This window comes from Streptomyces sp. NPDC053069 (assembly GCF_044546895.1).
Lineage (GTDB): Bacteria > Actinomycetota > Actinomycetes > Streptomycetales > Streptomycetaceae > Streptomyces.
This window is the reverse complement of sequence record NZ_JBITZN010000021.1, coordinates 1-112,080: the sequence shown is the minus strand read 5'-3', so window position 1 is coordinate 112,080 and position 112,080 is coordinate 1. Positions and strand designations below refer to the sequence as shown.

At 71.6% G+C, this 112,080-nt stretch carries 105 protein-coding genes, 1 rRNA gene and 1 pseudogene (1 of these 107 only partly in view); 40 read left to right on the top strand and 67 right to left on the bottom strand.

What is annotated here, in order from left to right; translation table 11 throughout:
* Both ACIGXP_RS36250 and ACIGXP_RS36245 read right to left on the bottom strand, forming a co-directional pair.
* A protein-coding gene (locus ACIGXP_RS36250) for a TetR/AcrR family transcriptional regulator (protein ID WP_363214982.1) crosses the window boundary here: on the bottom strand, nucleotides 1–65 show its start. It extends 559 nt beyond the left edge of the window; 65 of the gene's 624 nt are visible here — the first part of the coding sequence; the start codon lies at nucleotides 63–65; the stop codon falls past the left edge of the window.
* Nucleotides 66–150: 85 nt separating this feature from the next.
* Nucleotides 151–1,302, bottom strand: coding sequence for an acyl-CoA dehydrogenase family protein (locus ACIGXP_RS36245; RefSeq protein ID WP_399775799.1), 1,152 nt, complete (start codon nucleotides 1,300–1,302; stop codon nucleotides 151–153).
* 102 nt (nucleotides 1,303–1,404) lie between these two features.
* Here ACIGXP_RS36245 and ACIGXP_RS36240 point away from each other — a divergent pair, with 102 nt between their 5' ends.
* Entirely contained in the window at nucleotides 1,405–2,046 is a 642-nt protein-coding gene (locus ACIGXP_RS36240) for a TetR/AcrR family transcriptional regulator (RefSeq protein WP_399775720.1), read from the top strand.
* Nucleotides 2,047–2,092: 46 nt separating this feature from the next.
* Entirely contained in the window at nucleotides 2,093–2,800 is a 708-nt protein-coding gene (locus ACIGXP_RS36235; RefSeq protein WP_363214984.1) for a winged helix-turn-helix domain-containing protein, read from the top strand.
* Between the two features lie 57 nt (nucleotides 2,801–2,857).
* On the opposite strand, the gene ACIGXP_RS36230 is transcribed toward ACIGXP_RS36235, so the two are convergent.
* The 8 genes from ACIGXP_RS36230 to ACIGXP_RS36195 form a co-directional block, all read right to left on the bottom strand.
* Nucleotides 2,858–3,940 carry a Zn-dependent alcohol dehydrogenase gene (locus ACIGXP_RS36230; protein WP_399775718.1) on the bottom strand — a complete coding sequence of 361 codons (1,083 nt, stop codon included), beginning with the start codon at nucleotides 3,938–3,940 and terminating at the stop codon, nucleotides 2,858–2,860.
* Between the two features lie 15 nt (nucleotides 3,941–3,955).
* Nucleotides 3,956–5,344, bottom strand: a complete 1,389-nt coding sequence (locus tag ACIGXP_RS36225) for an aldehyde dehydrogenase family protein (protein ID WP_399775716.1) — start codon at nucleotides 5,342–5,344, stop codon at nucleotides 3,956–3,958.
* A gap of 178 nt (nucleotides 5,345–5,522) precedes the next feature.
* Entirely contained in the window at nucleotides 5,523–6,209 is a 687-nt protein-coding gene (locus ACIGXP_RS36220) for a class F sortase (protein ID WP_399775715.1), read from the bottom strand.
* Nucleotides 6,196–6,876 carry a hypothetical protein gene (locus ACIGXP_RS36215; RefSeq protein WP_399775713.1) on the bottom strand — a complete coding sequence of 227 codons (681 nt, stop codon included), beginning with the start codon at nucleotides 6,874–6,876 and terminating at the stop codon, nucleotides 6,196–6,198. Before ACIGXP_RS36215 ends, ACIGXP_RS36220 begins: the two co-directional genes overlap by 14 nt.
* An 18-nt stretch (nucleotides 6,877–6,894) precedes the next feature.
* Nucleotides 6,895–7,182 (bottom strand): hypothetical protein, encoded by a 288-nt coding sequence (locus ACIGXP_RS36210; protein WP_399775711.1) that lies wholly within the window; start codon nucleotides 7,180–7,182, stop codon nucleotides 6,895–6,897.
* A gap of 7 nt (nucleotides 7,183–7,189) precedes the next feature.
* Nucleotides 7,190–9,421 carry a molybdopterin oxidoreductase family protein gene (locus ACIGXP_RS36205; RefSeq protein ID WP_399775709.1) on the bottom strand — a complete coding sequence of 744 codons (2,232 nt, stop codon included), beginning with the start codon at nucleotides 9,419–9,421 and terminating at the stop codon, nucleotides 7,190–7,192.
* A 114-nt stretch (nucleotides 9,422–9,535) separates the two neighbouring features.
* Nucleotides 9,536–10,153: a TetR/AcrR family transcriptional regulator gene (locus tag ACIGXP_RS36200; RefSeq protein WP_363214991.1), complete on the bottom strand. Its 618-nt coding sequence runs from the start codon at nucleotides 10,151–10,153 to the stop codon at nucleotides 9,536–9,538.
* A 64-nt stretch (nucleotides 10,154–10,217) separates the two neighbouring features.
* On the bottom strand, nucleotides 10,218–10,763 hold the full coding sequence (locus tag ACIGXP_RS36195; RefSeq protein WP_363214992.1) for a hypothetical protein: 546 nt from the start codon (nucleotides 10,761–10,763) through the stop codon (nucleotides 10,218–10,220).
* A gap of 162 nt (nucleotides 10,764–10,925) precedes the next feature.
* Between ACIGXP_RS36195 and hmgA the strand changes: the two genes are divergently transcribed.
* From hmgA to ACIGXP_RS36180, 3 genes are read left to right on the top strand one after another with little or no spacing between them, the layout of a single operon-like run.
* Nucleotides 10,926–12,260 (top strand): homogentisate 1,2-dioxygenase, encoded by a 1,335-nt coding sequence (gene hmgA / locus ACIGXP_RS36190; RefSeq protein WP_399775707.1) that lies wholly within the window; start codon nucleotides 10,926–10,928, stop codon nucleotides 12,258–12,260.
* A gap of 48 nt (nucleotides 12,261–12,308) precedes the next feature.
* Nucleotides 12,309–13,058 (top strand): GntR family transcriptional regulator, encoded by a 750-nt coding sequence (locus ACIGXP_RS36185; RefSeq protein WP_399775705.1) that lies wholly within the window; start codon nucleotides 12,309–12,311, stop codon nucleotides 13,056–13,058.
* 25 nt (nucleotides 13,059–13,083) lie between these two features.
* Nucleotides 13,084–14,238, top strand: a complete 1,155-nt coding sequence (locus tag ACIGXP_RS36180) for a type ISP restriction/modification enzyme (protein ID WP_399775703.1) — start codon at nucleotides 13,084–13,086, stop codon at nucleotides 14,236–14,238.
* Nucleotides 14,239–14,300: 62 nt separating this feature from the next.
* Here ACIGXP_RS36180 and ACIGXP_RS36175 read toward each other — a convergent pair whose 3' ends face one another.
* The gene (locus ACIGXP_RS36175; RefSeq protein WP_399775702.1) at nucleotides 14,301–15,011 is read right to left on the bottom strand and encodes a TetR/AcrR family transcriptional regulator; all 711 of its coding nucleotides are present in this window, start codon (nucleotides 15,009–15,011) and stop codon (nucleotides 14,301–14,303) included.
* 63 nt (nucleotides 15,012–15,074) lie between these two features.
* Here ACIGXP_RS36175 and ACIGXP_RS36170 point away from each other — a divergent pair, with 63 nt between their 5' ends.
* The 3 genes from ACIGXP_RS36170 to ACIGXP_RS36160 all read left to right on the top strand — a co-directional run bounded on the left by ACIGXP_RS36170 (nucleotide 15,075) and on the right by ACIGXP_RS36160 (nucleotide 18,104).
* Nucleotides 15,075–16,043 (top strand): ATP-binding cassette domain-containing protein, encoded by a 969-nt coding sequence (locus ACIGXP_RS36170; protein WP_363214997.1) that lies wholly within the window; start codon nucleotides 15,075–15,077, stop codon nucleotides 16,041–16,043.
* Nucleotides 16,040–16,822, top strand: coding sequence for an ABC transporter permease (locus tag ACIGXP_RS36165; RefSeq protein ID WP_363214998.1), 783 nt, complete (start codon nucleotides 16,040–16,042; stop codon nucleotides 16,820–16,822). The genes ACIGXP_RS36170 and ACIGXP_RS36165 overlap by 4 nt, the downstream gene beginning before the upstream one ends.
* Before the next feature lie 61 nt (nucleotides 16,823–16,883).
* On the top strand, nucleotides 16,884–18,104 hold the full coding sequence (locus ACIGXP_RS36160) for a CaiB/BaiF CoA transferase family protein (protein WP_399775699.1): 1,221 nt from the start codon (nucleotides 16,884–16,886) through the stop codon (nucleotides 18,102–18,104).
* 46 nt (nucleotides 18,105–18,150) lie between these two features.
* Here the strand turns inward: ACIGXP_RS36160 and ACIGXP_RS36155 are convergent, their stop codons facing one another.
* The 3 genes from ACIGXP_RS36155 to ACIGXP_RS36145 form a co-directional block, all read right to left on the bottom strand.
* Nucleotides 18,151–18,420: a hypothetical protein gene (locus ACIGXP_RS36155; protein ID WP_363215000.1), complete on the bottom strand. Its 270-nt coding sequence runs from the start codon at nucleotides 18,418–18,420 to the stop codon at nucleotides 18,151–18,153.
* A gap of 126 nt (nucleotides 18,421–18,546) precedes the next feature.
* Nucleotides 18,547–19,365, bottom strand: coding sequence for an anti-sigma factor domain-containing protein (locus ACIGXP_RS36150; RefSeq protein WP_399775697.1), 819 nt, complete (start codon nucleotides 19,363–19,365; stop codon nucleotides 18,547–18,549).
* Entirely contained in the window at nucleotides 19,362–19,904 is a 543-nt protein-coding gene (locus tag ACIGXP_RS36145) for a sigma-70 family RNA polymerase sigma factor (RefSeq protein ID WP_363215002.1), read from the bottom strand. Before ACIGXP_RS36145 ends, ACIGXP_RS36150 begins: the two co-directional genes overlap by 4 nt.
* Before the next feature lie 210 nt (nucleotides 19,905–20,114).
* Between ACIGXP_RS36145 and ACIGXP_RS36140 the strand changes: the two genes are divergently transcribed.
* The 4 genes from ACIGXP_RS36140 (at nucleotide 20,115) to ACIGXP_RS36125 (ending at nucleotide 26,486) form a co-directional block, all read left to right on the top strand.
* A complete protein-coding gene (locus ACIGXP_RS36140; protein ID WP_399775695.1) occupies nucleotides 20,115–21,659 on the top strand; it encodes a DUF4331 domain-containing protein in 1,545 nt (514 codons plus the stop codon).
* A gap of 97 nt (nucleotides 21,660–21,756) precedes the next feature.
* Nucleotides 21,757–23,274, top strand: a complete 1,518-nt coding sequence (locus ACIGXP_RS36135; protein ID WP_399775693.1) for a hypothetical protein — start codon at nucleotides 21,757–21,759, stop codon at nucleotides 23,272–23,274.
* 14 nt (nucleotides 23,275–23,288) lie between these two features.
* Nucleotides 23,289–24,821: a sulfite exporter TauE/SafE family protein gene (locus tag ACIGXP_RS36130; RefSeq protein ID WP_399775797.1), complete on the top strand. Its 1,533-nt coding sequence runs from the start codon at nucleotides 23,289–23,291 to the stop codon at nucleotides 24,819–24,821.
* A gap of 39 nt (nucleotides 24,822–24,860) precedes the next feature.
* Nucleotides 24,861–26,486: a serine/threonine-protein kinase gene (locus tag ACIGXP_RS36125; RefSeq protein ID WP_399775691.1), complete on the top strand. Its 1,626-nt coding sequence runs from the start codon at nucleotides 24,861–24,863 to the stop codon at nucleotides 26,484–26,486.
* A gap of 17 nt (nucleotides 26,487–26,503) precedes the next feature.
* On the opposite strand, the gene ACIGXP_RS36120 is transcribed toward ACIGXP_RS36125, so the two are convergent.
* Nucleotides 26,504–27,310, bottom strand: coding sequence for an SGNH/GDSL hydrolase family protein (locus ACIGXP_RS36120; RefSeq protein ID WP_399775688.1), 807 nt, complete (start codon nucleotides 27,308–27,310; stop codon nucleotides 26,504–26,506).
* A 252-nt stretch (nucleotides 27,311–27,562) separates the two neighbouring features.
* Between ACIGXP_RS36120 and ACIGXP_RS36115 the strand changes: the two genes are divergently transcribed.
* The 5 genes from ACIGXP_RS36115 (at nucleotide 27,563) to ACIGXP_RS36095 (ending at nucleotide 34,869) form a co-directional block, all read left to right on the top strand.
* Nucleotides 27,563–28,018, top strand: a complete 456-nt coding sequence (locus ACIGXP_RS36115; protein WP_399775686.1) for a hypothetical protein — start codon at nucleotides 27,563–27,565, stop codon at nucleotides 28,016–28,018.
* Nucleotides 28,019–28,397: 379 nt separating this feature from the next.
* Nucleotides 28,398–29,219 (top strand): glycosyltransferase family 2 protein, encoded by an 822-nt coding sequence (locus ACIGXP_RS36110; protein WP_363215008.1) that lies wholly within the window; start codon nucleotides 28,398–28,400, stop codon nucleotides 29,217–29,219.
* Nucleotides 29,216–30,220, top strand: a complete 1,005-nt coding sequence (locus ACIGXP_RS36105) for a glycosyltransferase family 2 protein (protein ID WP_363215009.1) — start codon at nucleotides 29,216–29,218, stop codon at nucleotides 30,218–30,220. Before ACIGXP_RS36110 ends, ACIGXP_RS36105 begins: the two co-directional genes overlap by 4 nt.
* Nucleotides 30,213–31,013, top strand: coding sequence for a polysaccharide deacetylase family protein (locus ACIGXP_RS36100; RefSeq protein WP_399775684.1), 801 nt, complete (start codon nucleotides 30,213–30,215; stop codon nucleotides 31,011–31,013). Before ACIGXP_RS36105 ends, ACIGXP_RS36100 begins: the two co-directional genes overlap by 8 nt.
* The gene (locus ACIGXP_RS36095) at nucleotides 31,006–34,869 is read left to right on the top strand and encodes a lipopolysaccharide biosynthesis protein (protein WP_399775682.1); all 3,864 of its coding nucleotides are present in this window, start codon (nucleotides 31,006–31,008) and stop codon (nucleotides 34,867–34,869) included. Before ACIGXP_RS36100 ends, ACIGXP_RS36095 begins: the two co-directional genes overlap by 8 nt.
* A gap of 15 nt (nucleotides 34,870–34,884) precedes the next feature.
* Here the strand turns inward: ACIGXP_RS36095 and ACIGXP_RS36090 are convergent, their stop codons facing one another.
* A complete protein-coding gene (locus ACIGXP_RS36090) occupies nucleotides 34,885–36,303 on the bottom strand; it encodes a xylan 1,4-beta-xylosidase (protein ID WP_399775680.1) in 1,419 nt (472 codons plus the stop codon).
* 150 nt (nucleotides 36,304–36,453) lie between these two features.
* Between ACIGXP_RS36090 and ACIGXP_RS36085 the strand changes: the two genes are divergently transcribed.
* Nucleotides 36,454–37,548 (top strand): DUF5925 domain-containing protein, encoded by a 1,095-nt coding sequence (locus ACIGXP_RS36085; RefSeq protein WP_363215013.1) that lies wholly within the window; start codon nucleotides 36,454–36,456, stop codon nucleotides 37,546–37,548.
* A 15-nt stretch (nucleotides 37,549–37,563) separates the two neighbouring features.
* Nucleotides 37,564–38,334, top strand: coding sequence for a DUF72 domain-containing protein (locus ACIGXP_RS36080; protein WP_399775678.1), 771 nt, complete (start codon nucleotides 37,564–37,566; stop codon nucleotides 38,332–38,334).
* Nucleotides 38,335–38,349: 15 nt separating this feature from the next.
* On the opposite strand, the gene ACIGXP_RS36075 is transcribed toward ACIGXP_RS36080, so the two are convergent.
* Nucleotides 38,350–38,721 carry a GntR family transcriptional regulator gene (locus tag ACIGXP_RS36075; RefSeq protein ID WP_399775676.1) on the bottom strand — a complete coding sequence of 124 codons (372 nt, stop codon included), beginning with the start codon at nucleotides 38,719–38,721 and terminating at the stop codon, nucleotides 38,350–38,352.
* A 71-nt stretch (nucleotides 38,722–38,792) separates the two neighbouring features.
* Here ACIGXP_RS36075 and ACIGXP_RS36070 point away from each other — a divergent pair, with 71 nt between their 5' ends.
* The 3 genes from ACIGXP_RS36070 to ACIGXP_RS36060 all read left to right on the top strand — a co-directional run bounded on the left by ACIGXP_RS36070 (nucleotide 38,793) and on the right by ACIGXP_RS36060 (nucleotide 40,551).
* Entirely contained in the window at nucleotides 38,793–39,722 is a 930-nt protein-coding gene (locus ACIGXP_RS36070; protein WP_399775674.1) for a GNAT family N-acetyltransferase, read from the top strand.
* Nucleotides 39,703–40,203, top strand: a complete 501-nt coding sequence (locus tag ACIGXP_RS36065) for a DUF402 domain-containing protein (RefSeq protein ID WP_399775671.1) — start codon at nucleotides 39,703–39,705, stop codon at nucleotides 40,201–40,203. Before ACIGXP_RS36070 ends, ACIGXP_RS36065 begins: the two co-directional genes overlap by 20 nt.
* A 213-nt stretch (nucleotides 40,204–40,416) precedes the next feature.
* Nucleotides 40,417–40,551, top strand: a complete 135-nt coding sequence (locus tag ACIGXP_RS36060) for a hypothetical protein (protein ID WP_363215018.1) — start codon at nucleotides 40,417–40,419, stop codon at nucleotides 40,549–40,551.
* Nucleotides 40,552–40,565: 14 nt separating this feature from the next.
* On the opposite strand, the gene ACIGXP_RS36055 is transcribed toward ACIGXP_RS36060, so the two are convergent.
* The 5 genes from ACIGXP_RS36055 to ACIGXP_RS36035 form a co-directional block, all read right to left on the bottom strand.
* Nucleotides 40,566–41,024, bottom strand: a complete 459-nt coding sequence (locus ACIGXP_RS36055) for a GNAT family N-acetyltransferase (protein WP_399775669.1) — start codon at nucleotides 41,022–41,024, stop codon at nucleotides 40,566–40,568.
* Nucleotides 41,025–41,093: 69 nt separating this feature from the next.
* On the bottom strand, nucleotides 41,094–41,675 hold the full coding sequence (locus ACIGXP_RS36050; protein ID WP_399775667.1) for a hypothetical protein: 582 nt from the start codon (nucleotides 41,673–41,675) through the stop codon (nucleotides 41,094–41,096).
* A 188-nt stretch (nucleotides 41,676–41,863) separates the two neighbouring features.
* Nucleotides 41,864–42,274: an arsenate reductase ArsC gene (locus ACIGXP_RS36045; RefSeq protein WP_399775665.1), complete on the bottom strand. Its 411-nt coding sequence runs from the start codon at nucleotides 42,272–42,274 to the stop codon at nucleotides 41,864–41,866.
* Between the two features lie 29 nt (nucleotides 42,275–42,303).
* Nucleotides 42,304–43,041 carry an aquaporin gene (locus tag ACIGXP_RS36040; RefSeq protein WP_399775663.1) on the bottom strand — a complete coding sequence of 246 codons (738 nt, stop codon included), beginning with the start codon at nucleotides 43,039–43,041 and terminating at the stop codon, nucleotides 42,304–42,306.
* Complete coding sequence (locus tag ACIGXP_RS36035) at nucleotides 43,038–43,418, bottom strand: ArsR/SmtB family transcription factor (protein ID WP_399775661.1); 381 nt, start codon at nucleotides 43,416–43,418, stop codon at nucleotides 43,038–43,040. The genes ACIGXP_RS36040 and ACIGXP_RS36035 overlap by 4 nt, the downstream gene beginning before the upstream one ends.
* Before the next feature lie 78 nt (nucleotides 43,419–43,496).
* On the opposite strand from ACIGXP_RS36035, the gene ACIGXP_RS36030 reads away from it, so the two are divergent.
* Together ACIGXP_RS36030 and ACIGXP_RS36025 are read left to right on the top strand one after the other, a co-directional pair.
* Nucleotides 43,497–43,967, top strand: coding sequence for an ArsI/CadI family heavy metal resistance metalloenzyme (locus ACIGXP_RS36030; protein ID WP_399775659.1), 471 nt, complete (start codon nucleotides 43,497–43,499; stop codon nucleotides 43,965–43,967).
* Between the two features lie 720 nt (nucleotides 43,968–44,687).
* Nucleotides 44,688–45,128 (top strand): GIY-YIG nuclease family protein, encoded by a 441-nt coding sequence (locus tag ACIGXP_RS36025; RefSeq protein WP_399775657.1) that lies wholly within the window; start codon nucleotides 44,688–44,690, stop codon nucleotides 45,126–45,128.
* On the opposite strand, the gene ACIGXP_RS36020 is transcribed toward ACIGXP_RS36025, so the two are convergent.
* The gene (locus ACIGXP_RS36020; RefSeq protein ID WP_399775655.1) at nucleotides 45,034–46,725 is read right to left on the bottom strand and encodes a SpoIIE family protein phosphatase; all 1,692 of its coding nucleotides are present in this window, start codon (nucleotides 46,723–46,725) and stop codon (nucleotides 45,034–45,036) included. The two genes, ACIGXP_RS36025 and ACIGXP_RS36020, sit on opposite strands and share 95 nt — an antisense overlap.
* Before the next feature lie 370 nt (nucleotides 46,726–47,095).
* Between ACIGXP_RS36020 and ACIGXP_RS36015 the strand changes: the two genes are divergently transcribed.
* Nucleotides 47,096–47,275, top strand: coding sequence for a hypothetical protein (locus ACIGXP_RS36015; protein ID WP_399775653.1), 180 nt, complete (start codon nucleotides 47,096–47,098; stop codon nucleotides 47,273–47,275).
* 524 nt (nucleotides 47,276–47,799) lie between these two features.
* On the top strand, nucleotides 47,800–48,762 hold the full coding sequence (locus ACIGXP_RS36010) for a lytic polysaccharide monooxygenase (RefSeq protein WP_399775651.1): 963 nt from the start codon (nucleotides 47,800–47,802) through the stop codon (nucleotides 48,760–48,762).
* A gap of 50 nt (nucleotides 48,763–48,812) precedes the next feature.
* Here the strand turns inward: ACIGXP_RS36010 and ACIGXP_RS36005 are convergent, their stop codons facing one another.
* Together ACIGXP_RS36005 and ACIGXP_RS36000 are read right to left on the bottom strand one after the other, a co-directional pair.
* Nucleotides 48,813–49,676 carry an esterase/lipase family protein gene (locus ACIGXP_RS36005; RefSeq protein WP_399775649.1) on the bottom strand — a complete coding sequence of 288 codons (864 nt, stop codon included), beginning with the start codon at nucleotides 49,674–49,676 and terminating at the stop codon, nucleotides 48,813–48,815.
* Nucleotides 49,677–49,843: 167 nt separating this feature from the next.
* Nucleotides 49,844–50,290 (bottom strand): MarR family winged helix-turn-helix transcriptional regulator, encoded by a 447-nt coding sequence (locus tag ACIGXP_RS36000; RefSeq protein ID WP_399775647.1) that lies wholly within the window; start codon nucleotides 50,288–50,290, stop codon nucleotides 49,844–49,846.
* Between the two features lie 87 nt (nucleotides 50,291–50,377).
* On the opposite strand from ACIGXP_RS36000, the gene ACIGXP_RS35995 reads away from it, so the two are divergent.
* On the top strand, nucleotides 50,378–50,752 hold the full coding sequence (locus tag ACIGXP_RS35995) for a cupin domain-containing protein (protein WP_363215037.1): 375 nt from the start codon (nucleotides 50,378–50,380) through the stop codon (nucleotides 50,750–50,752).
* On the opposite strand, the gene ACIGXP_RS35990 is transcribed toward ACIGXP_RS35995, so the two are convergent.
* The 9 genes from ACIGXP_RS35990 to ACIGXP_RS35950 all read right to left on the bottom strand — a co-directional run bounded on the left by ACIGXP_RS35990 (nucleotide 50,730) and on the right by ACIGXP_RS35950 (nucleotide 63,346).
* Complete coding sequence (locus ACIGXP_RS35990) at nucleotides 50,730–51,743, bottom strand: DNA polymerase thumb domain-containing protein (RefSeq protein ID WP_399775645.1); 1,014 nt, start codon at nucleotides 51,741–51,743, stop codon at nucleotides 50,730–50,732. The two genes, ACIGXP_RS35995 and ACIGXP_RS35990, sit on opposite strands and share 23 nt — an antisense overlap.
* Nucleotides 51,740–55,177, bottom strand: coding sequence for a DNA polymerase III subunit alpha (locus tag ACIGXP_RS35985; protein ID WP_399775643.1), 3,438 nt, complete (start codon nucleotides 55,175–55,177; stop codon nucleotides 51,740–51,742). Before ACIGXP_RS35985 ends, ACIGXP_RS35990 begins: the two co-directional genes overlap by 4 nt.
* A 206-nt stretch (nucleotides 55,178–55,383) precedes the next feature.
* On the bottom strand, nucleotides 55,384–56,466 hold the full coding sequence (locus ACIGXP_RS35980; protein ID WP_399775641.1) for a S1 family peptidase: 1,083 nt from the start codon (nucleotides 56,464–56,466) through the stop codon (nucleotides 55,384–55,386).
* A 346-nt stretch (nucleotides 56,467–56,812) separates the two neighbouring features.
* A complete protein-coding gene (locus ACIGXP_RS35975) occupies nucleotides 56,813–57,715 on the bottom strand; it encodes a S1 family peptidase (RefSeq protein ID WP_399775639.1) in 903 nt (300 codons plus the stop codon).
* A gap of 180 nt (nucleotides 57,716–57,895) precedes the next feature.
* Nucleotides 57,896–58,699 carry a DUF1684 domain-containing protein gene (locus tag ACIGXP_RS35970; protein WP_399775637.1) on the bottom strand — a complete coding sequence of 268 codons (804 nt, stop codon included), beginning with the start codon at nucleotides 58,697–58,699 and terminating at the stop codon, nucleotides 57,896–57,898.
* Nucleotides 58,700–58,776: 77 nt separating this feature from the next.
* Nucleotides 58,777–59,832, bottom strand: coding sequence for an LLM class flavin-dependent oxidoreductase (locus ACIGXP_RS35965; RefSeq protein WP_399775795.1), 1,056 nt, complete (start codon nucleotides 59,830–59,832; stop codon nucleotides 58,777–58,779).
* Nucleotides 59,833–59,973: 141 nt separating this feature from the next.
* Nucleotides 59,974–60,735: an amino acid ABC transporter ATP-binding protein gene (locus ACIGXP_RS35960; RefSeq protein WP_399775635.1), complete on the bottom strand. Its 762-nt coding sequence runs from the start codon at nucleotides 60,733–60,735 to the stop codon at nucleotides 59,974–59,976.
* Entirely contained in the window at nucleotides 60,732–62,492 is a 1,761-nt protein-coding gene (locus ACIGXP_RS35955) for an FAD/NAD(P)-binding protein (RefSeq protein ID WP_399775633.1), read from the bottom strand. The genes ACIGXP_RS35960 and ACIGXP_RS35955 overlap by 4 nt, the downstream gene beginning before the upstream one ends.
* Nucleotides 62,489–63,346 (bottom strand): amino acid ABC transporter permease, encoded by an 858-nt coding sequence (locus tag ACIGXP_RS35950; RefSeq protein WP_363215031.1) that lies wholly within the window; start codon nucleotides 63,344–63,346, stop codon nucleotides 62,489–62,491. The genes ACIGXP_RS35955 and ACIGXP_RS35950 overlap by 4 nt, the downstream gene beginning before the upstream one ends.
* Before the next feature lie 387 nt (nucleotides 63,347–63,733).
* On the opposite strand from ACIGXP_RS35950, the gene ACIGXP_RS35945 reads away from it, so the two are divergent.
* Both ACIGXP_RS35945 and ACIGXP_RS35940 read left to right on the top strand, forming a co-directional pair.
* On the top strand, nucleotides 63,734–64,657 hold the full coding sequence (locus ACIGXP_RS35945) for a transporter substrate-binding domain-containing protein (RefSeq protein ID WP_399775631.1): 924 nt from the start codon (nucleotides 63,734–63,736) through the stop codon (nucleotides 64,655–64,657).
* Nucleotides 64,658–65,015: 358 nt separating this feature from the next.
* On the top strand, nucleotides 65,016–65,453 hold the full coding sequence (locus ACIGXP_RS35940; RefSeq protein WP_363219216.1) for a cell division protein SepF: 438 nt from the start codon (nucleotides 65,016–65,018) through the stop codon (nucleotides 65,451–65,453).
* 37 nt (nucleotides 65,454–65,490) lie between these two features.
* Here the strand turns inward: ACIGXP_RS35940 and ACIGXP_RS35935 are convergent, their stop codons facing one another.
* Nucleotides 65,491–66,681 (bottom strand): acyl-CoA dehydrogenase family protein, encoded by a 1,191-nt coding sequence (locus ACIGXP_RS35935; protein ID WP_399775629.1) that lies wholly within the window; start codon nucleotides 66,679–66,681, stop codon nucleotides 65,491–65,493.
* 88 nt (nucleotides 66,682–66,769) lie between these two features.
* Nucleotides 66,770–68,377 carry an MFS transporter gene (locus tag ACIGXP_RS35930; RefSeq protein ID WP_399775627.1) on the bottom strand — a complete coding sequence of 536 codons (1,608 nt, stop codon included), beginning with the start codon at nucleotides 68,375–68,377 and terminating at the stop codon, nucleotides 66,770–66,772.
* Between the two features lie 261 nt (nucleotides 68,378–68,638).
* Here ACIGXP_RS35930 and ACIGXP_RS35925 point away from each other — a divergent pair, with 261 nt between their 5' ends.
* Both ACIGXP_RS35925 and ACIGXP_RS35920 read left to right on the top strand, forming a co-directional pair.
* Nucleotides 68,639–69,973: a glycosyltransferase family 39 protein gene (locus ACIGXP_RS35925; RefSeq protein ID WP_399775625.1), complete on the top strand. Its 1,335-nt coding sequence runs from the start codon at nucleotides 68,639–68,641 to the stop codon at nucleotides 69,971–69,973.
* 237 nt (nucleotides 69,974–70,210) lie between these two features.
* Nucleotides 70,211–71,233, top strand: coding sequence for a phosphatase PAP2 family protein (locus tag ACIGXP_RS35920; RefSeq protein WP_399775623.1), 1,023 nt, complete (start codon nucleotides 70,211–70,213; stop codon nucleotides 71,231–71,233).
* Nucleotides 71,234–71,352: 119 nt separating this feature from the next.
* Here ACIGXP_RS35920 and ACIGXP_RS35915 read toward each other — a convergent pair whose 3' ends face one another.
* The 3 genes and pseudogenes from ACIGXP_RS35915 to ACIGXP_RS35905 form a co-directional block, all read right to left on the bottom strand.
* Nucleotides 71,353–71,568 (bottom strand): I78 family peptidase inhibitor, encoded by a 216-nt coding sequence (locus tag ACIGXP_RS35915; protein ID WP_363219221.1) that lies wholly within the window; start codon nucleotides 71,566–71,568, stop codon nucleotides 71,353–71,355.
* A 360-nt stretch (nucleotides 71,569–71,928) separates the two neighbouring features.
* Nucleotides 71,929–72,900: pseudogene (locus ACIGXP_RS35910) on the bottom strand (helix-turn-helix transcriptional regulator); the annotation flags it as partial.
* Between the two features lie 80 nt (nucleotides 72,901–72,980).
* Nucleotides 72,981–73,673 (bottom strand): transglycosylase family protein, encoded by a 693-nt coding sequence (locus ACIGXP_RS35905; RefSeq protein WP_363219223.1) that lies wholly within the window; start codon nucleotides 73,671–73,673, stop codon nucleotides 72,981–72,983.
* Nucleotides 73,674–74,212: 539 nt separating this feature from the next.
* Between ACIGXP_RS35905 and ACIGXP_RS35900 the strand changes: the two genes are divergently transcribed.
* A complete protein-coding gene (locus ACIGXP_RS35900) occupies nucleotides 74,213–75,004 on the top strand; it encodes a hypothetical protein (RefSeq protein WP_399775620.1) in 792 nt (263 codons plus the stop codon).
* Between the two features lie 142 nt (nucleotides 75,005–75,146).
* On the top strand, nucleotides 75,147–75,545 hold the full coding sequence (locus ACIGXP_RS35895; RefSeq protein WP_363219225.1) for a hypothetical protein: 399 nt from the start codon (nucleotides 75,147–75,149) through the stop codon (nucleotides 75,543–75,545).
* A gap of 62 nt (nucleotides 75,546–75,607) precedes the next feature.
* Here ACIGXP_RS35895 and der read toward each other — a convergent pair whose 3' ends face one another.
* The 5 genes from der to aroH form a co-directional block, all read right to left on the bottom strand.
* Nucleotides 75,608–77,089 carry a ribosome biogenesis GTPase Der gene (gene der / locus ACIGXP_RS35890; protein ID WP_399775617.1) on the bottom strand — a complete coding sequence of 494 codons (1,482 nt, stop codon included), beginning with the start codon at nucleotides 77,087–77,089 and terminating at the stop codon, nucleotides 75,608–75,610.
* A gap of 63 nt (nucleotides 77,090–77,152) precedes the next feature.
* Nucleotides 77,153–77,755 (bottom strand): lysophospholipid acyltransferase family protein, encoded by a 603-nt coding sequence (locus ACIGXP_RS35885; RefSeq protein ID WP_399775793.1) that lies wholly within the window; start codon nucleotides 77,753–77,755, stop codon nucleotides 77,153–77,155.
* A 53-nt stretch (nucleotides 77,756–77,808) separates the two neighbouring features.
* Nucleotides 77,809–78,504, bottom strand: coding sequence for a (d)CMP kinase (gene cmk, locus ACIGXP_RS35880; RefSeq protein WP_399775616.1), 696 nt, complete (start codon nucleotides 78,502–78,504; stop codon nucleotides 77,809–77,811).
* Nucleotides 78,505–78,619: 115 nt separating this feature from the next.
* Nucleotides 78,620–79,705: a prephenate dehydrogenase gene (locus ACIGXP_RS35875; protein WP_399775614.1), complete on the bottom strand. Its 1,086-nt coding sequence runs from the start codon at nucleotides 79,703–79,705 to the stop codon at nucleotides 78,620–78,622.
* Nucleotides 79,702–80,064 carry a chorismate mutase gene (gene aroH / locus ACIGXP_RS35870; RefSeq protein WP_399775612.1) on the bottom strand — a complete coding sequence of 121 codons (363 nt, stop codon included), beginning with the start codon at nucleotides 80,062–80,064 and terminating at the stop codon, nucleotides 79,702–79,704. The genes ACIGXP_RS35875 and aroH overlap by 4 nt, the downstream gene beginning before the upstream one ends.
* A gap of 160 nt (nucleotides 80,065–80,224) precedes the next feature.
* On the opposite strand from aroH, the gene ACIGXP_RS35865 reads away from it, so the two are divergent.
* The gene (locus ACIGXP_RS35865; protein ID WP_399775610.1) at nucleotides 80,225–80,692 is read left to right on the top strand and encodes a Rieske (2Fe-2S) protein; all 468 of its coding nucleotides are present in this window, start codon (nucleotides 80,225–80,227) and stop codon (nucleotides 80,690–80,692) included.
* Between the two features lie 22 nt (nucleotides 80,693–80,714).
* Complete coding sequence (locus tag ACIGXP_RS35860; protein ID WP_399775608.1) at nucleotides 80,715–81,458, top strand: DNA polymerase beta superfamily protein; 744 nt, start codon at nucleotides 80,715–80,717, stop codon at nucleotides 81,456–81,458.
* On the opposite strand, the gene ACIGXP_RS35855 is transcribed toward ACIGXP_RS35860, so the two are convergent.
* The 10 genes from ACIGXP_RS35855 to ACIGXP_RS35810 form a co-directional block, all read right to left on the bottom strand.
* Nucleotides 81,384–82,133 (bottom strand): DNA polymerase beta superfamily protein, encoded by a 750-nt coding sequence (locus tag ACIGXP_RS35855; RefSeq protein ID WP_399775606.1) that lies wholly within the window; start codon nucleotides 82,131–82,133, stop codon nucleotides 81,384–81,386. The genes ACIGXP_RS35860 and ACIGXP_RS35855 overlap by 75 nt on opposite strands.
* 146 nt (nucleotides 82,134–82,279) lie before the next feature.
* Entirely contained in the window at nucleotides 82,280–83,344 is a 1,065-nt protein-coding gene (locus ACIGXP_RS35850; protein WP_363218205.1) for a pseudouridine synthase, read from the bottom strand.
* 12 nt (nucleotides 83,345–83,356) lie between these two features.
* The gene (gene scpB / locus ACIGXP_RS35845; protein ID WP_363218206.1) at nucleotides 83,357–84,007 is read right to left on the bottom strand and encodes an SMC-Scp complex subunit ScpB; all 651 of its coding nucleotides are present in this window, start codon (nucleotides 84,005–84,007) and stop codon (nucleotides 83,357–83,359) included.
* A complete protein-coding gene (locus ACIGXP_RS35840) occupies nucleotides 84,004–85,056 on the bottom strand; it encodes a segregation and condensation protein A (protein ID WP_399775603.1) in 1,053 nt (350 codons plus the stop codon). Before ACIGXP_RS35840 ends, scpB begins: the two co-directional genes overlap by 4 nt.
* A gap of 18 nt (nucleotides 85,057–85,074) precedes the next feature.
* Nucleotides 85,075–85,623 carry a hypothetical protein gene (locus ACIGXP_RS35835; protein ID WP_363218208.1) on the bottom strand — a complete coding sequence of 183 codons (549 nt, stop codon included), beginning with the start codon at nucleotides 85,621–85,623 and terminating at the stop codon, nucleotides 85,075–85,077.
* The gene (locus ACIGXP_RS35830; protein WP_363218209.1) at nucleotides 85,608–86,741 is read right to left on the bottom strand and encodes a ParA family protein; all 1,134 of its coding nucleotides are present in this window, start codon (nucleotides 86,739–86,741) and stop codon (nucleotides 85,608–85,610) included. Before ACIGXP_RS35830 ends, ACIGXP_RS35835 begins: the two co-directional genes overlap by 16 nt.
* Before the next feature lie 425 nt (nucleotides 86,742–87,166).
* Nucleotides 87,167–88,291 (bottom strand): alanine dehydrogenase, encoded by a 1,125-nt coding sequence (gene ald, locus ACIGXP_RS35825; RefSeq protein ID WP_351242394.1) that lies wholly within the window; start codon nucleotides 88,289–88,291, stop codon nucleotides 87,167–87,169.
* Between the two features lie 138 nt (nucleotides 88,292–88,429).
* The gene (locus ACIGXP_RS35820) at nucleotides 88,430–90,487 is read right to left on the bottom strand and encodes a tetratricopeptide repeat protein (RefSeq protein ID WP_399775600.1); all 2,058 of its coding nucleotides are present in this window, start codon (nucleotides 90,485–90,487) and stop codon (nucleotides 88,430–88,432) included.
* A gap of 185 nt (nucleotides 90,488–90,672) precedes the next feature.
* Entirely contained in the window at nucleotides 90,673–91,299 is a 627-nt protein-coding gene (locus ACIGXP_RS35815; RefSeq protein WP_399775598.1) for an NUDIX domain-containing protein, read from the bottom strand.
* Between the two features lie 86 nt (nucleotides 91,300–91,385).
* Nucleotides 91,386–93,053, bottom strand: a complete 1,668-nt coding sequence (locus tag ACIGXP_RS35810) for a CTP synthase (RefSeq protein ID WP_363218224.1) — start codon at nucleotides 93,051–93,053, stop codon at nucleotides 91,386–91,388.
* A 583-nt stretch (nucleotides 93,054–93,636) separates the two neighbouring features.
* Here ACIGXP_RS35810 and ACIGXP_RS35805 point away from each other — a divergent pair.
* Genes ACIGXP_RS35805 through ACIGXP_RS35795 form a run of 3 tightly spaced genes read left to right on the top strand, consistent with a single transcriptional unit; the run spans nucleotide 93,637 to nucleotide 98,510 of the window.
* Nucleotides 93,637–95,439, top strand: a complete 1,803-nt coding sequence (locus ACIGXP_RS35805) for a glycoside hydrolase family 15 protein (protein ID WP_363218225.1) — start codon at nucleotides 93,637–93,639, stop codon at nucleotides 95,437–95,439.
* Nucleotides 95,440–95,487: 48 nt separating this feature from the next.
* Complete coding sequence (locus ACIGXP_RS35800; RefSeq protein ID WP_399775596.1) at nucleotides 95,488–96,819, top strand: FAD-binding oxidoreductase; 1,332 nt, start codon at nucleotides 95,488–95,490, stop codon at nucleotides 96,817–96,819.
* Between the two features lie 44 nt (nucleotides 96,820–96,863).
* Nucleotides 96,864–98,510 (top strand): PucR family transcriptional regulator, encoded by a 1,647-nt coding sequence (locus ACIGXP_RS35795; protein WP_399775594.1) that lies wholly within the window; start codon nucleotides 96,864–96,866, stop codon nucleotides 98,508–98,510.
* 34 nt (nucleotides 98,511–98,544) lie between these two features.
* On the opposite strand, the gene ACIGXP_RS35790 is transcribed toward ACIGXP_RS35795, so the two are convergent.
* The 6 genes from ACIGXP_RS35790 to ACIGXP_RS35765 form a co-directional block, all read right to left on the bottom strand.
* On the bottom strand, nucleotides 98,545–99,681 hold the full coding sequence (locus tag ACIGXP_RS35790) for a glycosyltransferase family 4 protein (protein WP_363218214.1): 1,137 nt from the start codon (nucleotides 99,679–99,681) through the stop codon (nucleotides 98,545–98,547).
* Between the two features lie 267 nt (nucleotides 99,682–99,948).
* The gene (locus ACIGXP_RS35785; protein WP_399775592.1) at nucleotides 99,949–100,701 is read right to left on the bottom strand and encodes a hypothetical protein; all 753 of its coding nucleotides are present in this window, start codon (nucleotides 100,699–100,701) and stop codon (nucleotides 99,949–99,951) included.
* Between the two features lie 38 nt (nucleotides 100,702–100,739).
* Nucleotides 100,740–102,482, bottom strand: a complete 1,743-nt coding sequence (recN, locus tag ACIGXP_RS35780; protein ID WP_399775590.1) for a DNA repair protein RecN — start codon at nucleotides 102,480–102,482, stop codon at nucleotides 100,740–100,742.
* Nucleotides 102,483–102,521: 39 nt separating this feature from the next.
* The gene (locus ACIGXP_RS35775) at nucleotides 102,522–103,427 is read right to left on the bottom strand and encodes an NAD kinase (RefSeq protein WP_031162432.1); all 906 of its coding nucleotides are present in this window, start codon (nucleotides 103,425–103,427) and stop codon (nucleotides 102,522–102,524) included.
* The gene (locus ACIGXP_RS35770; RefSeq protein WP_399775588.1) at nucleotides 103,424–104,239 is read right to left on the bottom strand and encodes a TlyA family RNA methyltransferase; all 816 of its coding nucleotides are present in this window, start codon (nucleotides 104,237–104,239) and stop codon (nucleotides 103,424–103,426) included. Before ACIGXP_RS35770 ends, ACIGXP_RS35775 begins: the two co-directional genes overlap by 4 nt.
* Nucleotides 104,240–104,246: 7 nt before the next feature.
* Complete coding sequence (locus tag ACIGXP_RS35765; RefSeq protein ID WP_363218218.1) at nucleotides 104,247–104,555, bottom strand: hypothetical protein; 309 nt, start codon at nucleotides 104,553–104,555, stop codon at nucleotides 104,247–104,249.
* 42 nt (nucleotides 104,556–104,597) lie between these two features.
* Here ACIGXP_RS35765 and ACIGXP_RS35760 point away from each other — a divergent pair, with 42 nt between their 5' ends.
* Nucleotides 104,598–104,945 carry an SCP2 sterol-binding domain-containing protein gene (locus ACIGXP_RS35760; protein ID WP_363218219.1) on the top strand — a complete coding sequence of 116 codons (348 nt, stop codon included), beginning with the start codon at nucleotides 104,598–104,600 and terminating at the stop codon, nucleotides 104,943–104,945.
* On the opposite strand, the gene ACIGXP_RS35755 is transcribed toward ACIGXP_RS35760, so the two are convergent.
* Genes ACIGXP_RS35755 through ACIGXP_RS35740 form a run of 4 tightly spaced genes read right to left on the bottom strand, consistent with a single transcriptional unit; the run spans nucleotide 104,929 to nucleotide 108,946 of the window.
* The gene (locus ACIGXP_RS35755) at nucleotides 104,929–105,780 is read right to left on the bottom strand and encodes an ABC transporter ATP-binding protein (RefSeq protein ID WP_399775585.1); all 852 of its coding nucleotides are present in this window, start codon (nucleotides 105,778–105,780) and stop codon (nucleotides 104,929–104,931) included. The two genes, ACIGXP_RS35760 and ACIGXP_RS35755, sit on opposite strands and share 17 nt — an antisense overlap.
* Nucleotides 105,777–106,808 (bottom strand): FecCD family ABC transporter permease, encoded by a 1,032-nt coding sequence (locus ACIGXP_RS35750; RefSeq protein WP_399775791.1) that lies wholly within the window; start codon nucleotides 106,806–106,808, stop codon nucleotides 105,777–105,779. The genes ACIGXP_RS35755 and ACIGXP_RS35750 overlap by 4 nt, the downstream gene beginning before the upstream one ends.
* An 11-nt stretch (nucleotides 106,809–106,819) precedes the next feature.
* Entirely contained in the window at nucleotides 106,820–107,863 is a 1,044-nt protein-coding gene (locus tag ACIGXP_RS35745) for a FecCD family ABC transporter permease (RefSeq protein WP_399775583.1), read from the bottom strand.
* 54 nt (nucleotides 107,864–107,917) lie between these two features.
* Complete coding sequence (locus tag ACIGXP_RS35740; RefSeq protein WP_399775581.1) at nucleotides 107,918–108,946, bottom strand: HAD hydrolase-like protein; 1,029 nt, start codon at nucleotides 108,944–108,946, stop codon at nucleotides 107,918–107,920.
* 93 nt (nucleotides 108,947–109,039) lie between these two features.
* Here ACIGXP_RS35740 and ACIGXP_RS35735 point away from each other — a divergent pair, with 93 nt between their 5' ends.
* Complete coding sequence (locus ACIGXP_RS35735) at nucleotides 109,040–110,323, top strand: DUF1015 domain-containing protein (RefSeq protein WP_363218223.1); 1,284 nt, start codon at nucleotides 109,040–109,042, stop codon at nucleotides 110,321–110,323.
* An 83-nt stretch (nucleotides 110,324–110,406) separates the two neighbouring features.
* On the opposite strand, the gene ACIGXP_RS35730 is transcribed toward ACIGXP_RS35735, so the two are convergent.
* From ACIGXP_RS35730 to rrf, 3 genes are all read right to left on the bottom strand, one after another.
* Nucleotides 110,407–111,135 (bottom strand): hypothetical protein, encoded by a 729-nt coding sequence (locus ACIGXP_RS35730; RefSeq protein ID WP_399775789.1) that lies wholly within the window; start codon nucleotides 111,133–111,135, stop codon nucleotides 110,407–110,409.
* Nucleotides 111,027–111,836 carry a hypothetical protein gene (locus ACIGXP_RS35725; protein ID WP_399775787.1) on the bottom strand — a complete coding sequence of 270 codons (810 nt, stop codon included), beginning with the start codon at nucleotides 111,834–111,836 and terminating at the stop codon, nucleotides 111,027–111,029. The genes ACIGXP_RS35730 and ACIGXP_RS35725 overlap by 109 nt, the downstream gene beginning before the upstream one ends.
* Before the next feature lie 152 nt (nucleotides 111,837–111,988).
* Nucleotides 111,989–112,080, bottom strand: a 5S ribosomal RNA gene (gene rrf, locus ACIGXP_RS35720); the annotation flags it as partial.

Genomic DNA, 112,080 nt, shown 5'->3' with positions numbered 1-112,080 from the left:
GCATCAGGGGTGACCTCTTCCCACGGCTCCACTTCGCCGCCGGTCGTCTCCTCCGCCGTACTCATCGCTCGCTCGCCCCTCTCGATGACAGGGGCACCACCATACCGCCGACAGTGAGCGAGCGCTTAGTGCAGCCGCCCGGAGGAGTGCTCAGAACGCCGAAACGCCGGTGAGGGAACGTCCGATCAGCAGCTTCTGGATCTGACTGGTGCCCTCGTAGAGGGTCATCACGCGAGCGTCGCGCAAGAGTTTGCCGGCCGGGTACTCGTCGATGTAGCCGTAGCCGCCGAAGACCTGCAGGGCGTTGTTGGCGGCGCGGACGGCGGCCTCGGAGGCGAAGAGCTTGGCCTTGGAGGACTCGACGGCGAACGGCTGCCCGCGGTCGATCAGGTCGGCGACCCGCCAGGTGAGCAGCCGGGCGGCGTCCACGTCGACGGCGATGTCACTGATCAGCTCCTGCACCAGCTGGTGACGGGCGATGGGCTTGCCGAACTGCTCGCGCTCACCGGCGTACCGCACGGCCGCGTCCAGTGCGGCCCGGGCGATGCCGACGCAGCCCGCGGCCACCGACATCCGCCCCTTGGCCAGCGCGGACATGGCCACCGAGAAGCCCTTGCCCGCCTCGCCGAGCATCGCGGAGGCGGGCACGCGCACGTCCTGAAGGACCAGTTCAGCGGTGGCCTGGCCGCGCAGGCCGAGCTTGCCGTGGATGGGGCGGCGGGTCAGGCCCGGGGTGTCGGTGGGCACGAGGAAGGCGGACACCCCCTTGTGGCCGGGCGCGTCGGTGGAGCGCGCGAAGAGCAGGACGACGTCCGCCCATGTGCCGTTGGTGATGAACATCTTGGTGCCGTTGATGACGTAGTCGTCCCCGTCGCGTACGGCACGGGTGGTGAGGTTGCCCGCGTCGGAGCCGGTGCCGGGTTCGGTGAGGCCGAAGCAGCCGACGTACTCCCCCGCGGTCAGCCCCGGCAGCCAGCGCCGCTTCTGCTCCTCGTCGCCCCAGGCGGCGATGGTCTTGGCGACGAGACCGAGGGAGACGGAGACGATGCCGCGGACGGAGGAGTCCCCGCGGCCCAGCTCCTCCGTCACCAGGCAGTATGCGAGGTGGTCGCCGCCGGAGCCGCCGTACTCCTCGGCGATGGTCAGTCCGAGGAAACCGACCTCGCCGAGCTTCTTCACGATGCCCCGGTCGACCTCCTCGGCGCGGTCCCAGGCGATCACGTGGGGGGCGATCTCGCGCTCCACGAAGTCGCGGGCGAGCTGCCGTACGGCGGCCTGCTCCTCGCTCAGCTCCAGGTTCACCACGCGATCACCCCACACAGATCGGGATCCATCGAGGATCTTGAAAACCGTACATTTAAATTAGCACTGCTAGTTTCCTGTTCCCGCCCTACTATGTGCGCCATGGCCCGACCGCGCAAGCCCCTCCTCAGCACCGACCGGATCGTCGAGACAGCCCGGGAACTCGTGGACCGGGAGGGACTGGCGGCCGTCTCCACCCGTCGGCTCGCCGCCGAGCTCGGGGTGAGCGGGCCCTCGCTCTACAACCACTTCCGCACCAAGGACGAGATCCTGGAGGCGGTCGCCGACTCGGTGAGCGGCCTGGTGGACCTGTCGATGTTCGAGGACGGCCGCGAGTGGCGGACCGCGCTGCACGACTGGGCCCTCTCCTACCGCGCCGCCCTGCGCGACCACCCGAACATCGTCCCGGTCCTGGCCAGGGGCCCCGGGCGGCGGCCGGCCGCACTGCGCCTGGCCGACGCCGTGTACGGAGCGATGGTCGGCGCGGGCTGGCCCCCGGCCCAGGCGACCTCCATCGGCGCGCTGATGCGGTACTTCATCATGGGCTCCGCGCTCGGCTCCTTCGCCGGGGGCTTCGTGGACGACGCGAGCGCGTACGACCCCGCCGACTATCCCCACCTGGGCCAGGCCCATCTGCTCGCCGAGCAGCAGGAGAAGATCGACGAGCGGGCCTTCGAGACGGGACTGACGGCGCTGCTGGACGGGCTGGCGCAGCAGTACGAGCAGGTACGGCAGAGCGTGTGAGAACACTTCGGTGGGCACCGAAGCGCCGGTGCCGCATGCTGGCCGCATGACCACCAGGGACCCCCGGGCGGCCGGGCTCGCCTCGCTGGCGGCGCTGGTCGCCGACGAGACCCGGGCCGCGTGTCTGCTGGCGCTGCTCGACGGGCGGGCGTGGACCGCCGGTGAGCTGGCCCGGCATGCGGGGGTCGCCGCGTCGACGCTCAGCGAGCATCTGGGCAAGCTGGTGGCCGGCGGCCTGCTCGCGGAGGAGCGGCAGGGGCGGCACCGGTATGTACGGCTGGCCGACGCGCGTGTGGCGGGGCTCGTCGAGGATCTCGCCGCGCACATGCCTCCGGCGGCCGTACGGCCGCGTTCGCTGCGGGAGTCGAGCGCCGGGGCTGCGATGGCGCGGGGACGCACCTGTTACGACCACCTTGCGGGGCGGCTCGGGATCGCGGTCACGGATGCACTGACCCACCGGGGGCTGCTGCGGCAGGACACCGGGTTCGCGCTCACGGACGCGGGGGTGGAGTGGTTCCGGGCGGCGGGGATTCCCCTGGAGGTTCCGAGCCGGCGCCCGCTGGCCCGTGCCTGCCTGGACTGGACCGAGCGGCGGCCCCATCTCGCGGGGGCGGCGGGGGCCGCGCTGTGCCGGCATGCGCTGGATGCGGGGTGGTGTGTGCGGGTCGGCTCCGCGCGGGCGGTGAAGGTGACTCCGTCCGGTGAGCGGGAGTTCGCGCTGCTGCTGGGTATTTCGCCGGATTCGTTGCGGTGAGATCCGGCGTGGCGGTGCCCCGGTCCCGGGTTCGGCCGAGGCACCGTCACCTGAGCGTCAGAACACCACCAGCGCCCGGCCGCCCTTGCCCGCGAGCATGTTCTCGAAGGCGGCCGGGATGCCCTCCAGGGCGATCCGCTCGGTGACGAGCGCGGAGAGGTCCAGGCGGCCCTCCCGTACGTGCTCGGCGAGCACGGGCAGGTCGCGGGCGGGGTCGGTGTTGCCGTAGACACAGCCGGACAGGGTGCGGCCCCAGTGGAAGATCTCCAGGGCGTTGAAGGTGACCTCCTGGTCCTTGCCGCCGATGCCCACGACCGTCGTACGGCCGCCCCGGCGGGTGGAGTCCCAGGCCGCGCGGATCGACACCGCGCGGCCCACGCACTCCACCGAGACGTCCACGCCCTGCTTGCCGGTGAGGGCGCGGATCTCCCGAGGGGTGTTCTCGGTGGCGAGCACGTAGTCCGTCGCTCCCGCAGCCCGGGCCAGCCCCTCCTTCTCCGGGGAGACGTCGACCGCGATGATCCGGGAGGCGCCCGCTATGCGGGCCGACTGGAGGGCGGCGAGGCCGACTCCGCCCACGCCGAAGACGGCCACCGTCTCGCCCTGGCGGACCTGCGCCGAGTGGTGGACGGCGCCGTAGCCGGTGAGGACGGCGCAGCCGAGGAGGGCGGCGTCCACCAGCGGCACCCCCGCCGGCAGGGGCAGCACGCAGGACGCGGAGACGACCGTCTCCTCGGCGAACGCGGCCACGTTGAGGCCGGGGTGCAGGTCGGTGCCGTCGGTGGTACGGGCGTAGACCTCGGCGGCGCCGTTGAGGGCCTTCGCGCACAGCCAGACCTCGCCGAGCGTACAGGCGTGGCAACTCCCGCAGGAGGGAGCCCAGTTCAGGACGACAGGGTCGCCTTCGGCGATGTGTGCGACGCCCTCGCCGACGGCCACGACCGTGCCGGCGCCCTCATGGCCGAGGACGGCCGGGACCGGCACCCGCATGGTGCCGTTGGACAGGGACAGGTCGGAGTGGCAGACGCCGGCGGCGGCGAGGCGGACCCGGACCTGTCCGGGGCCCGGGTCGGGCAGGTCGATGCCGGTGATCTCCAGCGCGGCTCCGACGGCGGGCAGGACGGCGGCTCGTACGGCCATGACTCGCGTACTTCCTTAGAACTGGAGGGACTTGGTCTGCAGGTACTCGGCGAGTCCGTGCGCGCCGAGTTCCCGGCCGACCCCGGACTGCTTGTAGCCGCCGAAGGGGGCGAGGGGGTTGAACCGGCCGCCGTTGATGTCGACCTGACCGGTGTCCATACGGCGGGCGAAGGCCACCGCCTCGGCCTCGTCACCGGCCCAGACGGCACCCGCGAGGCCGTACACCGTGCCGTTGGCGATGCGCAGGGCGTCCTCCTCGTCCTCGTAGCGCAGGACGGACAGGACCGGGCCGAAGATCTCCTCCTGGGCGATCGTCATCTCGGGCGTCACGTCCGCGAAGACGGTCGGAGCGATGAAGTAGCCGGTCTCGCGCGGGGATGCGGGGCCGCCTGCGACCAGGCGGGCGCCCTCGGCGATGCCCTTCTCGATGTAGCCGCGCACCCGCGCCCGCTGCCTGGCGCTGACCACGGGGCCGATCCGGTCGGCGTACTTGGCGGCGGCCGTCGCGGCCAGCTCGACGGCCTCGTCGTACTGGTCGCGGTGGACCAGCATGCGGGTCCAGGCGCTGCACGTCTGGCCCGAGTTGGACATCACGTTGGCGACCCCGACGTTCACCGCCTTGGCGAGGTCGGCGCTCGGCAGGATGACGTTGGCGGACTTGCCGCCGAGTTCGAGGGCCACCTTCTTGACGGCCGCGCCCGCCACCGCGCCGATCTGTCTGCCGACCGCCGTGGAGCCGGTGAAGGACACCAGGTCCACGCCCGGGTGCTCGGCGAGGGCCTGGCCGGCGACCGGGCCGAGGCCGGTGACCAGGTTGAACACGCCGGCCGGCACGCCCGCCTCATCGACGGCCTCGGCGAACAGCTGGGCGGTGAGAGGGGTGTCCTCGGCGGGCTTGAGGACGACCGTGCAGCCGGCGGCGAGCGCCGGGGCCACCTTGGCGACGATCTGGTGGAGGGGATAGTTCCAGGGGGTGATCGCGCCGACCACGCCGATCGGCTCGTGCAGGACGGTGGAGTTGCCGACCTTCTCCTCGAAGGAGTGGGCGGCGGCCAGCTCGGCGTAGGAGCCGGCCACCGCGATCGGCACGGCCGCGTGCACGGCCTGGGAGAACTGCGGCGGGGAGCCCAGCTCTTCGGTGACGGTCTCGGCGATCTCGTCCTTGCGGGCCACGAGGACGTCCCGGAGGGCGGTCAGGCGTGCGGCGCGCTCGGCCGGGGGCGTGGCCGCCCAGGCGGGAAGGGCGGCGCGGGCCGCACGGACGGCCGTGTCCACGTCCAGCGCACCGCCCGCCGGGACCCGGGCGACGACCTGCTCGTCGGCCGGGTTCACGACCTCGATGACATCGGTGCTCTCGGCGGGGCGCCAGGCGCCGTCGATGTACAGGCCGTCGTGTGCCTTCATGCTGCTTCCTCCCCGGCGGGTGTGCGTCGTCCGGCACACAAACTAGCGGCGTTAGTTTTTCAGCGCCAGACGTACCAGGACATCATCGCCGGGGCGGCCGGCGCTCACGCACCGGGTCGGCGGCCCGCCGGGTCACCCGACCACGGCCAGGCGCGTCACCCGGGCACGGCCAGGCGCGTCACTTGGTCGCGCTCAGGTGGGCGAAGACCACCACGTTGCTGGTGTAGCCGGTCCGCCGGCTGTAGAGGCCGCCGCAGGTCAGCACGCGCAGCTCCGGTCGCCCGACCGGGCCGTAGACCTCCTTGTCCGGGAAGCCCGCCTTGTCGAAGACCTTCATCCGGTCCACGGTGTAGACGGCGGTGCGGCCGTCGGCGCGCTTGACCTCGATGAGCTTGCAGGGTTTGACCTGGGCGAGCGTGGCGAAGACGGCCGGGCCGGTCATGGTGTCCCGGTGGCCGACGGCGATGGCGGTGCCGGACTCACCCGGCGTGGGGCCGCCCTCGTACCAGCCGACCAGCTTGGGCCTGTCCACCGGCGGAGTCTCCAACTGCCGTTCGCTGTCGAGTCCGAGGCCCGTGATCGGGGCGTCGACGCCCAGGAAGGGGATGCGGAAGGACGTCGGCCGGGACCGGGGCAGTGGTCGGGGCGGGGGCCCGGAGGGGGGCTTGCAGGATTCCTCCCCGCTCGCGCCCCCTGCGCCGGCGGCCGCCACCGCGTCCGGGTCGTCCGCCCGGCCGGCCCCGGGATGCCCGCCCCACCACCGGTTCCCCGCCGCCACGAGGACGGTCACCAGCAGGGCCGTCCTGGCGAGGCGGTAGGCACGGGTCCGGTACCAGGGCCTGCGTCTGCGCCTACGCGGCACCATGGGGCCGCCGGCGGATCAGCCGGACATACGCGACACCGCTGACCGCGACCAGGCCCACGGCCGCCGCGGCGGCCAGCGGCGAGTATCCCGCGGCCGTGTCGATGAGACCGCCACCGCCCGCGTGCACACCGCCCTTCGGCGGGTCGTGGTCGCCCCCCTGGCCCCAGCCGGGACCGTCCTGCTGGTGGTCCTGGTGGTCCTGGTGGTCCTCGATCTGCCCGTTGGGACCGTGCGCCGGGTCGTTGTGGTCGTCGTGGCAGTTGACGCGGAAGAGCTTCTCCTTGACGGCGCCCGCCGCGACCCAGGTGAGCCTGTACTGCCCGTCGGTCAGGCTGATCGGGTCGGTGTGCCCGGCACCCTCGGCGAGCTGGATGATGCCGGTGACGGTGGACGCCGAGGGCAGCGGGGGCTGGGCCTGGATGATGTAGGCGATGTTGGGCAGGATGTCGAAGTTGACGGCGTCGAGGTAGAACCTGCAGACCACCGGGTCGTCCTTCGAGACACCGTAGGGCACGCCCTCGCGGTGCACCCTGATGTCGCCGTTCGCCCCCTGGGCCACCGCGTTCGGCGCCGTTACCCATGACGCGCCCGCCACGGCGAGGGCGGTGAGGACGATTGTGGCGCCCGCGCGGGAGCCGACGGCACGTGGGAGTGTCAGGCTGGGCATGCGCAATCCTCCGCGAGTTCAGACGATTTTCATACAAATCGCTCTTTCGTCTGAACTCTCCGTCATACGCGACGCCCGCCCGGGCATCGACGCCCGGCGCGCCGTCAGATATCGCTCGTGCGGCGCAACACCGGGCATCGGGGCACCGCCCCCGCGGTCGTCGGCGCCCTGCTCGGCCTCCGTGCCGGCGCCACGATCGCCTGTCGTGTCGGACGATGCCGAGGAGGACCACGCGGGGACGAGCACGAGCGCCGCGATCGGCGACATCTTCTTCAGCATGATCAGGACCAGGAAGGTCGCGATCAAATGCAGGTCACAGGCTTGCGGTGAGATGGACGGGGATGCCGTTCAGGACAGCGTTGCCCGAGAGCGGGTCGAGGAGGCTGCCGTCGAGGAGCTGGTTGACGTTGACGCCAGGGGCCTTCACGGCGTGGCTCAGCCGGGTTCCGGCGCGGTCGTGACCCCAGCCGTGCGGCAGGCTCACCACCCCGGGCCGTACGGCGTCGGTGACCTCGGCCGGGGCCACCACCTCTCCCCCGGCGCCCTTGACGCGGACGTCCGCCCCGTCCCGGACGCCGAGCCGGGCCGCGTCCTGCGGGTGGATGTGCAGGGTGCAGCGGTTGGAGCCGCCGGTGAGGGCGGGCACGTTGTGCATCCAGCTGTTGTTGGAGCGGAGGTGCCGGCGGCCGACGAGGACCAGCCCCTCGGGGCGCTCCCGCAGAGCCGCACGCAGCCGGGGCAGGTCGGCGGCGATCGGGTCGGGCAGCAGCTCGACCTTGCCGCTGCGGGTCTTCAGCGGCTGGGGCAGGCGCGGGCGCAGCGGGCCGAGATCGATGCCGTGCGGGTGCGCGAGGAGCCTCGCCAGGGTGAGCCCGTCGGCCCGGGCGCCGAAGCCGTCGCCGTACGGGCCGAGGCGGAGCATCAGGTCGAGCCGCCGCTCGGGGCCGGTCTCCCCGGTGAGCTGACCGGCGAGTTCCTTCGGGTCGCGGCCGTGGACCGGTGAGTGCTGCTCCGACACGGCCTTGCCGAGGGTCTGGTCGATGACCATGGCGTCGACGACGGACGGGTCGGCACCGTGCATGCCGGTGGCGGCCAGGATCAGCCGGGCGAGGATCTCGGACTCGGCCATGCGGCCGGGCTCCAGCGGGACGGCGGGGCGGGTGTAGCGGACCTGGTTGCGTACGGCGAGGGTGTTGAAGGCGAAGTCGTGGTGCGGGCTCTGGGAGGGCGGGGGCGGGGGCAGTACGACGTGGGCGTGGCGCGAGGTCTCGTTCAGGTAGGGGTCGACGCTGACCATGAAGTCCAGGGACTGAAGCGCCTTGTCGAGGCGGTCGCCGTCGGGTGCGGACAGCACCGGGTTGGCGGCCACCACGATCAGCGCGCGGACCGGCTCGCCCTCGTCGGTGGCGGTGTCGATCTCCTCGGCGAGCGCGGAGAGCGGCAACTCCCCCTTGACCTCGGGCAGTTGACGCACCCGGGAGCGCCAGCGGCCGAGCGTGAAGCCGCGGCCCGGACCCGCCGGCCGGGGCGTCCTGTCGGTGGCGGCCTGCGGGAAGAGGGCGCCGCCGGGGCGGTCCAGATTGCCGGTGAGGATGTTGAGGACGTCCACCAGCCAGCTTGCCAGGGTGCCGTGCGGGACGGTGCAGCTGCCGATGCGGGCGTAGACGGCGGCGGTGGGGGCGGCGGCCAGTTCGCGGGCGAGGGTGCGGATGACGTCCGCGTCCAGGTCACAGGCCCCGGCGACGGCTTCGGGGGTGAAGTCCCGCAGGGCGGCGCGCAGTTCCTCGACGCCGACGACATGCGCGCCCAGGTCCTCCAGGTCGGCCAGCCCCTCCTCGAACAGCACGGTCGCCATCCCCGCGAGCAGCAGGGCATCGGCGCCGGGGCGGATCGCCAGGTGCCGGTCGGCGAGCTTCGCGGTACGGGTGCGGCGCGGGTCCACCACGGTCAGGTGACCGCCGCGGGCCTTGAGCGCCTTCAGCTTGCCGGGGAAGTCCGGGGCGGTGCACAGGCTGCCGTTGGACTCCAGGGGGTTGGCGCCGATGAGGAGCAGGTGGTCGGTGTGGTCCAGGTCCGGTACGGGGATGGCGTTGGCGTCGCCGAAGAGGAGCCCGCTGGAGACGTGTTTGGGCATCTGGTCGACCGTGGAGGCGGTGAACAGGCTGCGGGTGCGCAGACCGGCGAGGAGGACCGGTGGGTAGAGGGCGCCGGCCATGGTGTGCACGTTGGGGTTGCCGAGGACCACGCCGACGGAGTCCGGGCCGCACGCCTCCACGACCGGGCGCAGACCGGCGGCGACCGCGTCGAACGCCTCCTGCCAGGTGGCCTCGCGCAGTTCGCCGTCCCGGCGGACGAGCGGCGTGCGCAACCGGTCGGGGTCGGAGTCGACGGCCGCGAAGGAGGCGCCCTTGGGGCAGATGAACCCCTTGCTGAAGACGTCCTCGCGGTCGCCCCGGGCGCCGGTGACGCGGGTGCCTTCGATGCTGAGGGTCAGGCCGCAGGTGGCCTCGCACAGGGGGCATATGCGCAGGGCGGTGCGGGACACGGGTCCTCCCGGGGGGTCGGCGGCGGTGCCGGTGGGCGCGGACGGCTCGGGGTGAGCATACCGACCGGTATGCATGGAGGGGAGGTCTTCCCGTGCGGGGATTTCGGGCGGAGGTCAGTCGAGCACGCGCGCCAGGTACGCCCGCAGCAGCTCCCGTGTCTCCGTGATGATCGCCTCGTCCCCGTCCGGGTCGGTCCGGAAGGCCAGCTGGACGAGGGTGTCCGCGCTCTCCACGGCGACCAGGAAGACCCGGCGCAGCTCGGCGTCGGGGGTGCGGTCCAGATGGCCGGAGAGCAGCTTGGTGAGCCGGTCGGCGACGCGGGTGTTGGGCTCGGCCTGGCGGACGCCGACCGGTATCTGGTTGCCGAAGTCGACCAGGGAGAAGCCGGGCGCGGTGCGCTTCATGGCCAGGTACTCGTCGAGGACCGCGTCCATCGCGGCCCGCCAGTCGCCCTTGTGCGCCTTCTTCAGCCGCTCGGTGACGCGCTCGGTGTACCACTCCAGGTTGCGCTGGGCGAGGGCGTCGGCCATCTGCCGCTTGTTGCCGAAGAACCGGTAGACGGAGCCGATGGGCACACCGGCGCGCAGGGCGACCGCGCGGGTGCTCAGGGCGTCGTAGCCGACCTCGTCGAGGAGTTCGGCGCAGGCGTCGAGGATCCTGGTCAGCCGTTCGGCACTGCGCCGCTGGACCGGCGCGCGGCGGAGCGATGTCGCATGGGGCACGGACTTCATGATGCCTCTCCGCCGCGGTCGGGTGAACCTCACCCTCCCGTACGGACACGGTTGGCCGGTGCACTCATTTCCCGGTGGCCGGGGTCGTCGTACCGGACGACACCGGCGCCGCCTGCGAGACCGTTATGTCGGCGGTGCTCTGCACCGGTTCGCCGTGTACGGCCCACACGGTGCCGTCGTCGGCGTACAGGCGCGCGGTGACGTGGTGGGTGCCGTGCGGGACGAGGCGGTCGGGGAGACGGAACCGGGGGAAGCGCAGCCGGGTGACCCGGCGACCGTCGACGAAAAGGTGGGCGAGCCCGCGTCCGGTGACCGCCGCCGGCCGGGTACCGGGCGCGGAGCAGCGGAACCGGTGGAAGGTCAGCCGGACGTCCCAGCCGCCGCCCGTGTGCGGGGTCACTTCGACACCGACCTGGGGCGCGTTCTTCGGGTCGACCTCGCGCAGGTGCCGGCCGGTGCCGTCGGTGGCGTCCAGGACCTTGCCGACGGGCGAGGGCGAGATGGTGCCGGCCCGGGAGTGACCGCTCGTGCAGCCCGCCGCGCCGAGCGGCAGCAGGACGCACGCCGCGAGCACGGCGAGCGTTCTGCGGATCCATGACGTCATGAGCATGCCCAGGAGGGTAGAACAACGCCCCGGTGCACCGAATCCGCCTCAAGTCGGGTTCCGGCCACTCCGTGGAGTCCCTCGGACGTAGTACCCCTGCCCCCTTGCGCCCGCCTGCGCTCATTCCTACGGTGTTGCATAGGAATCAGGGAGCGCAAGGGAGCGATCATGAGCGGGGACGCACGGAAGACCGCCGAGGGGCTGTCGTATCTGACCGGGTTCGGCAATGAACACGCCTCGGAGGCGGTGCCGGGCGCCCTGCCCGAGGGCCGCAATTCGCCTCAGCGGGCACCGCTCGGGCTGTACGCGGAGCAGCTGAGCGGTACGGCGTTCACCGAGCCGCGGGCGCACAACCGCCGCTCCTGGCTGTACCGCATCCGCCCCTCGGCCGCGCACCCGGCGTTCACCCGCACCGACAACGGCGCGATCCGCACGGCCCCCTTCACCGAGACCGTGCCCGACCCCAACCGGCTGCGCTGGAACCCGCTGCCCGAGCCGCCCGCGGGCACCGACTTCCTGGCCGGCCTGTGGACGCTCGGCGGCAACGGCGACGCGACCCAGCGCACCGGGATGGCCGTGCACCTGTACCACGCCAACGCGTCGATGGAGCGGGTCTTCTCCGACGCCGACGGCGAGCTGCTGATCGTGCCGGAGCGCGGCGGGCTGCTGCTGCACACCGAGTTCGGCCGGCTCCATGTGGAGCCCGCACATGTGGCGCTGATCCCGCGTGGGGTGCGCTTCCGTGTGGAGCTGCTGGACACTGCATCGGACGGCGGGCAGAGCCCGACGGCGCGCGGCTATGTGTGCGAGAACTACGGAGCGCCGTTCCAGCTCCCCGACCTCGGCCCGATCGGTGCCAACGGCCTCGCCAACGCCCGGGACTTCCGGGCGCCGGTGGCCGCGTACGAGGATGTGACCGGCCCGGTGGAGGTCGTGAACAAGTACTGCGGCAACCTCTGGACGGCCACCTACGACCACTCCCCGCTCGACGTGGTCGCCTGGCACGGCAACCATGTGCCGTACGTCTATGACCTTCGCCGTTTCAATGTGATCGGCACCATCTCCTACGACCATCCCGACCCGTCCATCTTCACGGTCCTGACCTCTCCGTCGGACACCCCCGGCCTGGCGGGCGTCGACTTCGTCGTGTTCGCGCCGCGCTGGCTGGTGGGCGAGGACACCTTCCGGCCGCCGTACTTCCACCGGAACGTGATGAGCGAGTACATGGGCCTGATCGAGGGCGCCTACGACGCGAAGGCGGAAGGGTTCGTGCCCGGCGGTGGCTCGCTGCACAACATGATGTCGGCGCACGGACCGGACCGGGAGACGTTCGACCGGGCGAGCGCGGCCGAGCTGAAGCCGCAGAAGGTCGACGACGGGCTGGCGTTCATGTTCGAGACCCGCTGGCCGGTGACCCTCACCCCGCACGCGGCCGGCGCCGACCACCTCCAGCAGCGCTACGACGACGTGTGGCAGGGGCTGGAGCGCCATTTCCGCGCGTGACGCCACCTGTGTTGCGTCGCACGCTCATCGACAGGTACGGATAGCCGCGTGACCTCCTTCGCCCCGGATTCGATCGTCCTGAACCGCAAGCTGCCGCTGTGGTACCAGGTCTCGCAGTCGCTGCGCGCCTCGATACTCGGCCGCTCCCCCGAGGACCCGCTGCGGCTGCCCACGGAGGAGCAGCTGGCGGAGCACTACGGCGTGAGCGTGCTGACCATGCGGCAGGCGCTGAAGGAGCTGGAGGACGAGGGGCTGATCAGCCGGCACCGGCGGCGCGGCACGTTCATCGAGCCGGACGCCCGGCGGGGCGCACCGGTCCGCCTGCTCGGCTCGGTGGACGCGATCGTGGCCCAGCAGTCCGGCATGACGACGGAGCTGCTGGACCACGGCCCGGTGCCCGTGCCGCCCGGTCTCGCCGAGTACTTCCCCGACCTCGCGGAGGTGGCGGCGTACCACCGCCTGCGCTGCGACGAGAAGACGGGCGAGCCGACCAACCACGCCGTCAACCACATCCGCCCCGAACTCGCCACGGCCATCGACCTGGACGATCTGATCCGCTGGCCGATGACCAAGGTGCTGCGGGATGTGGTCGGGGCCGACATCAGCCGCATCACTGACACGGTGGAGGCGCGGCTCGCGGATCCGGAGACGGCACGGCTGCTCCAGGTCCCGCTGCTCAGCCCGATCCTGCACTACACCGGCGTGACGTACGACGCCGAGGGCAGGGTGCTGGACGTGGCGGTCATCCACTACCGGGGGGACCGGTTCTCGTTCACCGTCACCCTGGACGCGACCTGACACCTCTTCTGCGTCAGGTCGTACGATGCCCTGCGTGACGCACGACGACGCTCCGCTGCTGGCGGACCTCATGCCGTGGTCCGTCGCACCGCTGCGGCCGGGCCGCGCCTGGCCGACGGCACCGGATGCCGGCTCTCTGAAGGCCCGCTGGGACGCCCTGCTGAAGGCCGAGGGCCCGCACCGGCAGACCCTGTTCGGGCCGACCCGCTCCCGGACCCTCGACTCGGCGGTGGGTCAACTGCCCGGCCAGTCCACCGGCACCGAGCGGCTGGCCCGCGCCGAGGGTCCCTGCGCTGAGCCGGTCCGCGTCCTGGCGGCGGCCTTCGACGAGCAGTGGCTGATCCCGGACCACCGGCTGATCGACACGGCCCGCCCGGAACTGTGGCGGGTGGCGGACGGACACCAGGTCTTCACGGTGGAGACGGGCGACGCGGACACACCGCTGCTGGCCACCTCGCTGCTGCCCGCTCTCCGCCCCGGCCGCGTCCGCCCCCTCTGGCGCCGCCCCGGCGCCGCCGAACCGAACCTCGCCCCGGGCCTGCTGGACCACCTCTCCTCCCGTCTGTCCGACCGTCCCACGGCGCCGGACGTGCTGGCGTGGATCCTGGCGACGATCCGTCCGGACCTCACCGTGCCGCTCACCCATGACACCGGTCTGTGGCGGGCCGGCGTCGAGCTGGGGCACCGCATGCTGTGGCTGATGCGCCGCGACGGCGAACGTCCCAAGCTGCCGGGGGGCCGCCGCCCCTACGTCCGCGCACCGCTGCCGGCCCGGCCGCTCACCCTGCACTACGACGAGGAGGAAGAAACCCTCCACCTGGACGAGGGCCGCATCTCCCCCGTCCCGCCGCAGGCCTGGGCCTACGAGGTGGCCGGAGTCCGGGTCCTGGAGTCCTGGTTCACGGCCCGCACCGCCCCGGCCGATCCCGGCACCCTCACCGCGATCCGTCCGGCGACCTGGCCGCAGCCCTGGACGTCGGAACTCCTCGAACTGATCACGGTCCTTGCCCTGCTGGCGGAAGTCCGCCCGCAGCGGGCCGGCTTGAAGGTGACGTCAGCGGTCACCGGGAGCGAGCTGCGCGAGGCGGGCGTCCTGCCGGTACCGGCCTCCGCCCGCCGCCCCGCCTCGGTCCTGGGCCACCACGAGGAGGGCCCGGAGGGCCAGTTCGCCCTGATCTGACGGCGACGCGCAGCGACCTGCAGCCGCGCGCCCCCGGGTCCACACCCGCCGGACCGCCCCGGCTAGCGCGGCGAGAACGCGTCCAGCACCCGCTGCAACGCCCGCTCGAACACCGCCTCCAGATCGATCGGCCCCGGATCCTCCGCGAAAGCCGCCGCCATCCTGGGATATGCGCCTGAGGCGATCTGACTGCCCAGGTAGGCGATCCGTACCGCGTGCTCCTGCTCCTCGGACCACGGCAGGGCGCGTACCCGCTCCGCGGTGTCGAGCTCGTTGCGGACGTAGGTGGTCACCACCCCGTTCAGCATCGCGATCAGCTCCAGCTTCGTCCCGTACGACGCCTCCAGCGGATCCAGGCAGGCCAGGCAGTGCTCCAGATAGCGCAGCGCATGCGGGCTGAAGCCGTACACCGGGGACATCAGCCGCGGCAGCCAGGGGTGCCGGTGCATCAGCGCGCGCGTCTCACGGGCCATCCGGAGCAGATCCGCCCGCCAGTCCCCGCTCGGCTCCCACCGGACGTGCTCCGCGCTGGCCGCGTCCACCATCAGCTCGTACAGGTCCTCCTTGCGGGGGACGTAGTTGTACAGCGACATGGTGCCGCAGCCCAGCTCGGCCGCGACATGCCGCATCGACACCGCGTCGAGCCCCCGCTCGTCGGCGATCCGGACGGCGGCCGCCGCGATGTCGTCGCGGGTGTACGCCGGCTTCGGACCCCGGCCGGTGCGCTCGGGGCGCGCCCAGATCACTTCGGGGACGGCCCCTCGGACTGCCATCGATCATCACCTCGGACACCATCCTAGTTACGTACAGCGTACGTAGTGCGGTATGGTCGCGGCATGACAACTACGTACGCTGTACTTAGTGAGGGACTGGAGAAGCGCTTCGGTGAGGTGCACGCCCTGCGGGGCCTGGATCTGGCCGTCGCCGAAGGGACCGTGTGCGGGCTGCTCGGGCCCAACGGGGCCGGCAAGACGACGGCCGTACGGCTGCTGACCACGCTGCTGCGGCCGGACGCCGGTTCGGCGCGGGTCGCCGGACACGATCTCGTCCGCGAGGCGGCGGCCGTACGTCGCCGGATCGCCGTCACGGGGCAGTACGCCTCGGTCGACGGCGACCTCACCGGCCGGGAGAACCTGCGGCTGTTCGCCAGGCTGCACCGGGTGCGCGGGCCGGCCGCCCGGACCGACGAGCTGCTGGAGCGCTTCGGCCTGACCGAGGCCGCCGGCCGCAAGGCCTCGACCTACTCCGGCGGCATGCGGCGCCGGCTGGACCTCGCGGCCAGTCTCATCCGCCACCCCGGCGTGCTCTTCCTGGACGAGCCGACCACCGGACTCGACCCCGCCAGCCGCGCCCGCATCTGGCAGGCGGTGCGCGAGCTGAAGGCGGACGGTACGACCGTGCTGCTGACCACCCAGTACCTGGAGGAGGCGGACCAACTCGCCGACGACATCGCCCTGGTGGACCGCGGACGCGTCGCACACACCGGCTCGCCCGCCGAGCTCAAGGCGCTCATCGGGTCGTATGCGGAGGCCGTGGTGGCCGACAGCAGTGCGCTGGCGCAGGCCGCGGGTGTGCTCGATCGACTGACCGGCACCGCACCGGTGTTCGATCACGAGCGCAACGCCGTCGGTGCCGTCACCACCGACGCGACGCTCACCCTGCCGCGCCTGGTACGCGAACTCGACGCGGCGGGCGTGCCGTTGCTGGACGCGAGTCTGCGCCCGCCCACCCTCGACGACGTGTTCCTGAGGCTCACCGGGGCGTCCGGCGACGAGTCCGACGACAGCAAGGAGCTTGCCGCATGAGCACGTTGGCGTACGACGGCCTGGCGATGACGGGACGACAGCTGCGCCGGGTCCGCAACAATCCGGGCCTGGCGGTCCTGACCCAGATGATGCCCGTCAACATGCTGCTGTTCTTCGGCTATGTGTTCGGCAGCGCGCTGGCGATGCCCGGCCGCGAGTACCGGTCCTTCCTGGTGCCGGGGCTGCTGGTGGCGACCGCGGCCGGCGGGCTGATGACCGGCATGTTCCAGGCCGCACAGGACACCCACCGGGGCGTGATGGACCGGTTCCGGACGATGCCGGTGAGCCGGGCCGCCGTACCGCTCGGACAGGCGGTCGCCGACCTCGTCGTCACCCTTGTGGGGACCGTGCCGCTGCTGCTGGTCGGGCTCGCGGTGGGATGGCGGATCGAGGGATCGGCGATCGACGCGGCCGGTGCGGTGGGGCTGCTGCTGCTCTTCCGGTTCGCGTGCACCTGCGCCGGGATCTTCCTCGGGCTGCTCACCCGCAGCGAGGACGCCGCCGGGCAGCTCGGCGCCTCCTCCTTCGTGCTGCCCCTGCTGTCCAACGCCTACATCCCGACGGGCAACCTGCCGGGCTGGCTGCGCACGCTCGCCGAGTGGAACCCGATCAGCGCGGTGACGACCGCCCTGCGGGACCTCTTCGGCAACGCACCCGTGCCACCGGACTCCGCCTGGCCGGTGGCCCACCCGGTCGCCGGGTCGCTCGCCTGGAGCCTCGCCCTGACGGCGGTGTTCCTGCCGCTCGCGGTGCGCCAGTACACACACGGGGAGCGCTGAAGAAGCACTGAGGGCTGTCGGGCTGCTGACAAAACCGCCGGTCACAGGCCATGATCCGGCCATGGAACAGCCCACGGGCCAGCCCGCGCCCCAGCAGCCCCTGCCCCTTGCGGGCATCACCGTCGTCGCCGTCGAACAGGCCGTGTCCGCGCCCTTCGCGACCCGGCAGCTCGCCGACCTGGGCGCCCGGGTCATCAAGGTGGAGCGGGTCGACGGCGGCGACTTCGCGCGTGGTTACGACACGGCGGCCCGCGGTCTCGCCTCGCACTTCGTGTGGTGCAACCGCGGCAAGGAGTCCCTGGCGCTGGACCTGAAGGACCCGCGCGGCCTGGACGCCGTACGGCGGCTGATCGCGGACGCGGACGTGTTCGTGCAGAACCTCGCCCACGGGGCCGCGGCCCGCCTCGGCCTGGACGCGCCCAACCTGTGCGCGGCGCATCCACGGCTGATCGCCGTGGACATCTCCGGGTACGGCTCCCTCGGTCCGTACGCGGACAAGAGGGCGTACGACATGCTCGTGCAGTGCGAGGCGGGGCTCGTGTCGGTGACCGGGACTCCGGAACAGCCGGTGAAGGCGGGGATCCCGGCGGCGGACATCGCGGCCGGGATGTACGCGTTCTCGGGCGTCCTGGCGGCTCTGGTACGGCGGGGGACGACCGGGCGGGGCGGGCCGGTGGAGGTGTCGATGCTGGAGGCGCTCGCCGAGTGGATGGGGCATCCGCTGCACCATGCGATGCATGGGGGTGAGCCCCCGGCGCGCACCGGCCTCGCGCACGCCGTCATCGCGCCGTACGACGCCTATCCGACGGCGGACGGCGGGCGGGTGCTGCTGTCGGTGCAGAACGACCGCGAGTGGCGGCGGCTGGCCGAACAGGTCATACGACGCCCGGAACTAGGAACGGATCCGGCGTACGCAACGAACGCGGCACGGGCCGCGAACCGGGAGAAGACGGACGACCTAGTGGCGCGGGTGCTCAGCACACTGGACGCCGACGAGGCGCTGGCGCGGCTGGAGCAGGCGGGCATCGCCTGTGCCCGGCTCAGGGATGTGCACGAGCTGGCGCAGCATCCGCAGCTGGCGGCCCGGGAGCGGTGGCGTGAGGTGGGATCGCCGGTCGGGCCGTTGAAGGCGCTGCTGCCTCCCATCACACTGCCGGGCGGGGACGAGGCACGGATGGGTGAGGTGCCCGCGCTCGGGCAGCACACCGAGGCGCTGCTGCATGCCGTGGGGATGACGGACGACGAGATCGCAGCGATGCGCCGGGACGGTGTGGCGGCCTGAGCGCCGACATCCCGCGAGCGGACTCAAGGGGGCGGCTCGGGGCCGCTCAGTGTCCGCCGAACAGCGAGCGACGCAGCCGGCGCAGTGGCGCGAACAGGGAGACACGGCTGACCCGCTTGCCCCGGTCGCTGCGCTGGTGCGGCGTGTCACGCGCCGTCAGCTCGCGCATCAGCGAAGTCGCCTCGACCGTCTCCCGCTGCGGTATGGCGGGACCCGCCAGTACCGACAGATGGCGGTCGAGGCGCGAACTGGTCGCGCTGCTCCCGCAGGTGATCGCAGGGACCCTGGCCCTGCTGCGCACTGTTATCTGTTCCATGTCACTCCCCACCCGTACGAGTCCACCCGGCCCGGGCAGGGTAACCCTATCGCCCCAGCGGGGCACGCGTGTATCTCGGCCACAGGATTCACCTTCCCTGCAAGGCGGTTGACCATCCCTCGCTGACTACTCTCCGAATCCGACCGATTTCAGGGTGAGTTGGACAAGGGGCTGACTTGTGGGTTGCGCTGAGCCTCCGTCAGGTTCGACGGTTACAGCGAGTGACGTCGAGGACGTGTCGAGACCCTTGGCGACCAAGGGCGTGTCGCCCGCGAAGAGCCCCAGGGAGCGCGGTCCTGCGCCGGGGCGCACGAGCCAGAGCTGGTGGACGCGGCCGCCGGACGGGGCGCCGTATCCGCTGAGGGTGACGACGGCTTCCCGCTCCGATGCGGAAGCGATCACTCCGATACCGCGGCCCTGAGCGTCCTCGCTGGTGGTGGTCCGGGCGTCGGGTGCGGCCAGAACGTGGGCGATCTCACGCGCCCGGGACCGCTCCGCGTCCAGCCGGTCCTGGCTGCGGTGCGCCTGGACCGCGAAGAGGGAGGCGACGACGAGGGCCGCCGCCGCGGTCGCCGTGGCGAGCGGCACGAACAGGGGGCGCCTGCGGGGCGTACGGGTGCGCCCCGGCGGGGGCTGGGTGCCCCAGACGTGCGGCGGCAGCTGGGGCGTGCGCTCCCGGGCCGGCGCCTGCGCCTGTTCCTGGGGGGTGGTGCGCACGGCGGCCAGCACCCGCTCGCGCAGTCCGGCGGGCGCGGGAGCCGCTGTGGACCAGGCGAGCCGTACGGCGTCCTCCGCGAGGTCCTGCACCTCGGCGGCACAGCGGTCGCAGCTCTGCAGGTGTTTCGCGAATCTGCGCCGCTCGCCCGCGTCGAGGGCGTCGAGCGCGTAGGGCGCGGCGAGGGAGTGCAGGTCCTCGCGGCGCAGCAGTCGGCCGAGGATGCTCATGCGGCGCCTCCCAGGCACTGGCGGAGCCGGGTGAGCCCGTCGCGCATCCGTGTCTTGACCGTGCCGAGCGGCAGCGAGAGCCGCTCGGCCACCTCACGGTAGGTGTAGCCGTCGTAGTAGGCGAGGGTCACGGACTGGCGTTGCAGGTCCGTGAGCCGGCGCAGGCAACGGCGCACCCACTCCCGCTCCATGCCGGCCTCGACCTCCTCGGCGACCTGGTCGAAGGCCGGCTCCCCGGCGCGCAGGGCCTCCCGCTGCTCGCGTTCGCCGGCCGCGCGGGCGCTGCGCACCCGGTCGACGGCGCGGCGGTGGGCGAGGGTGAGGATCCAGGACAGCGCGCTGCCCCGGCCGGGGTCGTACCGGGCGGCCGAGCGCCACGTCTCCAGCAGTACCTCCTGGGCGACCTCCTCGGACTGGGCGGGGTCGCGCACCACCCGTCGTACGAGTCCGTACACCGGCCCGGACACCAGTGCGTACAGGTCCTCGAACGCCCGCTGGTCGCCGCCCGCGACGAGCACCAGCAACTCGTCGGCCTGCATGCGGGTCCCCTCTCCGTGGCCGCAGCCGGCCCTTCCGCGCACTCCACGCATCCGCACGAACGCACACCTCCGGCGGGTGATACGGATCGCCGGGCGGAAAACGCGGGTCGGGAAGGACCCAAAAAATTTTCTCCGGCCGACCCATCCGATCCGCGCTCCGGCTCCGTATACCCCTCCGTCAAAGGCAAGTCGGCACTGAGGACGGACGGCATGACACCTCTCTTCTCCAGGAGCGGCACGGGACGCACCGGGCTGGTCACGCTCATCTGCGGTGCGTTGGCCGCCGGAGGGCTCACCGCCGCCGGCGCCGCCGCGCTGGCACCCGGGGCGGCCTCCGCCTCCTCGCACCGGGAGGCCCCGCTGATCTCGGGGACCCCGCAGTACGACAACACCGACCTGTACGCGTTCGTCAGCCCGGACAAGCCCGACACCACGACGATCGTGGCCAACTGGATCCCGTTCGAGGAGCCGGCGGGCGGCCCGAACTTCTACACGTTCGCCGACGACGCCCAGTACGACCTGCACGTCGACAACAACGGTGACGCGCAGGACGACCTGGTGTTCCGCTACACCTTCACGACCCACACGAAGAACAAGAACACGTTCCTGTACAACACGGGGCCGGTCACCAACCTGGCGGATCCCGACCTCAACATCACGCAGACGTACGACATCGAGCTGCTCCGGCTCAAGCACGGGCACGCGGTGTCGAAGACGAAGGTCGCGGACGATGTGCCGGTGGCGCCGTCGAACGTCGGCAAGGCCTCCATGCCGTACTACGGCAAGCTGCGCGACCAGGCCATCTACAAGGCGGCGGGCGGCACCACGACCTTCGCCGGGCAGGCGGACGACCCGTTCTTCGCGGATCTGCGCGTCTTCGACCTGCTGTACGGCGGCAACCTCAGCGAGGTCGGCCGGGACACCCTGAAGGGCTACAACGTCAACACCATCGCCCTGCAGGTGCCGAACGACCTGATCCGGGAGTCCGCCGGGCAGCCGGTCGTCGGGATCTGGTCCACCACCCAGCGCCGCAACGCGCAGGGCTACTACACCCAGGTCTCGCGCCTCGGCAACCCGCTGGTCAACGAGGTGGTCAACCCACAGAAGGACAAGGACAGGTTCAACGCCTCCGAGCCCGCGTACGACGCCCAGTTCCTGAAGAACGTCACCAACCCGGAGCTGCCGAAGCTGATCGAGTCGATCTACAAGATCAAGGCGCCGGCCGAGCCCCGCAACGACCTGGTCGACGTGTTCCTGAAGGGCGTGAAGGGCCTCAACCAGCCCCCCAAGGTGCGCCCTGCGGAGGAGCTGCGTCTGAACACCTCCATCAAGCCGAGCATGCATCCCAAGCGGCTGGGTGTCCTGGACGGCGACAACGCGGGCTTCCCGAACGGGCGGCGGCTCACCGACGATGTGATCGACGAGGCGTTGCAGGTCGTCGAGGGTGAACTGGTCGGTTCGAAGAACGACTTGGGTGACGCGGTGGACAAGAACGACAAGGGCTTCGAGAAGTACTTCCCGTACGTCGCCGAGCCCACCTCCGGTTCGCGCGGCCCGCTGGCCAAGGGGACGACCGCGGGCACGGACGTGCGCAGCCAGCTGGGCGACGCCCTCCAGCCCGCCGGGTCCTCCGGCGGCTCCGGTTCCGGCAACACGGTGCTGATCGCCGCTTCGGCGGCCTCGGGTGCGGCCGGAATCCTGCTGATCGGCACCGCCGTGGGGTGGTGGCGCCGGCGCATCCGGCGCCCCTACTGACCCCACCCACCCCGACCGGCGCGGCCCGTATCCCCCTCCCCCCAGCGCGGGCCGCGCCTTCCCGTTCCGACCAGCAGCAGGCGACCGAGGAGAGGGCATGTCTCCGCGTACGAACGACGACGAGGCCGGCGAGCGGCAGGTGAACACGGAGGTGGGCAAGACAGCGCCACGTCCCGCCGCAGCCTCCGCCGCCTCCGGGACGGGCACCGAAGGAGGCAGGCCCGGCTCCGAGGAGTCCTCGGCCCCCGGCGCCGACGGGCGTGTGGTCGCCCTCCGGCGGTTCGCGGCCGCCGGGCGGCGCTGGCGCGGCGTGCAACTCGTCGGCTGTGCCGCCCTGTTGGCGATCGCGCTGACCGGCGGGGCGATCGCCGTGGGGGCGGACGGGACGCCCACCACCGTGCCGGCCGCCTCCACGGCTGTGGACCCCGGTGTCCTGGGCGGCGGTGACCTCGACGCGAGCATCTCCGCGCTGCAAAGTCATCTGCGCACCCAGCCCAAGGACTCCGGCAGTTGGGCCACCCTGGGCCTGGCCTACGTCGAGCAGGCGCGGACCAAGGGCGACCCCTCCCGCTACCCGCAGGCGGAGCGGGCGCTGCAGCGCTCCCTCGCACTCGCGCCGGACAACGACCAGGCGCTGGCCGGCCGCGCGGCCCTCGCCGCCGCCCGGCACGACTTCAAGCACGCCCTGGCCTACGCGGAGGAGGCGCTGCGGCAGAACCCGTACAGCGAACGCGCGCTGTCCTCCCGTATCGACGCCCTGGTCGAACTCGGCCGGTACGCCGAGGCCTCGAAGGCGGCCGGGACGGCCGACGCCCGCAAGCCGGGCGTGCCGGTCTTCACGCGGTACGCGTATGTGCACGAGCTGCGCGGCGATGTGACGACGGCACGCCGCGTCCTCCGGCAGGCACTGGCCGGAGCGACGTCGGCGGGCGACGTCGCGTACGTGGCCGCCCAGCTCGGCCAGCTCGCCTGGAACCAGGGCGACTACAAGACCGCGCTCACCTGCTACGCCCGTGCCCTCGCCGCCGATGACACCTATCTCCCCGCGCTGGAGGGCCGGGCAAGGGCGCAGGCGGCCGACGGCGACCGTGCGGCGGCGATCAAGGGGATGGAGACGGTGGTGTCCCGCTATCCCCTGCCGGGACCGCTCGTCGTACTGGGCGAGCTGTACGAGGCGCGGGGTGCCGCCGGTGACCGGGCCCGGGCGCGGCGGCAGTACGCCCTGGTGGACGCCTGGATCGCGCTGGCCCGCGCCAACGGCGTCAACGCCGATCTCGACACCGCGCTGGCCGCCGCCGACCACGGCGACAAGACGGCCGCCCTGCGCGCGGCCCGCGCCGAGTGGGCCCGCCGGCACACCGTGCACACCGCGGACGCCCTGGCCTGGGCGCTGCATGTGAACGGCCACGACGCCGAGGCCCTGCCGTACGCGCGCCGGGCCACCGCCACCGGGTACCGCAACGCCGCCTTCCTGTACCACCGCGGCATGATCGAACTGGCCACGGGACACCGCACGGCCGGCCGCGCCTCCCTCACCTCGGCCCTGCGCCTGAATCCCGGTTTCTCCCCGCTCGGCGCGGCCGAGGCCCGCAAGGCGCTGGAGGCCGCGAAGTGAAGCTGCGTCCCCCGATGTTGCGCCTCCCCTTCCTGCTCCTCGCCATGAGCGCACTCGCGCTGCTGCCGGCCGCCCCGGCGAGCGCACACCCGCTCGGGAACTTCACCGTCAACCGCTACGACGGTCTGGTCGCCGCCCCCGGGCAGCTGCGCGTGGACCATGTGGAGGATCTCGCCGAGATCCCGGCGACGCAGGCCAAGCCGGACATCGAGCGGCTGGGCATGACGCAGTGGGCCCGGCAGCGCTGCGCGCAGGCCGCTCGGGGCAGCGAGGTGACGGCGGGCGGGCACCGGGTCCCCCTCACGGTGCGGGACAGCAGGGCCGGCCTGCGCCCCGGGCAGGCCGGTCTGAACACGCTGCGCGTCGAGTGCCGTTGGACCGCGTCGCTTCCCCGGACCGGTTCGGTCGCCCTCGGCTTCCGCAGCGCGACGAACTGGTCCGGCCCCGGCTGGCGGGAGATCACCGCGCGCGGCGACCGCATGACGCTCACCGCGACGGACGTTCCGAAGACATCTGTCTCACACGAACTGACCACGTATCCGAAGGACCTGCTGTCCTCCCCGGCCGACACCACCGCCGCCTCCGTGCGGCTGCGCCCCGGCGGCCCGGCGCTCGCCGAGGAGCGGCAGCAGGCGCCGGGCGCCGCCGTCCTGCCACGGGGCGCCGACCGCTGGACCCGCGCGCTGGACGACCTCGTGGCCCGGCACGACCTCACCGTCGGTTTCGCCGCGCTCGCGCTGCTCGTCGCGGTCGTCCTCGGCGCGATGCACGCGCTCGCGCCCGGCCATGGAAAGACCCTGATGGCCGCGACGGCGGCGGCGCGCGGTGGCCGGGCCCGCCCGCGTGACGTGCTGCCGCTGGCCGCCTCGGTCACGGTGACCCACACCCTCGGCGTGGTCGCCCTGGGCCTGCTCGTCACGGCCGGCTCGGCCGCCACCCCCTCGGTGATCGCCTGGCTGGGTCTGGCGAGCGGCGCCCTGGTACTGGCGGCCGGCGCCAACCTCGTACGGCGGGCGTGGCGCAACCGGGCCCCCGCGCATGCGCACGCACACCACGGTTCCGACCATGGGCATGTGCACGCCCACCATGGTTCCGACCACCACCATCACCACTCTCACCATGGTGAGCACACCCATGGGGAACACGCCCACGGGGTGCACACCCACACGCACGGTGGCCATACCCACTCCCACCCCACCGCCCCCACCCTCCGGGGCACGATCCTGCTCGGCTTCGCCGGTGGGCTGGTGCCCAGTCCGTCCGCCGTGGTCGTCCTCGTCGGCGCCGCCGCGCTCGGGAAGGCCTGGTTCGGGCTGCTGCTCGTGGTGGCCTACGGTGCCGGGCTCGCGCTGACACTCACGGCCGCCGGGTTCGCCGTGGTCCGGCTGGGCTCGGGGATGACCCGGGTGCTGGAGCGGCGCCCGCGCTGGACCGCCCATCCGCTGGCCACCCTGGTGCGCCGGTCCGTGCCGCTCGCGTCCGCGCTGGTCGTCCTGGCCCTGGGCGCGGGATTGGTGGTCAGGGGGGCCGCATCCGCACTCGGCTGAGCTACTTTGGTGACACATCACGCGACTTGGGGGGCGCCCGTGTCCGAAGAGCCGGGCCGCGACCGTGTGATCGCGGGCCGCTACCGTCTGCTGTCCCCGCTGGGCGAGGGCGGCATGGGCACGGTGTGGCGCGCCCGGGACGAGGTGCTGCACCGCGAGGTGGCCGTCAAGGAGGTGCGGGCCCCGGCCGGGCTGCCGGCCTCCGACGTGGAGCGGATGTACGCACGCCTGGAGCGCGAGGCATGGGCGGCGGCACGGGTCGCCCACCGCAATGTGGTCACGGTGTACGACGTGGCGCTGGAGGCCGGCCGGCCGTGGATCGTGATGGAGCTGGTGCGCGGGCTGTCGCTCGCCGACCAGCTGGAGGCTGAGGGCCCGCTGTCGCCGCAGCGGGCCGCGCACATCGGCGCGGAGGTACTGGCCGCGCTGCGCGCCGCGCACGCCGCCGGGGTGCTGCACCGGGACGTGAAACCGGCCAACGTGCTGCTCGCCAACGACGGCCGGGTGGTGCTGACCGACTTCGGGATCGCGTCGGTCGAGGGCAGCTCCGCGCTGACCATGACCGGCGAGGTGATCGGCTCGCCCGAATTCCTCGCCCCCGAGCGGGCCCTGGGGCGCACGCCGGGACCGGAGTCGGATCTGTGGTCGCTGGGAGTGCTGCTGTACGCGGCCGTGGAGGGTGTCTCGCCATTCCGGTACGACACCCCGCTGAGCACCCTGCGTGCCGTGGTGGAGGACGACTTGCCGCAGCCGCGCAGGGCCGGGCCGCTCGCCGCAGTCATCGAGGGGCTGCTGCGCAAGGACCCCGCCGAGCGCACGGCCGCCGAGCGAGCGGAGGACGAGCTGCGGCTCGTCGCGGCTGGGGGTGCCCCCTCCGGGGGAGGAACGCCCTGGAGGGCCCCGATGCCGGTGCCGCCGTTCACCGCGCCGACGGCCGCGGACCGGTACGAGGAGCCGTCCGCCGAGCCCTCCCCCGCTCCGCCGACGCCCCTGCCGGCCAGCACGACGTCCGGGGAGCCGGTCCGCTCCCGGCGGACCGGTCCGGTGCTGGTGGCGGGGGTCCTCGCGGTCGTGCTCGCGCTGGCGGGACTGACGTACGCACTGCTGAACCGCGACAACGGCGACGGTCACGGGAAGGAGAGCGGCGCGCGGGCGAGCAGCAGCGCGCACGCGCCGACCGCACACAGCAGCACCGACTCGCACACCAGGGCGTCGCCGGCCCCGAGCGGCAGCACGTCGTCGAGCACCCCGCCGGCGCAGTCCGTGCGCGTCACCGTGACCGGCGCGCACACGGCGTACTCCGGGAGCTGTCCGCCGCCGGCCGGGCAGACGCCCTCGTTCACGGCGACGTTCACGGTGGGACGGGTGCCCGCGCAGGTGGAGTACCGGTGGGTGACGACGCGCGGGTCGGTGTCGGATCCCGGGTGGCGGACGCTGTCGTTCGCGGACGGCGGCGGGAAGAGCCGGCAGGTGCGGGTGACCCTGACGGTGTACTCCGGCGCGGGCACGACCGCGGACCAGGTCGGTGTGAAGGTGCGCGCTCCCGTGCAGACCACGTCGAACGCCGTCCCGTTCTCGGTGACCTGTACGACGGCTACGGCGACGGAGACCCCGTCGGGCGGGGCCTCCGCTTCGGCGTCGGGCTCACCGGAAAGTTCACCCTGAGGGGTGAGCCCTTTCGGTCACGCGTTGTTCGTGAGCACCGGCAGATAGCCGCCGGACTGGCCGGCCGCGGTGGGGTGGTACGACTCGCCGATGTCGAGCCAGTTGACGCTGTGCAGCCAGGAGTCGCCGGAGCAGATCTCGTGGCTGGAGAACGCGGTACGGACGTCGCCGAAGACGAAGCCGTGGGCCTGGGCTCGCTTCTGGACTGCGGCGTCGATGTAGTCGGCCGCGCCGTTGATCGCGGACCGCTTGGTGTCGGAGAGCCCGAGGCAGGTCTGGCCGAGCAGGTAGAAGCGGGGGTAACCGAGCACGACCACCCGGGCGTTCGGGGCCTTGGTGCTGATCGCGTTGTAGACGGTGTCCAGCTTGCCGGGGAGCGTGGAGTCGACGTACGCCTTGGCGGTGTTGATCCGGTCGAGGCAGGCGCTGTCGGACTGGATCACACAGGTCGTCATGACGTCGGAGAACCCGGCGTCGTTGCCGCCGATGGTGAGGGAGACCAGTGAGGTGGCGGAGTTCAGCGAGCCGAGCTGGTTCGCGAGTACGTCGTCCGTCTTGGCGCCCGAGCAGGCATTGAAGGCGAACGAGGACGGGCTGTGGGCGGCGTTCCACAGGTAGGGGTACGCCTTGGTGCTGCGGTCGCAGCCGCCGCTGGAGCTGATGTAGCTGCCGGCGCCGACTCCGGAGGCGTAGGAGTCGCCGAGGGCCACATAGCCGCCGGACACGGCCGTCGAGGACGCCTGCGCCGAGGCGGCCCCGGTGAGACCGAGGCCGGCGGCGAGGAGGAGTGAGGTAACCAATCCGGTAAGTCGGGAACGTCTCATGGAACCTCCCTTTAGCAGGATCTCTGCCACAACTGTCGTAGCAACTACGCGTGTTGACGGGAAGTGTCCATGCCAAGACTATTCCGGCCTCAACAGGATCAACCAGAAACATTCACGGCTCATCTATTGCCTGTCCATACCATGCCCATGTCATGACTGTGTGACGGTTCGACAATCGCCTTCTTGACGACCCCCCTCGGCGCGCGCCACAGTGAAGCCCGGCATCCGGCGCGTCGGGGGGCAAAGTCGCCAATGCAGACCTTAGGCATCAAGTCACCTTCACCAGACGGCGACCCCGAGGACTCCGGGGCGGCGCGGACCGGGCCGGGGAGGGCCCTGTCACCGCTGCTCGCGGGGGCCACGACCGCCATCGGTGGGGTCGGCGCGCTGCTCGCGCTCGTCGACGCCACATCCGTACTGCGCGGCCCGTGCGCCCTGTTCTTCCTGCTCGCGGCGCCCGCCATGGCGCTCGCCGCGGCGCTGCGCGGGCTGGATCCGTTCGGCCGGGTGCTCTGCGCGCTTGCGGGCTCGGTCGTCGTCACCATGCTGGTCGCCCAAGGCATGCTCGCGGTTCACCGCTGGTCGGTCCGCGGCGGGGTGCTCGCCGTGACCGCACTGAGCGGGCTCCTGCTGCTCGCGGTCCTGCTGCGGGAACGAATTTCCGGAAAACGCACACAAGTCCGAGCAACACCGGCCAAGGTTGTGTAACGGCCAAACCAACAAAATCGGGAGGGAGCCCTTCAGGGCTTGCCTTTCGGGTTCAATCGTCAATACCGTCGTACATCTCACCCGCACCGGCACGTCGGCACACGGCTCCAGGGGAGGGCTCAGGGCCGCGGCGTCACCGGCGCGGGGCGCGGTAGGGGGGTGCCGTGCTCGGTGACCGCAACTGTGACCGAGCCGTGCCGCGCGACCGGCTGCCTTTCTTCTCCGGCGGACCGGCCAGCTTTGCCAGCTCATCGGCGTGCACGGAGATCAATTCTCAGATCGATTTCCCGTGCCGAAGATGAGAACCCCCCTTTCGAACCGGACACAGAGCCGGGCCGCCCAGGGGCGGGCGGTCCACCGGACGAGAGGGAAAAGACTCATGAGTTCCGTCCTGCGCCCGCCGAGTTCGGGCCAAGATCCTTTCATCGCGGCCCACTACCGGCCCATCTCCTCTCACCTGGCGATAACCCCGCCGGTGAGCGTGGTGATCCCCGCCATGAACGAGGCGGAGAATCTCCCCTACGTCTTCAAGACGCTCCCGGACTGGATACACGAAGTCGTTCTCGTGGACGGCAATTCCACGGACGACACCGTCGACGTGGCCCGTTCCCTGTGGCCGGACGTCAAGGTCGTCGGACAGCGCGGCAAGGGCAAGGGGGATGCGCTGATCACCGGGTTCGAGGCGTGCAGCGGCGACATCATCGTGATGGTCGACGCGGACGGCTCCGCAGACGGCGGCGAGATCGTCAGTTACGTCTCCGCACTGGTCTCCGGCGCCGACTTCGCCAAGGGCTCGCGGTTCGCCAACGGCGGCGGCACCGACGACATGACCTTCATCCGCAAACTCGGCAACTGGGCACTGTGCACCGTCGTCAACCGCAAGTTCGGCGCCCGCTACACCGACCTGTGCTACGGCTACAACGCGTTCTGGCGGCACTGCCTCGACAAGATCGACCTCGACTGCACCGGCTTCGAGGTCGAGACGCTGATGAACATCAGAGTGGTCAAGGCCGGCCTGAAGGTCCAGGAGATCCCGAGCCACGAATACCTCCGCATCCACGGCACCAGCAACCTGCGGGCCGTGCGCGACGGTTTCCGGGTGCTGAAGGTCATCCTCAAGGAGCGCTCCAACCGGCGCGAGCTGCGCCGCCAGGAACGCCACTCGCCGCTGCTCGACACGGTCGGGGGAGAGGTGTCGTGAGAGATCCCGGCATCTCCGTCGTGATCTGTGTGTACACCGAGGACCGCTGGGAGGACATCCTCGCGGCGGTCTCCTCGGTGCGCGCGCAGTCGTACCCGGCGCTGGAGACGCTCCTGGTCGTGGACCACAACCCGGCCCTCAAGGACCGGCTGGAGCGCGAGTACAAGGACACCGAGGGCGTCCGGGTCCTGCCCAACGCGGGCCCGCGCGGCCTGTCCGCCGGCCGCAACACCGGCATCGCCGCCTCCCACGGCGAGGTCATCGCCTTCCTCGACGACGACGCCGTGGCCGAACGGGACTGGCTGCGCCGCTTCGCCGAGGGGTACGCCGACCCGCGCGTGATGGCGGTCGGCGGTCGTACGGAGCCCATCTGGGCGTCGGGCCGGCGGCCGGCCTGGTTCCCGCGGGAGTTCGACTGGGTGGTCGGCTGCACCTACCAGGGGCTGCCACCGGGCCGGGTCCAGGTCCGCAACGTCCTGGGCGGAAACGCTTCCTTCCGGCGCACGGCATTCGAGGCGGCGGGCGGTTTCGCCACCGGCATCGGCCGCGACGGCGACCGCCGTCCGCTGGGCTGCGAGGAGACGGAGCTGTGCATCCGCCTCACCCGCGCCCGCCCCGACGCCGTCCTGCTCATCGACGACCGGGCGGTGATCCACCACCGGGTGCCCGCACCCCGCGAGCACTTCGCCTACTTCCGCACCCGCACCTATGCCGAGGGACTGTCGAAGGCGCTGGTGGCGAAGAGCGTGGGCGCGGACAAGGGCCTGGAGTCCGAACGCCGGTACACCACCCGGGTACTGCCCGCCGGGGTCGCCCGTGGCCTGCGGGACGCCCTGCTGGCCCGGCCCGGCGGCGCCGGACGCGCGGGCGCGATCGTCGCGGGCGTGCTGAGCGCCGCCGGCGGCTATGCGGTGGGCACCCTGCGGGCACGGCGGGGCGACACGAGGTTCTCGGTGGTACCGATCCCGGCGGCGCCGGCCTCGGGAGGCACCGATGAGTGACACGCCTGTGCCGATCCTCATGTACCACTCCGTCGCCATCGCCCCCAACGACGCCACCCGCGCCCTGTCGGTCGCGCCCGAGGCGTTCGCCGAGCAGATGGCGCTCATCGGCGACCTGGGCCTGACCCCGGTCACCACCGCCCACCTCGCGGCCCGCTGGCGCTCCGGCCGCCCGCTGCCCGCGCGGCCGGTGCTGATCACCTTCGACGACGGCTACGAGGGCGTGCACCGGCACGCGCTGCCCGTCCTCGCCAAGCACGGCTTCCCGGCCACGCTGTTCGTGTCCACCGGCTGGATCAGGGGCGCCCACGACACCGGAGGCGGCCTGGACACCATGCTCGACTGGCCGCAGGTGCGTGAACTCGCGGACGCCGGCGTCGAGATCGGCGGGCACAGCCACACGCACCCGCAACTCGACCAGCTCGACGCGGAAACGCTGCGCACGGAACTGGACCGCTGCACCGAGATCGTCACGGACGAACTCGGCATCCGGCCGGTGTCCTTCGCCTACCCCTACGGTTACTCCGACCGCAGGGTCCGCGAGGCCGTGCGCGCGGGCGGGTACGCCCAGGCGCTCGCCGTGGGCAACGCCCTCGCCCGCCGCCGCCAGGGGCCGTACGCGCTCCAGCGGGTCACCGTCCGGCGCGGCACCGGCGTGGAGGAGTTCGAGCGGCTGCTGCACGGCCGTGCCGTCACCCGCACCTTCGCCGGGGACCGCGCCCTCACCAAGGGGTACGCCCTCGTCCGCAGAGCCCGCCAGGTCCGCCGGAAGGCCATCCGTTCCCGTGTCTGACACGACCACCACGACCGAGGCCGCGACGACCGCCGCAGAGACGTCCGGGAAGTCCGGGCGCCGTCTGCGGCTGCCCGGGACGGGCCGGTCCGCCGGCGGCAGCCCGCTGTTCCGCAACGCCTACGCGCTGATGCTCAACACCGGCATCTCCGCCGTCCTCGGCCTCGGCTTCTGGCTGGCCGCGGCCCGCTACTACTCCGAGGACGCGGTCGGACAGGGCTCGGCCGCCATCGCCGCGATGAAGTTCCTCGCCGGACTGACCGCGGTCACCCTGACCGGCGCCCTGGCCCGCTTCATCCCCGTGGCCGGCAGACGCACCGGACGGCTCATCTCCCTCACCTACGCCGGCAGTTCCCTGCTGGTGGCGGTCGCCGCCGGGGTGTTCCTGCTGACCCTGGACGCCTGGGGACCGTCGTACGGATTCCTGCACGGTTCCGTCAAGGGCCTGGGTTTCCTCGTGGCGGTCGCCGCCTGGAACGTGCTCACCCTGCAGGACGGCGTGCTGACCGGGCTGCGCAGCGCGACCTGGGTGCCGGTGGGCAACACGGTGTTCTCGGCGGTGAAGCTGGCCCTGCTCGTCGCGTTCGCCGTCGCCCTTCCGACCACCGGTGTCTTCGTCTCCTGGGTGGCCGCGATCGCCACTTCGGTGGTGCCGCTGGGCTGGCTGGTGTTCCGGCGGCTGGTGCCCCGGCACGTCAAGGCGACCGAAGGCCGCACCGAGCCGCCGACGTTCAAGCAGGTCGGACGGTTCCTGGCCGGGGACTACACCGGCTCGCTGTTCTCGCTCGCCGTGGTCTACCTGGTGCCGGTGATCGTCGCAGCGCAGGTCAGCTCCGCGGAGAACGCCTACTTCTACATCGCCACCACCATCGGCGGTACGACGGACCTGCTCGCCATCAACATGGGCGCGTCCCTCACCGTCGAGGGCTCGCACGACCCGGGGCGGCTGGCCTCCAACACGCGTGCCGCGCTGAAGCGGATGGCCCGGATCATGCTGCCGATCGCGGCCCTGTGGATCATCGGGGCGCCCTGGATCCTCGGCGTGTTCGGCGAGGGCTACGCGGGCGCGGCGACCCCGCTGCTGCGCTGGCTCGCGGTCGGCTCGGTGCTGCGGGTCGTCATCGAGACGTACTTCGCGGTGCTGCGCGCGCGCAGCCGTACCGCCGGACTCGCCTGGCTGCAGGGCCTGTTGTGCGTACTGGTGCTGGGCCTGACCCTGCTGCTCCTGCCCCGGATGGGGCTGACCGGCGCGGGCGTCGCCGAAGCCGCCAGCCTCGCGGTGATCGCGGCGATCGCCGCGCCGAAGCTCTGGAGGACGATCCGGACCGCGCCCGCCGCCGTGCCCGACACGGTGGCGCCCGACGGGGATCTCGCCGACCTGGGCACCCCCGATGTCCCGGCCTCCTCGCCGGCTCGCCGGCAGTCCCCGGCCTGGGCGCTGGACTCCGACACCCTCGCCTTCGGCATCCACGTCGACTTCGACCATGTGGAACGCCGGCCGGACGTCCGCCCGGGGCCCGGCACACCGCCCGCGGGTACACCGGTGCCCGCGGCGGGGCCTCCGCTCGGGCCTCCGGTGGGGCTTCCGGTGGGGCTTCCGGTGGGGCTTCCGGTGGAGGAGAGACAGCCCGGCAGCGAGGCGTCGTTGGGCCCGGCCGAGGCCGAACTGCTGCGGGAGGCGGAGGCGGCGGAGGTGGACGCGCCGTTCACGCAGGAGGAACGGGAAGCCTCCTTCGACAAGCCCGTCCGGTCCGCCTCCGACACCGCCGTACCGGACGAGACCGTCGCCGAGGAACCCGTGCCCGAAGAGCCCCCGGTACCGGTGCCGCTGCTGCGGCTGCTGCTGCCCACCCGCTCCGGTGTCGTCCTCGGCTGTCTGCTGATCGCCGCGCTGCTGCTGTACTGGGTGCCCGCGCTGCGGCTCGGCGAGGCCGATCTGGACCGGATGGGCGGCCTCGGGCTGATCTCGGTGCTGCCGCCGCCGACCCTCGTCGGAGCGGCCCTGCTGATCACCGTCTTCGCCGCGCTGCTCTGGCTGCGCCGCGAGCACCGGGCGCTGCTGCTGGTCACGCTGGTGGCGACCGTGGTGTCGCTGCACGCGCTGCCCGCCGTGATCGAGGCCGAGCCGCGGTTCCCGACGGCCTGGCAGCACCTGGGGTTCATCGACTACATCGACCGCACCGGGTCCGCCGTACCGGACCTGGACGCCCGCTGGAGCTGGCCGGGCTTCTTCGCGGTGGCCGCGTTCGTCGGCCGGGTCTGCGGGGTCACCGACTTCACCGAGGTCATCCGCTGGTGGCCGACCGCGATCCAGCTCGCCTATCTGGCCCCGATGTTCCTGCTGACCCGGTCGCTGCGGGCGAGCTGGCGGGCGAAGTGGACCGGCATCTGGCTGTTCGTGCTGTGCGGCTGGGTCGGGCAAGACTACTTCTCGCCGCAGGGCTTCACCTACCTGCTGTACCTGATGTTCGTGGCGATCCTGCTGGTCTGGTTCCGCCCGCCGCGCGTGATCTGGACGAGGTTCCGCCCGGGCGAGGCGGAGGTGGAGCCGGTGGACCGGCGCGGGCGGGCGGTCCTGCTCCTGGTGCTCATCGGTCTGTACGCGGCGAGCGTCCCCGCGCACCAGCTGACCCCGTTCGTCATGCTCGGTGTGCTCGCGGCCCTCGTCCTGCTCGGCCGGTCCGAACTGCGCGGCCTGCCGCTGCTGTTCGCGGTGCTGGTCGCGGTCTGGGTCGGCTTCATGGCCGAGCCGTACTGGTCGGGGCACTTCAACGACCTGTTCGGCGGCGTCGGCGGGGTGGGCAGCAATGTCTCGACCTCCGTCTCCGGCCGGATCCAGGGCGGCAGTTCGACCCACAAGCTGGTGCTGTACACGCGGGTCCTGCTGGCCGGATCGGTGATGGCGTTCGCCTGCTGGGGCTGGTGGCGCCGCCGTTTCCACCGCTACCGCGAACGCTCCCTGCTGGTGCTGACCTTCGTGCCGTTCCTCGGCTTCGGCATGCAGTCGTACGGCGGAGAGATGGCGCTGCGCGTCTTCATGTTCGCGGTACCGGGCGCGGCGCTGCTCGGCGCCCTGGCGCTCTTCCCGCGCACCGGCGCCACCGCGAAGGAGCGCGAGAAGGACCGGATCAGCCTCGCCCCGCCGGCCGCGCTGCTGGCCGGGCTGCTGCTGATGGGCGGCTTCCTGGTGGCCCGCTGGGGCAACGAGCCGTTCGAGCGCGTCCGGCCCGGCGAGGTGGCGGCCATGAACTGGGTGTACGCCCATGACAAGCCGACCGTACGGCTGCTGTGGCTGACCCAGGACACGGTCAACGACGTGACTCCGGCGATGCCGTGGGGCGCGCGGGACATGGAGCGGGTGAACTATGTGCCGACGCTCGCGCCGACCGACCCGGTGCTGGTGTCGGGCCTGGTCAAGGCGCTCAAGGGGGCCGGCCCGAACTCGTATCTGATGATCAACCGCAGTCAGGTGACCTATCTGCAGCTGGACGCGGGCTACTCCGCGACCTGGGAGTCCCGGTTGATCGAGAATCTGGACGACCGGCAGGAGCTGACGAAGGTCCTGGTCAACGACGACGTCACGGTGTTCGCGCTGCGCAGGCAGCCGACGGGCGCGGTGCCGAAGCCGCACCCCGGCCCGATCGGGCCGCAGGTGACGTGGACCCCGTGGTCGGTGGTCGGCGCGCTGTCCGCCGTCGTCCTGATCCTGCTGCTGGCCGCGCGGGAGGTCGTACGGGTCGCGGTCCGGCCGGGCGTACGTCAGCTGCGGCTGCTGCAGGGCACGTTCTGGTTCGCGCTGCCGCTGCTGGCGGTGGTGCTGGCCTCGCTGGTGCAGCGGTTCCTGACCATGAAGTGAGGACGGCTCGGCCGTTCAGCGGTCGAGCCACTTCACGTCGTACGGGCCCATGTCGAACCGCTTGCCGTCCACCTGCGCGCTGATCGTCCGGTTGCGGGTGTTGACCACGAGGACGGTCCTGGCGCTGGCCAGGACACGGACGTTGGGCACGTCGTCCGCGGCCACGGGCACGTTCTCGTACCGCGTCCCCGGCGGGAACGCCTTGGCGAACCGGGACACCAGGCCGTACATGGGCAGGGCCCTGCCCCCGCCGGCGCCGTCGGTGGGGGTCCACAGACAGCCCGCGCAGCCGGTGCCCGTCCTGTCCTCCGGGTTCCAGTAGAAGCCGGAGCCGGCGCCGCCCTTGACCATGGCGATCATCCCGGTGGCCTGGACGGCGACCCTGTGCGGCTCGGACCAGCCCTTGCGGTCGTCGTTGCCGTCGCCGGGCTCCACGTAGTACTCGGCCCACCACAGCGGCAGGTCGCGGGTCTGCCGCCGCACCCACGCGCCGACCGCCGTGAGCTTGTCGGTGGCCGCGAACTCGTCGGGCCTGAGCTCGTCGTCGCGGGTGTAGCTGGAGCCGTCGACCACGGTGAAGTCGGCGCCCGCCTTGTGTGCGTTCCAGTACGAGAAGGCGTCCAGCACCCGCTGGTCCATGGCGCCCCAGGGCCCCTTCAGCGCGGTGGAGGCGTCCTTGTCGCGGGGGTCGACGCTGTCCATCACCAGGTAGGGCCCGCCGACCATGATGTCCTTGTCGACCTTCTTCAGCGCCTTGTACACCAGGTTGTACATCCTGGTGTATCCCTCGTAGTCCCAGCGGGACCCGGCGTCGTTCCAGAATCCCTTGAACTCGTTCCAGACGATGAAGTGCTTCACGTCCGGATAGCGCCGGGCGACGGTGGCGGCGAGGTCGGCGAAGTCCTGGTAGTGGTCGGGGGTGGGGGCGGTCTCCAGGGCGGCCTGGCTCCAGTCCGTCCTGTCGACCCCGGCCTTGCCGCCCTTCATCCAGTCCGGGGAGCAGCACAGGGTGATCACCGGGGTGCCGCCGGAGGCCCGCATGAAGTCGATACGGCGGTCCAGCGCGCCGAAGTCGTAGTGCCCCTCGACCGGTTCGGGGTTGTCGGCGCCCCAGCCCATGATGTGCTGGTTCTGCGCCAGTCCGCCGTTCTGTCCGAGCAGTTGCCGCACGCGCGCGGTGGCGGCCGTGGCACCCTCGTCGGCGCTGTACTGGGTGTGGGTGAAGCCCCAGCCGACATACGGCTCGGGTTTCGCTGCGGTCGTGGCGGGGGTGCCGTGCACCTTGTCGCCGTCGCGTGTGGTGCCCGCCGTACTGGCCCCGCCGGACAGCGTGCCGAACAGGGTCACCGCCAGGGCCAGTACGGCCGCGCCCACACCGAGCAGGGCGGTGAGCCGCCACCGCCGAGTATCCGATTCCCACCCATGACGTGCCATCGGGGACAACAGTAACGGCGGAACCGAGGGCGCGGGCAGGTCTTGGAAAGAGCGTGAAATCTCTCCCAGGACGGCCGGCAGCCGGCGAACAACGCTTCCGCCGACGCGAAATGCCGTGCGCACAGCACATTCGTGCCGGATCATGGCCCCATGTCTGCGAACCCACACGACGCTCTGCCGATCCGGCTCCACGTCGACGACTCCGACTCGCCGTCCGACGTCGTCGACGCGCTGTTCCTCGGCCGCTTCGCGACGGGCGAGCAGCCGTACTCGCACGCGGCGAACATCGACCGCGTCCGCTCCGGCGCGACGCTGCTGCCGGACGGCGCCCGAGTGCTGCGGGTCGCCCGCGACGACGACCGCAGCGCCACCCTCGCCGAGGGCGAGGGCTGGACCCTGCTGGTCTCCCGCTGGAACCGCGGCGCGGACGTCACGGTCACCGCGACCAGCGCCGAACTGGCCAAGAGGATCCTCGACCAGGCCACGGACGGCGCCGCCGACGAGCCGGAACCCCAGCCCGAGAACGTGACGATGGGCTTCTGGTACGTCTCCCCCAGGCGCGGCCCGCACCGCACCACCCGGCAGATCTCGGCGGGCACCTGGGACGAGGTGCGGCCCAACTACACGGCGCCGGTGGCGGACGCGATGGACCGCCTGATGAAGACGACCCCGGAGGACATCGCGGGCCGGCTGCTGCTGCTGCACGGCCCGCCCGGCACCGGCAAGACCTCCGCCCTGCGCACGCTGGCCCGCTCCTGGCGCGACTGGTGCCAGGTGGACTGTGTCCTGGACCCGGAGCGGCTCTTCTCGGACGTCGGCTATCTGATGGACATCGCGATCGGCGAGGAGGACTCGGCGGGCAAGGGCCGCTGGCGCCTGCTCCTCCTGGAGGACTGCGACGAGCTGATCCGCGGTGAGGCCAAGCACACGGCCGGCCAGGCCCTGTCGCGGCTGCTGAACCTCACCGACGGCCTGCTCGGCCAGGGCCGCAACGTCCTGGTCGGCGTCACCACCAACGAGGACCTGGAGCGCCTGCACCCGGCCGTGGTCCGCCCGGGCCGCTGCCTGGCCCGTATCGAGGTGGGCCGGCTGACCCGCCGGGAGGCGGTGAACTGGCTGGGCACCGATGAGGGCGTCGGCCGGGAGGGGGCGACGCTCGCCGAGCTGTACGCGCTGCGCCGGGGCTCCTCCCCGACTTCGGTGCCGGGGGCGCGGGACGGCGCGGACGCGGGCCTGTACCTGTAGTGCTTTGATGGTGCTGTGACCTTGTTCGTCGGCACCTCCGGGTGGCAGTACAAGGACTGGCGGGACCTCGTCTATCCGGCCGGGGTCCCCGCGCGGCTGTGGCTGGAGGAGTACACGCGGCTGTTCGCCACGGTGGAGATCAACAACGCGTTCTACCGACTGCCGTCGTACGACACCTTCACCGCCTGGCGCGACCGCGTCCCCGCGGACTTCGTGGTGGCGGTCAAGGCCAGCCGCTACCTCACGCACATCAAGCGCCTGAAGGAGCCCGAGGAACCGGTCCACCGCCTGATGAGCCACGCGGCGGGCCTCGGCGACCGTCTGGGCCCGGTCCTCCTCCAGCTGCCGCCCACCCTGCGCGTGGACCCTTCCCTCCTGGACACCTGCCTGGCCTGCTTCCCGCCCGGTACGAGGGTCGCGGTGGAACCCCGTCACGACTCCTGGTGGACACCGGAGGTGCGCGAGGTGCTGTCGGCCCGGGGCGCGGCCCTGTGCTGGGCGGACGTCCTGGCCCGCCCGGTCACCCCGCTGTGGCGCACCACCGACTGGGGCTACGTCCGCTTCCACCAGGGCCGGGCCCGGCCCTGGCCCCGCTACGGCCGCCGCTCCCTGGAAACCTGGGTGGACCGCATCGCGACGACGTGGTCGGAGGGGGAGGACGTGTACGCGTACTTCAACAACGATCCGGGTGGGGCCGCGGTGCGGGATGCGGTGGTGTTCGGAAAGGCGGCGGGACGGGCGGGGCTGACGGTGACCAGAACACCGGAGCCGATGTCACGCCGGTAGCGCGCCACGCCCTCCTCAGCCCTCCCCGTAAGCCGCGCGCAGGGCATCCCGCACGGCGGCCAACGCCTCCGGCTCCCCCAGCCCCAGCCTCCGCACACGTTCCACGTACGCCTGAGCAGCCAGGGATGCCTCACGTTCCGCGGCCGAGCCGGCGGCAGCCACAAAGGTGCCGTTGCGCCCGCGCGTCTCGATCACCCCGTCGTTCTCCAGCGCCCGATAGGCCTTGGCCACGGTGTTCACGGCGAGGCCCAGGGACTCGGCCAGCCCGCGCACGGTCGGCAGCCGGTACCCCACCGGCAGCGCCCCTGACCGTGCCTGCTCGGAAATCTGCGCGCGCACCTGCTCGTACGGGGGCGCGCTGTCATCGATGCGGATCTTCAGGCTCACACGGTGATTGTCCCGTACGCGCCGGAAAATGAGAGGCATCCCCGGTCCGCCTCCGCCTATCGTGCCTGCCCATGGCAGTGATCGTGCGCGACCTGCGCCCCGATGTACCGGCCGATACCGAGGGCTTCGCCCGCGTCCGCCGGCTCGCCCTTCCGTACATCCTGTTCACCTCGGACTCGATCCGCCACGACGCCCTGCACATGCCGCACGAGGCCCGCTACCGTCCGCTGATCGCGGAGGAGGACGGCGAGATCATCGGCACGGCTCAGGTGCACCTGGCCCACGACAGCACCGAGCCGGGCCAGGGCCTGCTGAACATCTACGTCCGACCCGACCGGACCGGTCGCGGCGCCGGCCGGCTCCTGCTGCGGGCGGCCGAGCAGTACCTCACCGCCCAGGGCGCGACCCGGCTGCTCAGCTGGGTCCTGGACGAACCGGCCAACCGCGCCTTCGCCGAACGGCACGGCTATCGCAGCAGCCGGTCCGCGCACTTCCTGCGCCTCGATCTGGCGGGCTCCGCCCTCCCGCCCCTCCCAAAGACCCCGCCGGGCGTCGAGCTGCGTACGGCCGCGGACTTCGCGGACGACCCACGCCCGCTGTTCGAGCTGGACGCGGAGACCCTGCTGGACGAACCGGGTGACGTCGACTGCGCGTTCCGCGACTACGAGGCCTGGATCGAGCAGCACTGGAAGCATCCGCTGCTGGACCGCGACCTGACGGTGGCCGCGTGTGTCGCGGGCCGTCCTGTCGCCTTCAGCGTGGCCTACACCGACGGCGGCACAAGGTACACCACGGCGATGACCGGCACAGCTCGCGCCCACCGGGGACGCGGACTGGCCAAGCTCGCCAAGATCCACTCCCTGTACCGGGCCCGTGCGGCCGGCGTCACCGAGGCGTTCACGGGCAACGACGCCGGGAACGCACCGATGATCGCGATCAACAAGTGGCTCGGCTATGAAATCTGCGCGACGGAGGTGCGCCATGTCCGTGAACTCGACTGACACAGCGGCTGGGTTGGAGGTGGTCCTGGTCAAGGCCGGCCGGACGAAGATCCGTTATCCGGCCGAGCTGCTCCAGGACGACGGCACCCGGATCGCGGTACGCGCGCCCTGGGCGGGCTCCGGGATCCGCGACTTCGGCTTCGTCCGCTTCGAGCCGGGCGACCTCTTCACCGAGTACTACTGGCGCGACCGCTGGTACTCGGTGAAGGAGGTCCGCGCCGCCGACGGCACCCTGAAGGGCTGGTACTGCGACATCACGCGTCCGGCGATCCGCGACGGCGGTGACCTGGTCGTGGAGGACCTCGACCTGGACCTGTGGCGCTCCGCCGACGGCACGGACGTACGGCGCCTGGACGAGGACGAGTTCGCCGAGAGCGGGCTCGCGCAGAGGGACCCGGAAGCCGCGTCGGCCGCCGTGGCCGCCCTCGGGGAACTGGAGACGCTGGCCCGCACCGGCGGCTTCGCGGAACTGCTGTCCTGACACCCTCGGCGACACCGGCCCGGTGCAGCACGGGGACGCCCCTCACAGGGTGTCCCCGTTCGGCCGCGAGAAGCGACAGGTGCGCCTCGTCTCATTCGTCATGCGCCGGGAGTGACACCCGCCACTGACAACCCGGCTCCGATGAGGAACGCTCCCCGAAAGCGTCTACCTGCGTGACAACGCGAAACCCGGTAGGCGCGCAAGGAGGCAGCCATGCGCCGCGCAACCGTGCACAAGCCCCCGAAGAAGACGGACAGCCGCCGGATCCGCGAAGAGGCGGAGGAGCGCCCCGCGGGGCGTCCCGAGGTGCGCAAGGACATCGCCCGCACCTGGTGGCCCGACGGCTGACCCCGCCGGAGCCGTCAGTCCAGCCGCTTGCGGTAGTGGATCCGGTCGTAGGGCCCGTCCACGCGGCGTTCCACGACGTCGTATCCGTACTTCGGATAGATCTTCTGGTTCTCCCACATCAACGCGTTCGTGTAGAGCCTGATCTCATCGAGCCCCAGCTCACGCGCGTGTGCGTCGACGAAGTGAAGCAGCCGCCGCCCGACGCCCGTGCCGTGGGCGTCGGGGTGGACGGCGATGCTGTCCAGGAAGAGATGGCCGGCGAACGCCTCGACCACCACCAGCCCGACCACGGGCTCCCCGGTGACGAACACCTTGCCGCCGGCCACGTTCGCCGCGTGGTCCGCCTCCATGGGCTGCGGCACCACACCGATGCGCTCGATGTAGTGGTGGTAGGCCGCGTCCGTCACCGCCTTGACGGCCGGCACCTCGTCGGCGACGGCGGGCCGGACGTGCTGCGGGTCCTTGTGGATCATGGACGCAGGCTACCTACCCGAGCGCAGTCCGAGTAGTCCCTCGACGGCAGGTCAACAGACTGACCGACCTCAGTGCTGACTGTTGCGGAATCCGATGACCACGGCGCCCCACCAGCAGGCCTGAGACACCAGAGCCGTCGCGGTCCCCCAGGCGAGGAGGCGCGGGCCGAGCGCGGCACTGCCCTGTTGCAGCATGCGTCTGTTCAGGAGCCCGGCCTGGAGGCCGTTGAGGGTGAGGGCGAGCACCAGCCCCAACTTGATGCGGGTCGACGCGAAGCCGAGGTCGGGGTGGAGCATCACGCCGCTGGCCACGAGACCGACGAGGCCGGTCCAGACGGGGACGTGGAGGTGGGTCGTGCTGTTCAGGGCATCGCGCAGAGTGCACCGGCCCGTCAGATACAGGAGCGCGTAGTAGTCGGCCACCAGGACAGCCCCGAAGCCGAGCACGAGCGAGGCCAGGTGGGCAAAGAGCGCCACGGTGTGGAGAGCGGCGTCCACTCGGAGGTGCAGGGATATCCATGCACAGGCCGAGAGGCCCAGACAGGCGGCGAGCGCGGCCGCTCCGACCGTCCACCATGTGTCGTACAGCCCCAACCGTCGGGTGGGCGCCGCCTTGAGGGAAGCGAGAGACTCCGAGGGCAGCACGGACACAGACGACTCCTAGGACAATCACAGGCGAGGTTTAGGTAAGGCTCACCTAACAGTGATTTCAAGTCAAGCCCGGAAAGTGAGTCCTACAAGAGGTGGTCGGCGGTAGTCCGCCATCTTCAGGGAGTGGACAGCGCCCCGGCGTCCGACTCGCCCTGAGAACTCAACCACCCCTGGTAGTCGTGCCTGGCTCACCGGGCGATCTCGTCAAGCAGCCCACGAATTCGCTTCTCGATCTCGTCGCGGATGGGGCGCACGGCGTCGACGCCCTGGCCGGCCGGGTCCGGGAGCTCCCAGTCGAGGTAACGCTTGCCCGGGAAGACCGGGCAGGTGTCGCCGCAGCCCATCGTGATGACCACGTCGGAGGCCTGGACGGCTTCGACGGTGAGGACCTTGGGCACCTCGGCCGAGATGTCGATGCCCGCCTCCGCCATCGCTTCGACGACAGCCGGGTTGACCGTGTCGGCAGGGGCGGACCCCGCGGAACGCACCTGGACGCGGTCGCCGCCAAGGTGAGTGAGGAACGCTGCGGCCATCTGGGAGCGCCCGGCGTTGTGAACGCAGACGAACAGCACGGAAGGACGCTCAGCAGGGGTGTTCATGGCGGATGTCTTTCTCAGAAGCGGGCTGGTCACAGTGCCGGTGCGGCGATTTCGGGTTCGCCCTGAAGCGGTGCGGTGCCGGGTGTGGGCGCCGGACGGCCGAAGACCGCGAAGACCAGCCCGAGGCCGAACGCGGCGCCGGTCAGCTGGGCGGCGATGAAGGGGCCGAGCGAGGCGGGGGCGATGCCGGCGAAGGTGTCGGTGAAGGCGCGGCCGATGGTCACAGCCGGGTTGGCGAACGAGGTGGAGGACGTGAACCAGTAGGCGGCGCCGATGTAGGACGCCACGGCCACGGGGCCGAAGTGGGCTCGCTGCGTGCGGGTCAGTCCAAAGATCAGCAGGATGAGTCCGGCGGTGGCGACCACCTCCCCCAGCCACAGGTGACCGGCGGAACGGTCGTGGCTGGACCACTGCACGAGCGGCTTGCCGAACATGGCGTCGGCCAGGACGGCACCGGCGACGGCTCCCGCGATCTGGGCCGGGAGATAGGCAGCGACGTCCCGCGCGGTCAGCCCGTCCTCGCTGCGGCGGCCGGTGAACCATGCCGCGAGGGTGACGACCGGATTGAAGTGCGCACCGGAAACCGGCCCGAGCAAGGCTATGAGCACGCCCAGGCCGAAGACGGTGGCCAGCGAGTTAGCCAGCAGTTGCACGCCGACGTCATGGGACAGCTCGGTGGCCTGGATTCCGGAGCCGACGACCACCGCGACCAGGGCGGCCGACCCAACAGCTTCGGCAAGGGCCCGGCGGCCCAGCGGGGCGGTCACGCGGTCGCCCCGGCCGTCTGCGACGTCTTCAGGAAGGCGGCGAGCCGGTCGAGGGTGGCGGGCAACACCCAGTAGTAGACCCAGGTGCCACGCCGCTCACAGTCGATCAGACCGGCCTGCCGCAGCAGCTTGAGGTGATGCGAGATCGTCGGCTGCGACAGGTCGAAGGCCGGGGTCAGGTCACAGACACAGACCTCACCGCCCGACCGCGAGGCGATCAACGACAGCAGGCGCAGCCGAACCGGGTCGCCCAGCGCCTTGAACAGCTTCGCCAGATCCGCCGCCTGACCCTCGTCCAACGGTGCGGCCACCAGCCCGGGACAGCACGCGCTGTTCTCCTCGCTCTGACCGAGCACCGCAAGCTCTTGCTTCGACATGCCTCTATATTGACATCCTTCGATTCAAGTCACAAGCTTGCATCGACAGACATCAATGCAAGCCGAGGGAGTCCTGCCATGTCCCGTGCCCAGCTCGCCCTGCGCGTCAGTGACCTGGAAGCGTCGATCACCTTCTACTCGAAGCTGTTCGGCACCGAACCCGCCAAGCAGCGCGAGGGCTACGCCAACTTCGCCATCACCGAGCCCCCGCTCAAGCTCGTACTCATCGAGGGCGAGCCCGGCGAGGAAACCCGCCTGGACCACCTCGGCGTCGAGGTCGAGTCCACCGACCAGGTCAACGCCGCCACCACCCGGCTCAAGGACGCCGGCCTGGCCACCTTCGAGGAGAACGACACCTCCTGCTGCTACGCCCTCCAGGACAAGGTCTGGGTCCACGGCCCCGGCAAGGAGCCCTGGGAGGTCTACGTCGTGAAGGCCGACGCCGACACCCTCGGCAAGAGCGCCGACCCCAACGCCACCGGCGACGGCTGCTGCACCAGCCAGGCCACCGAGGAGAGCCCGGCAGCGGCCGGATGCGCCTGCGGCTAGTGAGCCGAACGGCCTGGTCAGCCCGGGCCCGTCCGTCTCAGTTTCCGTCTCATTCAGCGACGGACACCACCGTTCAGGCGGGTTCGGCCCAGCGGTTGGCGGAGGCTGTAGCAAAGAGCCGCCAGTAGTCGACCCCTTGCAGCTCGATCTCTCTTGACGATGTCGCCGGATAGCCCGCGCCGTAGTGTGCCTTACAACCCCGGAGGTTGCAGTCAGGGCCGCCGAGCCGGTCCGCCCGCGCCCGCCGACCTTCAGGGGCCACGGCCCATGCGCCAGTTGCCTGCTGGGGCTGGTTATGTCCACCGAGTGTCGATGGCCCCCGTTTCAGATGCGTGCCAGACGCTGCGGGGAACCACGGGCAACACTGGGAAATCAACGGATCCGCCCACCAGGCGGCCACATGCTTACGTCGCAGGTCAGCACCCATAGCGAGCCACCATCACCTTAGCTTCCCAAGCTGATGTCACATAGCTGTGCACGCCGGGGCCTTCTGTCAGCGTCGCCCAGTAGCCTGCGGCGATCACTCATGGCACGCCTGGAGGGTTCGTGGAAACTACCGCTCTCGTCAGTCCCGATCGGTTGTGGTCGGCGCCAGAGGTCTTGTTGCGTCCGAGCCCTGTCCCGGCGGCGGCAGGAGTCCACGGGTGACACTTCAAGCAGCCGCCCCACCAGGACCTGGACGCTGGGCGCCTGCTCTACGTCGGGATAGCACCGCGGTACATGGCGAACCGGACCAGCACGCAGAAGCTGCGCAAGCGGGTGCGCTACCACTACCGGGGCAACGCGGCCGGCTCGACCCTGCGGCTCACCCTCGGCTGCCTGCTCGGACTTGAACTGCGCCGCGTGGGCAGCATCAAGCGGATGACCTTCGGCAAGGCCGGCGAAGCCACCCTGAGCCAGTGGATGGCGGACAACGCGCGAGTGTGCTGGATCGAGCAAAGCGAACCGTGGGACCTCGAGTCACAGCTCACCCCTGACCAGCAAAAACCCAGGTCACCAAGATCCCCGGCAAGACCCAGGGCAAGAAGAAGTGACTTGCCGGTGCCGTATCGCAGCCTCGAGAGCTTCAAAACGACGAGTCCGGCCCGTGTCGGACGGCCAGCAGGGCCACGTCGTCGTCGTTGTCCGGTGGGCGTGCCCGTGCCAACAGCTCGTTGGTGAAGGATTCCAGGGGGCGGTGGGCCAAGGACGCGGCGTGGCGGCGCAGACGGTTGAGGCCCTCGTCCAGGGTGTGGTTCGGGGACTCGATCAGGCCGTCGGTGTAGAGGAGCAGGGTTGCCCCGGGGGGCAGTTCCGTTGTCGCGTCGGGGCGGACCTGATCCGGTGTAACGCCCAGCAGGATCCCGTGGCCGTCGGTCAGATAGCGGGCTATGCCCTCATGGGTGACCAGCAGCGGCGGGGGGTGGCCCGCGTTGGTCCAGGACAGCTCGCACTGGCCAGCGCCGTTCTCACTCATGCGGGCAAAGACCAGCGTGGCCATGGAGACCTCCGCGATGTCCAGGGTCGCCCGGTCGAGCCATTCCACGATCTTGCTCGGTGGCTTCTGCTGGGACACCGCGTACGCGCGGAGCATGTTGCGCAGCTGGGCCATGCCGGCCGCGGCGTCTAGGTCGTGGCCGACGACGTCGCCGATGGCGAGGGCGGTGGCGCCGTCCGGCAGGGTGAACGCGTCGTACCAGTCGCCGCCGACCTCTGAGGCGTCCGGCGCGGGCAGGTAGCGCGCGGTCATGCTGCGGCCGGGCGTCCGCGGGAGCTTCGGCAGCAGATGGCGCTGCATGGTTTCGGCGACCTTGCGCTGGCGCTGGTAGAGGCGGGCGTTCTCCAGGCCGAGGCTGGCGCGTCGGGCGATGTCCTCCAGCAGGGCGACCTCTCTCGCGGTGAACCGCTCGGGCTGGTCGGCACGGCCGAGGGTGAGGGCGCCCAGTACGTCGTGCAGGCTGCGGAGGGGGACCACGATCGCCGAGTGCATGCCGGTCGCCTCGAACAGGCGCCGCTGCTCCACCGCGATGCCGGAATCGGGTGGTCCCTGGTAGATCTCGGGGCCAGCGAAGGAGGACGTGACACCGCGCAGGGCCCGGGACAGGGGCATCGGGGACTCCTGGGGCACGGGCGGCATGGGGCCCTGGAGGTCCTCCCGGAACACCACGGTGCCGCCTTCGGCGTGGGCGACGGCAAAGCGCGACACTTCGTCCCGCTCGCTGATCAGGTCGATGACGGCCCAGTCGGCGATGCGAGGCACTACGAGGTTGATCAGGCGGCGCAGCGCCTCGTGGATGTCCAGGGTGGAGGTGAGCAGGGTGGTCGTCTCGGCGAGCAGAGCGAGCCGTTCCAGTTCGGAGAGCCGTCCGCCAGCCGGTGGCCGCTGGGTGGGACGCCCGGAGCGGCCGGTGGAGTGGAAGAGGAAGAGCGTGGCCGACGGACGGATACCGATGTCACAGGGTGTGGCCAGCCATGCCACTGGCAACAGCGTGCCGTCTCCGCGCTCGAGCCACTCCTCCTCACCCTGCTCCGTCCGCCCGCCGAGGACGCTCTCCCGCATCCGGCACTGGCTCCTCGGCACAGGCTCCCCGCAGCTGGTGCGGTGCAGCAGGTCATGGGCGTCCTGGCCGACCAGATCCGAGGCGGGGCGGGCCAGGAGTTCTTCACCACGCGCGTTGACAGCGACGATGAAGCCCTGCTCGTCCGTCAGGTAAGCACCCGTACCGAGTGCGTCGAGGGCAGTAGCAACCGCTTCCTGCGGACCATCCGGGCCCCTCATTGCTGCCTCCTGTCACCGGAAAAATCGCCTAGGACCCCTGGGATCCGGGTTCCCCATGGGTCACCGCTGACTCTCGCAAAGCGCACCACAGACCGCACCGGATCGAGCGGGTAACAGCGGGGAATCGCGGGGAAAGCAGCAACGCCCAACGCCACCACCGTAATAGCGTTCGCCCTGGTCAGCGCGCGATCCCACGGCACATGATCGCAGTTTCCCAAGCTGATGGCGGTAAACCGGGGTCGGCCTCGACTCAGACAGGCAGTGGCAGCTCCGTGCGGTCCTGACCTTGCTCCTTTGCAAGCACCGCGTTGACTGTCACGATCAAGCCGTTGCCAACTCTTCGAAGATCGCAAGTCGCCTGGACGCCTTCATGGACCTGATGGGCCCGGTGATCGGCGTCATGCTGCTGGCGGTAGGCATCGAGACCTACCGCAACGGTGGATCCATGGGCTGGCCCATCGCGGGAGCGGTCCTGTTTGTGATCAATCTCTGGGTGGCCTGGCGCCGCCTCGCCAGGCGCCGGAAACCGACACCGACATCCGCGCCGTAGCGACGCCGCGCACCCGCAAGCTTCTGACATCCACGGCTGACATCAACGACGCCGGACGGGGGCGCACACCAGCACCCTTGTCCGGCCGTCGCACCAGTCGACCGCGGTAGCTGAAGCGAGCTCGGATCGAACTCCTAATGCGGTGGTCAGCGCGCCTTGGACTGTCCGTGGGCCATGAGACCCTAACGGTTGCCTTCCTAGGGCGCAGGGCTCCCGACCCATGTGCACAGGTTTGGCGAGGCAGCGGGGTGCACGCGCTGCCGGGAGCCAACCGGGGAGCCAACCGAGGCGTCCGACGGCGAACGGACCCGAACCGACACGGACGGTCGCGTTGCTCGCGCGCAGGTGGGCCACCGGCATCCTCCTCCCCTTCCTCAGCCCCCGGTTAGTCCGGCCTTAACGGCACCATAAGGATCCCCTCCACCCGCCTCCAACAGGCGATTTCACGGTTTGTCGGCGCTAGTTTCGAATCGCCCCCACGGGATTCCAGCCCCATCGCAGGACCGTTTCCGGAGGAGTTCCGCATGCCCGCTCGTGCCCGCCGCGCGGCCGCCGTCGTCGCCGTGCTCGGCGTGCCGCCGCTCGCCCTGACCGCGCTCGGCGCCGCCCCCGCGTCCGGGCACGGTTCGATGGGCGGCCCGGTCAGCCGTGTCTCGCAGTGCTATGCGGAGGGGCCGGAGAGTCCGGAGTCGGCCGCGTGCAGGGCGGCGGTGGCGGCCGGCGGCACGCAGGCGCTGTACGACTGGAACGGCATCCGGATCGGCGACGCCGCGGGGCGGCATCAGAAGCTGATCCCGGACGGCAAGCTGTGCAGCGCGAACCACGCGGAGTTCAAGGGCCTCGACCTGGCCCGCGCCGACTGGCCCGCCACCCGCGTGCACAGCGGGTCGTACACCTTCAAGTACCGGGTGACCGCCCCGCACAAGGGCACGTTCACGGTGTATCCGACCAAGCCGGGTTACGACCCCGCGAAGCCGCTGGCCTGGTCCGAACTGGATCTGCGGCACCCGGTGGCCACCGTCACCGACCCGGTCGCCTCGGGCGGTTTCTACACGTTCTCCGGCACGCTTCCCGAGCGGTCCGGCCGGCAGCTGCTGTATGCAATCTGGCAGCGCTCGGACAGTCCGGAGGCGTTCTACTCCTGCTCGGACGTGGACTTCGGCGGCGGCCGCACGGGGCACACGGGCACCGCTCCCGCTCCGGCCGCCTCCGTGCCCTCCGACCGGCAGATCGCGGACGGTGCCGACAGGTCGGCGATGCGGCACCACGGTCACGGCGGCGATGCCACGGCCATCCCCGCCCGGCAGCCCACCACGAAGTCCGATGCGCCGAAGGCAGCCGGTGCTTCGGACCACCTCGCACAGACCGGTGCCTCCTCCGGCACCTCGTACGTCGCGGTCGGCGGCGCGGCGGCGCTGGCGCTCGGTTCGGCGGCGCTGTTCCTGTCGGTGCGGCGGCGCGCGGCGGGTGGCACCCACCGCCGGTGAAGTTCCGGGGCCTGTCCGGCGGCTCAGGCCGGACGGGCCCCGGCGCCACGTCAGCTGAAGGCCGACGCGCAGGTGGTGGCGGTGGCCCGGGCCGGGTCGAGCGCGTTGGCCACCTCGTGGAAGGCGATGCGGTCGAACAGGCCGATGGCGACGTGCTCGGAGAGGTCGAGCGGGCACAGGTCCTGGAGCAGGACGTTGTGGACGTCCGAGCCGCTCAGGTACTGGCTCCGCCAAGGGGTGGCCACCTCGTCGTACTTGGTGGCGATGACCGTGTAGTGCACTCCGGGGACGGTGTCGCCGCCCGTGTTGAGCTCGGCGAGGAAGTGGGAGCCGGGGATCTGGTCGGCGAGCCCGGGGGTGGTGGCCTTGATCAGGTCCCCGGCGCCGGGGAAGTACGGCAGCAGGTTGGTGAGGCCGCTCAGGGTGGCGCCGTGGTTGTCCGGGGCCAGCCCGACGAGGGCGTTCACCTTGCCGGCTCCGCCGAGGAACTTCAGGTAGTAGCGGGGCATCATGCCGCCCTGGGAGTGGCCGACGAGGTCGGCCTTGGCGGCGCCGGTCGCGGCGAGCACCTTGTCGACGAAGGCGGACAGCTGCTCTGCCGACTTGTCGATGGGGCCGAGGCCGTAAAAGAGAGGGACTCCGGTCAGTTGGCCGTAGTCGAGGGAGAAGACGCAGTATCCGCGGTCCTTCAGATACGGGGCGAGGGACAGCCAGTTGTCGACCGAGTTGCCCAGAGTGCCGTGCACCAGGACGACCGGACGGGGATGGGCGGTGGAGGGCTTGCAGGAGAAGTCGTTCCAGCCCCTGCTGGGAGCGGCGTCGGCGGCGTGTGCGGTGGCGGCCGGAACGGCGGCGACGGCGGTGGTGAGGAGCAGTGCGGCGAGGCGTCTGAGCACGCGCTTCCAGGGCAGCATCGTGTGATCTCCTTGCGGCTCAAGGGAGGTGGGGGCCTTACCCTGTGATCCGGATCACGAGGATGCTGTTCACTCGTCAAGTTACGGGCGAGTAGCACCGGTGTGAAGTTACGCGTCAGTAAAAACTTCCAGTGATAACCAGAGGGTCGACGGACCCTGACAGACCGTCACCAGGCCGGCTTGATCGGACCATACGGAGCGATCCGCGCCAAGCGCTCCCCCAGCGCGCGCACCTCACCCTCGCCGAGCAGTTCGGCCCATCCCTCCACGACCTCGGCCGCCGCCTCCTCCGCCGCCCGGGTGCAGGCCCAGCCGCGCTCGGTCAGCACGACCAGCCGGGCCCGCGCGTCCTGCGGATGCGGGCGCCGCTCGGCGTACCCCTTGCGCACGATCTCGTCCACCAGCTGACTCGCGGCCTGCTTGGTCACCCCGAGGTGCGCCGCGAGGTCGGTCACGGTGGCTCCGGCCGGGGCGAGCCGCGCAAAGGCGAAGCCGTGCGCCGGCCGCAGATCGGTGAACCCGCGCGCCACCACCCCGTCGTGGATGCGTTGGGTGAGGTCGCCGGCGACGGCGAGCAGGGCGGCGGACAGGGCCATGGCTTGGGAGTTCTGCACGGAGGCATTGAAACACCCTTGACAGTTTGGTCAAGCAGCTTGACCATATAGTCAAGTCACTTGACCACTGGAACGGAGATCACCGCCATGCCCGTCGTCCGCTCGTCCGAGGCCACCACCCATGAGATCCACGGCGCCCGCTTCGTCTCGTACGCCACCCCGCTCACCGGCAGCAAGGAGCTGTGCGCCTGGCGCGGGGAGATCCCGGCCGGCACCAAGGGGCCCGCCCACACCGTCAGCCGTGAGGAGATCTTCCATCTGCTCGTGGGCGAACTGCTGATCACCCTCGACGGCCGCACCGACCGCATCGGCGCGGGCGACACGGTGATCGTCAACCCGGGCACGACCTTCGCCTTGGAGAATCCGACCGATCACACCGCGCTCTCCTGGGTCACCACCTCCATCGGCCTGGAGGCCGAGATGGCCGACGGCAGCCGCATCACGCCGCCCTGGGCCAACTGACCGCCGTGGAGCCGCCGCCGCGCCCCAGCGCCCCCGGCATCACCGCCCGGGGCCCGAACTTGGCCCGCGCGCGGTCCGCGACCTCCTCGATACGGCGGACCTTCTCGTCCACAGGGTCGAAGGTGAGCTGGTGGGAGGCCTGGTCGGCGGGGGCCAGGCCCTCGGCGCGCAGGGCGAGCGCGCGGACCCGGGCGCGCTGCAGGCCGAGTGCCTCGTACATGCCGTAGGCCGCCTTCGTCAGGGCCGCCGAGTGCGCGGTCGGCTCCTTCAGGGTGCGGCTGCGGATGGTCGAGGACCGGTCGGCGTAGCGCACGGTGAGGGTCAGGGTGCGGCAGACCTGCTGCACCGCGCGCAGCCGGGCGCCCAGTTCCTCGGCAGCGGACAGCAGCGCCCTGCGGTGCCGGCCGGGATCCAGCTCGTCGGTGTCGAAGGGCCGTTCGGTGGTCACAGAGCGCGAGGCGGCGTTCGGGACGACCCGGCCCCGGTCGATGCCGCTCGCCTTCTCGCGCAGCTCACGGCCGGCCTTCGCGCCGATCAGCCGCTGGAGCGTGGACAGCGGCGCGGCGGCGACCAGGCCCAGGGTGTCCAGGCCGTACTCGGCCAGGGTGCGGGCGGTCGCCGTGCCGACGCCGGGCAGCGCGGACACCGGTCGCCCGGCGAGGAAGGCGGCGACGCCGTCCGGGTCCTCGGGCACGGCACACGTCACCCCGGGCCGGGCGCCCTGCAGCGCCACGCGGGCCAGCATCGGGCCCGGACCGGCGCCGATCGCGCAGTCGACGCCGTACCGCGCGAGGGCGCGCACCCGGATCACCGAGGCCAGCTCCACCGCGCTGCGTCCGAAGTACCGCTCGGCCCCGCGCAGATCGGCCAGCGCCCCGTCCGGGGGCAGCGCCTCGACGACCGGGGTGAAGTCCTCCAGCAACCCGAGCAGTCCCGGCAGGGCCGCCTCGTACATCGGCGGCAGCTGGAAACGTACGCAGAGAATGGTCATCCCGCACTCCCCGGACTCTGGTGCCACAACTTCCGTATCGCCGAAGGCCCTTGTGCGGCCTCCTGGCCCGCGGGCCGCAGATCGGCCCACGGATGCATCTCGTATCCGGTCGGCAGGTGGATCCGCCGCCCACCGGCCGGATCACCGCCCGCGGCCTCGGCCACCGGCTCCGCGAGCCGCGCCGCCACCTCGTCCAGACCGCCTTCGGCACGCAGTTCCACCAGCTCGGCGAGGTTCCAGGCGGCGGAACCCACCACGCTCAGGCTGCGCGGGCCACGCCGCTGCACCACGCCGCGCACCAGCAGCAGCCACGAGTGGAAGACGGTGTGCGCGCAGGCGTCGTGCGAGTCGTCGAAGAACGCCAGGTCGACCAGGCCCGTACCGTCGTCCAGCGTGGAGAAGATGACCCGCTTGCCGGAGCGGATCGGCGGGGTCTGGGTGGCCGCCTTGGCGCCCGCGACCAGCACCGTCTCGCCGTGCCGCAGCTCGCGCAGCCGGCGCGCGGAGACCACGCCCAGCTCGTCCAGGAACGTGCGGTAGTCGTCCATCAGATTGCGCGAGGCGTCCATGGACAGCACACCCAGCTCGGCGCTGAGCTTCTCCGCCGACGTCAGGTCCGGCAGTCCGGCCGAGGCGGTCCTGCGTCCGCCCGCCAGGGGAAGCTGTCCGCCGCCACCGCCCCGGGCGCCCCGGTGCAGCTCGGTCAGATGCAGCTGCAGGTCCCGCCGATTGGCGCCGAAGGCATCCAACGCCCCCACCTGGGCGAGCCTGTGGGCCAGCGGACGGCTCGGCCGTGCCCGCTCCCAGAAGTCCACCAGCGAGGAGTACGGCTGCCCGTCCGCGATCCGCCCGGCCTCGGCCTCGCTGATGCCGTGCACATCGGAGAGGGCGAGCCGCAGTCCCCACACCCCGGACTCGGACACCAGTTCGATCCGATGAGCGGCGCCGGACACGTTCACGTCCAACGGCAGGATCGGCACCCCGCGCCGCCGCGCATCGGCCAGCAGCAGCCGCTTGGGATACATCCCGGGGTCGTGCGTGAGCAGCCCGGCGTAGAAAGCGGCCGGGTGATGGGCCTTCAGCCAGGCCGACTGGTACGTCGGCACGGCGAACGCGACCGCATGCGCCTTGCAGAACCCGTAGGACCCGAACGCCTCCACGATCTCCCAGGTCCGCCGAATCGTTTCCGCGCTGTACCCCCGAGCCGCCGCGGCCTGCGCGAACCACACCTTGATCCGCCCCTGCGACTCCGGGTCGGACAAGCCGCGCCGCACCCGGTCGGCCTCGCCCCGCCCGCAGCCGGTCATGACGGCGACGATGTCGATGACCTGCTCGTGGAAGACGACGACCCCGTACGTCCCCTTCAGCGACTCCTCCAGGTCCGGGTGCGGGTAACGCACCGGCGCCCGGCCGTGCCGCGCCTCGATGAACGGCCGCACCATGTCGGCGGCGACGGGCCCGGGCCGGAACAGCGAGATGTCGACGACCAGATCGTGGAACGTACTCGGCTGCAGCCGTCCCACCAGGTCCCGCTGTCCCGGCGACTCGATCTGGAAGCACCCCAGCGTCTCGGTGGACCGGATCAGCCGATACGTCTCCGGATCCCCCTCCGGCAACGCGTCCAGATCGACCCGCTCCCCGGTCACCCGCTCCACCTCGGCGACCGCGTGCGCCATGGCCGACTGCATCCGCACACCCAGCACATCGAGCTTGAGCAGCCCGAGGTCCTCCACGTCCTCCTTGTCGAACTGCGACATCGGCAGCCCCTCACCGCTGGTCGGCACCACCGGCGTACGGGCGAGGAGCGAGGCGTCGGACAGCAGCACCCCGCACGGATGCATGGCGACTCCGCGCGGCAGGGCGTCGAGCGCCTCGACCAGCTCCCACAGCCTGCCGTACCGCGCCCCTGCCCGATCGAGCTCCCCCGCGAGCTGCTTCAGCTCGGGCAGCTCCGCCAGCGCGGCCCGCGCGTCCCGGGCCCGGATGTGCGGAAAGGACTTGGCCATCCGGTCGATCTCGGCCGGGTCCATGGACAAGGCGGCGCCCACATCCCTGATGGCGTGCCGCACCCGGTAGGTCTCCGGCATGGACACGGTCGCGACCCGCTCGGTGCCGAACCGGTCGATGATCGCCCGGTAGACCTCCAGCCGGCGCGCGGACTCCACATCGATGTCGATGTCCGGCAGCACGACACGCTCCTTGGACAGGAAGCGCTCCATCAGCAAGCCGTGCTCGACCGGATCGGCGTGCGCGATACCCAGCAGATGATTGACGAGGGAGCCCGCACCGGAACCGCGAGCGGCCACCCGGATCCCCATCTTCCGCACGTCATCGACCACTTGGGCGACCGTGAGGAAGTAGGAGGCAAAGCCATGATGGGCGATGATGTCCAGCTCGTGGTGCATCCGCTCCCAGTACGCACGCTTCCCGCCGTACCCGAGCCGCACCATTCCCGCCACCGCCCGCGAGGCGAGGGCCCGCTGGGCGGTACGCCGTCCGGCGCCCACCAGATGCGCCTCGGGAAAGTGCACGGTCCCGATACCGAGGTCCCCCTCGGGGTCGACCCGGCACTCCTCGGCCGTGGCCAGGGTCTGCTCCATCAGCCGCAGGGCGGTGTCCCGCCGGTACCCGGCAGCCTCCACCACCCGCTCGGCGACCCCCGCCATCGCCCGCGCGTCCTTCAGCCACGCCTCCCCGGAGTCCAGCTCCCCGCGCGGGTCGACCGGGATCAGCCGGCGGGCGGCATCCAGCACATCGGCGACGGGCCCCGCCCCGGGATCGGCATACCGGACGGCGTTGCCGAGCACCGGCCGCACCCCCTGCTCGGCGGCGAACCCGACGGTACGGGCGGCCAGCCGCAGGGATCCGGGCCCCGTACCCGTACGCCCGTGCCACACGGCCTCCAGCCGCAGCGCGTCACCGTAGACCTCACGCCACGCCCCGAGAAGCTTCGCGGCCCGGTCGGGACGCCCCGCGGCGAGGGCCCGCCCCACGTCCGACCCCGGGCCGAGCAGCACGGTCAGACCGTCGCCGTGATTGTCCGCCCGGGGCAGCAGGGGAACCCCCTCTCCCGTGTGCGCCGCCGTGACGATCCGGCACAGGTCGGCCCACCCCCGCGCCCCGTCCCGGGCAAGAAAGACCACCCGAGGAGCCGACTCGTCCACGAAGGCCCCGCCCCGCACCGGCGCCTTCCGCCGCGCATGCCGTACGGCCTCGGCCTCGGCCACCGCCAGATCCACTCCGAAGACCGGACGCACCCCCACCCCGGCACAGGCCTTGGCGAAGCGCACCGCACCGGCGACGGTGTTCCGGTCGGTGAGAGCGAGGGCGTCCATCCCCCGCTCCGAGGCGCGCTCGGCCAGCCGCTCCGGATGGGACGCCCCATATCTCAGGGAGAACCCGGAGACGGTGTGCAGATGCGCGAAGCCCGGCACACGCACCTCCCGCACTCGCGAGCCCCGAACAGCTCTCGAACATCAGTTCCCTACTTCCACCCCCACCATACCCCCATTCCCGAACATGTGTACGACATCGCTGAGGGTGCCCCTCACCTGCACAAACGCCCACCGCAGCAGATACGCGGCAGCCCCGTCCCCACACCGGGGACGGGGCTCCACGGAACGCAGCGCAGTCGAACGCGTCAGCCGATCTGCGCCCCCGTGGCGGACAGCGCCGCGGTGACCGGCTGGAAGAACGTCTCCCCGCCGGAGGTGCAGTCACCGCTGCCCCCGGAGGTCAGCCCGATGGCGTTGCTCCCCGAGAACAGCGAGCCACCGCTGTCACCGGGTTCGGCGCACACATTGGTCTGGATGAGGCCGCTGACGGTGCCCTCCTGGTAGTTCACCGTGGCGTTCAGCCCGGTGACCGTGCCGTCGTGCACATGGGTCGTCGACCCGCTGCGGGTCACCTTCATCCCGACCGTCGCCTCGGCGGCCCCGGTGATCTTCTGCGTGGACCCGTTGTACAGGTCGACCTCGCTGGGGTGGTCCGTCTGCGAGGTGTACTTCACGAGGCCGAAGTCGGTCCCCGGGAAGCGGGACTCCGCGTTCTGCCCGATCTCCTTGCCGCCGGAGTCCGACCAGCTGGAGATCTCCGCGGTGCAGTGTCCGGCGGTCAGGAAGTACGGCTGTCCGTCCTTGACCACGTTGAAGCCAAGCGAGCACCGCCCGCCCGACCCGCTGATCGCGTCGCCACCCGCGATGAAGGGCTTGAACTCCCCCTTCGACCGCTTCAGCTCGGCCTTGCCGCCGAGTCCGCCGACCACCTTGCTCAGCTTGGCCCACTGCGCGCCGGACACCGTCCTGTCGGCGGTGACGACGACCTTGTTGCTGACCGGGTCGATCGCCCACGACGTCCCCGGGATGGTCGCGTCCTTCTTCAGCGTCGTCCGCGCGCCGTCGAGTGCGGCCAGCGAGTTGGCGACGAGTCTCGCCTTGGCCCCGGCCGCCTCGACGGCCTTCGCGGCACCCTGGTCGAGCACATTGACGACGAGGCTCCTGGCCCGGGCGTCGTAGTAGCTGCCGGCGGCGCCGGAGCCGAGGTTCTTCAACAGCGTCGAGGCGAGGTTTCCAGCCGCCGGAGCGGACAGAACCCGCGCCTGCGGAGCGGACTTCGCAGGCTCGCTGGCGTTCGCATTCTGCAAGGTGACACCCGCGGCGACCAGTGCGGCGATGCCCGCCCCGGCCAGGGCGGCCCGTCGCCGGGTTATGCGTCGGTGCTTCAACTCACGTCCTCCTGTGGGGGGACGGCCCGCGAGTTGTGGGGACTCGACGGGCCGGAAGGCTGGTTGACGAGCGTCTACTCTTCCGAACGGCACAGGGAGCACACAAGGTTGACTTCAGGACGCGCACACAGGGGGGTTGCGCACTCCCCATGGGCTTGACCGACCACGGTCACACCCAGAAATTCGCACTGCAAACACTAGGCGCAAGTACACCGGAGCGGAACGTCACGACAGTGCATGGCTTGTTCTCCACTCTTCCGGCTTCACCCTCTTCCCCGCCGGGCAGGCAGAAGTCCCCGCACGCGCGGTGCATGCGGGGACTTCGAGGAAACCGGAGCCGGATGCGCTACGGCAGCGTGACCCCGTAGTAGCTCAACGCCTCGGTCACCGGCTGGAAGAACGTCGTACCGCCGGAGGTGCAGTCACCGCTGCCCCCGGACGTCAGCCCGTACGCCACGGTACCCGCGTACAGCGGACCACCGCTGTCGCCGCCCTCGGCGCACACCGTGGTCTGGATCAGCCCGGAGACGACGTCGCCGCCACCGTAGTTCACGGTGGCGTTCAGCGCGGTGACCCGGCCGCTGTGCGTGCCGGTGGTGGAACCGCGCCGGTAGACGGTGGTGCCCACGGACGGCGTGGCCGCCCTCGTGATGGACTGGCTTCCCACGGAACTCGGATGCGAGACCGCGGAGTTGGTGTACCTGACCAGCGCGAAGTCGTTGCCCGGGAAGCTGTAGCCGACATTGGTGCCGAGCACCGTGCTGTGGCTGGAGTTGCTGTACCAGGTGGAGGCGACCTGCCCGCAGTGACCGGCGGTCAGGAAGTAGTAGGTGCTGCCGCTGTGCACGTTGAAGCCGAGCGAGCAGCGGTAGGAACCACCGTAGATGGCGTCACCACCACTGATCAGCTTGCTGAACCTGCCGGGTGTGTGCTTGATGGTGAGCGCGCCCGCGTCGGCGCCGGCCTGCCGCTTGATCTTGTCGATGCCGGCCTTGGACACCGTGCTGTCGACGGTGACGACGACGCGGTCGGTCTTGCTGTCCACCGCCCAGGCCGTACCGGGTACGTCGGCCTTGAGGACGGACTCGTCGACCTTGCTGAGCTGGGCGGCGCTGAACGCGTGGCCGTCGTCGCCGGCGTTCGCGGTGGGGGCGGCGAACGCCGCTGCGGCCAGGATGCCGGTGGCCACGGCGATCAGCCGGGTCCGTCTCGCAGTGCCGCTGTGGGGAGTGGTGCGCTTGATCCTCACTTTTCGTTCCCTCCCATGGGGAAGTCGGGGGCCCGCGTGGGGTCGGGGCCCGTGAGTCGCAGCCAGGGATTGTGGCCGGATTCCGAACATGCATGCCCTGACAAGCGCTGAGGGGGAGTATTCGGCCGAACGACCGGTCGCCACAAGAGTGCCTTTCGGCCGTCCGACTTTAAACCACTCTTACGCAGCAGCCTCTTGACGCCGGCTCAGTGCACGTTCGCCCGCCTCGATCGCCACGTCCAGCGTGTTGCCGGGCGGCGGGAACGGGCAGATGAAGTGGTCGGCGAAGGCGCACGGCGGGAGCTGCGCGCGGTTGAAGTCGACGGTCGTACGCCCCTCGGCGTCCGGTGCGGGCGGATGGAGGAAGCGGAACCGGAAGCTGGTGTCGCCGCTGGTGGCGTCGGCGAACACCGCCCACAGCGGCCCGTCGCCCTGCTGTGCGACCCGCAGTGTCAGCTCCCGGCCCGCCAGGGCGAAGGCCAGCTCACCGGCGAGGGCGAGCCCCCGCTCGCGCCCGTCCGCGTTGCCGACCCGCACGGTGCGCGTGCCGTCGTAGGGCGTGAACCGCCCCGGCACCGACCAGCGGGGGTCGTACGCGGTGACCTCGATGCCCTTGAAGGCGCGCCGGGCCTCGGCCTCGGGGTCGTAGACCCGCACGCCCCAGACGCCCTCACGGACCAGCACGACCAGCCGCTTCTCAGCCAGTGCGACCCGCGATCCGGCCTCCGGCCCGAGATCGGCGGCGAGCCGTATCCCGCCCGCGAAGGGCCGCCCGTCCACGGTCAGTCCATCGGCCTCGGCGGCCGTGAGCACCACGCCGTCATCATCAGCCACCCAGCTCCCGGGAATGTCCGGAAGTAGCCCCTCCGGATAGTCCTCGATCCACTGGGTGGCGGTCAGCGCGAGCGGCCCGTAGGGCGCCGAGACCTTCTCCACACGCTTGTCGTGCCACTGCTGCCACGCCTCGGGCGCGTCCGTCGTCATGCCGTCGGTTCCTTTCAAGTGTGCTCAACCCTCCCATACCGGGCAGGGATCTCCGAGGTGCATCTGCCGTCGTACGGTCATGACGTTCCCCCGGTCATGGCGTACGGGTCGGCGGGCCGGGCCAGGCCCAGGTGCTCGCGCAGGGTGCTGCCCGGGTAGAAGGTGCGGAACAGGCCACGGTGCTGGAGGACCGCCACCGTGCCGTTGACCAGCCGCTCCAGGTCACGGCGCGGCTCGACGGGCACGAGGTGGAAGCCGTCGGTGACACCGTCGGCATGCCAGCCGGCGACCAGCTCGGCGAGGCCGACCGGGCCACCCCGGTACAGCGGCCCCCGGGCGGTCGGCCGCGGGCCGCCGCCACCGTGTCCGGGCTCGGCCGCGTACTCTCCGTCGCCGAGGTCGACCAGCAGACTCACCAGGGTCCGCAGGGTCTCCGGATCCCGCCCGGACTCGGCGGCCCGGGCGCACAGTTCCTCGCGTACGGCGGCGGCCTGCGCCGGGGTTGCGACGCGGATCAGGGCCACGTCCGCGTACCGGGCGGCGACGGTACGGGCCTGGGCCTCGGTGGCGTCGACCACGCGGACCGGGTGGCCCTGCGGCGGCCGGGGCACGGTCGAGGGGCCCCGGACCGAGAAGGCGCCACCGGTGAAGTCGACGCGGCACAGTGTCTCCCGGTCCAGGAAACGGCCGGCCGGCACGTCCCGGATCTCGGCGTCGTCCTCCCAGCTGTCCCACAACCTGGCGGCCACCGCGGCGACTTCGCCCGCCTCGTCCCACAGCGCCTCGGCCGACGCCGCCCGACGCCGGCCGAAGAGCCGGGCCTCGTCCTCGCCGGCGGACACGTCGATCCGCCAGCCGGCCCGGCCCCGGCTGACCCAGTCCAGCGTCGCCACGGCGGCCTGCACCCGGAAGGGCTCGGTGTGGGTGGTGGTGAGGGTCGGGACCAGCCCGATCCGCCGGGTCACGGGCGCGGCCCGGGACAGCACGGCGAGCGCGTCGGGCCCGGGCCGGACGAAGGAGTCGTCCAGCGTCACGAAGTCGAGCCCACCGCGCTCGGCGAGCCGGACCAGCTCGACGTACGGTTCGGCACCGAAGCAGCCCGGCACGTCGACGGCGGCGGCGAGACACAGCAGCCTGTTCACGCCGGACGCCTCCGCAGCGCTTGTTTCCGCAGACCTGGTTTCCGCAGACCTGGTTTCCACCGCAACGGCGGGCGACCACGACGGCGCAGGCCGGCGGTACGGAACACGGCACACCGCACAGCGACGCCCACCTCACAGCACCTTCGCCAGAAACGACCGGGTCCGCGCGTGCCGCGGCCGGTCCAACACCTCATCCGGCGGCCCCTGCTCGACGACCCTGCCGTCGGCCATGAACACCACCGTGTCGGCGACCTCACGGGCGAACGCGATCTCGTGCGTGACGACGATCATCGTCGTGCCCCGGTCCGCCAGGTCCCGGATGACATCGAGGACTTCGCCGACCAGTTCGGGATCGAGCGCCGAGGTCGGCTCGTCGAACAGCAGCAGCTTCGGCTCCAGCGCGAGCGCCCGCGCGATGGCCACCCTTTGCTGCTGCCCGCCGGACAGCTGCCGTGGATAGGCGTCGGCCTTGTCGCCCAGCCCCACCCGTTCCAGCAGCCGGCGCGCGCCCGCCTCCGCCTCCTTCCGGGGCCGTTTCAGCGCGGACACCGGCGCCTCGACGACGTTGTCCAAGGCCGTGAGGTGCGGAAAGAGGTTGAAGTTCTGGAAGACGAACCCGATCCGGGTGCGCTGCCGGAGCACCTCGCGCTCGGGCAGCTCGTACAGCTTGTCCCCGGCGCGCCGGTACCCCATCAGCGAGCCGTCGACGCTGATCTCGCCCCGGTCGGCCTTCTCCAGATGGTTGATGGTGCGCAGCAGCGTGGACTTGCCGGAGCCGGAGGGGCCGAGCACGACGGTCACCTCACCGGCGCGCACCTGGAGATCGACGCCCTTGAGGACGTCGAGCGGGCCGAAGCTCTTGTGCACGGACCTGATGTCGACCATGACGCTCATCGCGCGGGTTCCTTTACGTGTGAGGCACTCAGAAAGGCCAGCGCCGCCCGGGCGGTGGCGTCGTTCTGCCGGAACGCGGCCCCGCCGGTGCGCGGCCGGGTGAAGGCGCCGGGGGTGCGGGCGTCGGTGTAGGGGCCGAGCGCGAACCGCCGGGGATGCGGCCGCCCGGCCCGGTCGAGGATCCGGCCGTCGCCGGGAGCGACCCGGAGCAGCCCCTCGGGGGTCTCGGCGGCGCCGTCGGTGTGCAGTTCGCGCAGCAGGCTGTCGCGGGCCCGTCCGACGGTGGGCTCGGGCAGCCGGGCCTCGACCAGCGCGCGGGCCTCGACCGAGAAGCCCGGCACGGTGGGACTGGCGGCTCGGAACACCCCGTCCTCGGCGGTGACGGTCATGTCGGCGCCGACGAACTTCAGCAGCCCGGCCCGGGACAGCGCGAGCATCTGCCGCAGCCGGGGTCCGGGCGGCCCGGACGCCAGGTAGCTGAAGAAGCCGTGCCACCAGGGGCTGGTGTTCCCGAGCCGCACGAGCTGCCCGTAGACGGAGAGCAGGCCGAGGAAGACACCGAGATCCGCGCTGAAGGAGGGGTCGTGGCGGCGGCTCAGGTCCGCCTCGACATACTGCCGCAAGCCCTCCTGGAAGTCCTCGTGCGACGCATGGCGCACCCCGTCCAGCGGATGGTCGAGCGCGGCGAGGTCGAGCCGGTCGGCCGGATCCGGCACGGCGGCGGCGACCAGCGCCTGTACCTCGGCCCGGTCGCTCGCCGCGGCGTACTTCTCCTCGAAGTCGGCCCAGGCCATCGTCGTACGCTCGGCATGGGCGGTGAACAGCCGGTGGTAGTGGGCGAAGCCCAGTTCCTTCTCCGCCAGCGGCCACACATCGCGCCGGAAGTCGAAGCCCGCCGGGCGGGCGAGCAGGGCGTCCACCTCGGCCGGGCCGAAGAAGCGGGGCAGCGGGGGCCGGTCGCCGGTCCAGTCGTAGCCGATCTTCGAGTGGTACGGCACTCCGCGCCGGGAGCCGACGTAGAGCACCGGTTCCCGGCCCGAGGGAAGGTAGGCGTCGCCCTCGTACCGGCCGCCGCGCCCCTCGGTGAGCAGCACCATCAGGTCGACGAAGGCCAGCCCGAAGCCCCGCACGAGGACGGGTTCGCCGGGCGCCAGCGGGGACAGGTCGCTGTCGGCGGTGAAGTCGGGCGGCAGGTGCACCAGGCCGTGTTCGCGGGCGTAGGCGGCCAGCGCGGCCTGTTCGTCGTCGGGTTCGGCGTCGAGGTGGCCGATGGCGAGGACGACCAGGTCGGCGAGGAGGGGACGCGCGCGGCTCTCCAGCCACACCTGCTGACGGCCCTCGCGCGGGCCGCTGATGCGCAGGGCTCGCCGGGGGTGGTGGTGGACGGTGACGTCCGGCGGCAGGGCGGCCAGGGCCTGCTCGTACACCCAGTGCAGATAGCGGCCCTGGAGCTGCCGGTCGGCGAAGGTGCCGCCGTCCAGCCCGGCCCACTCGTGCAGGGTGGGGCCCTCGCGCACCGGGCCGTCCATGGTCACCGTCTCGTCGGTGAACATGGTGACGTCCTCGGCGTGCGAGTTCATCCACAGCAGCGGTGACTGCGCCTGGCGCCAAATGCGGCCGCCGCCCGGCGGATGCGGGTCGACCAGATGGATGTCGAGGCCCGAAGTGCCGTGCAGCTCGGGGGCGTTGGCGGCGATCCGCTCCAGGAGGCCGGTCCCCCGCGGCCCGGCTCCCACGATCACCAGCTGCGGCCTCATCGGGCGTGCTCCGTGCCGCGCGCGTAGTACTTCTCGATGTAGTGCTGGCCGAGGCCGAGCAGCGAGGTGACGACCGCGTACCAGAGGGTCGCGACCATCAGCAGCGGGATGACCCGATAGGTGCGGTGGTAGATCAACTGGGCGGAGAACAGCAGGTCGTTGACGGCGATGACGCTGACGATCGAGGTGCCCTTGAGGGTGCCGATGAGCATGTTGCCGGCGGGCGGCACGATGGACCGCATGGCCTGCGGCAGCACGATCCGCCACCAGCGGCGCCACCGGCTCAGGCCGAGCGCCTGGGCGGCCTCGATCTGGCCGCGGTCGACGGAGAGGATGCCGGCCCGGACGACCTCGGCGGCGAAGGCGGCCTCGTGCAGGGTGAGTCCGACGATCGCGACGGCGACCGGGGTGAGCAGGTCGACGGTCCTCACGCCGAACACCTGCGGGTACAGCGCCCCGATGTTGAACCACAGCAGCAGCTGCACCAGGATCGGGATCGACCGGAACAGCCACACATAGCCCCAGCCGACCGCCCGCAGCACCGGGTTGGCGGAGAGCCGGAAGGCGGCGAGCAGGGCGCCCAGGGCGAAGCCGAGGACCATCACGACCGCGGTCAGCCACAGCGTGAGCCACAGTCCGCGCAGGACGGAGTCCGTGGTGAAGTAGTCGGCGACGACGTCCCACTGGAACGCCTGGTTGCGCAGGACGGAGTTGACGGCGAGGCCGAGCAGCGCGAGGACGGCGACGGCTGCCGCCCACTGGCCGTACCGACGCCGCGGCACGATCCGCGGGACGTCCGCCGGCTCGGGATGGCCCGCTGCGGTGGGGACTTTGGCAAGGGTGTCGGATGACATGCGAAGGCTCCGTGACGCTTGGAGGAACGTCAGAACACGGGGTGGTGCCTTCACACGGCCGAGCCCCTCAGCAGGGCCGTCCGTCGAGAGTACGGGGGCGTTTCCCATCGCTGTCAAGGCTGTCCGGACTGTGAGCCGTACATCTCAAGTCAGTTGACGCGGAACCGTATGCCTGTTCCACTTGGCCCATGCATCCACAGCAGTGGCTGGTCACGCGCTCCCACATCGACTTCGGTCGCGTGTGGTCCTCTTCCTGTTGAGCTGACCCCCTGCCTGCGCCTGCCCTCCGGGCGGGCGCAGTCGCGTTTCTCTCCTCCTTTTCTTGCCTTCACACGCGCCCCCTCCCCTCGCGCTCTGCACCACTCTGCTCTCAGGAGACCGCCACCGATGCGTAAGCGTGTTTTCATGCCTTTTGTCGGCATAACCTCCGCCGCCCTGCTCCTCACCGCCTGCGGCTCGGGCGGGACGGACACGTCCGCAGTGGCGGCCGAGCCCGGCGAGGTACCCACCACGGACGTCGTCTCCGCCGAGCAGAAGGACGGCGCGGCGGCCGGGCTGCTGCCCGCCGGCACCACCCGCCTCACCGTCGCGATCAGCGTGGGCGGCACTCCGCCCGGCACCACCTACCTGCCCGACGGCAAGACGCTGACCGGCCAGGACGTCGACTTCGCCAAGGCGGTCGCCAAGGTGCTCGGTATCAAACTGAAGGTCGAACAGGCGAGCTTCGAGGCGATCCTGCCCGCGCTGGACAGCGGCAAGTACGACTTCGGCGCCAGCAACTTCGGCGTCACGGACGAGCGCCGCAAGACCATCGACTTCGTCACCTACGTCAACGACGGCCAGGGCTTCGCCACCCGCAAGGACAGCAAGCTGACGAAGATCACCGACCTCCGGCAACTGTGCGGCCTGAACGTGGCGACGGGCGCCGGCACCACCTTCGAGGCCACGCTGGAGGAGAACAAGCACGTGTGCGCCGACGCGGGCAAGAAGGCGTACCAGGTGCAGACGTACTCCGAGCCGAGTGCGATCTGGTCGTCCGTGCAGCAGGGCCGCAGCGACATCGTGATGTCCACGATCAACGGCCTGCGTTACGCCGTGGCCCACCAGCCGGGGCTGAAGTTCCTGAACGAGTACCACCGCCTGGACGTGGGCTTCGCCTTCAAGAAGGGCACCAGGCTGGCTCCGGCGCTCCAGGCGGCGGTCAACAGACTGCTGGCCGACGGCACGTACGCCAAGATTCTGAAGAAGTGGGGCACGACGGGTTCGGCCATCAAGAAGTCCCGGATCAGCCCGCCGGAACTGAAGGGCTGAGGGAGCCGCCCGGCCTGATTCTCCGTCAGGAGCGAGAGGAGAACCCTCATGCTCCGTCACGATGAACGCACAGTCTGACGATTCCGCGCACGGCGTTCCCTCGTGATGTGGTACGAGATTGACGTTCACCCGGACGCACCGGTCGTCACCCATCCGCCGCCGACTATCATATTTCACTCTCAGTCAGCAGCCGTATGTGTCAGGACCCTTGGGGTACAAGGACTCTCGACGGATCGCCTGTGCACCAGTACCGTCACAAACCCCCCGCGCGGCGTCTATCCACTTGGCGCGCCGTCCGCATCATGGATGACCATAGGGATGCGGAAAGCAAGAAAGACCGCTGTGAGAGGAGGCGTCCATGGGATCGGTACGCAAGGCGAGTGCGTGGCTCGGCCTCGTCGACGACAACGATGACGAGCGTTACTACGACGACGAGTACTCCGAGGGCACCGAATCCGGGGACGCCTGGGTCACGGATCCCCGGGTGAAGGTGGCCGCGGACACGGCCGAGGAGAAGGGCCGCCGGATCGGCACGGTCACCCCGGACAGCTTCCGGGACGCCCGCGCCATCGGCGAGCTGTTCCGGGAGGGGGTCCCGGTCATCATGAACCTCACTGCGATGGAGCCCGCCGACGCCAAGCGCGTGGTGGACTTCGCGGCGGGGCTCATCTTCGGTCTGCGCGGCTCGATCGACCGGGTGTCCAACCGGGTGTTCCTGCTGACGCCCGCCGACACGGAGATCATCAGCGGTGAGGCGTCCGCCCACCGCGAGGACGGCTTCTTCAACCAGAGCTGAGGCAGGGCCGCTCACCGGCCCTGCCTCCTTCGGGGGCTCACCGGAAGGCGTCGAGCCCGGTGAGCGCCTTGCCCAGCACGAGCTGGTGCATCTCGACGGTGCCCTCGTAGGTGAGCACCGATTCCAGATTGGTCGCGTGCCGCATCACGGGGTATTCGAGGGAGATCCCGTTGGCACCGAGGATCGTCCGCGCCGTACGGCAGATCTCGATGGCCTCGCGGACGTTGTTGAGCTTGCCGAAGCTGACCTGCTCGGGGCGCAGGCGGCCGGCGTCCATCCGCCGCCCGAGATGGTGGGCGAGCAGGATTCCCTTGTGCAGTTCGACCGCCATGTCGGCGAGTTTGGCCTGGGTGAGCTGGAAGCCGCCGATGGGCCGCCCGAACTGCTCCCGCGTCTTCGCGTAGTCGAGTGCCGCCTCGAAGCTGCTGCGCGCGGCGCCCATCGCACCCCAGACGATGCCGTACCGGGCATGCGACAGGCAGCTGAGCGGTCCGCGCAGTCCGGTGACCTCCGGCAGTACGGCGGTGGCGGGCAGCCGTACGTCGTCCAGCACGAGTTCGCTGGTGACGGAGGCGCGCAGGGACCACTTGTGCTTGATCTCGGGCGCCGAGAAGCCGGGGCTGTCGGTGGGCACGACGAAGCCGCGGATGCCGTCCTCGGTCTGTGCCCAGACGACGGCGACCCCGGCGACCGATCCGTTGGTGATCCACATCTTGCGGCCGTTGAGGATCCAGTCGTCGCCGTCGCGCTTGGCGTGGGTGCGCATGGAGGCGGGGTCGGAGCCGTGGTCGGGCTCGGTCAGCCCGAAGCAGCCGATCACTTCGCCGGCCGCCATGCGCGGCAGCCACTGCTGCTTCTGCTCCTCGCTGCCGAACCGGTGGATCGCGTACATGGCGAGGGAGCCCTGCACCGAGACCAGCGACCGGATGCCCGAGTCCGCCGCCTCCAGCTCCAGGCACGCCAGGCCGTACTGCACGGCCGACGCGCCCGCGCAGCCGTACCCGGTCAGGGACATGCCGAGGGCGCCGAGGGCGCCGAGTTCGCGCGCGAGGTCCCGGATGCCGGGCAGCTCACCCGTCTCGTACCAGTCGGCGACGTACGGCAGTACCCGGTCCGCCGCCCAGGAGCGCACGGTGTCCCGCACGGCCAGGTCTTCCGGTTCCAGCAGGTCGTCGATCCCGAGCGGGTCGGCGGGATCAAAGGGGGGCAACTTCGAGGACGCGGACATGGAACACCCTCCGGCACACAAGAAACTAGCACCGCTAGTTACATTTCGCTGCCGACGTTACGGTGCAGTGCCCCCCACGTCCAGTGGGTCAGGCCGTGACGCGCGGCTCCGCCACTTCCCGCGGGGCGGGCAGTTCCACCGCCGCGGCCGGCTCCGCGCACTGCATGGCCCGCGGCAGCCGCAGCGCCATCACCGCGCCCAGCAGCAACAGGCCGGCGCTCACCAGCAGCGTCACATGCAGCCCGTGCACGAAGGAGTCCCGCGCGGCCCGGCGCAGCGCCGCCCCGGCCGTACCGCCGAGGCGTCCGGCGATGTCGTAGGCCTCACCGAGAGAGTGGCCCGCCGCTTCCGACGCGTGCCGCGGGACGCCCGGCACCGAGCGCAGACCCGGGGCGTAGGCCGCGTTCATCACGCTGCCGAGCAGCGCGATCCCGATGCCCGCGCCGAGCTGGTACGACGTCTCGCCGATCGCCGCCGCCCCGCCGGCCTGGTCCGCCGGGGCCTCGCTGAGCATCGACTCGTACGCCCCGAAGAGCGTGGTCTCCAGGCCGAAGCCGAGCAGCACGAAACCGGACAGCAGCAGCGGGGCGTTGTCGGTGCCGCCCATCGCGGTGAGCGTCACGACCGCCGCGGCGGTCAGGCAGAAGCCGAAACAGACCATCCGGCGCGGCCCGAAGCGACGCAGCATCCGCGCGCCCGCCAGCCCCGCCGCCATCGCCGCGATGGTCAGCGGCAGCAGCCTGAGGCCGGTCTGCAGCGGGGAGAGCCCGAGCACCAGTTGCAGATACTGGGCGGCGATCAGCTCCAGGCCGACGAGCGCGAGCATCGCCAGCACGATGCAGCCCACCGAGGTGCTGAACGCGGGCCGGCGGAACATCTGCAGGTCCACCAGCGGATGCGGGAGCCGCCGCTGCCGCCGCAGGAAGAGGAACAGGAGGGCCGCGCCGGCCAGCAGCGGCAGCACGGTGAAGGGGCTCGCCGGCGCCTCGCCGCCGCCCAGCCGCTTCACACCGAGGACGACACCGAACAGACCGCCGGCCGCCATCAGGGCACCGACGACATCCCAGGGCCCGCTGCGGTCACCGCGGGACTCGGGCAGCAGCATCCGGCCCACCGGGAGGCTGACCAGCATCAGCGGGATGTTCACGAGGAAGACCGCGCCCCACCAGAAGTGCTCCAGCAGGAACCCGCCGAGCAGCGGTCCGACGGCCGCGCCGACGGCGGCCACCGCGCTCCAGATGCCGATGGCGAGCGCGCGCTCGCGCCGGTCGGGGAAGACCTGACGCAGGATCGACAGGGTCGCCGGCATGATCATGGCGCCACCGACGCCGAGCAGCGCACGGGCGAGGATGAGCGTCTCGGCCGTCTGCGCGGACGCGGCCACGGCGGAGGCGACACCGAACAGGCCGTAGCCGAGCAGCAGGACGCGCCTGCGCCCGACCCGGTCGCCGAGGGTGCCGAAGAGGATCAGCAGCGAGGCGCAGACCAGCGGATAGACGTCGACGATCCAGAGCAGTTGTATGGCGCCGGGCTTGAGGTCCTCGGTGACGGCGGGCACCGCCACGTGCAGCACGGTCGCGTCGAGCGCGACGAGCAGCAGGCTGACGCAGAGGACGACGAGGACGACCCAGCGGTTGGCACCGGCCCCGGCCGTCCGACGGCGCGGCCGTACGGCAGCCGTGGTCGTCCCGGACATGTACGTACCTCCCAGATGAGCCTCGCGTTGGGGCGGACCGACGGGGGTGGGGACTCCCTGTCGTACGGCCGGAGAGGAGCGGTGTCTCCGGCCCGCGCGAACCCACGCGGGTGACTCGTCAGCGTACGCGAGTTCGGCACGGGGGCACGTGGCGGACCTCTCACACGCTCGACGGAACCCGTGTGGCGTACGCCACGTCGCTCCCTCTTGACCACGCCCCGGGGTCCGATCCGGTTCCACCACCGGTCGATAATCGAGTCCGTGACCGATCTTGACACGCGCGCGGCCCCGCCCCGCGCCCCGCTGCTGCGCCGGGCGGCGCCGGCCCTGCTGGGCTATGCGGCGGTCCGCGCCCTGGGGCTGGTGGTGCTGGCGGTGTGGAGCGCCGCGCGCGGCAAGAGCGCGTACACCTTGCTGACCGCGCGCTGGGACTCGCTGTGGTACACGCGGGTCGCCGAACTGGGGTACGGCTACGCGGTGCGGCTGCCCAACGGTGACGTGCACTCCAACCTGGCGTTCTTCCCGCTGCTGCCCTGGCTGGAGCGGCTGCTGCACGCGGTCCTGCCGCTGTCGTACGCGGACGCGGGTTTCGTCGTGAGCGTGCTCGCCTCGCTCGCGGCGGCCTGCGGGATCTTCGCGGTCGCCGACCGGGTGTACGGCGCCCGCGCCGGGGTCTGCGCCGTCCTGCTGTGGGCGGTGCTGCCGGTCGGGATCGTGCAGTCGATGGCGTACAGCGAGTCGCTGTTCACGGCGCTTGCGGCCTGGTCGCTGTACGCGCTGCTGACCGGCCGCTGGATCACCGCGGGCGTGCTGGCCGCACTGGCGGGGCTGACCCGGCCGGTGGGGGCGGCGGTGGTCGCGGCGGTGTGGGTGGCGGGCGTGATCTCGTTCGTGCGAGACCGGAGCGCGATGCGCAGACCCAGCGCATACGGCGACCGACACGCCCCGGCGCACACGCCGAGCGCACCAGAGGGCTCCCACGCCCCAGCGCACACACCCGGCGCATCGCAGGTCACACACACCCCGGCGCCCACTACAGGCGCAGAAGCCCCATCGCGCACTTCCTGCCCCCAGGTGGCGGTGGTCACACAGGCCTCACCACTGCACCGCGCCCTCGGCATGCTCATCGCGCCGCTCGGGGCCGCCGGTTACGTGCTGTGGGTGGGGCAGCGGACCGGCAAGGGGCTGTTCGGATACCTGGACATTCAGGCCGGATGGCGCAATGGCTTCGACGGCGGCTATGCATTCGCGCGCTTCGTGGCCGCCAAGTTCACGTCATTCCCCTCCGCGCTCGCCGGCGTCGGCCTGATCGTCGGGGTCGCCCTGCTGCTGTGGCTCTACCTGACCGGCGTGCGCCGGCGCCAGCCGGTCGAACTGCTGGTGTACACGGGGGTCGTCCTCGCCCTCGCCCTGTGCGCATCGAGCTACTTCGGCTCCAAGCCGCGGCTGCTGGTGCCCGCCTTCCCGGTGCTGCTGCCGCTCGCCTGCGCCCTCGCCCGACTGCGCACGTCCCGATCCGTGCTGGTCACGGCACTGTTGGCGGTCGCCTCGGCGGTCTACGGGGCCTTCTGGCTGAACGGCTCCGGTCCACCATGATCAACATCCAGGGCCGATGACGCTCCGGAGAATTCCTCCCCAGAACCGGGTTAACGCATTCATAAGCGCCACATAAAGAACACCCGGCATGATCAAAGGAATTGAAGAGAACAGCGTCACAGGATTGCGGAATCGCTGGAATTCGCGCCTCGCTTGAGAGGTTTCCCACATCACATCGTCATCACAAAGCCGCTGTTACGACCGGGAACACAGCTCACTCGCTGTAACGTCGATTGGGTGCGTACCGAACGAAACCTCACCCGGCGTCTGGACCGGGTGTTCGCCAGACTCGACCGTGAGCCAGAACGACCGGCCCACATCGATGTGCCAAGGATGAGCCGGCACCGGGTCGTTCTCTTCACCGCGACCCTGGCTTTCTACCTGGCGATCGTGTGGGCCGTGGTGATCACGTCCTGGCTGGTCCGGCTCGACTGGCAGGTCATGTTCTTCCGGCCGTACCAGCAGTGGCCGCAGATCCACGCCTTCCTCGACTACTACGTGGTGCTCGGCCAGCGCGGCCCCACCGCGGTGATGGTCGCGGCCTGGCTCGGCTGGCGCTCCTGGCGGCAGCACACGCTGCGCCCGCTGCTGACCCTGGCCACCTCCCTGCTGCTGCTGAACATGACGGTCGGCGCCGCCAAGCTCGGGATGGGGCGCCTCGGTCCGCACTACGCGACCGTGATCGGCTCGAACGAGATGGGCCTGGGCGGCGATATATTCCCCAGCGGCCACACCGCCAACGCGGTGGTGACCTGGGGCATCCTGGCCTATCTGGCCTCCACCCCGAGAGCGCGCCGCTGGCTGTCGGCGCTGTCGGCCATCACTGCGCTGGGCGTCGGCCTCACCACCGTCTACCTCGGTACGCACTGGCTGAGCGACGTCCTGCTGGGCTGGGCCGCGGGCCTGCTGATCCTGCTCGCCCTGCCGTGGTTCGAGCCGCTGATCGCCAAGGCCGAGGCCGCGCTGTTCGATCTGCGCGACCGCTGGCGCGCCCGCCGCGGCCGGCCCGTGCCCGAACCGGCCGTCCTCACACCGGTGGTCCTCAGGCCCCGGGTCACACCGGCCGAGCAGCAGGCCCCGGCGCGGGAGCCGGTCGCCTCGACCCGTGCCTCCAGAGGGCTGGCCCATCTGGCCCCGGGTCCGCACACGACCCGTTCGGAACGCACCCCGGTCACGCCGGCGGGCAGCCGCCGCCCGCCCCACGCCGACCACCGCCTCCCCCGCGGCACCCAGCCGGCCCGGCCCCTGACCGGCGGCTGAGGGAAGGGACGGCAGCGGGTCCCGGTACGCACAACCGCCCGCACGCCACGAAGAGGGCCCCGGTTCCCTGAAGGAACCGGGGCCTTGGTCATGCCGGGAGCATGCCGGGCGAAAACCTGCTAGCCCTTCCACGCCCGCGTCACGAGTCCCTCGTGCACCTCGAAGTTCAGCCGCCCCGCCCGGTACTCCATGGTGATGATCGTGCCCGGCGGCAGCGACCGCACCGTCGACCACCCCCGCTGCCGAGCGAGCCGCTCGGCGTGCGCGGCGTCGAGGCCGACATACCCGTCCGGACTGTCCTGGGGCTCCGCTGACGGAGTGGGATTCGATGCCATGCCGTCACGCTACCGCGCAGCCCAGGGTAAGAGTCCTATCAGACTCCCGTCACACTTCTGTCACAGCTTCCCGGCCGGCGTATCCCTCGTTCTCTTCACACGTACGAGGGTTTCCGCAGGCCTCAGCGGGTCTATCGGCCACAATTCACATGCCGTGCAGCACCCCGTCGAATTATCCCGCGAAAAGTGGCGCAGCGTCGATGCGGACGGCTCCGGAGTGGGATTCTCCATGCAATCCTGAGCCGCGCCGCGGCAGCTGACTCCGCATAGGAAATTCACCGATTCGGCACATGACCGCCGTACACGGCAGGAACCGGACCGGCCGGGCGGCGGCCTACCGGCTCACCGCCGACCACAGTCGGCTTCCGCCGCAGCAAGAGCCGCGTCCAGCCGGTCCCGGACCCTTCTGATCGCCTCGGTCAGCTCGGCGGGCTCGATCACCTCGAACGGGAAGCCCAGCATCATGACGTGGACGACCATCAGGTCCGGGTTCGCCGCACCGGAGCGCAGGATGCACGCGTCCGCGCCATCGGGCTCCAGCGTTCCGGCGGACGGAGAGATCCGCTCGGCGGCCTCGTGCAGCGGCACCAGCAGCCGTACGGCGGAGTGCGTGGCGTACGCGCGCGTGGAGACGCCCCTGGAGACATAGGCGGCCAGGTCCTCGGCGGGCGGCTCGCGCGGGGTGAAGCGGGGCCCGTGCGGCGGCCTGGGGGTGATCCGGTCGACGCGGAAGGTCCGCCAGTCGGCCCGGTCGACGTCCCAGGCGACCAGATACCAGCGCCGCTCGCTGCACACCAGCCGGTGCGGCTCGACGGTACGCCGGCCGGTGGCCCCGTCGTGGCTCCGGTACTCGAAGCGCAGCCGCTCGGCATCCCGGCACAGGTACGCGAGTTCGGTGAGCAGCGCGGGATCGACCGGCGACACCGGCGGGCCGCTTCTCGTCATCGGCACGGTGAAGGCGTTCAGGGCGCTCACCCGGCGGCGCAGCCGGTTCGGCAGCACCTGCTCCAGCTTGGCGAGGGCGCGTACGGAGGTCTCGCCGATGCCCTCGATGCCCTGGCCCGCGGCGGTGCGCAGACCGACGGCCACGGCGACGGCCTCGTCGTCGTCCAGCAGCAGTGGCGGGAGTTCGGCGCCCGCGCCCAGCTGGTAGCCGCCCCCGGTGCCGGGGCTGGCGTTCACCGGATAGCCCAGCTCGCGCAGCCGGTCCACGTCCCGGCGGACCGTGCGCGGGGTGACGCCGAGCCGGTCGGCGAGTTCGGCGCCGGACCACTCGCGGTGGGCCTGGAGCAGCGAGAGCAGGCGCAGAAGACGTGCCGAGGTCTCCAACATGGGGCCGAGTCTGCCAGGGGATGCGGACAGCCGCCGTCCTCATCGGGGACGGCGGCTGTCTCGGGCGGACCGGGCGAGGCTCAGAGCGCGAGGCGCTGGCCGGGCACGATCAGGTCGGGGTCGCCGCCGATGACCTTCTTGTTGGCGGCGTAGATCCGCTGCCAGGTGGTGCCGTGCCGGGCGGCGATGGCGCTCAGGGTGTCGCCCTCGCGGACGGTGTACTCGCCGCGGGAGGAGCTGCGGCCCGGGTGGGCCGACGGGCGTTCCGGCGTCTTGGCCGGAACGGACTTGGCCGGGGCGGACTTCACCGGGGCGGACCTCGTCGTCGCGCCCTTGGATGCCGGCGTACCGGAGGAGCCGGTGTGCGCCGCCGCGGGAGCGGCACCATAGGCTCCGGCGCGGCCCGAGCAGACGGGCCAGGCGCCCCAGCCCTGGGCCTGCTGGACCTTGGTGGCGACGGCGATCTGCGCGCTCCGGGAGGCCTGGTCGGCCGTCGGGGCGTAGGCGGAGCCGCCGTACGCGCGCCAGGTGCCGGCGGAGAACTGGAGCCCGCCGTAGTAGCCGTTGCCGGTGTTGATGTGCCAGTTGCCGCCGCTCTCGCACTGGGCGATGCGGTCCCACACCCCGTTGTCCGCCGCTGCGGCGTTCCCGGTGGCGGCCAGCAGGCCCAGGGGGGCCAGCAGGGCGGCTCCGGCGAGCGCGGCCGTCGTACGGCGCTTGCGGGCGCCGTCGTGACGGGCGGTGCTACGGGTGGTATCGGCACACTCGGACATGTAATTCCCTCTCCACGAACCCGGGCTCCCCCAGGCGGAGCACGCCTCGCCGCGCAGGACCACGGTCGGCCGTGCCCGCCCCGTCCGTGTGGCCGGTGCCGGCGTTGGTGCCCTGCCGGTGCCGGCCGTCGGACGTACCCGAGCGGTGCTCGTTGCACACGGCGGAGGAATGTAGGGAGGTCGAGCAGCCGGAATCAACCAACTCCCCGTCCTTCCAGGCCAGTTGCCCGTTACCGCGAGTATCGGCAATTTTAGGCCACCCACTACATGCGCTGATTTCCCGATTTGTCGACCACTGGCCGAAGCGATCTGTGACTCACTTCACCCCATCAAGTTCCTTGACTCGGCGAGGAGTTGACCGTGAGTGGCGGATTCCGCACATGAGGTGACCGTGTGCGGTGCTTGGTCGGAACCGGTCGACCTTGAGGCGTGACTCCCACCACAGGACGTCCGTTGTCTTCTTCATGAGCCCGGAACCCCGGGGCTCATCGGCCGGGAGCCACCCGGCCGACCCAGCACCGCATCCCGAGGGAGCCACCGTGCCGCGCATGCTCGACGTCAGTGACGCCGTACGCGCCGAGATCGGCGACGAAGAAGCCGACCGGCTGCTCGCCGGAGAGAACGCCCCGGGCAGTTACGACTGCACGTCCTGCCGCACGCCGGGCGACTCCGAACAGGAGCGCACCAGCACCGTTCTGTTCGTCGGCGACGAGACCGCCGTCCTCGCCTTCGCCCACGCCAGCTGCCTGCCCTCGCAGGTCGTCCAGGTCACCGAGGAGCAGCTGCAGGGCGCCGTCCGTTCCATCGGCGGGATCGCCGGCGAGGCCGCCGGGCGAGCGCCGCAGCAGGCCGCGCCCGAGCAGGCGGTGCTCGGCGTGACCAGCGGACTCGTCCTGGTCGAGGGTGAGCTGCACCCCGCGCTCGTCGTCGAGCCGACCTCGCCCATCGTGCGTCCGGGCACGACCGGAACCGGCGACGACTTCCTTCCGCTCCTCATCGAGCAGGGGTTCGTGCCGGTGACCGAGCTGGCGTCCGTGCCGCCGGTGCTGCACGGCTGGTCGGTGCTGCTCGCCGCGGGCCGGCTGCACGCGGTGCTGCAGCCGTCGGCGGGCGGCGGGCAGCCGGTCGCCTGGTGGCAGGCGCACCAGCCGCTGCAGGTGACGGACAGCTGGCGGGCTGCCGCCAACAAGCACCAGCAGGTGCTGATGTTCGCGGCGCCGGTGGGGTCGATCGGGCGGCAGCCGCGGGAGGATCTGCTGCGGGAGTCCCTCGACAAGGCTGCGGCGAACGGGCAGCTGGTTGCTGCGGCGCTGCCTCTTGCGGGTACGTGATCTCCTCGCCTGATGAGAGGGGGCTGCGTGCAGTCCGGCGGTTGCGGCCGGTCGCGCCCACGCGGCGGAGCCGCATATTGAATGCAGCCTCGCGCCCCTTGGGCGGCCGTATCTCTTCAGAGGTGCCGTCGTTTGGACATACGTGCACGCATACGACACTCCTCCCCGCCGGTCATCGTTCTCCTCCATTCCCTCCGCACGGACGGGGCAGGAAGGGGCTGGTGGTGCCTCGGCCACGCCCATCTACGACTCGCTCTACGCGGAGTGGGTCAAGAGCTTCCGTACGCTGCCGGGTGACCGGAGCGGGGAGGAGGGGCTGAGGTTCAGCCCCTTCGGTCAGCTTCCGGACCGTACGGGCGGCTACGGCGGCCACCGGGCGGGGTCGTTCAGCAGCTCGTACAGCGCCTACAGCGCGGGGGCCTACAGCGCCCGGCAGCAGTCGCAGTGGCAGCGGATCGGCACGCTGGGGCGGCAGCAGCACGACACCGGGATGCAGCACGTGCCCGCGGCCCTGCCTCCGGGGCCGCGCCGGGGCATGTGACCGGCGCACGGTGAAGGGCGGCACCTGGTCCTCCAGGTGCCGCCCTTTGCGTCGTACCGGCGCTACTTCTTCTTCGTGCCGCGCTTCTCGCGCACCCGCACCGAGATATGGATCGGAGTGCCCTCGAAGCCGAACTCCTCGCGCAGGCGGCGCTCGATGAAGCGCCGGTAGCCCGCCTCGATGAAGCCGGAGGCGAAGAGGACGAACCGCGGCGGCTTGGTGCCGGCCTGGGTGCCGAACAGGATGCGCGGCTGCTTGCCGCCCCGGATCGGGTGCGGGTGGGCCGAGACCAGCTCGCCGAGGAAGGCGTTGAGGCGGCCGGTGGGCACCCGGGTCTCCCACCCTGCGAGGGCCGTCTCGATGGCCGGGACCAGCTTCTCCATGTGGCGGCCGGTGCGCGCCGAGACGTTCACGCGCGGGGCCCAGGCGACCTGGCCCAGCTCGGTCTCGATCTCGCGCTCCAGGTAGTAGCGGCGCTCCTCGTCGAGGGTGTCCCACTTGTTGTAGGCGATGACCATCGCACGGCCGGCCTCGACGGCCATGGTGATGATCCGCTGGTCCTGCACGGAGATGTTCTCGGAGGCGTCGATCAGGACGACCGCGACCTCGGCCTTCTCCACGGCCGCCGCCGTGCGCAGGGAGGCGTAGTAGTCGGCGCCCTGCTGGAGGTGGACGCGCTTGCGGATACCGGCGGTGTCCACGAACTTCCAGGTCTTGCCGCCGAGTTCGATGATCTCGTCGACCGGGTCACGGGTGGTGCCCGCCAGTTCGTTGACGACGACGCGCTCCTCGCCGGCCACCTTGTTCAGCAGGGAGGACTTGCCGACGTTCGGGCGGCCGATCAGGGCGATGCGGCGGGGGCCGCCGATGCCCGTGCCGAAGGACTGCTCCGGCGCGTCCGGCAGGACCTCCAGGACGGCGTCCAGCATGTCGCCGGTGCCGCGGCCGTGCAGGGCCGAGACCGGGTGGGGCTCGCCGAGGCCCAGGTTCCACAGGTAGGCCGCGTCGGCCTCGCCGCTCGGGCCGTCGACCTTGTTGGCGCACAGCACGACCGGCTTGCCGGCCTTGCGCAGCAGCCGTACGACCGCCTCGTCGGTGTCGGTCGCGCCGACCTTGGCGTCCACGACGAAGACGACCGCGTCGGCCGCCTCGATCGCGTACTCCGCCTGGGCGGCCACGGAGGCGTCGATGCCGAGGACGTCCTGCTCCCAGCCGCCGGTGTCGACGACCTTGAAGCGGCGGCCGGCCCACTCGGCCTCGTAGGTGACGCGGTCGCGGGTGACGCCCGGCCGGTCCTCGACGACCGCCTCGCGGCGGCCGATCATCCGGTTCACCAGGGTCGACTTGCCGACATTGGGGCGGCCGACGACGGCGAGCACGGGCAGCGGACCGTGGCCCGCCGCCTCGATGGCGCCCTCGACGTCCTCGATGTCGAAGCCCTCTTCCGCGGCGAGCTCCATGAACTCCGCGTACTCGGCGTCGCCGAGAGCCCCGTGGTCGTACTCGTGCTCAGCCGAGTCGCCGGGCTGGATGTCGTCGTTCATGAAGTCCGTACCTCGTCGTTCATTCGTGGTGATCGGTGGAAAAGCCCCGCATGGGCTGATCCACTACTCAAGTGTCGCCTGGCGCCCGGTCAGGCGCCTGGCGTTTTCCAGGTGGCCGGTGAGCTGCTTCTGGATGCGCTCGGTTGCCTCGTCCAGCGCCCTGCGCGTACGCCGCCCGCTGCCGTCGCCCGCGTCGAAGGGGTCGCCGAAGACGACGTCGACCTGCGAGCGCAGGGGCGGCAGCGCCTTTATCAACCGTCCGCGCCGGTCGGTGCTTCCCAGTACGGCGATGGGCACGATCGGCGCCCCGCTGCGTACCGCGAAGTAGGCGAGCCCGGCGCGCAGCGAGGCGAAGTCGCCCTCGCCCCGGGTGCCCTCCGGGAAGATGCCCAGCACTCCGCCGTTCTCCAGCACGCCGAGGGCCTGGGTGATCGCCGTGCGGTCGGCGGTGGCGCGGTCCACCTTCAGCTGGCCGATGCCGGTCAGGAAGGGGTCCAGTGGGCCGACGAAGGCTTCCTTCTTGATCAGGAAGTGCGTCGGCCGGGGCGCCACGCCCATGACCATCGGGCCGTCGATGTTGTGGGAGTGGTTCACGGCGAAGATCACCGGGCCGGTGGCGGGCACCTTCCAGGCGCCGAGCACCCGCGGCCTGAACAGCCCGTACATCAGGCCGACGCCGATGCGCCGGCCGACCTCGGCACCCCGCTGCGAGGGCAGGCTCACTTCCCGGCCCGCTTCTCCTCGACCAGGGTGACGACGCACTCGATGACCTGGGCGAGGGTGAGCTCGGTGGTGTCCACCTCGACCGCGTCGTCGGCCTTGGCGAGCGGCGAGGTCTTGCGGCTGGAGTCGGCCGCGTCCCGCTTGATCAGCGCCTCTCGGGTGGCGTGGACGTCGGCGCCCTTCAGCTCGCCGCTGCGGCGGGCCGCACGGGCCTCCGGGGAGGCGGTGAGGAAGATCTTCAGGTCGGCGTCGGGCAGGACGGTCGTACCGATGTCACGGCCCTCGACGACGATGCCGTTCTCCGCGCCGGCGGCGATCGAGCGCTGCAGCTCGGTGATCCGGGAGCGCACCTCGGGCACCGCGCTGACCGCGCTGACCTTGGAGGTGACCTCCTGGGTGCGGATCGGGCCGGCCACATCGACGCCGTCGACCGTGATGGTCGGCTTGTCCGGGTCGGTGCCGGAGACGATCTCCGGCTTGCCGGCGACGGCCACGACGGCGGTCGGATCCTCCAGGTCGATGCCGTTGTTCACCATCCACCAGGTGATCGCCCGGTACTGGGCGCCGGTGTCCAGGTAGCTCAGGCCGAGCTGCGCGGCGACGGCCTTCGACGTGCTCGACTTGCCCGTGCCGGAGGGGCCGTCGATCGCGACGATCACGGGCTTGGCGGTCGGGGCGGCGCCGTTTTCCACGGAGGGACACCTTCCTGGTGCGGTGCTGGCGGGGTGCGGGGAGCGAGAGCGCCCTGCACAAGGTTACTGGGTGCGGGTCACTCGTCCGGACGCACGCGGAATCCGGTGCCGGGTGCTACTGCCGCAGGGCCCACCCGCGCTCGCGCAGCGCCTCCTTCAGGACGGCCGCCGCCTTGGGCTCGACCGAGAGCTGCACCAGACCGGCCTGCTGCCCGGCCGCGTGCTCGATGCGTACGTCCTCGATGTTGACCCCGGCCCGTCCCGCGTCCGCGAAGATGCGGGCCAGCTGGCCGGGCTGGTCGTCGATGAGCACGACGACGGTCTCGTACACCCGCGGCGCGCTGCCGTGCTTGCCGGGTACCCGGACCTGGCCGGCGTTGCCGCGACGCAGCACGTCCTCGATGCCGGCGCTGCCCTCACGCCGCTTGGCCTCGTCGGAGGACTGCAGGGCGCGCAGGGCCTCGACGGTCTCGCCCAGGTCGGCGGCGACGTCGGCGAGCAGGTCGGCGACCGGGCCCGGGTTCGCGGACAGGATGTCGATCCACATGCGCGGGTCGGAGGCGGCGATCCGGGTCACGTCCCGGATGCCCTGCCCGCACAGCCGTACGGCGGCCTCCTCGGCGTTCTCCAGACGCGCGGCGACCATGCTGGACACCAGATGGGGCATGTGGGAGACGAGGGCGACGGCTCGGTCGTGGGCGTCGGCGTCCATGACGACCGGGACGGCCCGGCAGTGCGAGACCAGCTCCAGGGCGAGGTTCAGCACCTCGGTGTCGGTGTCCCGGGTGGGGGTGAGCACCCAGGGGCGGCCCTCGAAGAGGTCGGCGGTCGCCGCCAGCGGGCCGGACTTCTCCCGGCCGGACATGGGGTGCGTGCCGATGTAGGCCGTGAGGTCGAGGCCGAGCGCCTCCAGTTCGCGGCGCGGGCCGCCCTTGACGCTGGCCACGTCCAGGTAGCCGCGGGCCACGCCCCGGCGCATGGCGTCGGCGAGCACGCCGGCCACGTGCGCGGGCGGGGCGGCCACGATCGCCAGGTCGACCGGCCCCTCGGGGGCCTCGTCGGTACCGGCACCCAGCGCGGCGGCCGTGCGGGCCTGCTCGGGGTCGTGGTCGGCGAGGTGGACGATGACGCCGCGCTGGACGAGGGCCAGGGCGGCGGAGGTGCCGATGAGGCCGGTTCCGATGACGAGTGCGGTTCTCACTGGGCGATGTCCTTGCGCAGGGCGGCCGCGGCGCCGAGGTAGACGTGGTGGATGTCGGCGCGGGGTTTGTCCGACTCGATGTGCGCGAGGATCCGCACGACCCGGGGCATGGCCCCCTCGATGTCCAGCTCCTGCGCGCAGATCAGGGGCACGTCGACGATGCCGAGCCCCCGGGCGGCGGCGGCCGGGAAGTCGCAGTGCAGGTCGGGGGTGGCCGTGAACCAGATGCTGATCAGGTCGTCGACGGTCAGCCCGTTCCGCTCCAGGACCGCGGTGAGCAGGGCTGCGACCCGCTCGTCCATGTGCCCGGCCTCGTCCCGCTCCAGTTGGACGGCCCCCCGGACCGCTCGTACCGCCACGGCGTCGCTCCCTGCTGACGTGCGGATCTGTTCTTGGTCCGTCCAGCGTAGTCAGCCCGCGCGGACACGGCGCACGGCGCCCGATCACTGAGACGATGCGGACATTCCGGTATGCACCGGTTCGACCCCTTGTTCTTCGACGTCTGTACGGAGTGGTGACATGACCCAGCCCGCGACGCGGCGCACGGCTTTGGCGACGGGCGCGGCGGCGCTCGCCATGGGATGCGTGGGATGCGGCGGCGGCAACGACAAGAGTTCCTCGCCGTCCGCGCCCGCGGTGCCCTCGTCCCCGGCCCCCGCCTCCCCGGCGCCCGCCTCCTCGGTCTCCGGCTCCTCCCAGGCGAAGGAGCTGGCGTCCACGAGCGACATCCCGGAGGGCGGCGGCAAGGTCTTCGAGGAACAGAAGGTCGTCGTCACCCAGCCGAAGAAGGGCGAGTTCAAGGCCTTCTCGGCGATCTGCACGCACATGGGCTGCACGGTGAACAAGGTCGTGGACGGCACGATCGACTGCCCGTGTCACGGCAGCAGGTTCCACATCGCCGACGGCGCGGTGGCCCACGGCCCCGCGACCAGGCCGCTTCCGCAGAAGTCGATCAAGGTGGAGAGAAATTCGATCCACCTGACCTGAGGGATCCGCGTACGCTCCCGGCATGCAGCCCGAGACCCTGGTGCGCGACCACACCGTCTACGCCTGTGTCATGGGGTCCCGGGCCTTCGGTCTGGCGACGGACACCAGCGACACGGACCGCCGGGGTGTGTTCCTCGTCCCCACTCCCCTGTTCTGGCGGTTCGAGAAGCCGCCCACGCATGTGGAGGGCCCGGGGGACGAGCAGTTCTCCTGGGAACTGGAACGGTTCTGCGGGCTGGCCCTGCGGGGCAACCCGAACATCCTGGAGTGCCTGCACTCCCCGCTCGTGGAGCGGGTCGACGACACCGGCCGGGAGCTGCTGTCCCTGCGCGACGCCTTCCTCTCCCGCCGGGCCTACGACACCTTCACCCGCTATGCCCTCGGCCAGCGCAGGAAACTGGACGCCGACGTCCGTACGACGGGCGTCCCGCGCTGGAAGCACGCCATGCACCTGCTGCGCCTGCTGACGACCGCCCGCGACCTGCTGCGCACCGGCGAGCTGCGGATCGAGGTCGGCGACCAGCGGGAGCCGCTGCTCGCGGTGAAGCGGGGCGAGGTCCCCTGGGCCGAGGTCGAGGCCCGGATGGCCCGGCTGGGGGCCCAGACGGAGCAGGCCCTGGACCGCACCCCGCTGCCGCCGGAGCCGGACCACGCGCGCGTGGCCGACTTCCTGTTCCGGGTACGCCGGGACTCAGCCCTTCAGACGCACGCGTATGACGAAGTCGTGCAGGGCGTCGTACGCGGCGGGAGCGTCCGGCAGGGCTGACGCGGCCTGGGCCTCGTCGAGCACGACGTGCAGCCGCTCCACGTCGGCCTCCACGCGCGCGTGCTCGACGCCGGCCACGCCGTGCTCCCGCTCGCCCTTGGCGGCTATCAGGTCGGGCACATAGCCGGGTGCGTCGACCAGCTCCAGGAGCGTGGGCAGGTGCGCCTGCACCTCGCCGCTGCGCATGAGGTGGATACCGGTGAGCAGCACCCGGAACGTGTAGAGCAGCGGCTTGAGTTCGCCGGTCTTCTCGAACAGCCGCCACTGGGTCACCGCGAACCCACGGTAGTGGTGGGCGTGGTGGGCGGTGAGGACATCCGGGGCGAGCGCGGCCAGCTCTCGGTGCGTGTCACCGGTGTGCACCACCAGGGGCGAGAGCAGCTGCTCCAGCACATAGCCGTTGCGGCGCAGCATCAGCCGGACGAACTTGCGCAGGTCGTGGGTGACGAGGTCCAGCTCGACGCCGTAGCGCACCCAGGTCCGCGAGCGGGTCTCCTCCGGCTCGCGCAGGCCGACGAGGTCGGCGGCGGGGAGCAGATGGACGCCCCTCAGGTCCACGTCGGAGTCCTTCGAGGGGAAGCCGTACAGGTGCGCTCCGGAGACGGTCGCGAACAGCAGGGGGTCGGGCTGTTCCGCGACCACGGGCTTCAGGTCGATGTCGAGGTCGTCGATCATGGGCCTAAGCGTCCCAGAGTGCACCCGGCGCCGACAGATCGCCCCGGTACTCGACCCGCCCGGCCCGGCCGGCCGGGCGTCCGCGCCCCTGGTGGCGGGCTAAGCCCGCCCAGGGGCGCGGGGAACTGCCCTCGGCGTGGACGGGCCTAGAGGTCGACTTCCTTCATCAGCATGCCGACCTCCGTGTTCGACAGGCGCCGCAGCCAGCCCGACTTCTGGTCGCCGAGGGTGATCGGGCCGAAGGAGGTGCGCACCAGCTTTTCCACCGGGAAGCCGGCCTCCGCCAGCATGCGCCGCACGATGTGCTTGCGGCCCTCGTGCAGGGTCACTTCCACCAGGTAGTTCTTGCCGGTCTGCTCCACGACCCGGAAGTGGTCCGCGCGCGCGTAGCCGTCCTCCAGCTGGATGCCGTCCTTCAGGCGCTTGCCGAGGTCGCGCGGGATCGGGCCCACGATGGCCGCCACGTAGGTCTTCTTCACGCCGTACTTGGGGTGCGTGAGGCGGTGCGCCAGCTCGCCGTGGTTGGTGAGCAGGATGACGCCCTCGGTCTCGGTGTCGAGCCGGCCGACGTGGAAGAGGCGGGTCTCGCGGTTGGTGACGTAGTCACCGAGGCACTGGCGGCCCTCCGGGTCCTCCATCGTCGAGACGACACCGGCCGGCTTGTTCAGCGAGAAGAACTGGTACGACTGGGTCGCGACGGTCAGGCCGTCCACCTTGACCTCGTCCTTCTCCGGGTCGACCCGCTTGCCCTGCTCGGTGACGATCTCGCCGTTGACCTCGACCCGGGCCTGGTCGATCAGCTCCTCGCAGGCCCGCCGCGAGCCGTAGCCGGCGCGCGCGAGGACCTTCTGCAGCCGCTCGCCCTCCTGTTCGGCGCCCGGGAAGGTCTTGGGCAGCTTGATGTCCTTCTTGCCCGCGTACCGCTCCCGGTTGCGCTCCTCGGCGCGCGTCTCGTACTCCCGCGAGCGTGCGGGGACCGTACGCCCACGTCCCTGCTGGGGCTTCTTGGGACCGCCCTTGGCGCCGCCGCGCGCGCTGCCGCCGCGCCCGGACTTGGGACCGTCCTGGGAGGCGCCGGGGCCCACGTCGTAGCGGCGCTCCTCGGGGCGGGGCTTGCGGGGACGGCCCTGCCCCTGCCGCTCGTCCCGGTTGTTGCCGGCGCCGCGGTAGTTACCGCGTCCGCCACTCTTGCCGCTGCCGCTGCTTCGCATCAAAGTTCCGTCTTAGTCGTCTGCGTCCTCTACGCCGGGCGCGTCGGGCGCGTCCGGGTCGAACGACGGGACCCCTTCCTGGGTCTCGGCCTCGATCGCCTCCGCCTCCGGGAGGAAGGGCGCGAGCTCCGGAAGCTCGTCCAGGCCGCGCAGGCCCATCCGCTCCAGGAAGTAGTTCGTCGTCCTGTACAGGATCGCACCTGTTTCGGGTTCCGTGCCCGCCTCCTCGACCAGTCCGCGCTGCAGCAGGGTGCGCATCACACCGTCGCAGTTGACTCCGCGTACGGCGGAGACGCGGCTGCGGCTGACCGGCTGGCGGTAGGCGACCACCGCCAGGGTCTCCAGCGCGGCCTGGGTCAGCCGGGCGGTCTGGCCGTCCAGGACGAGCCGCTCGACGGCCGGCGCGTACTGCGCGCGCGTGTAGAAGCGCCAGCCGCCCGCGACGTACCGCAGCTCGAAGCCGCGGCCCTGCACGGTGTACTCGTCGGCCAGCTCCCGCAGCGCGTCCGCGACCTGCCGTCTCGGCCGCTCCAGCAGCTTCGCCAGGTGCTCCTCGGTCGCGGGCTCGTCCACGACCATGAGCATCGCCTCCAGGGCCGGCTTGAGGTCGAGACCGGACACGGCCCGCAGCCCGGCCGGAACCTCCGTGGTCTGCTCGCTCACGGTTTCTTCTCCTCCTTGGGCGGCTCGGGCGGCCGGTCGAACTCGTCGGTGACCATCGGGGCCGTGTCGGCGTCCCCGCCCGTCCAGCGCACGAGCAGTTCCCCGAGCGCGGCCTCCTGGTCCAGGGCCACGGCCTTCTCGCGGTACAGCTCCAGCAGGGCGAGGAACCGGGCCACGACGGTGAGGGTGTCGTCGGTGTCCTCGACCAGCGTCCGGAAGCTCGCCTCACCCAGCTCCTTCAGCCGCGCCACCACGATCCGGGCCTGCTCCTGCACGCTGACCAGCGGGGCGTGGATGTGGTCGACGTACACCTGCGGCTTGGGCCTGGGCTGCATCGCCTTGACCGCGAGCCTGGCGAAACCCTCGGGGCCGATGCTGATGACGACCTCGGGCAGCAGCTCGGCGTGCTCCGGTTCGAGGCCGACGGTACGGGGGTGGCGCCGGGCCTCCTCGTCGATGCGCGCGTTGAAGATGTCCGCGATCTGTTTGTACGCGCGGTACTGCAGCAGCCGCGCGAACAGCAGGTCCCTCGCCTCCAGCAGCGCGAGGTCGGCCTCGTCCTCGACCTCGGCGGCGGGCAGCAGCCGGGCCGCCTTCAGGTCGAGCAGGGTGGCGGCCACCACGAGGAACTCGGTCGTCTGGTCCAGGTCCCAGTCGGGCCCCATGGCCCTGATGTGTGCCATGAACTCGTCGGTGACCTTGGAGAGAGCCACTTCGGTGACGTCCAGCTTGTGCTTGGAGATCAGCTGCAGAAGGAGGTCGAAGGGGCCCTCGAAGTTGGCGAGCCGGACCTTGAAGACACCGTCGCGGGGTTCCTCGGGTCCGGGTCCCGCTTCCTGTTCCGGAGGCGGTGCCGGGACGGCCCCGGGCTCTTGAAAGGGCTCGGGAGCGGGAACGGGCGCGGGAACGGACGCGGGCGCGGGACCAGCCGGCTCGGGAACGGGCGCGGGCGGTTCGGGCTGCGGTGCAGGTACGACCCCCGGGCCCCGCCCCAGCGCACGCCGACGGCCGGCTCCGGCGCCGGGGAGGGGAACGTCGTTCGAGGTCATGGCCCCCGCAGGCTACCCCTACCGCCCCCGCAGCCGCCGTACCAGGATGCTCGCGTCCCCGCGGGACTCCAGGTCGGCCAGGACCACGGCCACCGCCTCCCGGACGATGCGCCCGCGGTCCACCGCGAGACCGTGCTCGCCCCGCAGCACCAGCCGGGCGTGTTCGAGGTCCATCAGCTCCTCGGCCGACACATACACCGTGATCTTCTCGTCGTGCCGCTCGCGCCCACTGGGCCGCCGCGCCGCCGCCCGCCCCCGCTTGCGCGGCTGAGCGGCCCCGGCCCCTTCCTGCGCCGCCTGCCGCCTGGCCGGCCGGCTGCGGGACTCGCCGGCGTCGACGGGTTCCGCCTCCGCCGCGGCATGTTCCGCGCCTTCCCCGTCGCCGCCCTGCACGGGCACCGACTGCGGTGCGTCCTCGGCGGCGGCCACGTCGTCGCTCTCCCCCGCGGGAGCCGGCACCCGAGCCTCACCGCCTGCCGCGCGCCGGGGAGTCGACGGCTGAAGCGCCATCCCCCCTGTCGTACGGAAGAGTTCGTCGGCCCCGGGCAGACTCACTCGGCGTGACACCGGGCGAGCACCTCCCTGGCGAGCTGGCGGTAGGCGGCGGCACCGACGGAGTTGGAGGCGTAGGTGGTGATCGGCTCACCGGCGACCGTGGTCTCCGGGAAGCGGACCGTGCGGCCGATGACCGTGTGGTAGACGTGGTCGTCGAACGCCTCGACCACACGGGCCAGGACCTCGCGGCTGTGGACCGTGCGCGAGTCGTACATCGTGGCGAGGATGCCGTCCAGCTCCAGCTCGGGGTTGAGCCGCTCCTGGACCTTCTCGATGGTCTCGGTCAGCAGGGCCACACCGCGCAGGGCGAAGAACTCGCACTCCAGCGGCACGATCACCTTGTGAGCGGCCGTCAGGGCGTTGACGGTGAGCAGGCCGAGCGAGGGCTGACAGTCGATCACGATGTAGTCGTAGTCGGACATCAGCGGCTTGAGCGCCCGCTGGAGGGTCGACTCGCGCGCGACCTCCGAGACCAGCTGGACCTCTGCGGCCGACAGGTCGATGTTGGAGGGCAGCAGGTCCATGTTGGGGACCGCCGTCTTCAGCAGGACCTCGTCCGCGGACATGCCCCGCTCCATGAGCAGGTTGTAGACGGTGAGGTCGAGTTCCATCGGGTTGACGCCGAGTCCCACCGACAGCGCGCCCTGCGGGTCGAAGTCCACGAGCAGCACGCGCCGGCCGTACTCCGCGAGCGCGGCGCCCAGGTTGATGGTCGACGTCGTCTTGCCGACGCCGCCCTTCTGGTTGCACATCGCGATGATCGTCGCGGGGCCGTGGTCGGTCAGCGGGCCCGGGATCGGGAAGTACGGCAGCGGGCGTCCGGTCGGACCGATGCGCTCACGGCGCTGGCGGGCCGCGTCGGGCGCGAGCGTGGCCGCGTACTCCGGATCCGGCTCGTACTCGGCGTCGGGGTCGTAGAAGTGCCCCTCGGGCAGTTCGTCGTAGTCGGCGAAGTGGTTGTGGGGCGCGCCACTTCCGTCGCCGGCCATGGCGTTCACGTGATGGCCATCCATGCTCTGGTGTGCTGTCCGGGCGGTCTTGGGTCCCGGACTCTGGTGGGCTGCGAAGGTGCGCACAGCTACGGAGCCGACAGCCTCGAATCCCGCGGGGCCCTGGCCCCGTGCAGGCATTCCTGGTTGACCACCCCCGGGAGAAAATGTCGACTCATTCACAAGTCGTCTTACCTCCTTGGTGACCAGGAAACTTCTAGACAAGGTCAGCGTGGCACCATGCCGACGGTTGGCGACTCTATGGCGTGTCGGCGGTCCGCAGCAACACAATCCGCCGGACCCGGCAGGATGTGTCGGCAATGAAACATCCCGCTGTCAAGGGCGTACGGCCGTCGCACAGCAGGTTTCACCGGTGTGCGAATCGGTCGAAGGGTTACGTTCGAGGCGAGTTGACCGAGAGTCGCAAAGTGACCATACACACATCCGGCCGGACCTTGTCGGGCAAGGTCCGGCCGGGTGCGCGGGGTTGACGAGGTGTGTTGACGAATCGCCTTTTACCTGATGGTGACTTAGCGATTCATCAGGTCACAGGACTCGGTCGGGCGTCAGCCGAGCAGGGACTCCAGTTCCACGTGCTCCAGACCGTGCGCCTCTGCGACCTCCTTGTAAACGACCTTGCCGTCATGGGTGTTGAGACCCTTGGCGAGCGCGGCGTCGCGGCGCAGCGCCTCGACCCAGCCGTTGTTGGCGAGGGAGACGATGTACGGCAGCGTCGCGTTGGTGAGGGCGTTGGTGGAGGTGTTGGGCACCGCGCCGGGCATGTTGGCGACGCAGTAGAAGACCGAGTTGTGCACCTGGAAGGTCGGCTCGGCGTGCGTCGTCGGGTGGGAGTCCTCGAAGCAGCCGCCCTGGTCGATCGCGATGTCGACAAGAACACTTCCGGGCTTCATGCGGGCCACCAGCTCGTTCGTGACCAGCTTCGGGGCCTTGGCGCCCGGGATGAGGACCGCACCGATGACGAGGTCGGCGTCGAGGACGGCCTTCTCCAGCTCGAAGGAGTTGGACATGATCGCCTTGACCTTCGTACCGAAGATCTTGTCGGCCTCGCGCAGCTTGTTGATGTCGCGGTCGAGCAGGGTCACGTCGAAGCCCATGCCGACGGCGACCTGGGTGGCGTTCCAGCCGGAGACACCGCCGCCGATGACCACGCACTTGGCCGGGGTCACGCCCGGAACGCCGCCCGGCAGCACGCCACGGCCGCCGGCCGCGCGCATCAGGTGGTAGGCGCCGACCTGCGGGGCGAGGCGGCCCGCGACCTCGGACATCGGGGCGAGCAGCGGCAGCGCACGGTTGGGCAGCTCGACGGTCTCGTAGGCGATGGCCGTGGTGCCGGACTCGATGAGCGCGTCCGTGCACTCCTTGGAGGCGGCCAGGTGCAGGTAGGTGAAGAGGATCTGGTCCTTGCGGAGGCGGTGGTACTCCTCCGCGATGGGCTCCTTGACCTTCAGCAGCAGGTCGGCGGCGGCCCACACCTCGTCGGCGGTGTCGAGGATCCCGGCACCGGCGGAGACGTACTCCTCGTCCGTGATCGAGGAGCCGAGGCCGGCACCCCGCTCGATGACGACCTGGTGGCCGTTGCGCACCAGCTCGTGCACACCGGCGGGGGTGATGGCCACCCGGAACTCGTTGTTCTTGACCTCGCGGGGGATGCCGACCTTCACGTCGATCACGGTCCTTGGCTCAGAGGGTATGGGGGGTGCATTACAAGACATACCCAGGCATGCAGGGCACACCGGGAGACACCGCAGGAGAACGTGCGGCAGAGCCAGTTTAATGAAGGCGTTCCGCCTGTCTAGCCTTTCATTGCATCAATCTTCACTGGATGTACTGCGGATTTCGCAGGCGTTAGCGTCTTGATTCGGGCTTGCCTCGCTGTTCTGGGTCTCCTCGTCCAGCATGCGCCCGGCCGCCGCGCGGTGCAGACGGGCGGCGGTGGGGTCGCCGAGGTGCTCCAGGGTGTCGGCCAGCCTCAGCTGCACCGCGGCCTGCAACCGGACGTCCTCGGCGCGGCGCGCCCACTCCACCGCCTCCTGGCAGGTGCGCAGCGACTCCTCGAACCGCCCGGCGTACTCCTGCACCCGGGCCAGCTCGCTCAACGCCCGCGCGTGAGCCGCGACATCGCCGCTCCGGCGGTGGCCGGCGACGGCGGCCCGCCAGTTCCTGACGGCCTCGCCGTAGCGGCCCGCGTAGGTGTGCGTGGCGGCGATCCGGCCGTACAGCCGGGCCACCTGCTCGCGCTCACCTCGGGCCAGCCGCTCGGCGAGGGCCCGGCCGAACCAGTCGGCGGCCCGGTCGTAGTCCCCCAGCTCCTGGTACGCGCCACCTACGGATTCCATTGCGCGACCGGTGGCGTACGGGTCATTCGCCCTGCGTCCGGCGTCCAGAGCCAGCCGGTACCGTGCCAGCGCGGCCCGGGTACGGCCGGTCTGCGCGTCCACATCGCCGAGGTTCAGCAGCGCCGCGGCCTTCTCCCGGACCAGGCCGCGCCGCTCGGCGACATCCAGGACGAGGCTGTGCACGTCGTACAGATCGGCGGCCGCGGCCTGCGTGCCGACATGCGCGACCAGGGCCCTGACCAGCTGGGACATCAGCCGCCGGGCCAAGGTGTCCAGCTCGCCGTCGGCCACCGCGAGACGCGCGGACGCCAGCAGCGCCGGCCGGCGGATGCGCAGCCAGTCGGCTGCCGCGCGGGGATTCGGGAAGCGCAGCTCGCGGGGCATCGCGCTCAGCTTCTCCCGGGCCTGCGGGCTGTCCGTCTCGGTGATCGCCCGGCAGGACTGCAGCAGCCGTACGGTCCGCTCCAGCATCCGGGCCCGGGCCAGCTGCAGCTCCGCGGGCCGCTCGTGGTTCTCGGCGAGGGCGCGCAGCAGCGGGTGCAGACAGCCGGGGACGTCGTAGAGGGGCAGCGGGGCGTCCACGGCGCGCAGCAGGCCGAGGGTGACGAAGTCGTCCAGCACGGCGCGGGCCGCGCCGACCGAGCAGCCGGCGAGGGCCGAGGCCGTGTGCGGGTCGATCAGGCCGGCCGGGGCGAGGGAGAGCAGGGGCAGCATCCGGGCGGCCGGGCCGGGCAGCTCGCTGCGGACGTGCCGGAACATGCGGGCCAGCGGGGTGCCGTCGGTGCCGTCGTCGGCGGTGTGCAGCCGTTTGGCGAGGTCGGAGATGGCGGACTTGGGGCGGGCGGCGAGCCAGCCGCCGGCCAGGACCAGCGCGGCCGGGTGGCCCTGGCAGGCCTCGACCAGGCTCTCGGCGGAGCGCGGGTCGACCGTGATGCGGACCGCGCCGGTGTAGCGGGTGAGCAGTTCCACCGCGGACTTGGTGTCCAGGCCGCCCAGGGTGCAGGGCCGGACGTCCGCGATACCGGTGAGCGGGCCCGAGGAGACGGCCACCACCAGGCAGTCCGGGGCTTCCGGGAGCAGTGCGTCGACCTGCTCGGCGCCGGCCGCGTCGTCCAGGAGGAGCAGGGCACGGCGGTCGGCGAGGGCGGTGCGCAGCGCCTCGGTCAGGTCGTCCTCGGCCGCGCCGGCCGGGGCGGGCAGGTCCAACGCGGCGAGCAGCTCGCGGGCGGTGCGCGCGACCGGGACGGGACTGCCGTCGGGGTCGCTGAGCCGGGCCCGCAGCACCCCGTCGGGGTAACGGTCCGCCACCTGCCGTACGAGTTCCTCGGCGAGGGCGGTGCGGCCGGAGCCGGGGCGGCCCGCGATCAGCAGCACGCGCGCGCGGGGTGCCTTGCGGCCGGAGAGGGTGTCCAGGCCCGCGCGCTCGATGTCGGCGCGCAGTTCCTTCAACTCCCTTGTACGGCCCAGGAAACGGTCGTCCGCGTGCGCCGACAGCCGCACGAAGCCTGTGCCCACCGCCTGATCCGTCACGGGCCACACTCCCGTCCCACCGCACGCGCAGGCCCGCCGGACCCTCCCGGTACGGGCGTGCGCCTTCATTGGCTCGCTCGCGAGGAGCCTAGTTCACGCTCTGCGACGTGCCGGGAGGAGCGTGGCGGACGGGTCCCCTGATCGGATCAGGCGATCGTCACACCACTACGCCGTACGGGTGCTGTTCAGGGCGTGAAGGGGCGGGCCGGCCAGGGCGCGTCGGCCGGGCGCAGTGCGTCGAGGCCGTCGCCGCTGCGGGCGGCCACCAGCGAGAGGACGCCGACGACCAGGCAGTTGTTGTGCACGTCGCCGGCCAGGACGCGGCGCACCAGTTCCTCGACCGGTACGCGCGCCTGCTCCATGTCGGTCTCCTCGTGCTCCGCCGCGAACCGCTCGCCCTCGGCCGCGGACAGGTCACGGGCGAGGAAGATCCGTACGGCCTCGTCGCAGCCGCCGGGCGTGGTGTAGACGTCGGTCAGCACCCGCCAGTCCTCGGCCTTGACGTGCGCCTCCTCGTACAGCTCGCGCTGGGCGGCGTGCAGCGGGTTCTCACCGGGTACGTCGAGCAGGCCGGCCGGGATCTCCCACAGCCTGTACCGCACCGGGTGGCGGTACTGGTTGATGAGCAGTACCCGGTCCTCCTCGTCCAGGGCGAGAACGGCGACCGAACCGGGGTGGACCTGGTAGTCGCGGCGGGCCACCGAGCCGTCGGGCATGACCACCTCGTCGGTGCGCACGGAGGTCTTGTTGCCGGTGAAGGGCGTCTCCGTCGCCCGGATCTCCCACGCCTCGGCGGTGTCCTTGATCGTCATGCCCTGTCCTTCCCCACATGTGCACAAAGCGGCCGGGGCGCGATCGTTCTGAACCCGCGCGCCCCGGCCACCGTACAACTCTTGTGTTACTGCGAGATCTTCCGCTCGACAGCGGCCTTCACCAGGCCGGCGAACAGCGGGTGCGGACGCGTCGGCCGCGAGCGCAGCTCGGGGTGCGCCTGCGTGGCGACCAGGTAGGGGTGGACGTCACGCGGGTACTCCACGTACTCGACCAGCTTGCCGTCCGGCGAGGTGCCCGAGAACAGGATTCCGGCCTTCTTCTCCAGCTCCGCGCGATAGGCGTTGTTCACCTCGTAGCGGTGGCGGTGCCGCTCCTCGATGTACTCCTTGCCGTCGTACACCTCGCGCACGATCGAGCCCTCGGCGAGCTTGGCCGGGTACATGCCGAGCCGCATGGTGCCGCCCATGTCGCCCTCACCGGCGACGATGTCCAGCTGCTCGGCCATGGTGGAGATGACCGGGTGGCCGGTGGCCGGATCGAACTCGGTGGAATTGGCGTCCGGGATGTCGGCCAGGTTCCGCGCGGCCTCGATCACGATGCACTGCAGGCCCAGGCAGAGACCGAGCAGCGGGATCTTGTTCTCGCGGGCGAAGCGGATCGCGCCGACCTTGCCGAGCACCCCGCGGTCGCCGAAGCCGCCGGGGATGCAGATGCCGTCGACGTCGCCGAGCTGGGCCTTGGCGCCGGCCGGGGTCTTGCAGTCGTCCGAGGTGACCCACTTGATCTTCACGCGGGCGCGGTTGGCGAAGCCGCCGGCGCGCAGCGCCTCGGTCACCGACAGGTAGGCGTCGGGCAGGTCGATGTACTTGCCGACCAGGGCGAGGGTGATCTCGTGGTCGGGGTTGTGGACGCGGTCCAGCAGGTCGTCCCAGGTCGTCCAGTCGACGTCACGGAACGGCAGGTCGAGCTTGCGCACGACGTAGGCGTCCAGGCCCTCGGAGTGCACGACCTTCGGGATGTCGTAGATCGAGCGGGCGTCCGGGCAGGCGACCACGGCGGCCTCGTCGACGTCGCACATCAGCGAGATCTTCCGCTTGATCGCGGTCGGGACCTCGCGGTCGCAGCGCAGCACGATCGCGTCGGGCTGGATACCGATGTTGCGCAGCGCGGCGACGGAGTGCTGGGTCGGCTTGGTCTTCAGCTCGCCGGACGGGCCGATGTACGGCAGCAGCGAGATGTGCACGACGAAGACGTTGTCCCGGCCGACCTCGTGGCGGACCTGGCGGACGGTCTCCAGGAACGGCAGCGACTCGATGTCGCCGACGGTGCCGCCGACCTCGGTGATGACGACGTCCACCTCGTCGGTGGCCATGCGCCGGATGCGGTGCTTGATCTCATTGGTGATGTGCGGGATGACCTGCACGGTGTCGCCCAGGTACTCGCCGCGCCGCTCCTTGGCGATCACGGTCGAGTACACCTGGCCGGTGGTGACGTTGGCGGAGCCGTCCAAGTCGCGGTCGAGGAAGCGCTCGTAGTGTCCGATGTCGAGGTCGGTCTCGGCGCCGTCGTTGGTGACGAAGACCTCACCGTGCTGGAAGGGGTTCATGGTGCCCGGATCGACGTTCAGGTACGGATCCAGCTTCTGCATCACGACGCGCAGGCCGCGGGCCTTGAGCAGCATGCCCAGGCTGGAGGCGGTCAGGCCCTTGCCGAGCGAGGAGGCGACACCCCCGGTGACGAAGATGTGCTTGGTCGTCGTGGCTGTGCTGTTTCGAAAAGCAGCGGGCGGCATGGCCAAGAGGGGGCTCCCGTGGTCGCGATCTGTCGTGCGGTGCGGCTGCCGTCCCGGAGATCTCCGGGGGTGCCGTCGCTGCGGTTCGGGGGACGCCTTTTTCCTTTGGGGCCCACCGGTCCACGGGCTACCAGGGTATCAGCGCCTGGAGGAGATGGCTTCCGGCCACGCTCCGCGCTCACCCGGGCACGGGCCGCTCGCCCCACCGCCCGCTGCCGGGCCCCGGCCCGGGAAACGTCGCCTCATGTGTCATCACGGGCACACACAGGTCACATGGTTATCACCTGCTGCTCACCCGTTCGGCTCACACGGGTTGCCCGGAGCGGCACGCAGATCATCTACGTGCGTCGTATCCTGCTCGGACACTCGCTGCCGAGCCCGGCCGGAACGACGGCACACCCCCGCCTGCACCACCCGGAACAACGAGAGCGCGGCAGTTCGTTGAGCAAAGACTGTCGTATTGCCTCAGGGCTCGGCGGGCTGCTTTGCTTCACCGCTCAACGACGCATAACAACGACCCCTTGACCGCACTAGCGACAGCCCCCTGCGCGGGGGTGACGTGGCCGTTCGACTGGAGTTGCACGTGGCCGGGCGCATCGAAGACTACGCACTCATCGGAGACATGCAGACCGCAGCACTGGTCTGCCGGGACGGCACGGTGGACTGGCTGTGCCTGCCCCGCTTCGACTCGCATGCCATCTTCGCCGGCCTGCTGGGCACCGAGGAACACGGTTTCTGGCGGCTCGGCCCGGCCCACGCGGCCGACGTGCAGCCGCCCACGGCCACCCGGCGCAACTACCGGGGCGACTCGCTGATCCTGGAGTCGGAGTGGGACACCCCGCGCGGTACGGTCCGCGTGACCGATTTCATGCCCCCGCGTGAGGGCGCGCCGCAGCTGATCCGGATCGTCGAGGGCGTCACCGGCCGGGTGCCGATGCGCTCGGCCCTGCGCATGCGGTTCTCCTACGGCCGTGTCGTGCCCTGGGTGCACAAGCACGAGGGCCGCACGGTGGCGGTCGCCGGACCGGACTCGGTGTGGTTCGACACCGAGGCCGAGACCTACGGAAAGTCGCTGACGACGTACGCCGACTTCACCGTCGCCCCGGGTGACCGGATCGCGTTCACGATCTCGTGGCAGCCCTCGCACAGCGAGCCGCCGTCGCTGCCGGAGCCGGAGGCCTCGCTGGAGGCGACGGAGGAGTTCTGGCGCGAGTGGGTCGAGCACTGTACGTACCACGGGCCCTACCGCGAGGCGGTGGTCCGTTCGCTGATCACCCTGAAGGCCCTGACGTACGCACCCACGGGTGGCATCGTCGCCGCGCCGACGACCTCGCTGCCGGAGGACATCGGCGGCGTGCGCAACTGGGACTACCGCTACACCTGGCTGCGCGACGCAGCGATCACCCTGTCGTCCCTCCTGCGCACCGGCTACCGCGAGGAGGCCCGCGCCTGGCGCGAGTGGCTGCTGCGCGCGGTCGCCGGCGACCCCGAGAACCTGCAGATCATGTACGGCCTCGCGGGCGAACGCGAGCTGGGCGAGGCCGAGCTGGACTGGCTGCCGGGCTACGAGAACTCCGCCCCGGTCCGGGTCGGCAACGGCGCGGCGCACCAGCTCCAGCTGGACGTGTACGGCGAGGTCACCGAGGCCCTGCACCTGGCCCACATGACGGGCCTGGCCCGCCACGACTACGCCTCCCTGCTCCAGCTGAAGCTGATCCGCTATCTGGAGGACCACTGGCAGGAGCCGGACGAGGGCATCTGGGAGGTGCGCGGTCCGCGCCGGCACTTCGTGCACTCCAAGGTGATGGCCTGGGTCGCGGTGGACCGCACCATCAAGCTGATCGAGTCCGGGGACGCGGACGGCCCGCTGGAGCGCTGGAAGGAACTGCGCGACGACATCCACCGGGACGTGTGCGAGAAGGGCTACGACAAGGAGCGCAACACCTTCACGCAGTCCTACGGGTCCCAGGAGCTGGACGCCTCGCTGCTGCTCATCCCGCAGATGGGCTTCCTGCCGCCGGACGACAAGCGGGTGATCGGCACCATCGAAGCCATCCAGCGCGAGCTGTCCACCCAGGACGGGTTCATCCTGCGCTACCCGACGGAGGGCGACCACGCGGGCGTCGACGGCCTGCCGGGCGACGAGGGCGCCTTCCTGGCCTGCTCCTTCTGGATGGCCGACGACCTGGCGATGATCGGCCGCGTGGACGAGGCCCGCAAGCTCTTCGAAAAGCTGCTCGCGCTGCGCAACGACCTCGGTCTGCTGGCGGAGGAGTGGGATCCGCGTCTGCAACGGCAGGTGGGCAACTTCCCGCAGGCGTTCAGCCATGTGCCGCTGATCGACACGGCACTGCGGCTCACGGCGTCCGGGGCGTACGGGGGCTGAGCGGTCCGCCTAGGCTGACAGCAGCACCCTGTCCGGAAGGGGGCTGCCATGGCTGCCCGTGCCAGGGCGGGCGCGGCACTCGCCGCGCTCCGCGAGGATCTGTCCGGTGACGTGTTCGCCCCGGACGACCCGGGTTACGACGACACCCGCGGCGTCCTCAACGCCATGGCCGACCCTCGCCCGGCCGTGATCGCGCAGTGCGCGCACGCGGCCGACGTGGTCCGGGCCGTCCGCTTCGCACGCGAGCTGGACCTGCGCATCGCGGTGCGCGGCGGCGGATACGGCCTGGCGGGGGCCCGGGTCGACGGCGCGCTCCTGGTGGATCTGCGCCGGATGCGGGGCGTGACCGTCGATCCGGTGGCCGAGGCGGCCCGGGTCGAGGGCGGGGCCACGACGGACGACCTCGACCGGGCGACCCGGCCCCACGGCCTGGCGGCCACCGGCTGCCGAATGGCCGGGACCGGCGTCTGCGGCTTCGTGCTCGGCGGCGGCACCGGCCGGCTGGACCGTGCCTTCGGTCTCGCCGTGGACGACCTCATCGGGGTGGAGCTGGTGACCGCCGACGCCGAGCGGGTGCACGCCAGCGCCGACGACAACCCCGAGCTGTTCTGGGCGCTGCACGGCGGGGGCGGCAACTTCGGCGTCGCGACGGCACTCACGCTGGGGCTGCACGAGCTGCCCCAGTTCTCGGTGATGCTGCTGCTGTGCCTGCCGGAATTCGGCCCGGACGTGGTCCGCACCTTCCGCGAGATCATCCGTACCGGCCCGGACGAGGTGGGCGGCGCGGTGCTGTATCCGGCCCTGGACCGGGCGCTGTGCGGCGCGCTGCTGACGTATGCGGGTGGGGAGGCGGGGTTGCGCCGACTCACCGAACCGCTGCTGGCACTGCCGCACACCGCGGAGCTGACCGGTGCCGAGGCGCAAGGTCGGCTGTGCGCGACGGGCGGGCGGGCCCACTGGTCGGCGGAGTGCCTGATGGACCTGCCGGACGCGCTGGTGGACGTCTTCTGCGCCCGAGCGCAGGCGGTGCCGGTGCCGGGCGGCTTCCGGCACATGCTCCTGCCGCTGGGCGGTGCGGTCGTCACCGGGCCGGCCGCGTACCCGGTGCCGTACCGGGACGCGCCCTGGCTGCTGCACCCCTTCGCCCGCTGGACGGACCCGGCCGATGACCAGCGTGCTCTCGCCTGGGTGCGGGACGCGTGCGCCGATGTACGGCCGTGGAGCACCGGTGCCGTCCCCCTCGATCTCGTCGGCGACGAGGGACCCGAACGCGTCCGGGCGGGCCTGGGCGCAGGCAACCTGCTGCGGCTGGAGAAGGTCAAGCGGCGCTGGGACCCCGACAACGTCTTCCGCTTCAACCACAACATCCGGCCGATCTAGCGCAGAGCTGTCCCGCGGACGTTTGCGCAGGTAGCGTCCGCTGCATGGACAGCCGTACGGACAACCGACTCGACACCCAGGGCGCCGGGATCACCCTTCAGCGGGCGCTGGAACTGCCCGGACTGCGCAGCGGGCTGCCGGAGATCCTCGCGGGTGCCGACCGGCTGGGGCGCACGGTGCGCTGGGTGCACGCGGGCGAGGTGCCGAACATCGCCTCGCTGCTCAAGGGCGGCGAACTGCTGCTCACCACCGGCTACGGACTCGGTACCCGCCCGGCCGAGCAGCGGGCGTTCGTGCGCACCCTCGCCGAGCGCGGGATCGCCGCTCTGGTGGTGGAGCTGGGCCCGCGCTTCACGCGGCTGCCCGCCGCACTGGTGGACACCGCACGCAGCGCCGGACTCCCGCTGGTGCAGCTGCACCGCGAGGTGCCGTTCGTGACGGTGACCGAGGAGATCCACACCGAGATCGTCAACGGCCACTACGCCCTGCTGCAGCGGGCCGAGGAAGTGCACCGGCGCTGCACCGAGGCGCTGCTGGGCGGCGGCGGGGTGCCGCAGGTGCTGGGGATCCTGGCGGACTTCAGCGGCAACCCGGTGTTCCTGGAGACGTCCGACGGCCGCCTGCTGTACGCCGCCGGGGAGGGGCCCGAGGGCGCGGACCCGCTGCAGGTGTGGGAGGGGCTGCGCGGTCCGCAGAAGGACGCGCCGCCGCCCGCCGGCTCGGTGCTGGTGGATGTGCCGGGCGGCGGTCCCGGTACGGCGGGCTCGGTGCGGGCCCGGCTGGTCCTGCTGCCGGTCCGCGGGGCCCTGGCGCCGGTCCACCGGATCGCCGCCGAGCGGGCCGCGGGCATCCTGGCCGTGGTGCTGATGCAGGCCCGGCAGGAGGAGGAGCTGGCCGCCCGGGGGCGTGGTGACTTCCTCACCGATCTCGCCGAGGGCCGTATCGCTGCGGAGGACGCCCCCGCGCAGGCCCGGGTGCTCGGCTTCAAGCCCGGCGACAGCCCGCTGCTGCCGGTGGTGATGCGGATCGGCGACTCCCTCTCCCCCGGCGGAGGCTGGGCGGTGCTGGCGCGGGCGGTCTCCGAGGAGCTGGCCGCGGTGGGGGTGCCGGTGCTGCTGGGCGTGCGGCCGGTGGAGGGCCGGGTGCTGGTGCTGGTCGGGCTGCGCTCGGAGCCGGAGCGCCCGGCGGTCGCGGACCGGGTGGCGGCGGCGCTGCGGGCGGGCGTGGAGCGGGCCGGGATGCGCCGGCCGGGCTCGCCGCCGCCGGTGGTGGTCGTCGGTGTGGCGGGCGGCTGGGCGGCCGCGTCGGCCGGGCTGCGGCACGCGGCGGAGACGGCGACGGCGGCCCAGGGCCTGACCGACCGGCCCTGGTACGACGCCCGCCGCCTCGACATCGACCTGCTGATGTGGCGGCTGCGCGACCATCCGGACCTCGCCGCGTTCGTGGACCGTGCGATCGGCCCGCTGCGCGACCACGACCACCGCTCCAAGCCGCCGCTGCTGCCGACCCTGGAGACCTATCTGGCGCACGCGGGGCGCAAGGCCGAGACCGCCCGCGAACTGCACCTCAACCGACAGACCCTCTACAACCGGCTCGCGCGGATCGGGGAGTTGCTGGGCACCGACCTCGACGATCCGCAGACGGTCCTGGCGTTGAGCCTGGCACTCAGGGCCCGCAGGCACGTGCCCTAGGGGGTGTCGTTTGGATCAGGCCGGTCGGCACCCCCTAGGCCAGGGGCCTGGGCTGCGTCAACTCGTCGTACACGCTGAGCACTTGGGCGACCGTCTCGTCCTCGGTCGGCCACCCGGCGGCCTGCCGCACGCCCCGTTCGCACAGCTCCTCCCGGCGCTCCGGGTCCCCCAGGAGCCGTACGACGGTGTCCGCGAGCGCCGCCGGGTCGCCGTACGGGACGAGTTCGGCCGCGTCGCCGACGAGGTCGGGGATGCCGCCGACCCGGGTCGCGACGAGCGGCACGCGCGCGTACAGCGCCTCCTGGGCGAGCACGGACCGGGATTCCCAACTGCTGGTCAGCAGCGCCAGATCGGCGGCGGCGAGCAGCTCGGGCACGTCCTCGCGGTGCCCGATGAGCCGCACCGGCAGCTCCTCGTCCTCGATCCGCCGCAGCAGCGCCCCACGCAGCGGCCCTTCCCCGGCGATGACGACCAGCGGCACGGGGTCCAGGTCCCGCCAGGCGCGGGCCGCGTCGAGCAGGACGTCGTAGCCGCGCTGCCGGTCGAGGGAGCCGACCGCGATGAGCAACGGGCGTCCGGTGGCACCGAGTTCGGCCCGGACCTTGGGACGCAGCCGGTCGGGGTCGTCGAGGACGACCGGACGGCGCTGCCCCGGCAGGCCGACGGCGGCGAGCCGGGCGTCCCGCGCCCCCGTCCGCCGGGCCCGGTCCACCAGGTCGGGGCTGGTGCCGAGGACCACGGCCGCCGTGCGCATCACCCGCCGTTCCAGCAACCGCAGCAGATGCGCTCGGGGGCCCTCCGCCTGCGCCCGGTTGTGCCAGGTGACCACCAGCGGGGTGCGCCGGCCGCTGAGCGCGAGGACGGCGCGGAAGGAGGCGTGCAGCCCGTGCGCGTGCACCAGGTCGGCGTGCGCGCAGGCCGTCCGCAGTGCGGCCACCGAGACGGGGTCGCTGCTGCGAGGCACGTGCACATGTTCGGCGCCGGCGGCGGTGAAGTCGTAGGCGCGGTCGGCCTCGACGGGGGCGCACACCGTGACCCGCACGCCCCTCGCCACGAGCCCCTCGGCCAGCGAGCGCACATGCGCACTGCTGCCGGCGTTGCCTCCGCCCAGCACCTGCACGGTGCGCAGCGGCGACTGGCCGTGCGGTGCGTTGCTGCTCAGAGGGGTCACGGGGCCGGCGCTCCTGGTTCTGCGTGGGCGGTCACGAGGAAACGTACAGAAGGTAGCGGGCTCAGGGGGGCGGAAGGACGTACCCCGCGCGCCTCCCGCGCGGACCGTGTTCCCTCAAGCATGCCAGGGGAACCGGCCGTTACGGGAAATCCGGCGGGCGCACAGTGCGGCGGGCCGGGGCAATGCGCCGGAGCATGTCACCCACACGGGTGAGCGACACCCCGGCACGGACGACCGGCCCCCACCGCATACGGCAAGGTCAGACGCTCACAGCGCCCGCGCCCAGGCGCTCACCCGGTCCCCCTGGACCGTGGCCGCGACGACCGCGACGGCGTGCGCGAGAAGGGCGGGGCGCTGATTGCCGGCCACGACGGCCGCCCCCAGCGCCGCGCCGAGGGCGTGCGCCCCCGTGTCCCCGATCATCGTGCGCTCGCCGAGGTCCTCGGGCAGGACGGCCGCGGCGGCGCCAACGACGGCGGCGGCCAGCTCCCCCGCCGGGCCGCTGCGCAGCAGACCCGGCGCCCCGAGTGCGAGCACGGCACCGGCCGCCCGGCCGGGCCGTACATCGAGGAGGTTGACGACGTGCGCGGCCCCGGCGATGACGACACCGGCGAGCACCTTGTCGAGGAACCGCTCCTTCATCAGCGCGCCGGCCACCAGCCCGGCCGCCGATATCCCGAACAGCTTCACGGCCCCGCTGGTGACCTCCCCGTCCCGCAGGGCCCCCAGGTGTGCCCGGAACCCACGGCGCGGATCCCCGGCCCCGGCGACATCGTCGTACGCCCCGCACACCCCGGCCGCCAGCACGGCGAGCCCGGCACCGGGGTGCGCCCGCCCGGCCGCTACGGCGACCGAGACGGCGGAGGCGGGGCCGGCGTACAGCCCGACGGGCCGGCCCGCGTGGTTCTTCCGCTCCCAGCGCTCCCGTCCGCCGGGCGCACTGCAACGGAGCAGGGCCTGGCCGGCCCGGGTGAGCGCGGCGGACAGCAGGAACGAGCGGGACTTTCGCTGGACGATCATCCCGCCACCCTAGAACCCGCCCCCGGGCCGGAACCCGCCTACAGCTCGGCCCGCGCCGTGGCCAGCAGTTCCTCCGCGTGCGCCCGGGCCGTCTCGGAGTCCTCCTGGCCGGCCAGCATCCGGGACAGCTCGCGGACGCGCTCCTCGCCCTCCAGCACCTTCACGCCGGAGCGGGTGACCGACCCGTCGTTGGTCTTCTCGACCAGCAGCTGCCGGTCGGCGAAGGCGGCGACCTGGGGCAGGTGGGTGACCACGACGACCTGCGCGGTCCTGGCGAGCTTCGCCAGCCGCCGCCCGATCTCGACCGCGGCCTTGCCGCCGACACCGGCGTCGACCTCGTCGAAGAGATAGGTCGGCACGGGATCCGTGCCCGCGAAGACGACCTCGACGGCGAGCATCACGCGGGACAGCTCACCGCCGGACGCACCCTTGGCGATGGGCCGCGGCGGCGCGCCCGGGTGCGGGGCGAGCAGCAGCTCGACCTCGTCGACGCCCGACGGCCCGTAGGCCACGGTACGCCCGCCGACCTCGACACCCTCCGGGTCCTCGGTCTGGCGGATGTCGAAGGACACGCGCGCGTGGGGCATCGCCAGCGAGGCCAGCTCGGCGGTCACGGCGGCGGCGAACCGCTCGGCGGCCTCCGTCCGCGCATCCGTCAACGCCTGTGCCAGACCGCCCAGTTCGGTCCGCAGCGCGTCCCGCTCGGCGGTCAGCTCATCGATCCGCTCGTCGTCGCCGTCCAGCTCCGTCAGCCGCGCGGCACTCTGCTCGGCCCAGGCGAGGACGGCATTGACGTCGTCGCCGTACTTCCGGGTGAGGGCGGTCAGGGCGGCCCGGCGCTCCTCGACGGCGGCCAGCCGCAGCGGATCGGCGTCGAGGTCGTCGGCGTAGCCCGCCAGCTCCCCGGCGACGTCGCCGAGCAGGATCCCGATCTCCCCGATCCGGTCGGCGAGCGAGGCCAGCGCCGGATCGTGCGAGCGCACGGCCTCCAGCGCCCGGTGCGCGCCCGCGACGAGCGTCGACGCGTCGATCCCCTCGGGGTCCTCGGGATTGCCCGCGAGAGCGGCGTGCGCGGCCGTCGCGGCGGACGACAGCGCCTCCGCGTGCCCCAGCCGCTCGGCCTCCTCGGCCAGCTCGACGTCCTCCCCGGCCCGCGGCTCGACGGCGGCGATCTCCTCCAGTCCGTACCGCAGCATGTCGGCTTCCTGTGCCCGCTCACGCGCGCGCGTGACGATCTCCTCCAGCTCGGCGGAGACGGCCCGCAGCCGCCGGTAGGCCTCGGAGTACTTGGCGAGCGGCACGGCGACGGCGTCGCCCGCGTACCGGTCCAGGGCCTGCCGCTGCCGGGACAGTTTCAGCAGCCCCTGCTGGTCGGTCTGCCCGTGCACGGCCACCAGGTCGTCGGCCAGCTCGGCCAGCAGCCCCACAGGGACGCTGCGCCCGCCCAGGTGCGCCCGGGAGCGACCCTCGGCGGAAACGGTACGGCTGATCAGCAGGGCCCCGTCGTCCAGCTCGGCCCCGGCCTCCTCGGCGCGTACGGCGGCGGCGGCGTCCGCGGGGACGGTGACCCGCCCCTCCACGACCGCTTTCCCGGCGCCGATCCGCACGAGCGCCGGGTCCGCCCGTCCACCGAGCAGCAGCCCCAGGCTGGTGACCACCATGGTCTTGCCCGCACCCGTCTCACCGGTGACGGCGGTGAACCCGGGCGACAGTTCGACGACGGCATCGTCGATGACCCCGAGCGACCGTATCCGCATCTCCTCCAACACGGAACAGACCATACGAGGTCCGGGGCGGGGAGTGCACACAGGCCGCTCTTTCTAGTGAGGCGCCCCTCGCCACCCGGTCGTCGGCAACGCGAATTTCGCCACCAACCGATCCGTGAACGACGAATGGTGCAGCCGGGCCAGCCGCACCGGCACGGCCCCCCGTCGCACCTCCACCCGCGCCCCGGGCGGCAGCTCCACGGTCCGCCGCCCGTCACACCACAGGACCCCCGGCGGGATGTGCGGCAGCACCTCCACGGCGAGCACCGAATCCGGCGACGTGACCAGCGGCTTGGCGAACAGCGCATGCGCACTGATCGGCACCATCAGCAGCGCCTCCACCTCGGGCCACACCACCGGCCCGCCCGCGGAGAAGGCGTACGCCGTGGACCCGGTGGGCGTGGAGAGGATCACCCCGTCGCACCCGAACTCCGACACCGGCCGCCCGTCGATCTCCAGCACGACTTCCAGCAGCTTCTCGGCACCGGCCTTCTGCACGGCCGCCTCGTTCAGCGCCCAGTCCGTGTGCACGATGTCCCCGTTGCGGTGCACGACGACATCGACGGTCATCCGCTCCTCGACCTCGTAGGAGCGTGCCACCACCCGGTCGACCACCCGATCGAGGTCGTCCCGTTCGGCCTCCGCGAGGAACCCCACCCGTCCGAGGTTGACGCCGAGCATCGGTACCCCGGAGGCCCGCGCGAACTCGGCACCCCGCAGCAGCGTGCCGTCGCCGCCGAGCACGATCAGCAGCTCGCACCCGTCGAGGCACTGCGGGGTGGCCTCCTTGACCAGCTGCACCTCGTCCGGCAGCGGCAGGTCGCGCGCCTCCTCCTCCAGCACCCGCACCCCGATGCCGTGCCGCAGCAGGCCCTTGACGACGAGTTCCGCACTGCGGATCGCCGCGGGCCGCCCGGTGTGGGCAAGCAGGAAAACAGTACGCGCCAGGTTCTGTGTCAACGCGGCCCCTCCGCCACTGCACGGTCGACGTCGGCCGGGTCCACCTGGGGTGCCCCCGCCCGCAGCCAGAGAAAGTACTCGACGTTCCCCGAGGGGCCGGGCAGCGGGCTGGCGGTGACACCTTGCACCCCGAGCCCCAGCTCCCAGGCCTTCTCGGCCACTCCCCGCACGGCCTCCGCGCGCAGCTGCGGACTCCGTACGACACCCCCGCTGCCGAGCCGCTCCTTGCCCACCTCGAACTGCGGCTTGACCATCATCACCAGGTCGGCGTCCGGCTTCACGCACCGCTTGAGGGCCGGCAGCACCAGCCCGAGCGGGATGAAGGACAGATCACCCACGACAAGATCCACAGGCTCCCCATCGATCGCCTCGAGCGTCAACTCGCGTACGTTCGTACGGTCCTTGACGGTGACGCGTTCATCGCTCTGCAGAGACCAGGCGAGCTGTCCGTATCCCACGTCCACGGCGACGACGTGTGCGGCGCCCGCGCGCAGCAGGACGTCGGTGAAGCCGCCGGTGGAGGCGCCGGCGTCCAGCGCGCGCCGGCCCTCGACGACGAGCCCCTGCGGGACGAACGCGTCGAGCGCGCCGGCGAGCTTGTGGCCGCCCCGGGAGACGTAGTCCGGGTCGCTGTCGTCGGCCTGGACCACGATCGCGGCGGCGGTCTCCACCTGGGTGGCCGCCTTGGTCGCCACGGTCTTGCCGACGGTGACCCGCCCGGCGGCGATCAGCTGGCTGGCGTGCTCACGCGAACGCGCGAGCTTCCGGCGGACCAGCTCCGCGTCCAGACGGCGACGTGCGACTCCTGCCACGTTCGGTTCAGCTCCTGTGTCGGTACGCCGGTGACGGCGTCTGTTGGTGCGAGGGCGGGGGCACCGGAGGTCCCGGGCGGGCGTCGAGCGCGGTGAGCGCGTCGCGCAGCCCCCGGTGTACATCCTCGTACACCTCGACGTGTCCGTCGGTGGCGAGGTGGTCGGCGTCGGCCAGCCGCGCCAGCTGGGCGTCGACCTCCGCGTTGCCGGTGGGGGTGCGCGGGACGTTCAGGGGGGCGGGCGCGGCGGAGTCGTACGCCTCCGGTGCCTCCACCGCCTCCACCGGGATCTCCGTCTGCGGAACCGAGTCGCTCATGCCCAGACGCTACCCCGAACCGCTGGGGTACCGTCGTGGGCGATGGCCACGATCGAGGAGTGCCGCGCCGCGCTGGGAAAGCTTTCGGACAACATGCAGGGCGCCGAGGGCGACGTTCGTGCGGCTGCCGCCCTGGACCGCTCGGTGAGCTGTCACATCACCGATCTGGACGTCACGTTCGTCGGCCGGATGACGGGCGGCCGGATCGAGGTGGACGACACCCGTCCGGGACCGCCGCGCGAGAAGGCGCAGATCAGGCTCGCCATGGCCGGGGACGATCTGGTGGGCCTGGTGGACGGCCGGCTGAACTTCGCGACCGCCTGGGGGACGGGCCGGGTGAAGCTGGAGGCGAGCCTGCTGGATCTGTTCCGGCTCAGGAAGTTGCTGTGACCTTCGCCGCGCGTGCCTTGCGGGCCGCCGGTACGACCAGCGGGGTGCCGGTCTCCGGGTCGTCGATGACCTGACACCGCAGGCCGAACACCTGCTCCACCAGCTCGGCCGTGACGATGTCGTTCGGGGCGCCCTCGGCGATCACCTCGCCGCCGCGCAGGGCGATGAGGTGCGTGGCGTAGCGGGCGGCGTGGTTGAGGTCGTGCAGGACGGCGACCAGGGTGCGGCCCTGGGTCTCGTGCAGCTCGGCGCACAGGTCGAGGACGTCGATCTGGTGCTGGATGTCGAGGTAGGTGGTCGGCTCGTCCAGGAGCAGCAGCGGCGTCTGCTGGGCGAGCGCCATGGCGATCCACACCCGCTGCCGCTGCCCGCCGGACAGCTCGTCGACATACCGGTCGGCCAGCCCGTCGACCCCGGTCTGCCGCATCGACTCCTGGACGACCCGCTCGTCCTGAGCCGACCACTGGCGCAGCAGGCTCTGGTGCGGGTAGCGGCCGCGGCCGACGAGGTCGGCGACGGTGATGCCGTCGGGCGCGAGGGACGACTGCGGGAGCAGGCCCAGGGTCCGCGCCACCTTCTTGGCGGGCATCGACTGGATGACCTGCCCGTCCAGCAGCACCCTGCCCTCACTGGGCTTGAGCATCCGGGACAGCGCCCGCAGCAGCGTCGACTTGCCGCACGCGTTCGGGCCGACGATCACCGTGAAGGAGTTGTCGGGGATCTCCACCGACAGCTGTTCGGCGATGACGCGCTGGTCGTAGGCGAGGGTGACGTTCTCGGCGGACAGACGGTTCACAGTGCTCCTCTTGCTGTCTGACTCGGGGACGGCGCTCATATCCGGCCCGCCCTGCGCTCGGCGACCAGCAGCCACAGCAGATAGCAGCCGCCGAGGACACCGGTGACCACGCCGACGGGCAGCTGGTCGGCACCGAACGCGCGCTGCGAGGCCCAGTCGGCGGCGACCAGCAGGGTGGCGCCCATGCACAGGGACGGCAGCAGGTTCGGGCCCGGCGAGCGGGTCAGGCGCCGGGCCAGTTGCGGCGCGGTGAGCGCGACGAAGCTGACGGGTCCGGCGGCGGCGGTGGCGGCCGCGGTGAGCAGTACGGCGGAGACCATCAGCACCAGCCGGACGCGCTGCACCCGCACCCCGAGGGCGTTCGCGACGTCGTCGCCCATCTCCGTCATCCGCAGCCCGCGCGCGTTCACGAGGACCAGCGGGACGAGGACGGCACACAGGGCGAGCAGCGGCCACACCTGGTCCCAGTCGCGGCCGTTGAGGGATCCGGTCATCCACACGACCGCGCGGGCCGCGTCGACCAGGTCGGCCTTGGTGAGCAGATAGCCGTTGACGGCCGTCATGATCGCGGAGACGCCGATGCCGACCAGGACGAACCGGTATCCGTGCACGCCCTGCTTCCAGGCGAGCAGATAGATGGCGAGTCCGGTCACCAGGCCGCCGATCAGCGCCCCGAAGGTGACCTGGGTGGCCGTCCCGGACATCAGCACGATGACGACCAGCGCGCCGGCCGTCGAGCCCTGGGAGAGGCCCAGCACGTCCGGGCTGCCGAGCGGGTTGCGCGAGAGGGACTGGAACAGCGCGCCGCCGAGGCCGAGCGAGGCGCCGACCAGCAGCCCCACCAGCACACGCGGCAGGCGCAGTTCGTTGACGATGAAGTCCTGGTACGCGGTGCCGTTACCGGCCAGGGTCCTGAGCACATCACCTGCGGGTATCTTCGCGTCACCGGTGCCGATCAGCGCGACGCCCAGAGCACACGCGGCGGCCAGCAGCAGGACGACGACGACCAGGGCCCGCAGGTCCAGGCGCAGGGAGAGCCCGCCGGGAGTGCGTACGGCCCGGTTCATGGGGCGGGTCTTCACAGCTGGGCCGTCCTCCGCCGTCGTACGAGAAAGATGAAGACCGGGCCGCCGATGAGCGCGGTGACGATGCCGACCTGGAGTTCCGAGGGACGGGCCACGACCCGGCCGACGACGTCGGCGCCGAGCAGCAGCACCGGGGACAGGACCGTGGCGTACGGCAGGATCCAGCGCAGGTCGGGGCCGGTGAAGGAGCGCACCACGTGGGGGACCATCAGGCCGACGAACACGATCGGCCCGCAGGCGGCGGTGGCGGCACCGCACAGCACGGTGGCGGCCAGCATGGCCAGGGCACGGGTGCGGCCCAGGTGGGCGCCGAGGGCGCGGGCGGTGTCGTCGCCCATCTCCATGGCGTTCAGCGGCCGGGCCAGCGCCAGGGCGAGGGCCGTGCCGACCGCGAGGAACGGCAGCACCTGCAGGATGGTCGAGTCGGTGGCCGAGGCCAGCGAACCCACCGTCCAGAAGCGCATTTTGCCCAGCGCCGCATCGTCCATGATCATCACGGCCTGGAGATAGCCGTACAGGGCGGCGCTGATCGCCGTACCGGCGAGGGCGAGCCGTACCGGAGTGGCGCCCCGGCTGCCGCCGAGGAACCACACCAGGGCGCCGACCGCCGCCGCCCCCAGGAAGGCGAACCACACATAGCCGGTGAGGCTGGTGACGCCGAAGTAGGTGATGGCCGTGACGACGGCGGCGGAGGCACCCGCGTTGATCCCGAGCAGTCCCGGGTCGGCCAGCGGATTGCGGGTGAGCGCCTGGAGCACCGCACCCGCGAGGCCGAGCGCGGCACCGGCCAGCAGGCCGAGAACCGTGCGGGAGAGCCGCTCGTCGACGACGACATCGCCGTAGGTCCCCGTGTCGTGGAACAGGCCGTGCCAGACCTGGTCCGGCGACAGTGCTTTCGCCCCGATCGCGATGCTCGCCACGGCGACGAGCATCAGGATCGCGGCGGACAGCAGGAGCCCAAGGGCCCTGACCGCTCGGCGGGTTGGGGGCGCGGGGGCGGTCTCCGCGCGTGGTTCCGGAGGACTGTCGACCAACACGAGGTTAGGTTAGCCTACCCTCGCCCCTGATCTCGATCCCCGGCTGCCGATGCGTCACAGTCCAAGACGGGCCAGCGCCTTCCCTCCGTCCAGCTCGCAGGAGCCCTCCCCGGCCGCCGTCCAGGCCGCCGCGCACAGGGCCCGCAGTCCGTCCAGCGCCTCGCCGTCCCCCTCCAGCTCCAGCCGGTCCGCCCCGGCCGTCGCCGTGAACCCGCCGCAACGGAAGCTCCCCGAGACCGCGGTGACCTCCGGCTGACCGGTGAGCAACCCGCGCAGATCGGCGTCCACATAGGTCGGCCGGTGCTGCGGCGGCGCCGCCAGCAGCCGGGCGCCGTCCGTGACACCGGTCAGTACCAGCAAGGAGTCGACCTCGCCGTTGAACGCGCCCTCGATGTCCGTGTCCAGCCGGTCACCGACCACCAGCGGCCGCTTCGCACCCGTCCGGATGACCGTCTCGCGGTGCATCGGCGGCAGCGGCTTGCCAGCCACCCGAGGCTCCTTGCCCGTCGCGATCCGTACGACCTCCACGGCCGCCCCGTTGCCCGGCGCGATGCCCCGCCCGCTCGGAATCGTGAGATCGGTGTTGGAGGCGAACCACGGCACACCGCGCGCGACCGCGTACGCCGCCTCCGCGAACCGCCCCCAGGTCAGATCCGGCCCGCCGTACCCCTGCACGACCGCCGCCGGATCGTCGTCCGCCGACTCCACGGGGGTCAGCCCCCGCTCGCGCAGCGCCACCCGCAGCCCCTCACCGCCGATCACCAGCACCCGCGCCCCGGCCGGCACCTGCTCACTGATCAGCCGCGCGACCGCCTGCGCCGACGTGATGACGTCGTCGGCAGCCGTCGGTATCCCCAGCTCCGTCAGATGCTCCGCCACCGTGTCCGGGGTCCGCAGCGCGTTGTTGGTGACGTACGCCAGATGCATCCCGCCCGAGCGCGCCACCGCCAGCGAGTCCACCGCGTGCGCGATCGCGTTCCCGCCCGCGTACACCACCCCGTCCAGATCGAGCAGCGCCGTGTCGTACGCCTCGCTCAGGGGCTGCCCACTGCCCTCGGGCCTCGTCCTGACCGTCTGGCTCATTCCACATCGCTCCTCGTTCGCCGACGTTCAAAGGCTTTCCATCGCCTTTCCCCCGATCATCCCGCACACCACTGACACACGTACGATGCCGGGATGAACACTGCAGGTCACTCGGAAGCAACGGCGCGCCGAGGCCTGGAACTCACCCCGTTCCGCGGCCTTCGCTACGACCCCGACCGGGTCGGCAGCCTGGCCTCCGTCACCTCACCGCCGTACGACGTCGTCGTCCGCCCCGACGGGGTGCACCACCTCCAGTCGGCCGATCCGCACAACATCGTTCGGCTGATCCTTCCTCAGGCCGGCACGCCCAGCGCCCGCACCGAACAGGCGGCCGACACCCTGCGCCGCTGGCTGGACGAGGGCATCCTCGCCGCGGACCCGGAACCCGGCCTGTACGTCTACGAACAGCGGGACGGAGGCGACATGCTGCAGCGGGGTGTCATCGGCCTGCTGCGGGTCTCGCACCCGGCCGAGGGCGTGGTGCTGCCGCACGAGGACGTCATGCCGCCGGTGGTCGCCGACCGCGCGGCCCTGATGCGGGCCACGCGCGCGAACCTGGAACCGCTGCTGCTGACCTACCACGGCGACGGCACGGCCGCCGAGGTCATCGAGCGCACGGCGGAGAAGCCCCCGCTGCTGGACACGACCACCGAGGACGGCTACCACCACCGTCTCTGGTCCATCACCGACCCCACCGACCTGGCCCGTATCCAGTCCGACCTCGCCCACCAGCAGGCCCTGATCGCCGACGGCCACCACCGCTGGGCCACCTACCTGCGGCTACGCGCGGAGCACCCCTCCCCCAGCCCCTGGGACCACGGCCTGGTGCTGCTCGTCGACACCGCCCGCTACCCGCTGCGCGTCCGCGCCATCCACCGCCTGCTGCACGGCCTGCGGGTCGCGGACGCGCTCGCGGCCGTGGAGGGCCTGTTCCGGGTACGGCACCTCGACACACCGCTCACCGAGGCACTGGCGGCGCTCGCGGACGCGTCCTGCGCGGGCAACGCCTTCCTGCTGGCCGGCGACGGCGCCTTCCACCTGCTCGACCGCCCGGACCCGGCCCTGCTGGCCCGGACGATCCCGGTCGACCGCCCGGCCGCCTGGCGTTCCCTGGACGCGACGGTCCTGCACCACACGCTGCTGGACCACGTCTGGCACATCCCCGAGGACTCCGCAGCCCACATCGCCTACATCCATGACACGGCCGCGACGGTCGACAAGGCGGAACACGACGGCAGTACGGCCGTCCTGATGCACCCCGTCCGCGAGGAGGTCGTACGCGACCTGGCCCGCCACGGCGTGACGATGCCCCGTAAGTCGACGTCGTTCGGCCCGAAACCGGCGTCGGGGCTGGTGCTGCGGGCCCTGGAGATCTGAGCGCGCGTTCCGAGCGCCCGATCCGAGCGCCCGGAACGAGAAGAGGGCAGACCCTGGGGCCTGCCCTCTTCTCTCCTGTGCTCTTACTCGTCGCCGTCCGCGTCGGAAGGCTTCTCCGGCTCACCCTGGCCCTCGTCCAGAGCGTCGACGAACTCCACGCCGTCCAGCTCGGCGAGCCGGTCGGAGGCGTCCGTGCTGCCGTCCCGGTCGGCTTCCACGGCCTTGGCGAACCACTCCCGCGCTTCGGCCTCCCGGCCGGCGGCCAGCAGGGCGTCGGCATAGGCGTACCGCAGGCGCGCGGTCCACGGCTGGACCGAGTTGGAGGCCAGCTCCGGGCTCTGCAGGGTCACGATGGCCGCGTCCAGCTGGCCCATGTCACGCCGGGCACCGGCCGCGACGAGCCGCATCTCGACTTGACCGGCCTTGTCCAGCTTGTGCACCTCGGAAGCGCCGGCCATGTCCAGGGCCTTCTCGGGCCGCCCGAGCCCACGCTCACAGTCGGCCATCACCGGCCAGAGGTCCACGGTGCCGGTCATCCGCCGCGCGGCCCGGAACTCGGCGAGGGCTTCGGAGTACTTCTGGCTCGCGTACGCCGCGAACCCGGCGGCCTCGCGTACGGCGGCCACACGGGACGCCAGACGCAGGGCCACCTTGGAGTAGCCGTAGGCGCCCTCGGGGTCCTCGTCGATGAGCCGGGCCACCATCACCAGGTTCTTGGCGACATCGTCCGCGAGCGTCTTGGGCAGGCTCTGCAGCTCCTGCCGGACGTCCTTGTCGATCTCGTCGCCGGTGACGTCCTCCGGGATCGGCAGCCTCTTGATCGGCTCGCGGTCACGGTCACGATCCCGGTCACGCTCATCGCGGAAGCGGCCACCGCCCCTGCGGTCGTCACGCCGGTCGTCACGCCCCCGGAAGCCACCGGGCCGACCACCACGGTCGTCGCGACGGGGTCCACGTCCACCGCGGTCGTCGCGGCCCCGGAATCCACCGCGCTCGCCACGGTCGTCACGGCGGTCGTCACGCCGGTCGTCGCGGCGGTCGTCACGCCGGTCGTCGCGGCGGAAGCCGCCGCGGTCGCCACGGGTGTCATCGCGCCGGCCGTAACCGCCACGGTCGTCGTCACGACGGTAGGACGGACGGTCCCCGCCACGGTCGTCGCGACGGAAGCCGCCACGGTCGTCACGGCGGTCGTCCCGACGCGGCCCACGGTCACGGTCGTCGCGCTGGAAGGCCGGACGCGAACCCCGGTCACCCTCACGACGATCATCCCGACGGCCGTAACCACCACGGTCGTCACGACCCCGGAATCCACCCCGATCGTCACGCCGGTCGTCACGCCGGTCGTCACGCCGGTCATCCCGGCGGTCATCCCGGCGGTCATCCCGGCGGTCGTCACGGCGGAAGCCGCCGCGGTCACCACGGTTGTCATCACGCCGGCCGTAACCGCCACGGTCGTTGTCGCGGCGGTAGCCACCACGGTCGCCCCGGTAGCCCCCACGATCAGCGCGGTCACCACTGTCCCGTCGCCGCTGGTCGCGCTCCGGTCGGTCGTCGGGAGAGTTGGTGGACATGGTGACTCCTGTCTTAGGTACCGCAAGCATTGTAAAAACAAAAGGACCCCTGGTCCCAGCTGAACGCTGGTGACCAGGGGTCCTTCCAAAGATTGTTCGGCGGCGTCCTACTCTCCCACAGGGTCCCCCCTGCAGTACCATCGGCGCTGTGAGGCTTAGCTTCCGGGTTCGGAATGTAACCGGGCG

Coding starts and splice junctions, on each gene's coding strand:
- ACIGXP_RS36240 (WP_399775720.1), top strand. CDS start 1,405: ATGGCCCGACCGCGCAAGCCCCTCCTCAGCACCGACCGGATCGTCGAG.
- ACIGXP_RS36235 (WP_363214984.1), top strand. CDS start 2,093: ATGACCACCAGGGACCCCCGGGCGGCCGGGCTCGCCTCGCTGGCGGCG.
- ACIGXP_RS36230 (WP_399775718.1), bottom strand. CDS start 3,940: ATGGCCGTACGAGCCGCCGTCCTGCCCGCCGTCGGAGCCGCGCTGGAG.
- ACIGXP_RS36225 (WP_399775716.1), bottom strand. CDS start 5,344: ATGAAGGCACACGACGGCCTGTACATCGACGGCGCCTGGCGCCCCGCC.
- ACIGXP_RS36220 (WP_399775715.1), bottom strand. CDS start 6,209: ATGGTGCCGCGTAGGCGCAGACGCAGGCCCTGGTACCGGACCCGTGCC.
- ACIGXP_RS36215 (WP_399775713.1), bottom strand. CDS start 6,876: ATGCCCAGCCTGACACTCCCACGTGCCGTCGGCTCCCGCGCGGGCGCC.
- ACIGXP_RS36200 (WP_363214991.1), bottom strand. CDS start 10,153: ATGAAGTCCGTGCCCCATGCGACATCGCTCCGCCGCGCGCCGGTCCAG.
- ACIGXP_RS36195 (WP_363214992.1), bottom strand. CDS start 10,763: ATGCTCATGACGTCATGGATCCGCAGAACGCTCGCCGTGCTCGCGGCG.
- hmgA (WP_399775707.1), top strand. CDS start 10,926: ATGAGCGGGGACGCACGGAAGACCGCCGAGGGGCTGTCGTATCTGACC.
- ACIGXP_RS36180 (WP_399775703.1), top strand. CDS start 13,084: ATGCCCTGCGTGACGCACGACGACGCTCCGCTGCTGGCGGACCTCATG.
- ACIGXP_RS36175 (WP_399775702.1), bottom strand. CDS start 15,011: ATGGCAGTCCGAGGGGCCGTCCCCGAAGTGATCTGGGCGCGCCCCGAG.
- ACIGXP_RS36170 (WP_363214997.1), top strand. CDS start 15,075: ATGACAACTACGTACGCTGTACTTAGTGAGGGACTGGAGAAGCGCTTC.
- ACIGXP_RS36165 (WP_363214998.1), top strand. CDS start 16,040: ATGAGCACGTTGGCGTACGACGGCCTGGCGATGACGGGACGACAGCTG.
- ACIGXP_RS36160 (WP_399775699.1), top strand. CDS start 16,884: ATGGAACAGCCCACGGGCCAGCCCGCGCCCCAGCAGCCCCTGCCCCTT.
- ACIGXP_RS36155 (WP_363215000.1), bottom strand. CDS start 18,420: ATGGAACAGATAACAGTGCGCAGCAGGGCCAGGGTCCCTGCGATCACC.
- ACIGXP_RS36150 (WP_399775697.1), bottom strand. CDS start 19,365: ATGAGCATCCTCGGCCGACTGCTGCGCCGCGAGGACCTGCACTCCCTC.
- ACIGXP_RS36145 (WP_363215002.1), bottom strand. CDS start 19,904: ATGCAGGCCGACGAGTTGCTGGTGCTCGTCGCGGGCGGCGACCAGCGG.
- ACIGXP_RS36140 (WP_399775695.1), top strand. CDS start 20,115: ATGACACCTCTCTTCTCCAGGAGCGGCACGGGACGCACCGGGCTGGTC.
- ACIGXP_RS36135 (WP_399775693.1), top strand. CDS start 21,757: ATGTCTCCGCGTACGAACGACGACGAGGCCGGCGAGCGGCAGGTGAAC.
- ACIGXP_RS36130 (WP_399775797.1), top strand. CDS start 23,289: ATGTTGCGCCTCCCCTTCCTGCTCCTCGCCATGAGCGCACTCGCGCTG.
- ACIGXP_RS36120 (WP_399775688.1), bottom strand. CDS start 27,310: ATGAGACGTTCCCGACTTACCGGATTGGTTACCTCACTCCTCCTCGCC.
- ACIGXP_RS36115 (WP_399775686.1), top strand. CDS start 27,563: ATGCAGACCTTAGGCATCAAGTCACCTTCACCAGACGGCGACCCCGAG.
- ACIGXP_RS36110 (WP_363215008.1), top strand. CDS start 28,398: ATGAGTTCCGTCCTGCGCCCGCCGAGTTCGGGCCAAGATCCTTTCATC.
- ACIGXP_RS36100 (WP_399775684.1), top strand. CDS start 30,213: ATGAGTGACACGCCTGTGCCGATCCTCATGTACCACTCCGTCGCCATC.
- ACIGXP_RS36090 (WP_399775680.1), bottom strand. CDS start 36,303: ATGGCACGTCATGGGTGGGAATCGGATACTCGGCGGTGGCGGCTCACC.
- ACIGXP_RS36085 (WP_363215013.1), top strand. CDS start 36,454: ATGTCTGCGAACCCACACGACGCTCTGCCGATCCGGCTCCACGTCGAC.
- ACIGXP_RS36070 (WP_399775674.1), top strand. CDS start 38,793: ATGGCAGTGATCGTGCGCGACCTGCGCCCCGATGTACCGGCCGATACC.
- ACIGXP_RS36065 (WP_399775671.1), top strand. CDS start 39,703: ATGTCCGTGAACTCGACTGACACAGCGGCTGGGTTGGAGGTGGTCCTG.
- ACIGXP_RS36060 (WP_363215018.1), top strand. CDS start 40,417: ATGCGCCGCGCAACCGTGCACAAGCCCCCGAAGAAGACGGACAGCCGC.
- ACIGXP_RS36055 (WP_399775669.1), bottom strand. CDS start 41,024: ATGATCCACAAGGACCCGCAGCACGTCCGGCCCGCCGTCGCCGACGAG.
- ACIGXP_RS36045 (WP_399775665.1), bottom strand. CDS start 42,274: ATGAACACCCCTGCTGAGCGTCCTTCCGTGCTGTTCGTCTGCGTTCAC.
- ACIGXP_RS36035 (WP_399775661.1), bottom strand. CDS start 43,418: ATGTCGAAGCAAGAGCTTGCGGTGCTCGGTCAGAGCGAGGAGAACAGC.
- ACIGXP_RS36030 (WP_399775659.1), top strand. CDS start 43,497: ATGTCCCGTGCCCAGCTCGCCCTGCGCGTCAGTGACCTGGAAGCGTCG.
- ACIGXP_RS36025 (WP_399775657.1), top strand. CDS start 44,688: ATGGCGAACCGGACCAGCACGCAGAAGCTGCGCAAGCGGGTGCGCTAC.
- ACIGXP_RS36020 (WP_399775655.1), bottom strand. CDS start 46,725: ATGAGGGGCCCGGATGGTCCGCAGGAAGCGGTTGCTACTGCCCTCGAC.
- ACIGXP_RS36015 (WP_399775653.1), top strand. CDS start 47,096: ATGGACCTGATGGGCCCGGTGATCGGCGTCATGCTGCTGGCGGTAGGC.
- ACIGXP_RS36010 (WP_399775651.1), top strand. CDS start 47,800: ATGCCCGCTCGTGCCCGCCGCGCGGCCGCCGTCGTCGCCGTGCTCGGC.
- ACIGXP_RS36005 (WP_399775649.1), bottom strand. CDS start 49,676: ATGCTGCCCTGGAAGCGCGTGCTCAGACGCCTCGCCGCACTGCTCCTC.
- ACIGXP_RS35995 (WP_363215037.1), top strand. CDS start 50,378: ATGCCCGTCGTCCGCTCGTCCGAGGCCACCACCCATGAGATCCACGGC.
- ACIGXP_RS35990 (WP_399775645.1), bottom strand. CDS start 51,743: ATGACCATTCTCTGCGTACGTTTCCAGCTGCCGCCGATGTACGAGGCG.
- ACIGXP_RS35970 (WP_399775637.1), bottom strand. CDS start 58,699: ATGACGACGGACGCGCCCGAGGCGTGGCAGCAGTGGCACGACAAGCGT.
- ACIGXP_RS35960 (WP_399775635.1), bottom strand. CDS start 60,735: ATGAGCGTCATGGTCGACATCAGGTCCGTGCACAAGAGCTTCGGCCCG.
- ACIGXP_RS35955 (WP_399775633.1), bottom strand. CDS start 62,492: ATGAGGCCGCAGCTGGTGATCGTGGGAGCCGGGCCGCGGGGGACCGGC.
- ACIGXP_RS35950 (WP_363215031.1), bottom strand. CDS start 63,346: ATGTCATCCGACACCCTTGCCAAAGTCCCCACCGCAGCGGGCCATCCC.
- ACIGXP_RS35945 (WP_399775631.1), top strand. CDS start 63,734: ATGCGTAAGCGTGTTTTCATGCCTTTTGTCGGCATAACCTCCGCCGCC.
- ACIGXP_RS35940 (WP_363219216.1), top strand. CDS start 65,016: ATGGGATCGGTACGCAAGGCGAGTGCGTGGCTCGGCCTCGTCGACGAC.
- ACIGXP_RS35935 (WP_399775629.1), bottom strand. CDS start 66,681: ATGTCCGCGTCCTCGAAGTTGCCCCCCTTTGATCCCGCCGACCCGCTC.
- ACIGXP_RS35930 (WP_399775627.1), bottom strand. CDS start 68,377: ATGTCCGGGACGACCACGGCTGCCGTACGGCCGCGCCGTCGGACGGCC.
- ACIGXP_RS35915 (WP_363219221.1), bottom strand. CDS start 71,568: ATGGCATCGAATCCCACTCCGTCAGCGGAGCCCCAGGACAGTCCGGAC.
- ACIGXP_RS35905 (WP_363219223.1), bottom strand. CDS start 73,673: ATGTCCGAGTGTGCCGATACCACCCGTAGCACCGCCCGTCACGACGGC.
- der (WP_399775617.1), bottom strand. CDS start 77,089: ATGAACGACGACATCCAGCCCGGCGACTCGGCTGAGCACGAGTACGAC.
- ACIGXP_RS35885 (WP_399775793.1), bottom strand. CDS start 77,755: ATGTACGGGCTGTTCAGGCCGCGGGTGCTCGGCGCCTGGAAGGTGCCC.
- ACIGXP_RS35865 (WP_399775610.1), top strand. CDS start 80,225: ATGACCCAGCCCGCGACGCGGCGCACGGCTTTGGCGACGGGCGCGGCG.
- ACIGXP_RS35860 (WP_399775608.1), top strand. CDS start 80,715: ATGCAGCCCGAGACCCTGGTGCGCGACCACACCGTCTACGCCTGTGTC.
- ACIGXP_RS35855 (WP_399775606.1), bottom strand. CDS start 82,133: ATGATCGACGACCTCGACATCGACCTGAAGCCCGTGGTCGCGGAACAG.
- ACIGXP_RS35850 (WP_363218205.1), bottom strand. CDS start 83,344: ATGCGAAGCAGCGGCAGCGGCAAGAGTGGCGGACGCGGTAACTACCGC.
- ACIGXP_RS35840 (WP_399775603.1), bottom strand. CDS start 85,056: ATGACCTCGAACGACGTTCCCCTCCCCGGCGCCGGAGCCGGCCGTCGG.
- ACIGXP_RS35830 (WP_363218209.1), bottom strand. CDS start 86,741: ATGCCTGCACGGGGCCAGGGCCCCGCGGGATTCGAGGCTGTCGGCTCC.
- ACIGXP_RS35815 (WP_399775598.1), bottom strand. CDS start 91,299: ATGACGATCAAGGACACCGCCGAGGCGTGGGAGATCCGGGCGACGGAG.
- ACIGXP_RS35810 (WP_363218224.1), bottom strand. CDS start 93,053: ATGCCGCCCGCTGCTTTTCGAAACAGCACAGCCACGACGACCAAGCAC.
- ACIGXP_RS35800 (WP_399775596.1), top strand. CDS start 95,488: ATGGCTGCCCGTGCCAGGGCGGGCGCGGCACTCGCCGCGCTCCGCGAG.
- ACIGXP_RS35795 (WP_399775594.1), top strand. CDS start 96,864: ATGGACAGCCGTACGGACAACCGACTCGACACCCAGGGCGCCGGGATC.
- ACIGXP_RS35785 (WP_399775592.1), bottom strand. CDS start 100,701: ATGATCGTCCAGCGAAAGTCCCGCTCGTTCCTGCTGTCCGCCGCGCTC.
- recN (WP_399775590.1), bottom strand. CDS start 102,482: ATGGTCTGTTCCGTGTTGGAGGAGATGCGGATACGGTCGCTCGGGGTC.
- ACIGXP_RS35765 (WP_363218218.1), bottom strand. CDS start 104,555: ATGAGCGACTCGGTTCCGCAGACGGAGATCCCGGTGGAGGCGGTGGAG.
- ACIGXP_RS35760 (WP_363218219.1), top strand. CDS start 104,598: ATGGCCACGATCGAGGAGTGCCGCGCCGCGCTGGGAAAGCTTTCGGAC.
- ACIGXP_RS35755 (WP_399775585.1), bottom strand. CDS start 105,780: ATGAGCGCCGTCCCCGAGTCAGACAGCAAGAGGAGCACTGTGAACCGT.
- ACIGXP_RS35750 (WP_399775791.1), bottom strand. CDS start 106,808: ATGAACCGGGCCGTACGCACTCCCGGCGGGCTCTCCCTGCGCCTGGAC.
- ACIGXP_RS35740 (WP_399775581.1), bottom strand. CDS start 108,946: ATGAGCCAGACGGTCAGGACGAGGCCCGAGGGCAGTGGGCAGCCCCTG.
- ACIGXP_RS35735 (WP_363218223.1), top strand. CDS start 109,040: ATGAACACTGCAGGTCACTCGGAAGCAACGGCGCGCCGAGGCCTGGAA.